Origin of the sequence: Streptococcus infantis, assembly GCF_047463635.1 — a bacterium.
GTDB lineage: Bacteria > Bacillota > Bacilli > Lactobacillales > Streptococcaceae > Streptococcus > Streptococcus infantis_W.
The window spans coordinates 1-110888 of sequence record NZ_JASHDL010000007.1 but is presented as its reverse complement, the minus strand read 5'-3'; the positions used below and the strand labels follow the sequence as shown (position 1 = coordinate 110888).

Sequence of the window (110888 nt, the reverse complement as noted above, 5' to 3'; positions counted from 1 at the left end):
TATAATCAGGTTTTTCTTTGTGAAACATAGGGATTACCTCACAACTCTTCTTACCTCTATTATACGACTTTACAAAAAGAAAAGCCCTTAGAAACTTGAGTTCTAAGGACTTTGTCTTCAATCTGAACCTGAGGCAGTCGCCTCAGGTTTCCATTTGTTATTAGAAAGGAATTTTATGTCCATCATCCAAAAACTCTGGTGGTTTTTTAAATTAGAAAAACGCCGTTACCTAGTTGGAATTGTAGCTTTGGTTTTGGTTTCTGTACTAAACCTTATCCCACCTATGGTCATGGGGCGCGTGATTGATGCCATTACTTCGGGACGATTAACACAAGATGAGCTCCTGCTCCATCTCTTTTATCTCCTGCTGGCAGCTTTCGGGATGTATTATCTGCGTTATGTTTGGCGCATGTATATCCTAGGGACTTCCTACCGACTTGGACAAATCATGCGTTCAAGACTATTTGAACATTTTACAAGGATGTCTCCCGCTTTTTATCAGAGTTATCGGACTGGGGATTTGATGGCTCACGCAACCAATGATATCAATGCTCTGACTCGTTTAGCAGGTGGTGGTGTCATGATGGCAGTGGATGCCTCTATCACAGCCTTGGTAACTCTCTTGACTATGCTCTTTAGCATTTCTTGGCAGATGACCTTGGTTGCCATTCTGCCCTTGCCATTTATGGCCTATGCGACTAGTCGTCTGGGGAGAAAGACCCATAAGGCTTTCGGAGAATCACAGGCAGCCTTTTCTGAACTCAACAATAAGGTTCAAGAATCTGTATCAGGTATCAAGGTAACCAAGTCCTTTGGCTATCAGTCTGATGAATTGGCATCTTTCCAGGAAGTCAATGATTTGACCTTCCAAAAGAATCTGCAAACCATGAAATATGATAGTCTCTTTGACCCCATGGTTCTACTCTTTGTTGGTTCTTCCTATGCCTTAACTCTCTTAGTGGGTGCCTTTATGGTGCAAGCAGGACAAGTAACCGTTGGTAATCTTGTCACCTTTATCTCTTACTTGGATATGTTGGTCTGGCCCTTGATGGCTATTGGTTTCCTCTTTAATATTACTCAGAGAGGAAAAGTTTCTTACCAACGAATTGAGAGTCTTTTGTCTCAAGAGTCACCTGTCAAAGACCCAGCATCTCCACTTAACGGGATTGAAAATGGGCGCTTAGACTATGCCATTGATCGTTTTGCCTTTGAAGACGAAGAGACGCTGAAAGATATCCATTTTAGCCTCGAAAAAGGGCAAACCTTAGGCTTGGTTGGACAAACTGGTTCAGGGAAAACAGCTTTGATTAAATTGCTCCTACGTGAGTATGACGTTGACAAAGGAGCTATTTATCTAAATGGTCATGACATTCGTGACTATCGACTAGCTGACTTACGTAGTTTGATGGGATACGTTCCACAGGACCAATTTCTCTTTGCTAGTTCTATCATAGAGAATATTTGTTTTGGAAATCCTGACCTACCTTTCTCTGCAGTAGAGAAAGCAACTCAGTTGGCTCAAGTCTATCAAGACATTCAAGCCATGCCTGAGGGGTTTGATACAGTTATCGGGGAAAAAGGTGTTAGTCTATCTGGTGGGCAAAAGCAACGTCTGGCTATGAGTCGGGCTATGATTTTAAATCCTGATATCTTGATTTTAGATGATTCCTTGTCAGCTGTGGATGCTAAGACAGAGTTCGCGATCATCGATAATCTCAAGGAAACTCGCAAAGATAAAACGACTATCATCACTGCCCATCGTCTCAGTGCAGTTGTTCATGCAGATTTGATTTTGGTCATGCAGGATGGTCGCATCATTGAACGAGGTAGGCATGAAGACTTACTAGCCTTGGATGGTTGGTATGCCCAGACCTACCAGTCTCAACAGTTAGAAATGAAAGGAGAAGAAGATGCGGAATAAACAAGAACAATGGGTTGTATTGAAGCGTTTGTTGTCTTATCTTAAGCCCTATGGGGTCCTCACCTTTTTAGCCCTTGCTTTTCTCCTTGCGACGACTGTTGTTAAGAGTATTATCCCCCTAGTAGCTTCGCACTTTATCGACCAGTATCTAAACAATCTCAATCAACTTGCTGTTACAGTTTTGCTAGTTTACTATGGTCTCTACATTCTTCAAACTATTGTCCAATATGTGGGGAATCTCCTTTTTGCGCGCGTGTCCTACAGCATCGTTAGAGATATTCGACGTGATGCCTTTGCCAATATGGAAAAGCTAGGCATGTCTTATTTTGATAAAACGCCTGCAGGCTCTATTGTCTCTCGTTTGACAAATGACACCGAGACTATCAGTGATATGTTTTCGGGAATCTTATCTAGCTTTATCTCGGCAGTCTTTATATTCGTGACGACCCTTTATACCATGTTAGTTCTGGACTATCGTCTGACTGCTTTAGTCTTGCTCTTTCTGCCTTTGATTTTCCTTTTGGTCAATCTCTACCGTAAAAAATCGGTCAAGGTCATTGAAAAAACCAGAAGTCTACTGTCAGATATTAACAGTAAGCTGGCAGAAAATATCGAAGGAATTCGCATTATTCAAGCCTTCAACCAAGAAAAACGCCTGCAAGAAGAGTTTGATGAGATAAACCAGGAACACCTAGTCTACGCTAACCGTTCAGTAGCCTTGGATTCTCTCTTTTTACGCCCAGCTATGAGTTTGTTGAAGCTGTTGGGCTATGCAGTTTTGATGGCTTATTTTGGCTATCGTGGTCTTTATCTAGGAATAACGGCAGGAACTATGTATGCCTTTATCCAGTACATCAACCGTCTCTTTGATCCGCTCATCGAGGTAACGCAAAACTTTTCTACTCTGCAGACATCCATGGTGTCAGCAGGTCGTGTCTTTGCACTCATCGATGAATCCAACTATGAACCGATCCAAGAAAATGGACAAGCCGAGATTCAAGAAGGAAATATCCGCTTTGAGCATGTGTCCTTCTCTTATGATGGGCAACACCAAATTCTGGATGATATTTCCTTTACCGTCAATAAAGGTGAAACCATTGCCTTTGTCGGGCATACAGGATCTGGAAAATCATCTATCATTAATGTTCTCATGCGTTTTTATGAATTTCAGTCTGGTCGGGTTCTCCTAGATGGTGTGGATATTCGAGAGTATAGCCAAGAGGAATTGAGAAAAAATATCGGTTTGGTCCTACAGGAACCTTTCCTCTATCATGGGACCATTAAGTCCAATATCGCCATGTACCAAGATATCAGCGATGACCAAGTCAAGGCTGCAGCAGAATTTGTCGATGCAGACTCCTTCATTCAAGATCTTCCTTTAGGTTATGATGCTCCTGTATCTGAGCGTGGTTCGAGTTTTTCAACTGGTCAACGTCAGCTTCTTGCCTTTGCTAGAACTGTTGCCAGTCAACCTAAAATTCTGATTTTGGATGAAGCGACAGCCAATATCGACTCTGAAACAGAAGCTCTGGTCCAAAATTCCCTAGCTAAGATGAGACAAGGTCGGACAACCATCGCCATCGCCCATCGCCTTTCTACCATTCAAGATGCTAATTGTATCTATGTCCTTGATAAGGGACGTATCATCGAAAGTGGAACCCACGAGGAACTCCTAGCATTGGGTGGAACCTATCACAAGATGTATAGTTTGCAAGCAGGTGCTCTTTCCTAGGGAAGAATTCCTTTAAAACACAGATTTCTTGCACTGCCTCTTTCATTTTGTGGTATAATGTAGAATGTTAATAAAGATTATATATAAAAATAGAGGAGAATGTGCATGCTGAAATGGGATGAACTACCTCAAGAAATGCAATTGAGCGAGGTAAAACCATACTACCAGCTTGTGTCTAGAAGAAAAGGCTCACTGATTTTCAAGCGTTGTCTAGATTTGTTTCTAGCCTTAGTCTTGTTAATCTTGACCTCCCCCTTATTTCTGATTCTAAGCATCTGGATCAAGCTAGATAGCAAGGGTCCAGTTATTTACAAGCAAGTGCGGGTAACCCAGTACAACCGACATTTCAAGATTTGGAAATTCCGGACTATGGTAACGGACGCGGACAAGAAAGGAAGTCTGGTAACTTCTGCAAATGACAGTCGTATCACAAAAGTTGGAAATTTCATTCGACGTGTTCGTTTGGATGAATTGCCACAATTGGTCAATGTCCTCAAAGGAGAGATGTCCTTTGTGGGAACTCGTCCAGAAGTACCACGCTACACAGAGCAGTATAGCCCCGAGATGATGGCGACCTTGCTCTTACCTGCAGGGATTACGTCCCTTGCAAGCATAAACTATAAAGATGAGGATGCCATCATCAGTCAAATGACTGCAAAAGGTATGACAGTTGACCAGGCTTATGTGGAAAGAGTCCTTCCAGAGAAAATGCACTTTAACCTAGCCTATCTACGTGATTTTAGTTTCTTTGGAGATATCAAAATCATGTTTCAGACTGTAGTTGAAGTTTTAAAATAAAGTAGTCACAAGAGTGAATACAGTAAAAGGAGTAAATCAATGACAAAGTATAATATTCCATTTTCACCACCCGATATTACCGAAGCTGAAATTGCTGAAGTAGCAGATACCCTCCGTTCAGGATGGATTACAACAGGTCCAAAGACAAAAGAACTAGAACGTCGTTTATCTCTCTATACTCAAACGCCTAAGACAGTCTGCCTCAACTCTGCAACAGCAGCTCTTGAATTGATTTTGCGCGTGCTTGAAGTAGGGCCTGGCGATGAGGTCATCGTTCCAGCTATGACCTATACAGCTTCATGTAGTGTCATTACTCACGTAGGTGCGACACCAGTGATGGTTGATATCCAAGCTGATACCTTTGAAATGGACTATGACAAGCTTGAGCAAGCTATTACTGAGAATACAAAAGTTATTATTCCAGTTGAACTTGCAGGGATTATCTGTGACTATGACCGTTTGTTCCAAGTTGTCGAGAAAAAACGTGACCTCTTTACAGCTACTAGCAAGTGGCAAAAGGTCTTTAATCGTATTGTTGTAGTATCTGATAGTGCCCATGCTTTGGGTTCAACCTACAAAGGACAACCAGCTGGTTCTATTGCAGACTTTACGTCCTTCTCTTTCCACGCAGTTAAGAACTTCACAACTGCTGAAGGAGGAAGTGCAACTTGGAAAGCTAATCCAGCTATTGATGATGAAGAAATGTACAAGGAATTCCAAATCCTATCTCTTCATGGTCAAACAAAAGATGCGCTAGCTAAGATGCAACTGGGTTCATGGGAATACGATATCGTAACTCCTGCCTACAAGTGCAACATGACGGATATCATGGCTTCACTTGGTCTGGTTCAGTTGGACCGTTATCCTAGCTTGCTACAACGTCGTAAAGAAATCGTAACTCGCTATGACCGTGGATTTGCAGGAACTCGGATCCACCCATTGGCTCATGAGACAGATACTGTTGAATCTTGTCGTCACCTTTACATCACCCATGTGGAAGGAGCTAGTCTCGAGCAACGTAATCAAATTATCCAAGAATTGGCCAAAGCAGGAATCGCAAGTAACGTTCACTACAAACCGCTTCCACTTTTGACAGCTTATAAGAATCTTGGCTTTGACATGGCAGATTATCCAAAGGCTTATGCCTTCTTTGAAAATGAAATTACATTACCGCTTCACACGAAATTAACGGATGAAGAAGTAGACTATATCATTGAGACTTTTGTCAGAGTTTCTGAAGAAATTCTAGGTGCTTCACAAAAATAATTAAAAAAATTAGTAAAAAATGAATGAAAACGGTTGACAAAGGAAAAACAATAACATATAATTAACTCAACAAATCAGAAAAGTAATTATTTTTAATCTTCAGGGAGCCTGTGGTTACTGCGAACAGGTGGTTGGAACTAGTGAAATTGGGCTGATTTTAAAAGTGAATTTGAAACAATGAAAATTCGGTAGGCACACCTTACAGTGCAACTTGTTGTTAGACAAGGCAGAGATGTAAAGGGGATATTCTCTTTACAAATGAGGTGGTACCGCGTTACAAACGCCCTCACATGGAAATAGATTCCGTGTGTGGGCTTTTTTCTATCCGTCGTTTTGTTTATCTTTTATTAGGGCGTTAACTTAGAGTAATATTCAAGTTTCACTTGTTCTTTGAGTAAAGGCTGAAATGGTCCCCCAGACCATTTCACTACCAAAAGCAAATAAAAAGCCGGATTCATACAGAAGGAGGAAAAATTTATGACAACTAAAGGATATTTCGGACAATTTGGTGGTAGTTTTGTACCAGAACCAATTCAGGTTTTGCTAGATGAATTGGAAGTTACTTTTGAAAAATACAAGGAAGATCCAGAGTTTTTAGCTGAGTTTCGTCATTACTTGAAGGATTATTCAGGTCGTGAGACACCGCTATATTATGCAGAGAGCTTGACAGAGCACTTAGGTGGAGCTAAGATTTATCTCAAACGTGAAGACCTTAACCACCTTGGATCTCACAAGCTCAACAACGTTTTAGGACAAATCCTTCTAGCAAAACGCATGGGTAAAAAGCGTGTCATTGCTGAGACAGGAGCTGGCCAGCACGGTGTTGCGACAGCTGCAGCTGCGGCCAAATTTGGTATGGCATGTGATGTCTATATGGGGGCAGAAGATGTGGAGCGTCAACGTCTCAATGTCTTCCGCATGGAGATGATGGGAGCAACTGTTCACGCAGTTGAAACTGGTACTCGTACCCTCAAAGATGCGGTTGATGCAGCCTTTGGAGCATGGATGAATGACCTTGAAGCATTCTACGTTTTAGGATCTGCTGTAGGCCCTCATCCTTATCCAACGATTGTCCATGAATTCCAAAAGGTTATTAGTGAAGAATCACGTCGTCAAATCTTGGGAAAAGAAGGACGTCTGCCAGACTACGTTATTGCCTGTGTGGGTGGTGGTTCTAATGCCATCGGAGCTTTTTCACAGTATGTAGCTGATGAAGAAGTAAAATTGGTTGGGGTAGAAGCTGCTGGTCATGGACTTGATACAGACAAGCACGCAGCAACTATGACCAAGGGTAGTGTCGGAATTGTCGATGGAATGAAGACTTATGCAGTTTTTAAGGAAGATGGAGAGCTGGCGCCAGTTTACTCTATCTCAGCAGGTTTGGACTATCCAGGGGTTGGTCCAGAACATGCCTTCTTTAAAGACTCTGGTCGAGTAGAATATGTAGCAGCGACAGACGAAGAAGCTGTCCAAGCCTTGCTTTTATTAAGCAAAACAGAAGGAATCATCCCTGCAATTGAAAGCTCACATGCTATCGCTGAAGCAGTTAAACGTGCGCCGAAACTAAGTAAAGATGAGATTATCATCATCAATGTCTCTGGTCGTGGAGACAAGGACGTAGCTGCTATTGCAGATTATCTTGAAGCTAAAAAATAAAAGATGGAAAAGATACAGAGATTTCTCTCACAGAGAGCTTGTGGTTGCTGAAAACAAGCAGAGAAAGCTGTAAGGTTGGGTCCATCTGAAATGAGAGAAGAAAACATGATTCTCGAGGGAGTGCCCTTTATCGCACAACCTGTTACAGGAGCTATCTGAGACAGGAATGAGAGATAGGAGAAATCCTATAATTGAGGTGGCACCACGAATTTCGTCCTCACGCAAGTTATTTTGCGTGGGGATTTTTTGTAGAATCAACACGAAATTTAAGAAGAACTGAAAGGGAAATTACAATGGAACGAATCATTCATGGAGATGTTTTATCACCAATCTTGGCTTATATGCGCTTAAACGGAAAACACAAGGTCATACTTGAAAGTATCCCAAGAGAAAAAGAAAATGCTCGATTTTCTATCTTAGCCTATAACCCAGTTTTTGAGATTAAGTTTGAGAATGGAGTTCTTTATCAAAATGGTCAGGTGATTGATCGTGATCCCTTGGATTTCCTCTATGAGGTGACTCATAAGAGTCAGCACCATTCAGACCTCCCTTTTGGTGGGGGAGCCATTGGCTTTGTGGGTTACGATATGATTTCGCTCTATGAGGAAATCGGCCAAATCCCTCAGGATACCATTGGGACGCCAGATATGCATTTCTTCGTATATGAGAGTTATATAGTTTTTGACCATAAGAAAGAAAAAATTAATGTCATCGAGGATGCTCTCTACAGTAATCGTAGTAATGAAGAACTAGAAGTGGCTTTAGATCAGGTTTTAGAAGAGTTGAAAATCCCTGCTCCAAATGAATTTGAAGATTTGGACGTTTCTCCACTTCAGTTTAGACCACATATTGCACCTCAGAAATTTGAAGAGATGGTAGAAACAGCTCGCGACTTGATTCGCAAGGGAGATATGTTCCAATGTGTGCTCAGTCAGCGCTTCTCCGCAGAAGTAACTGGAAATCCTTTTGACTTCTACAGAAATCTCCGAGTGACCAATCCATCAAATTACCTCTACTTTTATGACTTTGGAAATTATCAAATTATCGGTGCCAGTCCTGAGAGCTTGGTTTCCGTCAAAAATGGCATTGTGACAACCAATCCAATTGCAGGTACACGTCCTAGAGGTGCCAATGATGAGGAAGATGCGGCACTTGCAAGTGATCTACTTTCTGATGAAAAGGAAATGGCAGAACACCGAATGTTGGTGGACTTGGGACGAAATGATATCGGTAGAATTGCTGAAACAGCAAGTGTCCAAGTAACCAAGTATATGGAAGTCGAACTTTTCCGCTATGTCATGCATTTGACCAGCGTGGTTAAAGGACATTTATTACCAGAACTGACTGCCATGGATGCCTTAAAGGCGACACTTCCGGTAGGAACAGTATCGGGAGCACCAAAGATTCGGGCCATGAAACGCATCTATGAACTAGAAAAAGAGAAGCGAGGTGTCTATGCAGGAGCTATCGGTTACTTATCAGCAACTGGAGACATGGATTTTGCTATTGCAATTCGAACCATGATTCTTAAAAATAAAACAGCCTACGTACAGGCTGGTGCAGGAATTGTTTATGATTCCATCGCTCAGAACGAATACCAAGAAACGATTAACAAAGCTAAATCTATGACTAGAATGGGAGAACTAAGACCATGATTTTATTGATTGACAATTATGATTCATTTACTTATAACCTGGCTCAATATATCGGGAATTTCGCAGAAGTTCAGGTTTTGAGAAATGATGATCCAAACCTTTATGAAGAAGCTACAAAGGCAGATGGACTGGTCTTTTCTCCTGGCCCAGGTTGGCCAGCTGATGCTGGGAAAATGGAAGAAATGATTCGTGATTTTGCAGGTAAGAAACCTATTCTAGGGATTTGTTTGGGGCACCAAGCCATCGCAGAAGTCTTTGGTGGCAAGTTAGGCTTGGCTCCTAAAGTTATGCACGGTAAACAAAGTCAAATCCGATTTGAGACTCCATCAGTTCTCTATCAAGGGATTGAGGACAATCGTCCAGTCATGCGTTACCACAGTATTTTAATCGAAGAGATGCCAGAAGAGTTTGAAGTGACCGCTCGTTCGACAGATGACCAAGCTATTATGGGGATTCAACACAAAACCTTGCAGATTTATGGCTTGCAGTATCATCCAGAAAGTATCGGAACGCCTGATGGTCTATCTTCTATTCAGAATTTTATCGAGAAAGTTGTAAAGTGAGGAACACAAAATGAAAGAAATTATTGAAAAATTAGCCAACTTTGAAGATTTATCAAGTGTTGAAATGACAGATGTGATCGAACGCATCGTGACAGGGCGAGTGACAGAAGCACAAATTGCGTCCCTACTTTTAGCTCTTAAAATGAAGGGAGAAACACCTGAAGAAAGAACAGCCCTCGCTCAAGTCATGAGAGGACATGCTCAACACATTCCAACAAATATTCAAGATGCTATGGATAACTGTGGTACAGGTGGAGATAAGTCATTTAGCTTCAACATTTCTACAACTGCAGCCTTTGTCTTGGCAGGTGGAGGAATCCACATGGCCAAACATGGAAATCGCTCTATTTCTTCTAAATCTGGGTCAGCAGATGTCTTGCAAGCTTTGGGAATCAATATTGACCTCAAACCAGCACAATTGGGTAAGGTATTTGACCAAACAGGAATCGTCTTTCTCTTTGCCAAAAACATGCACCCAGCTATGAAATACATTATGCCAGCTCGCTTGGAGTTGGGAATTCCAACTATCATGAATTTGACAGGACCACTCATCCATCCAATGATTTTGGAAACACAGCTTCTAGGAATCAGTCGTCCTGAACTTCTGGAAAGTACTGCTCAGGTTTTGAAAAACATGGGTCGCAAACGTGCCATTGTAGTAGCTGGTCCAGAAGGGTTGGATGAAGCTGGTTTGAATGGAACTACCAGCATTGCCCTTCTTGAAAATGGCGAAATTACTTTATCAACCTTTTCTCCAGAAGATTTGGGAATGGAACGGATTGCTATTGAAGACATTCGTGGGGGAAATGCTCATGAGAATGCAGCCATCCTTGTCAGTGTTCTTAATAACGAACCAAGTCCATTCTTGGAAACAACAGTCTTAAATGCAGGTCTCGGATTCTACGCAAATGGGAAAGCAGATAGTATCAAGGACGGAGTTGAATTGGCACGTCAAGTGATTGCCAGTGGTAAGGCCCTTGAAAAACTCAGACTATTACAGGAGTATCAAAGATGAGTCAGGAATTTTTATCACGTATCCTAGAGCAAAAGGCGCGTGAAGTTGAAACGATGGAACGAGAGGAGCTTCAGCCCCTACGTCAAACTTATCGATTGAGTGAATATTTAAAAAATCACCAAGACCGTTTGCAAATCATTGCTGAGGTCAAAAAGGCAAGCCCAAGTCTAGGTGACATCAATCTGGATGTGGATATTGTGCAACAGGCTCAGACTTATGAAGCGAATGGCGCGGTTATGATTTCTGTTCTGACAGACGAAGTTTTCTTCAAGGGTCATTTGGATTATCTTCGTGAGATTTCCAGTCAGGTACAGATTCCGACGCTGAACAAGGACTTTATCATCGATGAAAAGCAAATCATCCGCGCTCGCAATGCAGGTGCGACAGTCATCTTGCTCATTGTCGCTGCCTTGTCAGAAGAACGCCTCAAGGAACTTTACGACTACGCGACAGAGCTTGGTCTAGAAGTGTTGGTGGAAACTCATAATTTAGCTGAACTAGAAGTAGCCCACCGTCTAGGAGCTCAAATTATCGGTGTGAACAATCGCAATTTGACTACCTTTGAAGTTGACTTGCAGACCAGCGTAGACTTGGCCAAACACTTCAAGGACGATTGCCTGTATATTTCTGAATCTGCCATTTTTACAGGAGAGGATGCGAAACGAGTTGCACCATACTTTAACGGAATTTTGGTGGGAACAGCCCTCATGCAAGCAGAAGATGTCGCCCAGAGAATCAAGGAGTTGCAGATTGACAAAGGTTAAGATTTGTGGACTATCGACCAAAGGAGCAGTAGAGGCAGCTATGTCGGCTGGATCAGACTACATTGGTTTTGTCTTTGCTCCTAGTAAAAGACAAGTGACCTTGGAACAAGCAGCAGAGCTAGCTAAGATCATTCCTACAAATGTAAAAAAGGTTGGCGTGTTTGTTTCACCAAGTCGGGAAGAATTACTAGATGCGATTGAAAAGGTTGACTTGGATTTGGTACAGATTCATGGTCAGGTGGCAGATGATCTATTTGAGAGTCTACCTTGTGCCAGCATTCAGGCTGTACAGGTGGATGGAGATGGTCACGTGCCAAGTTCTCAGGCAAATTATCTCCTCTTTGATGCACCTGTGGCAGGAAGTGGTCAGACCTTTGACTGGGGGCAACTGGATACGACAGAATTATCTCAGCCTTTCTTCATCGCAGGTGGGCTCAATGAGGATAATGTAGAAGAAGCTATTCAACACTTTACCCCCTTTGCAGTAGATGTATCAAGTGGGGTAGAGACAGACGGACAAAAAGATCATGAAAAGATAAGAAGATTTATAGAGAGGGTAAAACATGGCATATCAAGAACCAAATAAAGATGGATTTTACGGGAAATTCGGTGGACGTTTTGTTCCAGAAACATTGATGACAGCAGTATTGGAGTTGGAAGAAGCTTATCGTGAAAGTCAGGCAGATCCAAGTTTCCAAGAAGAGTTAAACCAACTCTTGCGCCAGTATGTGGGGCGTGAAACTCCCCTTTACTACGCAAAAAACTTGACCCAGCATATCGGCGGAGCCAAGATTTACCTTAAACGTGAAGACCTCAACCATACAGGCGCCCACAAGATTAACAATGCCTTGGGACAAGTTCTCCTCGCTAAACGCATGGGCAAGAAGAAAATTATCGCTGAAACAGGTGCCGGTCAACATGGTGTGGCAACTGCAACAGCTGCAGCCCTCTTCAACATGGAATGTACTATCTACATGGGTGAGGAAGATGTCAAGCGTCAAGCCCTCAATGTTTTCCGCATGGAACTTTTAGGAGCTAAGGTAGAGGCAGTGACAGATGGTTCGCGCGTGCTCAAGGATGCAGTCAATGCAGCCCTTCGTTCTTGGGTGGCAAATATCGATGATACCCACTATATCCTTGGTTCTGCCTTGGGACCTCATCCTTTCCCAGAAATTGTTCGTGACTTCCAAAGTGTTATCGGACGAGAAGCCAAGCAACAGTACCGTGATTTGACAGGTGAAAATCTGCCAGATGCCCTAGTAGCCTGTGTTGGTGGTGGTTCGAATGCCATCGGGCTCTTCCATCCATTTGTGGAAGATGAGACAGTAGCTATGTATGGTGCTGAAGCAGCAGGACTCGGTGTGGATACAGAGCACCACGCAGCTACCTTGACCAAGGGTCGTCCAGGTGTTCTTCACGGTTCGCTTATGGATGTGCTCCAAGATGCTCATGGTCAAATCTTAGAAGCTTTCTCAATCTCAGCAGGTTTGGACTATCCTGGTATCGGTCCAGAGCATTCCCATTACCACGATATCAAACGCGCGACCTATGTACCAGTGACAGACGAGGAAGCCTTGGAAGGATTCCAACTCTTGTCTCGTGTAGAAGGAATTATCCCAGCTTTGGAATCTAGCCATGCCATCGCCTTTGCGGTGAAATTGGCTAAAGAACTTGGACCAGATAAGTCTATGATTGTCTGTCTATCAGGTCGTGGAGACAAGGATGTGGTTCAAGTTAAAGACCGCTTGGAAGCAGAAGCAGCAAAGAAGGGAGAAGCTCATGCCTAAGACCTTAACCGAAAAATTGACAACTCTTAAAGCAGCAAAAAAGGGAATTTTTGTTCCCTATATCATGGCTGGAGACCATGAAAAAGGTTTGGATGGACTTGCTGAAACAATCCACTTTTTAGAAGACTTGGGTGTGTCTGCTATTGAGATAGGAGTTCCCTTTTCAGACCCAGTTGCAGATGGTCCAGTTATCGAAGAAGCAGGCTTGCGCAGTCTAGCTCGCGGAACCTCTACCCAGGCTTTGGTTGAAACCTTGAAAACCATTGAAACAGAAATCCCGCTTGTCATCATGACCTACTTTAACCCCCTCTTTCAGTACGGTGTGGAGAAATTGGTTAAAGATCTTTCTGATACAGCGGTCAAGGGATTGATTATTCCAGACCTGCCTCATGAGCATGCTAACTTTGTAGAGCCCTTTTTGGTGAATACAGACATTGCTTTGATTCCACTTGTCAGCTTGACGACAGGAATTGAGCGTCAAAAAGAACTCATTGAAGGGGCTGAAGGTTTTGTCTATGCTGTTGCTATTAACGGGGTGACAGGGAAAGCAGGAAATTACCGAGATGACTTGGACAAGCACTTGGCTCAACTGCATCAAGTGGCTGACATTCCAGTCTTGACCGGTTTTGGTGTATCCACACAAGCTGATGTAGAACGCTTTAATGCAGTATCAGATGGCGTTATCGTCGGTTCCAAGATTGTTAAGGCTCTACATGGAGGACAAGTAGCAGAAATCGCTGACTTTATCAGACAAGCAGTAGCTTACCAAAAATAATCACACAAGCAGCCAGTAAGAGGAAAGGCACAAAAGGCAGTCTTTCCTTTTTCTTTAGCAGGAGAAAAGCTAGTATGCCGGTTGTGGAAGCAAATTGAATTAAAATCAGCATTTCAGTTAGACTAAAAACAAGTGCACAAGAGGCCAGAAATAGAAAATCACCTGCTCCAATGCGAATATCAATAACATGGGCAATGATTCCAAGAACTAGGAAGAAAGCCATGATTAGATTCCAACTAGAGCAAATCATGAGGATTAAGTGAAAAGCTAGCCAGACGATCAAAGGATATTCTTGATGTCGGACGTCGTAGATGCCCAAAGTCAAGCCAGCAGTGATTAAAATGACTTGTCCCAAAGTTAAAAATCCCACAGCCCCAGCCAGAAAGAGCAGTCCCAAGCAAAACTCAAAGAAAGCATACCAGAAAGGATAGTGGACCTTACAATAGCGACAGCGAAAGCGATTGAATATCTGGGACACAATCGGAATCAAATCCAAGAGACGTAAGCGAGTCTTACAAGAATCACAGTGACTAGCAGGGAAAACAATGGATTGCTCAGGGAAACGATCAATGACCAATCCAAGAAAGGAAGCAAAAATAGCTCCAACAAGAAAAAAGTAAAGATGGATCATACTTATTTATTCGGAAAAAATAAGAGAAAGAGTATAATAGTTGGATATAGGAGAAGTTTTAGGAACAAATATGAAAATTCACTTTGAAAAAGGGCTTCAGATAGAAAATGCCCAACTCATTTGTCAGTGGTCTAATGCTTTGGGAGAAAGTTTTCAGAAGCAATGGATGGGACCCAAAATTTCTTATCCCTTGATTGTCCAATTCTTACAAAAGCTGGAAGGAATTTTTTCCATTTTTGCTGAAGAAGAGTTTGTAGGCGTCATCCAGAAAATCAAACTAGAAGATAACAATCTTCATATTGGAAGATTTCTCATTGCTCCACATAAGCAGGGGAAAGGATTAGGTCGAAAAGCTTTTCAATACTTTCTTCAAGAAATGTTTGAAAATGAAGAAATAGAAAGTATTTCCCTAACGGTTTTTGAGTCAAATCAAATAGCTAGAGACCTCTACCAAAAAGAGGGATTTGAAATTGTTCAAACCATTGAAGTTCCAGAGCGAAAATACATAATGAGAAAATCTAGGTAAGGACTAGATGATACCGAGAACTGTACCCGTACAAATTTTGGTTTTCAAACTTGTTGCAGAGAAATTTTCTTGATAAAATAGATACATGACTAGATATAAAGCTGTAATTTCTTATGATGGCTACGCTTTTGCCGGTTTTCAGCGGCAACCTCTTGCGCGTAGTGTTCAGGAGGAAATTGAAAAAACTTTAACTAAATTAAATAAGGGACAAGCTATTACCATTCATGGCGCTGGGCGAACGGACAGTGGCGTTCATGCTTTAGGACAGGTCATCCACTTTGATCTTCCCTATCAGATGGATGAGGAAAAACTTCGCTTTGCTCTTGATACCCAAAGTCCTGAAGATATCGATGTGATTTCGATTGAGATTGTGGCAGATGATTTTCATTGCCGCTATGCCAAGCATAGCAAGACCTACGAGTTTATCGTAGATAGAGGACGTCCTAAAAATCCTATGCGTCGCCATTATGCGACTCATTATCCCTATCCACTCGATGTGGAGCGGATGCAACTTGCTGTAAAAAAATTAGAGGGGACACATGACTTTACTGGTTTTACGGCATCAGGGACTAGTGTGGAAGACAAGGTTCGAACGATCACAGAAGCTAGTCTTAGGGTTGATGAAACAGGGCAGTTTTTGACCTTTACATTCTCTGGCAATGGCTTCCTCTATAAGCAGATTCGAAATATGGTCGGAACCTTGCTTAAGATTGGCAACAATCGGATGCCAATCGAGCAGATTGACCTCATCTTGGAGAAAAAAGATAGACAGTTGGCAGGTCCAACTGCAGCACCTAATGGTTTGTATTTGAAGGAGATTCGTTATGAAGAATAATCGTATTTTAGCACTTTCAGGAAATGATATTTTTAGTGGTGGTGGTTTAGCAGCTGACCTTGCCACCTATACTTTGAATGGTTTGCATGGATTTGTAGCCATGACCTGCTTGACTGCTTTGACAGAAAATGGTTTTGAAGTCTTCCCGACGGATGAGACTATTTTCCAACAACAGTTGGATAGTCTGAAAAGTGTAGACTTTGGAGGGATTAAGATAGGCCTATTACCAACGGTCGGTGTTGCTGAAAAAGCATTGAATTTCATTAAGGAAAGATCAGGAGTTCCAGTAGTCTTAGACCCTGTATTGGTTTGTAAGGAAACACACGACGTTGCAGTTAGTGAGCTCTGTCAAGAGTTGATTCGCTTTTTCCCTTATGTATCTGTGATTACTCCGAATCTTCCTGAGGCAGAGCTGCTTGCAGACCAAAAGATTGAAAGCCTGGAAGACATGAAGGCTGCAGCGCAGAAATTACATGACTTGGGTGCACCAGCAGTGATTATCAAGGGTGGGAATCGCCTCAGTCAGGATAAGGCTGTGGATGTCTTTTATGATGGGGAGAATTTTACTATTCTTGAGAATCCAGTCATCCAAGGACAAAATGCTGGTGCAGGATGTACCTTTGCATCAAGTATTGCTAGTCAGTTAGTCAAGGGAGAGGAACTATTACCAGCAATTGAAACTTCCAAAGCCTTTGTTTACCGTGCCATCGCACAAGCAGATCAATATGGAGTCAGACAATATGAAGCAAACCAAAACAAGTAAAATCGCCCTATTATCTATACTAACTGCTCTATCAGTAGTTTTAGGTTATATTGTAAAAATCCCAACTCAAGCAGGAATCTTAACTCTTTTAGATGCAGGAATCTTCTTTACCGCTTTTTATTATGGGCGCCGTGAAGGAGCCATCGTTGGGGGTCTAGGAGGTTTCCTCATTGACCTGATTTCAGGTTACCCTCACTGGATGTTCTTCAGCTTGCTTTTCCATGGTCTGCAGGGATATTTTGCAGGTTTTAAAGGAAAATGGCAGGGGCTTGGATTAGTTTTGGCGACTATCATCATGGTAGCTGGATATGCATGTGCGACTGCTTGGATGAAAGGTTGGGGGCAAGCCTGGTTAGATGTCCCTCACAATCTGTTACAGAATTTTGTTGGGATGGTTGTTGGGTATCTTCTATATCGGAGTATCAAGAACATTAGTAAGCAGTAAAAATAGTCTTCCATGGCAACTATTGAAAAAACTCTGATAATTTGCTAAAATGAAAGCTATGAAAACACTCTACGATGTGCAACAATTTCTCAAACAGTTTGGTATCATTGTCTATATGGGAAAACGTCTCTATGACATTGAACTGATGAAGATCGAGTTATCGCGAATCTATGATGCAGGCTTGATGGACAAGCTGGACTATCTTGAAGCGGAGGCTGTTCTTCGCAGAGAGCACAAACTAGAATTAGACTATTTAGAAAAAAATGGAGATTAGGTAATATGGTAACTTGGGTATTATGGGGACTTATTGTAGCGATGTTGGCATGGATGGGATACAACTATCTTCGCATTCGTCGTGCAGCGAAAATTGTAGACAATGCAGAGTTTGAGTCTTTGATTCGTACAGGTCAGTTGATCGACTTGCGTGATCCAGCTGACTTCCACAGAAAACATATCCTCGGAGCTCGTAATATCCCTTCAAATCAATTGAAGACAAGTCTTGCAGCTCTTCGCAAGGATAAACCTGTCCTTCTCTATGAAAACCAACGTGCGCAACGTGTCACAAATGCAGCACTTTTCTTGAAAAAACAAGGTTTCTCAGAAATCTATATCCTCTCTTACGGATTGGATTCTTGGACAGGGAAAGTAAAAGTTGAAAAATAAGAAATGGCGGTGGGACAGAAATCGATAGACAAAGTCTCGATTTCGTAGTCCCAGTCCCGCGAGGATGATTAGGAGCTTTTTGGAGTCTAAAAGACGAACAAAAAGTTCAATCAGCAACCGCGTCAAAGTTTGATTGCTAATAAAAAGTGAGGTCGGGATCTTTTGTCCCAACCTCATTTTTTAACCACTTTTTCTAAGAAAGTCACGAATGATTGCCAATTCTTGTGAGTTTAGATGTCGATAGTCGCCTTCTTGGAGATTGTCATCAAGACTCCAAGGGCCAAAATGGGTGCGTTTAAGAGCAGTAACCTTGACTCCAACAGAAAGGAACATTTTTTTGACCTGATGAAACTTTCCTTCAGAGATGGTGATAGTGGCTTGGCTGAGACTAAGGCTTGAGGATAAAATCTCAAGTTGAGCAGGTTTACAGATAGTTCCATCAAGAAAGACAATCCCATCTTTAAACTCTTGAATATGGTCGGGAGTTAGTGGCCCATTGACCTCTACTTGGTAAGTTTTATCGACATGGTATTGAGGATGGAGGAGTTGAAAACCTAGAGGTCCATTATCCGTTAAGAGAAGGAGACCCGTCGTATCCCGATCCAGACGGCCGATGGCGTAGAGTTGGTCAGACTGGAGATGCTGAGGAAGAAGGTCCATGACCGTTGGGAGTTTTTTATCCTTGCTTGCAGTTACGACTCCGTTTGGCTTGTGGAGCATGAGGTAGGTGTGTTCATATACTTGGATTTTTCTATCTTTGAAAATCAGCTCTTGCAACCCGGTATCAACATTCTGTGCAAGGGAACTAGCAGGGAGTTTATCAACTAAAATTTCTTTTTTCAAAAGAGCTTGTTTCATGGCCTTACGGCTGATTTTTTCCTGGGCTAATAATTTATCTAAACGCATACCAGCCTATCTTATCACAAGTCGGGATTTTTGAAAAGAGAAAGAAATTTTTTTGCAATGTCAAGCCAAGCGTGACAAATTAGTCCATATGGTTATCGAGAATCTTTTAAGTTATTTGGACTAGCTCGATAGTTTTTGGCAGATTTATAGCTAGGAATCTTTTGGATTTCTTTTTTTGAGTGGGTCAATGTAACGAATTCTTTCAAAAAGCTTCAATCCTTTCTGATGCATACTGATGCATAAATTTGAAATCAGAATTTGTATGAATAATTTTGATCAGAATAAAAAATAAACATATCCATCGTTTATTATAGAGTTTTGTAATTCTAGTATATTAGATGAACCTATCTTTTCTGTTAGGCTTCATTTTACAATAGGGGAATACAAAAATTCCTAAATATTGTAACAAAAAGGCGTTTTATACAAAAAATGGATTTACAAAGCATACAGATTTCTGATACAATGATAGTATGGGAGCGAGCACATGAAAATTTTGAAGTTTAGTTTATCACTAATTATAATAATTGTGGTGTTATTTTTAGGTTTAAAAGTCTTAGATGGCTTTGAACAGATGGCTGTGGAACAACATTCTCAAAACGCAGTTGAGAAGAAGTTTCATCAGAATCCAGATGTCTTTGCTTGGCTAACAGTTGAAGGGACTCGAATAGATTACCCGGTTGCTCAGCATCCAAGGGATGATGCTTATTACCTTTCTCATGATATAGATGGTGAAGAGACCTATTATGGCGCTATATTTACAGAGCTGGTTAACAAAAAAACATTTGAAGATCCTGTCACGATTATCTACGGACATGCTATGTTAGATGATTCGATGTTTGGGTCTTTAGATTATTTTGCGAAGCCAGCTTTTTTTAAGGAGCATGAACGTATTACGATTGACACCTTGACTCAACATTTTGAATATGAGGTGATGGCAGCTCACTCTTATACAGATGATCATCTTTTTCATACATTCAAATTAGGAAGTCGAGAAGGCCTCAGATATTATTTAGAAACATTACAGATAAGAACATCAGACTATGGGGGATTCTATCGTCAGATTGCTACTGATCCTCAAAAAGATCGATTTTTAATCTTATCAACCTGTGATGCTACTGGAAATGATCAACGATTTGTGGTTACTGCTCGTTTAAAAAGTGTTAAAGAAAGGACAAGTGAATAATGAAAATATTAAGACTCTCAAGGTTTTGGAGACTAGCTACTGGCTTACTGTTTTTAGGAGTGGGGCAACGCCTTCTATTTACAGGTGCGATTTCCCCTGTGATAGTCGAGGAAGGTTTATCACTCATTCTAACCTTATTCAGCCTACTATTTTTAATAATAGGAACAGTTCTTATTTTTCCAATAACAATCTGGTTTTATAGGCAGTACCGATCAGATAAACGTTTAAATCACACTATTCTGATTTACTTGTTTAGTGCAATTTTATGTGGCATCCTCATCGGAGGTTTGGGTCAAGTTTTATACGATCATACAAGTTTGGAATATGGCCATGTCAAGATTGCTATCTGGGCATTTACTACAATTGTACAAACTTTTCTTAAAGTAATCTTATCCTATAGTCTGGTTAGTATTTACAAAGCTTTACCAATTAAAAGTAGGGTAGATCAATTGCGACTACCTGTTCTGGTATCCATGCTTATTGTCGCCTTTTGTTTAGCTATTGCTGTTTGGTTCCCAATACTAGGTTCTTTCGTTTTATCCATCGGCGATGCTCTTATTTTAATTTTTACACTTTATTATTTTATTTATCTTACAAAGGAGAATGATGATGAAAAGACTGCGTAAGTCCATACAGTGGTTATTATTGCTGAGTTTGTTTGTTTCTAACATGCCGTTGATCTATGCGGAAGAAATAAACCAAGCAATTAAACAAGGCCAGGCTGAGGAAGCTTATAAAAAAGCTGTTACAGAGGCGAGTAGCCAGACTGTTAGTTCTGAAAATGCAAATACGGAAGGTTCGACAAGTGTTGACTCCTCATCAAAACCAGCAAAAGATGGTGGAGATGCCCTTCAACAGCCCAAAGTGATCAATGGAGAGAGTAAGGCAGAGGCAGAGCTGAAAAAACAATACGGGGCACCAGTAGCGGTTAGTGGGCAAGAACAACTGTTTCGGGTTGATGATACTCACTTTGTGACGCATATTGGTAGTGATATTAAAACCTATATTGATAAAGAAGGGGTAGAAGTTCCTGTAGATTTATCTCTCTATTCTTATCATGCTAATGGGAAGCATTATTATCTACCAAAAGAATCTCCAGTAGGAGTAGTTCTTCCGAGCGAAGTCAAAAAAGAGACTCCCATTGATATTACTCATAAGGATGATAAAATTTCTTTGTATCCGCTTGATAAGACATACGAACAAGCAACTGTAGAAAAGAATGCGATCTTATATAACAATGTTGATGGCAAAACAGATGTGCAATATACGGTACAGTCTAATGGAGTCAAAGAAGAAATCATTCTAGCCGAGTGGGGTGGGAAGAACTCCTTTACTTATGGTTTGGATGCATCTAAGTATGATGTTTCTTTGAAAGACAATCAAATCCTTGTCCGTGAAAAGGGGAAAACGAAGATCCTATTTGTACTAACTGCCCCAATGATGGTGGATAGTGCAGGCGCTACAAGTAATGCCTTAACTCTTGGATTGAAAAAAGGGGATGGACGTCATGAAGTGACAGTCACAGCTAGTAAAGAGTGGTTGTCTGATTCTGAACGTAAGTATCCTGTTCGGATAGACCCGACTGTAACAGTTCCACGAGAAAAAATTCTTGACATTGTTACCTCATCTGTACATGGACAATATCAAGGTTACTCTTATGGGTATGTTGGATATCTAACAGCCGAAATGATCGGAATGGCGGGTGTTCCAGGTGTTCGTGACATCGGGCGTGCAAGGATGTACTTTAAGATTAATTACGATTTTCAAAAGAGTATTCCTAAGGAAGCGCGTATTGATAGTGCGAGTTTAAATATCTATGAATACACTGCTCCAGATTCTCAATCAACCCAGTTTGCAGCTTATCGCTTGAAACAAGACTTTGATATTAATAACCTCACATGGGATACTTCTGTGGGCCTTGATATGGAAATCGCAGGAAAGAATGCGACCAGTGGTAAAAAGATTGGGATGCATAACTTTGATATCCGCGAGACTGTAAATGCATGGGTTCAAGGTTTGGAACCAAACTATGGTTTAGTTGTAGCTGCAACCGACGAAGGCTCAGACGGTGGTGCTTTCTATACAACCGAAGCGACGGCAGAAAATGCAGGACAGATTGGGTTTACTCCAGACAAGGCTCCTAGTTTGACGATTAATTGGTCTGTTCCAGACCCAGTTGATGTCAATTATCCAATTGGGAACACTACCATCAATCTTCGGACCATGGTGAAAACAGATAAGAAAGGAAAACTGCAATTCCAGGGTGTCTTTGCGGATGGTCTGACAACGCCGGGAGCTCAGGTTGATTATAACCTAAGTGACACTGCGAAAGACTACAAGGGTCAAAGTTCTGCAAGTTTTTCTTACAAATACCCAGATAGTAGTTCCTTTGATGCAGCCTTTGAAAAAGGAACGACCAAATATAAAGACAAGCTTTCAAACTGGCAGACTCAGGTGCCTTTTACAGAACCTGAACTAAACAAGGTTTATACGATTGACGCAGAGAGTAAAAAGGATGGTCAAACTAGTGGTAAAAAATCAAGTGATACATTCTTGATTTACAAAGTTACCCAGTTTGATACCCTTCCAAAGATTGCGGCATACTATGGAGTACCACTCAATCAACTTGCTTACGATAATCGTATCCAAGATATGATGCTTGTGCAAAATAACACCCTTTTTATTCGTAATCCAAGAAAGAATGCCGACAAACCTTATAATCCACCAGCTTTGACATCCAACACCAAGGCGGAAATAGACAGGCTTTTAATGGGGCGTGGCCTTCACTGTGAATTTGGATTTGAGCCAATCAATCTAAACACGGGGAATTTCTACCTAGATCGAACAGATGTTTCTATCACTGATGTTGACGGCAAATTTGAAATTACTCGCGCCTATAATTCTAAAGCAGCAGGCATCAATAGTCTCTTTGGACGTGGTTGGTCATTTGCCTTTAATGAACAGTTATCAAGCGATGAAGATCAAAATATCTACTATACTCGTACAGACGGTTCCATCCTGAAGTTTGCGAAGGATGGAGATGGATATCGTGCTCCAAGTGGCTATGACCTCACTCTCGAAGTAAAAACAGTTGAAACGAAGAAGGGTGACTTTGGCGGAGACGAAAAAGAAGACTATGATGTAAAGGAATACCGAATTGTTGATCACAATCATCAAGAGAAAACCTTTAACTATCACGGACTCTTAACGAGCCAGACGGATGAAAAAGGTAATAAAACAAGCTTTGATTATAATGAAAATTACCAGCTGACCAAGATCACATCTCCTACAGGCTTGGTTTATAGTATCACCTATAATACAGATGGCTATATTGGTGCGATTCAAATCCCTAATGGCTCAACTTTGACCTATGAATATGACACGAATGGTCATTTGATTACCTATACGGATGCGACGGGTGTTCCTACTCGTTATGAATATGACGATAAGGGACGTATGACAGCCTGGTATGATGGAAATGGTACCAAGGTTATCCAAAACGAGTACGATGAGGAAAATCGTGTCATCAAGCAAACAGATGGTGCAGGTGCTGTTTCAACTCTTTCTTATAGTGAAGGTCAGACAATCACTACCGATGGAAATGGCAATCAAACCGTATATACTTACGATGAGCAATATCGTACAACTGGCATTCGCTATGCAGATGGAACTAGTGTCTCAAAAACGTATGATGAAAACAACCGTCTGTCAAGCGTGACGAATGAAGCGGGGCAAACAACTCGCTACACCTATGACAGCAATGGAAACACCTTAACAGAAACGCGTTTCGACGGTGCGGTAAAAACTTCTAGCTATGATGAGAAGAACCATCTTCTGTCTCTCACTGACTTTAGTGGTGCATCAACAGCTCATACCTATGATGCAAATGGCAATCTAATCCAGACAACATTGCCAGATGGGTCTAAGATTACCTATACTGTCGATCAGCAAGGACGCATCTTGTCTACAACAGATGCGGCTGGTCATACAACTTCCTTTGCCTATCAAGGTGCGAATCTGGTAAGTCTTACCAATCCTTTAGGAGGCGTATCAACCTTTACCTACAATGCACACAATCAAGTCACTAGCATTACGAATCCTCTCGGTGGGACCAAGACCTTTACCTATGATGCAGAAGGGCGCAAGCTGAGCGAAAAAGATGCCGATGGTGTTGGGACGAGCCATACTTTTGATAAGGCAGGTCAAGTGACAGCTGTGACAGAAGGCAATGGTAACACGACTACCTTCACCTATGATGGTTTCGGCCGTAAAGTCGGTGCTTCGAATGGAGAAGGTGGAACCTATAGTTACACCTATGATGGTGTTGGAAACCAGCTTTCCGTGACTGATGCAGAAGGACACGCTACTAGCTATACATATGATAGCAAGGGTCGTTTCCTAACAGAAACCAATGCTTCAGGTCAAATGACTACCGTTACTCGTGATGCACTGGGTCGAATTATCACTCGAACCAATGAAGCAGGTAATAGTAGCAGCTTGACTTATGATGATAGAAACAATGCCGTTAAAACTATCACAGATGCTTTAGGTCAAGTTACTCAAAATACTTATGACGCGGCAGGAAATGTAACCTCAGTTTCTTATCCAATCGGTACAAAGGCAGAGACTACTTATGATATCATGGGTCGTGTGCTATCTTACACCGATGAAGCAGGTCAGACAGTGACATACACCTATGACAGTGTTGGAAATAAACTTAGCGAAACCAAACAGAAAAAGACTACCAGCTATACCTATGATGCATCGGGAAATGTGACAGGTGTGACTTACCCAGATGGTAGCAGTGTTTCATATGTGTTGGATGCGATGGGGAATATCCTGTCCATGACAGACGCCCTTGGAAAAGAAACGACTTATGAATATAGTAAGGCAGGGCGCCTGATCGCAACAACCAATGCCTTGGGTCACCGCACCAGCATGACCTATGATGCTAATGGCAATCAAAATAGCCTAACAGATGCGGCAGGCTATACTGCTAGCACGACTTATACAGGCCAAAATCAAGTTTCCAGTATTACAGATGGTTTAGGCAATGTCACTAAGATGGCCTACAACCAGATGGAACAGTTGACAGAGTTGACAGATGCCTTGGGTGGCAAGACTCAGTACACCTATAATGAACTAGGCTATCCGACCCAAGTCACCGATGCCAATGGCAATGTCACTAAGATGACCTATACTTCAACGGCTCAACTGGAAGAAGTGACTCTTCCAGACGGAACTACCGTAAGACAAGAATACGATGCCCTTGATCGTCTCATCAAGCAGACGCATTCTAGTGGTTTGGTAACAGAGTATAGCTACGATGCCGCCAATCGAGTAGTGAACAAAAAAGATAATCAGGATCTCAATGAGACCTATACTTACGATAAGGCAGGAAATCGTCTCGCTTTAACCAACAGCTTGGGTGAAGTTACCCAATATAGCTACAATAGCGACAACCAACTGACTAAGGTGGTCTACGCAGATAAGACCAGCGAAACCTTCACCTATGATGTCATGGGCAATGTCGCAAGCTCAACTGACCAAGAAGGTAAGACAAAGACCTATCACTATGATCAAAATGGTAATCTGCTTAAGACCGTCGATCATCTGAAACGTGAAACTAAGTATAGCTACGATGCCCTCAACCGAGTGGTGACAGAGTCGGATGCCGATGGCAATACCTCTACTTACGAATATGATGTCCTAGGCAACCTCTCTAAAATGACCGATGCCAATGGCCATTCAAGTAGCTATGGTTATGATGCCAATAAAAAATTGGTACTCTATACAGATCCAAATGGTCAAGCGACAGCCTTTAAGTATGACCCATTAGGACGAATCATCGAAACAGTAGCTCCGACAGGAAGCAAGCAAAGCTTCAGCTATGATGCTTTGGGAAATCGTTTGAGCGAAACAAGTGGCGAAGGTCATACAACGACCTACAGCTATGACAGTATGAACCGTGTCAGCAGCAAGAAACGTCCAACAGGTGGAGAGGATCAGTATGCTTATGACGCTACAGGTAGCTTGGCAAAAGAAACAGATGCTAACGGTCATAGCACCAACTATGTCAATGACCTTTATGGTCGTGTGACCAAACGCACCTTACCAAATGAGGCAGCTTACACTTATGCCTATGATGCCTTGGGACGTCTCACCAAGCAAACAGGTCCACAGGGGCTATCAAAAACCTATAGCTATGATGTGTCTGGAAACTTGGTGCAAGAGACAGACCAATCCGATCGAAGCAATCATTATAGCTATGACAAGGTTGGCCGTCTCTTAACGGCTAAGAACGCCCTTGACCTTGAAACCAAGTATAGCTATGATGAAGCGGGGAATCTAGCCAAACTGACCAAGCCGTCAGGTGCTACAACCACTTTTGACTATACGACCCTTGATCAACTAAAAACGATCAAAACGCCAACTGGTCGAACAGTAGAATCAAGCTATGACCCAGTCGGTCAGGTGACAAAACGAACCATCAATGGCAAGCGCGAAACGACCTATACCTATGATCCGAACGGTAATCTCCTTGAGGAGACGAATCCTCTCGGTCAAGTAACCAAGCGGACCTATGATAGCCTCAATCGCCTCACCTCAGAGAGCGATACGGCAGGCCAGTGGACTAAGTATGGCTATGACCACGATAATCATCTCACGAAGATTACAGATGAGGCTGGTGGCGTCGCAAGCATGACCTATGATGCCAATGGCAACCTCACCAGTGTCACATCCGGAAGCAAGCGTGTCAAGACCTACACCTACGACCTAAAGGATCAGTTGCTTACAGCGACACAAGGAAGTGGAGAGAAGGCTTCCACCTCTAGCTATACCTACGACAGTGTGGGCAATGTCACTTCGGTCACGAATGGAAATGGCAAGGTCACAAGCTACAGCTATGACCAGCTTTCCAATCTAGTGGAACGCATGACCAGTCTTGGAGATAAGGAGACCTATACCTATAATGTCAATAACCAGCTCGAAAAAGTAACCAAGTCCGATGGGAAAACTATCAGCTATGATTACAACAAGCTGGATCAACTGCTCAAGGTGGAGTACTCTGAAAAGCAAGATGGTCAAGTCCTCTATACTTATGATGCGGATGGCCGTCGGGTGTCTATGAGTGATCTGACAGGAACTAGTCAGTACGCGACCAACGAAGAAGGCGAGATCACGGGTGTTCGTCAGGGAGATGGTAGCCTGATCCAGTATGAGTATGATGCCTATGGCAATATCTCGAAGATGATTTACCCAGATGGCAGTACAGTCTCTTACACTTATGATGAACTGGATCGTCTCACTTCTGTGACAGATGTTAAGGGACAAAAGACCAGCTATAGCTACAACCCAGCAGGGGATCTGACGGAAGTTAATCGAGGAGATGGGACTAAGAGCTTCTTGACCTATGACAAGGCTCACCGTCTCACTGAACTCCGCCACATGGACAAGCAGGACAAACTCATCTCCAGCTACGGCTATGAGTATGACGATGGTGGCTACATTGCCAAAGAAACCATCAAGCAGGATGGCGAAACCCTAGTCCATACCTATACCTACGATACTCTCGGTCAAGTGGAAAACATGACCGTATCGGATGGAGCTGGTAAGGAACTTTCTAAACTCTCTTACACCTATGACCTTGCCGGCAATAAACTGACCAGCAGCGAGACAGTTGATGGCAAGGAGAGCCAGACACACTTTACCTATGATGACCATAACCGCTTGACCAAACTGGAAGGGCCAGATGGCACTATCACCTATACCTACGACAAGAATGGCAATCGCATCGCTTCTGAGAAGAACTCAGAGAAGCTAGATTATATCTATGACACAGAGAACCGCCTGCTTGCGATCAAGGACAAGAAGGGGCTTCTCATGGCTGCGCTCTACGACGGAGATGATAACCGTGTCTTCACTGCTAGTCGTAAGGAAGGCAAGAACACTTATCAACTCTTCCAACGCAAGCCAAAGGATACCAAGTCAGGCCGTAAGTCGCCATATACAGCCCCAAGTGGGGAAGAAAACTCCCTCTTCTGGTATGGCTTTAGTCAGAATGTCCTCCAAGCCCTATCCACCCTACCACAGACAGTAGGAAGCATCTGGCACAGCATCTTTGACGATGTGTCGAGAGCCTATCACCAGAAAGTGGCTAAGGATCGAGCAACCAAGGAAGGAATCGTCGTCAACCCACCAGAGCTCGGGAACTTACCGGGTCAGGGAGAAGTGACCTATGCCAGTCAGGTTCAGGATGTCCTGATCCCTTATACCACACGAGAGGATACCTACAACTATTATGAGGAACGCAACTATGTCAACGATGTCAATCGTGAACATACAGAAGTCCTTGAAACCTATGACCATGATGGCAAGGCACGAGAGACCTATAGTTATGGCAAAGGTCGAGCTAGCTACCTCAACAACCAAACTGGTGACAGCTACAACTACTTGACTAACCAGTCAGGCTCTGTGACAGGCTTGACCAAGGATGGACAAGCCGTCGCATCAAGCAGCTATAACCTCTATGGGGCAAGAAAGACAAGCACAGACACGACAGGGAATCCATTTGCCTACAACGGCGAAGCTCGTGACGATACTGAACTTGACTATTTACGAGCAAGGTATTATGATAGTCAAGGAGGTACTTTCTTAACCGAGGATAGCTACCCAGGTGAGGACACAGATCCTCTCAGCCAGAACAGCTACAGCTATGTGCAGAACAACCCTGTTAACTATACAGACCCGAGTGGACACTTCTGGAACAGTATCAAAAAAGGCTGGAACTATGTTAAGTCAGGAGTTAATTGGGCTGGCAGACAAATTAGTAGAGGCGTTAATTGGGCTGGTAGACAAATTAGTAGAGGAGTCAGCTGGGCAAACACCCAATTTAACCGAGCGTCGAATTGGGTTGGTAGACAGATTGATAGAGGTGTTAACTGGGTCAGCACCCAGGTTAACCGTGCATCGAATTGGATTGGCAGACAGTGGAATAAGGTTCAAACGACCTACAATAGTGCCCGCGACTATGTACAAACGAAATACCAGCAAGCGGCAGCACAGATAGAAGCTAAGCGCCAACAAGTGGTTCGGTCTGCCTATGCCCTAGCAACAGGCTTGAGCTCTTCCCCAACCATCCGAGAAGGAAAGAATCTCCTCCGAAACTGGGGAACAGCCTTGCAGAATACCTTAAAACATGTTTGTACAACAGCCGAACGGATCAAGAATCAAGTCGTTGATTTCGTGAGAAATGTCGACTGGAAGAAGGTTGCCGTAACTGCGGGAGCTATCGGTGTCGGTATTGCTCTTACCGTAGCGACTGGAGGTCTTGGAGCCCCCGTAGCGATGGCTATCGGTGGTGCAGCCTCTGGAGCAATCATCTCAGGATATGATGCCTATAGTTCTGGCCAACGTGGTTGGGAATTGGTTGGTTCGATTGCCAAAGGAGCAGGAACGGGTGCTATCTCAGGTCTTATTGGCGGTCAATTGATGGGAGCAGGAGCTGGTCTAGCAACTAATGTGACCCAAAATATTGGCAATCAAGCAGTTCGACAAGTTGCCAAGATTGGAGTGGAATCTGCGGTTGAGACTGCGATTGATACAGGTATTGATTTGGCCACAGGCAATAAGATTACTGGTCAAACAGTCGCTATGAACTTTGCCTTTAACACCTTTACCAACGGAGCAGGTAGTGTGTCTCCTAAGAAGGCTCCTAAGGCTGATGTGGTGACGACGAAGCCGAAATCAGGGGATGTACCGATCACGAGACCACGCAAAGATGTAACCCCTGTTCAGCAACTAGCATTGCCTGGGCCGACTAGTAAACCACTTGCCTTGCCAGCACCATCAGATAAAATATCACAAATTAATCCCTACAACATTAGGTTTAGTCAAAGTTCTGTTAATGGAGCCGATTCTATACAATCTAGTATGATATCTAATGGTTGGAAAGGAGATGCAATTGATGTTGTGAATATGCCTGATGGTAAGTTAACAACTATTGATAATACAAGGGTTATAGCTGCTAGAGGAGCTGGGATTGCTGCTACGGCTAGAGTACATCAATATACGGATCCTCTTCCAGAACAATTTATAGATAGACTTACAACTCCTGCTGGTACACCTTCAACTTGGGGAGAAGCAGTTCAGTTACGTGTTGGTAAGCAAAAATCATCTTTTCGAACCTTGAATCCATACGGTTCGTACGACTTAGAACGGAGGAATTAATTCATGCCATTTACATTTAATCATTCTTTTTTTTCCTATCCACAACAATTAAAAGATTTAGTTTCTAAAGGTATCGTTGATTTTGGTGTTTGGTACTTGATGAACGATGAAGAAACGGTTAGGAGATTTAGAGGTCTTCAAACAAGATATCCTGAGCGAACATTATATCCATTTGCAAGGAGAGGTGATAATGATGATATCGCCTGTTTTGAAGATGTTGATAGTACTCTAGTGCATATAATTCATGACTTTGCTGATTCAGGATGGGAACAAAGGGAAGTTCTACCTAATATTGATGCATGGTTAGAATACATTGAGGAGTGTAATCTTCAAGACGGATAATAATTTAAGAATTATTTGAGCTATAAGAATATTATTCCAATTTAGACCTGTTTTGGATATACAAGAATAGCGTACATATAGGATTTTATGATTTAAAGTCAGAAATAGAAGTCACTATTACTGAAATTCTGCAATAAGTTACCGTCAAAGAACATTTAGACCTCATTACCCAGATTACAGGCGGAGTGGGATTTGAGAACTAAGAAAAAATAATTACAAAGTGAAGTTGAGATGATGCGGTCTCAACTTCATTTTCAAATAGTAAGCAAAATAGTGAGGTTTAACTTAAGATAATGTGTAGGTGGAGTGACTCAGTATGCCTATGACGCTACAGGTAGCTTGGCAAAAGAAACAGATGCCAACGGTCATAGCACCAACTATGTCAATGACCTTTATGGTCGTGTGACCAAACGCACCTTACCAAATGAGGCAGCTTATACCTACGCCTATGATGCCTTGGGCCGTCTCACTAAGCAAACAGGTCCACAGGGGCTATCAAAAACCTATAGCTATGATGTGTCTGGAAACTTGGTGAAAGAGACAGACCAATCCGACCGAAGCAATCACTATAGCTATGACAAGGTTGGTCGTCTCTTAACGGCTAAGAACGCCCTTGACCTTGAAACCAAGTATAGCTACGATGAAGCGGGGAATCTAGCCAAACTGACCAAGCCGTCCGGTGCTACAACCACCTTTGACTATACGACCCTCGATCAACTAAAAACGATCAAAACGCCAACTGGTCGAACAGTGGAGTCAAGCTATGACCCAGTCGGTCAGGTGACCAAACGAACTATCAATGGTAAGCGCGAAACGACCTATACCTATGATCCGAATGGCAATCTCCTTGAGGAGACGAATCCTCTCGGTCAAGTAACCAAGCGGACCTATGATAGCCTCAATCGCCTCACCTCAGAGAGCGATACGGCAGGCCAGTGGACTAAGTATGGCTATGACCACGATAATCATCTCACGAAGATTACAGATGAGGCTGGTGGCGTCGCAAGCATGACCTATGATGCCAATGGCAACCTCACCAGTGTCACATCCGGAAGCAAGCGTGTCAAGACCTACACCTACGACCTAAAGGATCAGTTGCTTACAGCGACACAAGGAAGTGGAGAGAAGGCTTCCACCTCTAGCTATACCTACGACAGTGTGGGCAATGTCACTTCGGTCACGAATGGAAATGGCAAGGTCACAAGCTACAGCTATGACCAGCTTTCCAATCTAGTGGAACGCATGACCAGTCTTGGAGATAAGGAGACCTATACCTATAATGTCAATAACCAGCTCGAAAAAGTAACCAAGTCCGATGGGAAAACTATCAGCTATGATTACAACAAGCTGGATCAACTGCTCAAGGTGGAGTACTCTGAAAAGCAAGATGGTCAAGTCCTCTATACTTATGATGCGGATGGCCGTCGGGTGTCTATGAGTGATCTGACAGGAACTAGTCAGTACGCGACCAACGAAGAAGGCGAGATCACGGGTGTTCGTCAGGGAGATGGTAGCCTGATCCAGTATGAGTATGATGCCTATGGCAATATCTCGAAGATGATTTACCCAGATGGCAGTACAGTCTCTTACACTTATGATGAACTGGATCGTCTCACTTCTGTGACAGATGTTAAGGGACAAAAGACCAGCTATAGCTACAACCCAGCAGGGGATCTGACGGATGTTGTTCGGGGAGATGGAACCAAGAGTTTCTTGACCTATGACAAGGCTCACCGTCTCACCGAACTCCGTCATATGGACAAGCAGGACAAACTCATCTCTAGCTACGGCTATGAGTATGATGATGGTGGCTACATTGCCAAAGAAACCATCAAGCAGGATGGCGAAACCCTAGTCCATACCTACACCTACGATACTCTGGGTCAAGTGGAAAACATGACGGTATCGGATGGAGCTGGTAAGGAACTTTCCAAGCTCTCCTACACCTATGACCTTGCCGGCAATAAACTGACCAGCACCGAGACAGTTGATGGCAAGGAGAACCAGACACACTTTACCTACGATGACCATAACCGCTTGACCAAACTAGAAGGTCCAGATGGCACTATCACCTATACCTACGACAAGAATGGCAATCGCATCGCTTCTGAGAAGAATTCAGAGAAGCTAGACTATATCTACGACACAGAGAATCGCTTGCTTGCGATCAAGGACAAGAAGGGCCTTCTCATGGCTGCACTTTACGACGGGGATGATAATCGTGTCTTCACTGCCAGTCGCAAGGAAGGCAAAAATACCTATCAACTCTTCCAACGCAAACCTAAGGAAGATCAATCTGGTGATCGGGCATCGCATGCAGGTAGAGGCAAGTCAGGTCGTAAGTCGCCATATACAGCCCCAAGTGGGGAAGAAAACTCCCTCTTCTGGTATGGCTTTAGCCAGAATGTCCTCCAAGCCCTATCCACCCTACCACAGACAGTAGGAAGCATCTGGCACAGCATCTTTGACGATGTGTCGAGAGCCTATCACCAGAAAGTGGCTAAGGATCGAGCAACTAAGGAAGGGATCGTGGTCAATCCACCAGAACTCGGTAACTTACCTGGACAGGGAGAAGTAACCTATGCCAGTCAGGTTCAGGATGTCCTGATTCCTTATACCACACGAGAGGACACCTACAACTACTACGAGGAACGCAACTATGTCAACGATGTCAATCGTGAACATACAGAAGTCCTTGAAACCTATGATCATGATGGCAAGGCTCGTGAGACCTATAGTTATGGTAAGGGTCGAGCTAGCTACCTCAACAACCAAACAGATGACAGCTACAACTACTTGACTAACCAGTCAGGTTCTGTGACAGGATTGACCAAGGATGGGCAAACCGTCGCATCAACTAGCTATAACCTCTATGGCGCAAGAAAGACAAGCACAGACACAACGGGTCAGCCATTTGCCTATAATGGCGAAGCTCGTGACGATACTGGACTTGACTATTTACGAGCAAGGTATTATGATAGTCAGGGAGGTACTTTCTTAACCGAGGATAGTTATCCAGGTGAGGTGACGGATCCTCTCAGCCAGAACCGTTACAGCTATGTGCAGAACAACCCCGTCAACTATACAGACCCGAGTGGGCACTTCTGGAACAGTATCAAAAAAGGCTGGAACTATGTTAAAAAGACAGCCTCTAATGCATGGAATGGTGTAAAACGAGTCGCTTCTAATACCTGGAATACGGTGAAACGAGTGGCCTCAAACACCTGGAATGGTGTGAAGAGTGTCGCCTCCAAAGCTTGGAATACGACCAAGAGTGCTTTCAACTATGCGACTAACTGGATTAGCACCCAATACAATCGTGCGGTTAATTGGGGTAGTCGACAGTGGAATAAAGTTCAAACGGCTTACAATAGTGCCAGTGACTATGTACAACATCAATATCAACTAGTGGCAGCACAGATAGAAGCTAAGCGCCAACAAGTGGTTCGATCTGCCTATGCGATAGCTACAGGCATCAAGTCTTCGCCAACAATCCGAGAAGGTCTAAATCTATATCGGAATTGGAATACGGCATTAGAAAACACATTGAAACATGTCTGTGATCCAAAAACGACCGGTGCCTCCGATAAGGGAGAAAATAAAGTTCCATCTGTCGCAGACTTTAGAAAGTATGAAGATGCGGCAAGACATGGACTTAGACCGGATCAGAAAGAGCGAATTGATAAAATGACATTGGAGGAGTATCTAAAGGCTCCCCCAATGACTCCTGAGGAAAATGCCTATGCATCTAATGTAAAATTTGCGAAGTTTAACCAAGAAAATAAAGCTACACTTCCAACTATAGCAGCTGAATTAATAGGCTGGAATAATGGAGAACGTTTAGTTACAGGGAAAGATCCACTAACGGGCGAAGATGCAAATCGTTGGGCGGCAGGTGCAGAGTTAGCTGTTGATATTGCAAGTAATTTCTTTCCTATAGCTAAGGCTGGCAAATTAAGGAAACTTGAGAAAGCACTTGATGCAGTAGACGCAGTCAATGATGTTTCGAAAGCTACGAAGACAGCTGATAAAGCATCAGATGTTGCTCGTGTGGCAGATAAAGTAGATGATGTTAAAGATGGGACAAGGGCTCTAACTAGTGAAGAAATTGCTGATAAATTTGTTTCGGGAATGGAAGATATTTCAGGAAAAAGTGGAACGAAAAACTTTAAATCACATGGAGGCTATAATAAAGCAATTGAAGATTTCAATTCATTACCCTTAGAAAATGTAACGGAAATTAATACTTCATTTGGTAAAGGGTATAGGGGTACTTTAGATGATGGAACAAAGGTTGTTGTTAGACCTGGAAGTACAAGTGATTTAGGAACAACACTGGAATTCCAAATAAAGCAATCAAAAGGAGGGGTTTCATATGAAATTAGATATGGAGACTAAAAATGAAGAATGGGTAGAAGTCTTTAAAGGTTTGATTTCTGTAGATAACTATAGGTTAAAAGTCTTGTTGACAAATTTGTCAGATGGTCAAGAAATTAGGCTGATTGGAGAGCAAAACCGTTTTAAATTATCATGTATTTATTATGATGAAGCACGAGTCTTTAGCAGGGAATTGTATTTATCTGCAATTCTAGATAAAGAGATGTTTACAAAATTTGAAAAAAATAATTTTCAAAATGTCATTTACGAAGTCAAGAATAGTCAATTAGTGAGAAAACTGGAATACACATCATATTATGATCTAGGAACTTTGCATTCACGACATTATATAATCATAACTCAAGATAGTGTAGTGGAGATTCTTGTTTCTGCAAATTTGAAATTAGATATCAGCCAATACTAGAAAATTTGCTAATCAAACATGTACATGACTTTAGTACAATTATCGGAAAATAGAACTTGGAGAAATGATATGGAAAAATGGACGAAAATTAAACCGGACTTTATTCCTTTTGGCGACTATGGTATTGAGATAAATATAGATGGGGACACTCTAATTGTCTACTTGGAAGATTCAGAAAAATTTAAATTTACCTTTACAAAGATCTGGGCTTTCCGAACAGTCCAGGAAAGTTTAGAATTAAGAGATAAATACTGGGAACAAGGATTGGCAGAGAACAGACCACTTTATCTGACCAACTATATCTATGAGGTCGAGAATACAGAGTTTGGTGATTTGGTCGCTTCTGCAAATATAGCTAATAAAAAGCTTCATCACTATTTCATAATGTCGACAGAATATTTAGTGGATATTCTATCTGAAAATGATGTAAAAGTGGAGAAAATATAAATTACTTTCACAAAGACAATTTGTGACTTGGTTCAATTTCTAACTAGGGGAAAATTTCCCCTAGTTTATTTTATATTAGTCTCACAGTAGACAAGCAGGACAAACTCATCTCCAGCTACGGCTATGAGTATGATGATGGTGGCTACATTGCCAAAGAAACCATCAAGCAGGATGGCGAAACCCTAGTCCATACCTACACTTACGATACTCTGGGTCAAGTGGAAAACATGACTGTATCGGATGGAGCTGGTAAGGAACTCTCTAAACTCTCTTACACCTATGACTTAGCCGGCAATAAACTAACCAGCACCGAGACAGTCGATGGCAAGGAGAGCCAGATACACTTTACCTACGATGACCATAACCGCTTGACCAAACTAGAAGGTCCAGATGGCACTATCACCTATACCTACGACAAGAATGGCAATCGCATCGCTTCTGAGAAAAACTCAGAGAAGTTAGACTACATCTACGACACAGAGAACCGCTTACTTGCGATCAAGGACAAGAAGGGTCTTCTCATGGCTGCACTTTACGACGGAGATGATAACCGTGTCTTCACTGCTAGTCGCAAGGAAGGCAAGAACACTTATCAACTCTTCCAACGCAAACCTAAGGAAGATCAATCTGGTGATCAGGCATCGCATGCAGGTAGAGGCAAGTCAGGTCGTAAGTCGCCATATACAGCCCCAAGTGGGGAGAAAAACTCCCTCTTCTGGTATGGCTTCAGTCAGAATGTCCTCCAAGCCCTATCCACCCTACCACAGACAGTAGGAAGCATCTGGCACAGCATCTTTGACGATGTGTCTAGAGCCTATCACCAGAAAGTGGCTAAGGATCGAGCAACCAAGGAAGGAATCGTGGTCAACCCACCAGAACTTGGCAACTTACCTGGTCAGGGAGAAGTAACCTATGCCAGTCAGGTTCAGGATGTCCTGATTCCTTATACCACACGAGAGGATACCTATAACTACTACGAGGAACGCAACTATGTCAACGATGTCAATCGTGAACATACAGAAGTCCTCGAAACCTATGACCATGATGGCAAGGCTCGTGAGACCTATAGCTATGGTCAGGGTCGAACCAGCTACCTCAACAACCAAACAGGTGACAGCTACAACTACTTGACTAACCAATCAGCCTCTGTGACAGGTTTGACCAAGGATGGACAAGCCGTCGCATCCAGTCGCTATAACCTCTATGGAGCAAGAAAGACAAGCACAGACACAACAGGTCAGCCCTTTGCCTATAACGGCGAAGCCCGTGACGATACTGGACTTGACTATTTACGCGCAAGGTATTATGATAGTCAGGGAGGTACTTTCTTAACCGAGGATAGCTACCCAGGTGAGGAAACAGACCCTCTCAGCCAGAACCGTTACAGCTATGTGCAGAACAACCCCGTCAACTATACCGACCCGAGTGGGCACTTCTGGAACAGTATCAAAAAAGGCTGGAACTATGTTAAGTCAGGTCTTAATTGGGCTGGCAGACAAATTAGTAGAGGCGTTAATTGGGTTGGCAGACAGATTAGTAGAGGCGTTAATTGGGTTGGCAGACAGATTGATAGAGGCGTTAACTGGGTTGGCAGACAGATTGATAGAGGCATTAACTGGGTTGGTAGACAGATTGATAGAGGTGTTAACTGGGTTGGCAGACAGTGGAATAAGGTTCAAACGACCTACAATAGTACAGTCGATTATGTTCAAACGAAATACCAGCAAGCACAAGCTCGTATTCAAGAACTACACTATCAAGCAATTCGTACTGCCTATGCTGTGGCAATATGATTTAAGGCCTCCCCTACAATCCGAGAAGGCATGAATCTCCTCCGAAACTGGGGAACAGCCTTGCAGAATACCTTAAAACATGTCTGTGATCCAAAAACAACTGGTGCCTCCGATAAGGGAGAAAATAAAGTTCCATCTGTCGCAGACTTTAGAAAGTATGAAGATGCGGCAAGACATGGACTTAGACCGGATCAGAAAGAGCGAATTGATAGGATGACATTAGAGGAGTATCTAAAGGCTCCCCCAATGACTCCTGAGGAAAATGCCTATGCCTCTAATGTAAAATTTGCGAAGTTTAACCAAGAAAATAAAGCTAAACTTCCAACTTTAGCAGCTGAATTCATAGGCTGGAATAATGGAGAACGTTTAGTTACAGGGAAAGATCCACTAACGGGCGAAGACGCAAATCGTTGGGCGGCAGGTGCAGAGTTAGCTGTTGATATTGCAAGTAATTTCTTTCCTATAGCTAAGGCTGGCAAATTAAGGAAACTTGAAAAAGCACTCGATGCAGTAGACGCAGTCAATGATGCTTCAAAAGCTACAAAGGCAGCTGATAAAGCTAAAGATGCTTCGAAAGCTGCAAAGGCAGCGGACAAGGCATCAGACGCTGCTCGTGTGGCGGATAAAGTAGATGATGTCAAAGATGTTAATAAAATTCCTCAATATGTTGAAGATACTATTTCACAGATTAAAAACAATAAGGGTAATCCACCAGATGGATTTAAAGGAGGAAAAGTTTATAAAAATGAGCCTTTAGATGGTGAAGAACTCCTTCCCGATGGAATTACTTATAAAGAGTACGATGTTCATCCATATCAAAAAGGAGTGCCAAGAGGAATGGAAAGAATTGTTATAGGTGAAGATGGATCCATATGGTATACTCAAGATCACTATCAAACTTTTATAAGAATAAAATAAGGGGAATATAATGTCAAAGAAATTTAATAATAGAACATTTAGAAAGATAGAAGAAATTTATAGCGTTTATTTACCTGACGAATTTAAAAAAGTTTATGGAAATATGGAGGAACTTCCTGAAAACTGGTATGATTGGAGTGATTTTTCACCTCAGAATGTTAAGGTGTTGAGTAATTATATACAAGTAATAAAAGAAAATATAGCAGAAGAAATAGAATATGTTGATTGGAGCGATAATTGGGGAGAAGCTCCAAGTAATTTAGAACTTACAAAAGGAGAAATACTAAGTCGTTTAATGAATTCCCCAACATTATTGCCCATTTTTGGTCATAGGTATATTGCATCATGTAATACTCCAATTTCGCCTGTATTTTCAATTGTTGGTTCAGATATCATTTATTATTCAAAAAGCCTAACTGATTATTTTCATGGAATCACAGTAAGCAGAGAGACAAATCTATCTAATTTACCCCAAATTCCTTTTTGGTCCGATATTGCACAGTGATAAAGGTTAGATGAGAATACTAGGTTAAGAGAAAAATTACAACAAGTATATTTCAAAACTTTTCACCATTATCAAGTAATTGGTATTAATTTTGGGATAGATGTAATTTCTGAGAAATTTCCTCTTATTTTCAAGTTGGAAAAGTGATTGTTATTTAGTATCTGAGACTATAGGAATTTAATTATTTATTTAAGTTAATAAATTGAAAAGTTCTCAGAAATAATTTGCTTAGAATGTTTTTGAAAAACTTAAAAAGAGAAATTAAATTACATGATTATCTTAACTAGAATCGTACTAATTGTTTAAATTAACCTCTTCTGTTGTGATAGAAACATGCAAAGACTCTCGAGGAAGGATTTCTTCGAGAGTTTTATGTTACATCTATGACTTAAAGGATCAGTTGCTTACAGTGACTAAGGAGGGAATCGTTGTCAACCCACCAGAACTCGGTAACCTACCGGATCAGGGAGAAGTGACCTATGCCAGTTGGGCTCTGTGACAGGTTTGACCAAGGATGGACAAGCCGTCGCATCAAGCAGCTATCATCTCTATGGGGCAAGAAAGACAAGCACAGACACAACAGGCAATCCATTTGCCTATAATGGCGAAGCTCGTGACGATACTGGACTTGACTATTTACGCGCAAGATATTATGATAGTCAGGGAGGTACTTTCTTAACCGAGGATAGCTACCCAGGTGAGGACACAGATCCTCTCAGCCAGAACCGATACAGCTATGTGCAGAACAACCCTGTTAACTACACCGACCCGAGTGGGCATTTCTGGAACAGTATCAAAAAAGGCTGGAACTATGTTAAAAAGACAGCCTCTAATGCATGGAATGGTGTGAAAAAGGTTGCATCTAATACTTGGAATACTGTGAAAAGAGTGGCCTCAAACACCTGGAATGGTGTGAAGAGTGTCGCATCCAAGGCTTGGAATGCGACCAAGAGTGCCTTTAATTATGCGACTAACTGGGTTAGCACCCAATACAATCGTGCGGTTAATTGGGGTAGTCGACAGTGGAATAAGGTTCAAACGGCCTACAATAGTGCCAGTGACTATGTACAACATCAATATCAACTAGTGGCAGCACAGATAGAAGCTAAGCGCCAACAAGTGATCCAGTCTGCCTATGCGATAGCTACAGGCATTAAGTCTTCGCCAACAATCCGAGAAGGTCTAAATCTATATCGGAATTGGAATACGGCATTAGAAAACACCTTGAAACATGTCTGTGATCCAAAAACAATCGGTGCGTCCGATAAGGGAGAAAATAAGGCCAACTCGGTTGATGATTATAGTGTTTCAGCATACGAGTTTAAGCAAAATCTTAAAAAACAATATGGTTTTGATGAAGAAACTTCAGAATTATTGTGGAAATTATATAAAAATATTGAGAAAAAAGAAGGTAGAAATGCCGATTATGTCTATAATCGTTTAGTAGGTGGAATCATTTATAACGATGAGAATGCACAATGGAACGATTCTGTATTAGAATACTTGAAGGATATTGTTAAATGGAATGGAACTGCTGGACCAGGTTCAACAGGTGGAGCTAAACCCCATCACACCATAGAAGAACAAATGAACCGTTTCGGATTGTCTGGAGAGGAATATAAGATAATACAAGCTAGGATAAATGAACAGTATGAGAGAGCCAATACTGGGGGTGAGACTGTTACAGATTTCGCCCATCAAAGTATTACTACTGCAACTAATTTATACGATAACAAAAATCGTCTTGCGAATTTTGAAGGGCTTAGAAAAGGATATTGGGGTAATAGTCACCAACATACTAATGACCTATCTGGTTGGTTAGGAGATGTGACAATCGGTAATACTCCAAGTATGAATATACCTGATTATAAGGCAGACCTTGATGCAGTTAATATTATATCTATCATGAAAAATCAGAGAATATCCTATGTTGCAGCCACTAATCAATACTATGATCAACTTTCTACTAATAGCTATTCAAGGGAATCTGAATTTTTAAAGAATATAGGTGGAATGGAGTATGTTAAAAAGCAAATTTATAAAGAGACAGGAATCAATCATCAGGATGATACCCAAGCAATGGAGATGTTAAAAGAGAAGAACAATGTTGCTTATCAGTTTATCCAAGATTTAAGTAAGGAAAAAGGTAGATGAAAAAATTTTTAAAAATCGTACTCATAATTTTATTAGTTTTTCTAACTTTGTTTGGTCTATATCGTGTCTATCAAAAGAATTATTATAAGGGAGTGTATGAATCTTTAAGTAATGTTTTTTTGGAAATGAACTATGCAGAAACCCATAGTGGTGTTTTACCTGGACTTGCTGATTTTAGTAAAGCCGTTGACGGGAGTCAATCGTTTAGAGATCCAGACTGGATAATTCCTATAGGACTTGATGCAGGATTGTCTGAAAATGAAAGTTTAGAAGTGATTGTAGGTTTTGAAGAAACTTTTATTATTGAATACCAGCAACTATTATCTGATGGGAGATATCTATTTATTAGATACAATTATAAGAATAAAAATCTTAACCAAACTATCGAAATTTCGGATTCTAAAAGTTCACTGGCATACTACTTAGCTGGGTATAATATAAGAAATAAGGATAGCGGGGAGATAAATTTGGAGTCGTATTTTAAGAGAGCGGGCACTGTGGAAAAACCAAATTTTTACTTAACTAATCCCAACGAAGCACTAGAGTATTTAAAGCCTTATGGGATTGATGAAGCTTGGATTAAAGAAAAATCCCGCTTCATGCTCTATGATGTCGTTCTAGAACGCTGGTTTAAAAATGGCAGTCAACGTTATTCAGTTGACAATCTTGGGGATGTAGAGATTGTGCCACTAAGTTTTTCTGAATAGATTAACCGATTTTTAGGCTCTCAGTATTTAGTTGCTCTATATTAAACGGCTATCTTCTGTTGTAATACAAACATGCAAAAACTCTCGGGGAAGGATTTCTTCGAGAGTTTTATGTCACACCTATAACCTAAAGGATCAGTTGCTTACAGCAACACAAGGAAGTGGAGAGAAGGCTTCTACCTCTAGCTATACCTACGACAGTGTGGGCAATGCCACTTCGGTTACGAATGGAAATGGTAAGGTCACAAGCTACAGCTATGACCAGCTTTCCAATCTAGTGGAGCGCATGACCAGTCTTGGAGATAAGGAGACCTATACCTACAATGTCAATAACCAGCTCGAAAAAGTAACCAAGTCCGATGGGAAAACCATCAGCTGTACTATTTTCCGTAACTTTAGTACATTAGTTGAATATGCCTTTTCTACTGAATTTCAATTTATAGCAGAATAACGATCTTTTGAAAACATTTACACTTACTTGAATTAAGTCATTTGCTTAAAATTGTGGTATAATCGTTCAGTTAGAAAATAAATTTTTGAATACAATAGAGGAAATCATGACAAAATTAAGAGAAGATATCCGTAATATCGCGATTATCGCCCACGTCGACCACGGTAAAACTACCCTCGTTGACGAATTGTTGAAACAATCTGAAACTCTTGACGCGCGTACAGAATTAGCTGAGCGTGCAATGGACTCAAACGATATCGAAAAAGAGCGTGGAATCACTATCCTTGCGAAAAATACAGCAGTTGCCTACAACGGAACTCGTATCAACATCATGGACACACCAGGACACGCGGACTTCGGTGGAGAAGTTGAGCGTATCATGAAAATGGTTGACGGTGTTGTTTTGGTCGTAGATGCTTACGAAGGAACTATGCCACAGACTCGTTTCGTATTGAAAAAAGCCTTGGAACAAGACCTTGTGCCTATCGTTGTGGTTAACAAAATTGACAAGCCATCAGCTCGTCCAGCAGAAGTAGTAGATGAAGTCTTGGAACTTTTCATCGAGCTTGGTGCGGATGATGACCAGCTTGACTTCCCAGTTGTTTATGCGTCAGCGATCAACGGAACATCTTCATTGTCAGATGATCCAGCAGACCAAGAAAAGACTATGGCGCCAATCTTTGATACCATTATCGACCACATTCCAGCTCCAATCGATAACTCAGATGAGCCCCTTCAATTCCAAGTGTCACTTCTTGACTACAATGACTTCGTAGGTCGTATCGGTATCGGACGTGTCTTCCGTGGTAGTGTAAAGGTTGGGGACCAAGTTACCCTTTCTAAATTGGATGGTACAACTAAGAACTTCCGTGTCACAAAACTCTTCGGTTTCTTTGGTTTGGAACGTCGTGAAATTCAAGAAGCCAAAGCTGGTGACTTGATTGCCGTATCTGGTATGGAAGATATCTTCGTTGGTGAAACCATCACTCCAACAGATGCAGTTGAAGCACTTCCAATCCTACACATCGATGAGCCAACTCTTCAAATGACATTCTTGGTTAATAATTCACCATTTGCTGGTAAAGAAGGTAAATGGGTCACTTCTCGTAAGGTAGAAGAGCGCCTTCAAGCAGAATTGCAAACAGACGTTTCTCTTCGTGTTGACCCAACTGATTCACCAGATAAATGGACGGTTTCAGGACGTGGGGAATTGCACTTGTCAATCCTTATCGAAACAATGCGTCGTGAGGGTTATGAGCTTCAAGTATCTCGTCCAGAAGTTATCGTAAAAGAAATTGATGGTGTTAAATGTGAACCATTTGAACGTGTTCAAATCGACACACCAGAAGAGTACCAAGGATCTGTTATCCAAAGTCTTTCAGAGCGTAAAGGTGAAATGTTGGATATGATTTCAACTGGTAATGGTCAAACTCGTTTGGTCTTCCTTGTTCCAGCCCGTGGTTTGATTGGATACTCAACTGAGTTCTTGTCAATGACTCGTGGTTACGGTATCATGAACCATACCTTCGACCAATACTTGCCATTGATTCCAGGTGAAATCGGTGGACGTCACCGTGGTGCACTTGTTTCTATCGATACTGGTAAGGCAACAACATACTCTATCATGTCTATCGAAGAACGTGGAACAATCTTTGTTAACCCAGGTACTGAGGTTTACGAAGGCATGATCATCGGTGAAAACTCTCGTGAAAATGACTTGACTGTTAATATTACGAAAGCGAAACAAATGACCAACGTTCGTTCAGCAACTAAGGACCAAACAGCGGTTATCAAGACTCCTCGTATCTTGACTCTTGAAGAATCACTTGAGTTCTTGAACGACGATGAATACATGGAAGTAACGCCTGAATCTATTCGTTTGCGTAAACAAATCCTTAACAAGGCAGAGCGTGAGAAAGCAAACAAAAAGAAAAAATCAGCTGAATAAGAGCTAGAAAGAGCAGAAAATGGTCTATTTAATCATAGGGATTTTATTACTCTTACTCTACATATTTGCGACACCTCAAAGTATCAAGGGGACGGTTAATATTGTAATTCTTGTTTTTGGTCTCGTTTCCCTCGTGATTTTGCTCATGTTGTCCATCCTACAAATCTTTCAGCTACCAACAGAATTCTTTATCACAGTAGCAATGCTGGTCCTTACTTACTTTAGTTTGCGAGATATATCCTTAATGTCGGTGAAAAAGAGATAGGTAAGTGGCTTTGGGGTTCTACTAGGATTCGGTAAATATTTTGATAAAACATAACTACCACAAGTGAAGTCAGTAAAACTGAGCTTACTTGTGGTTTTTGCTTTGTATAATCTAGAAATTTAGGCTCTTTAAGCTTCATCGGCCTCCTACTTTCATTCACTAGATTTTTATTAAGTAGCAGATAATAGAAGAACTTCTGGGAGGAAATTACGTTCTTACTGTGAATGTTTACAAAGGATAAGGATGGATTTCTTTAAAATTTGGATAAAGAAGCTAGATAAGGCAATTTTATTATTTAAATCTTTTGTAGGCGTTTACTATTTTTGATATACTGGAAGAAGGAATAGATACGAAATTGGAGTTTATCATGAAACAACATCATTTTAAAGCAAAACAACGCTTTTCTTTGAGAAAGTATGCAGTAGGAACTTGTTCCGTCTTATTGGGAACGAGTTTGTTTTTTGTAGGTACAAGCGGAAATGCTGTGCTTGCAGAGGAGAGGATTCCCCAGCTAGTGTCACACTATGTGGAAGATAAAGATCTACCTGAATCTTTGAAGGCTGAATTGCGTTGGTTTGAAGAAAATGCTATCAAAGTGGAGGAAGGTAAGGATTATTACTTCGTCTACCGTAAATCTACTGCGAAGTTACCTGATACTGGCTTGTTTTCAAATGCCATTCTGCCTGTGCTAGGTACAGGAATCTTGCTGGTTTCACTCACTCTCATTAAAAAGAGAAAGGGAGCCTCTCTCTTTCTAGTGACAGTTTTTGCTGTAGGTGGAACTGCTCTATCAGTTTCTGCCTTGGAGAACTTAGTAGAGCTTCGTCCAGCTCTTGTCAAAACAGTTGCAGGAGAATTTTTGCCTAGTCCAGAAAAGATTGAGGGATATGAATTTACAGGCTATTATTTTGTAAGGGGGAATGGAGAAGTTTCTAGAAATGAAAATACAAAACCACATTCTCCACAAGCAGATAAGGTAGAATCCACCTCAATCCCAAGTGAGGGAGCACCAAGCTTGGTCGAGGTGAAACCAGAGCTAGAGGTCACGACAGAAGCCGTTGCTTATGACACTATTTATCAGGACGATCCAGACTTACTTAAGGGTCGAACACGAGTTATCCGAGTAGGCGTCGCAGGTAAGCGAACGATCTTAACGGAAGTGACGACTGTAGATGGCAAGGAAGCCCGTCAAGTCAAATCCAACACTGTAACCTTAGAACCAGTTACCGAAATCATCGCAGTAGGCACTAAGGTAGAATCCACCTCAATCCCAAGTGAGGGAACACCAAGCTTGGTCGAGGTGAAACCAGAGCTAGAGGTCACGACAGAAGCCGTTGCTTATGATACTATTCATCAGGACGATCCAGACTTGCTTATGGGCCGAACTCGTGTTGTCCGAGCAGGGGTTGCAGGCGAGCGCACTATCTTAACAGAAGTGACGACTGTAGATGGCAAGGAAGACCGCCAAGTCAAATCCAATACTGTGACTTTGGATCCAATTTCCGAAATCATAGCAGTAGGCACTAAGGTAGAATCTACCTCAATCCCAAGTGAAGGTGCACCAAGTCTTGTTGAAGATAAACCAGAATTGGAAGTTACGACAGAAGCCGTTGCCTATGAAACTATTCATCAGGACGATCCAGACTTGCTTAAGGGTGAAACCCGTGTCATCAGAGCAGGAGTAGCCGGTGAGCGTGCCATCTTAACTGAGGTGACAACTGTCGATGGCAAGGAAACTCGCAAACTGGTTTCTAATGAAATAACAACCGCGCCCGTTACCGAAATTATCGCAGTAGGCACTAAGGTAGAGTCCACTTCAATTCCAAGTGAAGGTACTCCAAGTCTTGTCGAAGATAAACCAGAATTGGAAGTTACGACAGAAGCAGTTGCCTATGACACTCTTCATCAGGAAGATCCAGACTTGCTTCAGGGTCAAACTCGCCTTATCCAAGCAGGCGTTGCAGGTGAGCGTACTATTTTAACGGAAGTGACGACAGTCGATGGCAAGGAAGACCGCCAGGTCAAATCCAATACTGTAACTGTGGAGCCAGTTACCGAAATTATCGCAGTAGGCACTAAGGTAGAATCCACCTCAATTCCAAGTGAAGGTACTTCAAGCTTGGTCGAGGTTAAGCCAGAGTTAGAGGTGACGACAGAATCCGTTGCTTATGACACAATTCATCAGGACGATCCAGACTTACTTAAGGGTCAAACTGGTGTTGTTCGAGCAGGCGTCGCAGGTGAGCGCACGATCTTAACGGAAGTGACGACTGTAGATGGCAAGGAAGTCCGCCAGGTCAAATCCAATACTGTAACCTTAGAACCAGTTACCGAAATCATAGCAGTAGGCACTAAGGTAGAATCCACCTCAATTCCAAGTGAAGGTGCTCCGAGCTTGGTCGAGGAGAAGCCGGAGCTTGAAGTTACGACAGAAGCCATTGCCTATGACACTATTCATCAGGACGATCCAGACTTGCTTAAGGGTGAAACTCGCCTTATCCGATCAGGCCTAGCAGGTGAGCGTACTATCTTAACCGAGGTGACGACTGTAGATGGCAAGGAAGTCCACCAAGTCAAATTCAATAGTGTTACCCAAGAACCGATTTCCGAAATCATCGCAGTAGGCACTAAGATAGAATCGACTTCAATTCCAAGTGAAGGTGCACCAAGCTTGGTCGAGGAGAAGCCAGAACTTGAAGTGACGACAGAAGCAGTTTCCTATGACACTCTTCATCAGGACGATCCAGACTTGCTTAAGGGTCAAACTCGTATTATCCAAGCAGGATTAGCAGGTAAGCGCACTATTTTAACCGAAGTCACCAAGGTTGATGGTAAGGAAAACCGTAAAGTAGTTTCCAATGAAGTCACCACCGCACCCGTTACCGAAATCATCGCAGTAGGCACTAAGGTAGAATCCACCTCAATCCCAAGTGAGGGAGCACCAAGTTTGGTCGAGGTGAAACCAGAGCTAGAGGTCACGACAGAAGCCGTTGCCTATGACACAATTCATCAGGAAAATCCAGACTTGCTTAAGGGTCAAACTCGTGTCATCAGAGCAGGGGTTGTAGGCGAGCGTACTATTTTAACGGAAGTCACGACTGTAGATGGTAAGGAAGACCGCCAAGTCAAATCCAACACTGTAACTTTGGAGCCAGTTTCAGAAATTATCGCAGTAGGCACTAAGGTAGAATCCACCTCAACTCCAAGTGAAGGCACTCCAAGCTTGGTCGAGGTGAAGCCAGAGCTTGAAGTTACGACAGAAGCCATTGCCTATGACACTATTCATCAGGACGATCCAGACTTGCTTAAGGGTGAAACTCGCCTTATCCGATCAGGCCTAGCAGGTGAGCGTACTATCTTAACCGAGGTGACGACTGTAGATGGCAAGGAAGTCCACCAAGTCAAATTCAATAGTGTTACCCAAGAACCGATTTCCGAAATCATCGCAGTAGGCACTAAGATAGAATCGACTTCAATTCCAAGTGAAGGTGCACCAAGCTTGGTCGAGGAGAAGCCAGAACTTGAAGTGACGACAGAAGCAGTTTCCTATGACACTCTTCATCAGGACGATCCAGACTTGCTTAAGGGTCAAACTCGTATTATCCAAGCAGGATTAGCAGGTAAGCGCACTATTTTAACCGAAGTCACCAAGGTTGATGGTAAGGAAAACCGTAAAGTAGTTTCCAATGAAGTCACCACCGCACCCGTTACCGAAATCATCGCAGTAGGCACTAAGGTAGAATCCACCTCAATCCCAAGTGAGGGAGCACCAAGTTTGGTCGAGGTGAAACCAGAGCTAGAGGTCACGACAGAAGCCGTTGCCTATGACACAATTCATCAGGAAAATCCAGACTTGCTTAAGGGTCAAACTCGTGTCATCAGAGCAGGGGTTGTAGGCGAGCGTACTATTTTAACGGAAGTCACGACTGTAGATGGTAAGGAAGACCGCCAAGTCAAATCCAACACTGTAACTTTGGAGCCAGTTTCAGAAATTATCGCAGTAGGCACTAAGGTAGAATCCACCTCAACTCCAAGTGAAGGCACTCCAAGCTTGGTCGAGGTGAAGCCAGAACTTGAGGTTACGACAGAAGTCGTTGCCTATGATACTGTTTATCAGGACGATCCAGACCTACTTAAGGGTCAAACTCGCCTTATCCGAGCAGGTGTAGCAGGTGAGCGCACTATCTTAACAGAGGTGACAACTGTAGATGGCAAGGAAGACCGCCAGGTCAAATCCAATACTGTAACTGTGGAGCCAGTTACCGAAATTATCGCAGTAGGCACTAAGGTAGAATCCACCTCAATTCCAAGTGAAGGTACTTCAAGCTTGGTCGAGGTTAAGCCAGAGTTAGAGGTGACGACAGAAGCCGTTGCCTATGACACTATTCATCAGGACGATCCAGACTTGCTTAAGGGTCAAACTTGTGTTGTTCGAGCAGGCGTCGCAGGTGAGCGTACTATTTTAACGGAAGTGACGACTGTAGATGGCAAGGAAGAACGCCAAGTCAAATCCAATACTGTAACCTTGGAGCCAATTTCCGAAATTATCGCAGTAGGCACTAAGGTAGAATCCACTCCAATTCCAAGTGAAGGTACTCCAAGCTTGGTCGAGGAGAAGTCAGAGATAGAGGTCACGACAGAAGCAGTTGCTTACGATACTATTCATCAGGACGATCCAGACTTGCTTAAGGGTCAAACTCGTATTATCCAAGCAGGCGTAGCAGGTGAGCGTACTATCTTAACGGAAGTCACGACTGTAGATGGCAAGGAAGACCGCCAAGTCAAATCCAATACTGTAACCTTGGCGCCAGTTACTGAAATCATAGCAGTAGGCACTAAGGTAGAATTCGCTTCAATTCCAAGCGAAGGTACTCCAAGCTTGGTCGAGGTGAAACCAGAGCTTGAAATTACGACAGAAGCGGTTGCTTATGATACTCTTCATCAGGACGATCCAGACTTGCTTAAGGGTCAAACTCGTATTATCCAAGCAGGCCTATCAGGTGAGCGTACTATTTTAACCGAGGTGATGATCGTAGATGGCAAGGAAAATCGCAAGCAGGTCTCTAATGAAGTTACGACCGCGCCCGTTTCCGAAATTATCGCAGTAGGTACTAAGGTAGACTCCACCTCAATCCCAAGTGAAGGTACTTCAAGCTTGGTCGAGGTTAAGCCAGAGTTAGAGGTGACGACAGAAACCGTTGCCTATGACACTCTTCATCAGGACGATCCAGACTTACTTAAGGGTCAAATCCGCCTTATCCAATCAGGCGTAACAGGCGAACGCACTATCTTAACCGAGGTCACCAAGGTTGATGGTAAGGAAACTCGTAAAGTAGTTTCCAATGAAGTCACCACCTCCCCTGTATCAGAAATTATCGCAGTAGGCACTAAGGTAGACTCTACCTCAATCCCAAGTGAAGGTGTACCAAGTCTTGTTGAAGAAAAACCAGAATTGGAAGTAACAAGAGAGTCAGTTCCTTATGAGACTATTCGAAAGGAAGACTCAACTTTATCTGACGACCAAGTTAGACTTGTTCAAGCTGGAGTCGATGGTGAACGTACCATCTTAACCGAGGTGACGACACCTAACGGCAAGGAAAGTCGCAAACTGATTTCTAATGAAATAACAAGAGCCCCGGTTTCAGAAATCATCCTTGTAGGGACTAAAAAAGAGCCTTTGCCTGTACCACAACCAAAAGTTGAAACCCAAACAATCCCATATAAAACAATCTATCAAGCAGATGATAGCCAAGAGATCGGTTCTAGAAAAACGAAAATTCATGGGGTCAATGGAAAAGTAGAAACCACTACACGATATACAAGAGATCAAACCAGTGGTCAGATTACAGAGGCTAGTACATCAAAAACTCTGGTGGAAAAGGTAGATGAGGTTGTTCTAGTTGGGACCAAACCAAGTGTAGAAACAAGGGTCATCGCAAATAATACGATATATGAAGCGGACCCGACACTTCCTTATCAAACAGAAAAAGTTGCTGTTCCAGGTAAGGAAGGAAGCGAAAAAACGACTACTACCTACCAAGTAGATGCTCAGACAGGTCAGGTTACAGAAAGAGATCACCAAAAAGAAGTAACAGCTCCGATTGATAAGGTAGTGAAGGTCGGAAATGTCCAAACCATCGTGACACCAATTCCAATCAAGGAGGAACGCCGTCAGGATCCAAGACTTGATAAGGATCTTGAAAAAGTAGAAAGTCAGGGAGAGCCTGGCGAGACCACCACTACCAGAGTTTATGAAGTAAATTCTCAAACAGGTGAAATGCTATCATACACGGAAACAAGTACTGTGACAAAAGCAATGAAGCCAAAGATCATCTTGGTGGGAACCAAAGAAAACAAACCTCATCTTCTTCCAGTGAATACGGAGTTAGAAAATGCCATTGATGTAAGACCAGCTAGCCAAGGAATGAAGTCTGTGGACCTGCTTTCCAATGCTTATGTGACAAATGCCCTCAGACCAAATATTTTGGGGCGAGATGTGATTAGTAAGAAAATTGAACTCAAAAAGACAAATCCTACTATTTCAGATGAAGAGGTTCAAGAAGTCCTTCGCAAAGAATATCTAGAGAGATTATCTATTAAAGACACACTTGAAGAAACGAAAAAGACCCTAGATACAGACCTTAAAAAAGTTGTAGCCCATAGCTTGAGTGTGCTTGGAAACACAGCGGAAAGCAGAGCTAAGGTTCAGGCAGATCTAGAAGCTAATAAGGAAAAAATTCTCCTAGGTTTGACCTATATCAATCGTTTCTACAATATTGACTTTGGCAAGACCAACATCCGTGATATTCTTGCCTACAATCCAAGTTCCTTTGGTAAGAAGGTGACATCACTAGAGTGGCTAACATCTCTGGGTTCAATGAGCTATGATGAGATGAAGCTGGTCAATAGTCCTCGAACATTTGAAACTTACTTTGGAAAAGTAACCGATAAGTCAACCCTATTAGACTTCCTTGACTATAACCGAACAACCTTTACAAACGTGGATGGTGATACTTGGTTGAAGGATGCTACAAAAGCTATCGTTGTAGAGAAGAAATCTAAAGAAAAAACAGACGAAAATGTAAGTCTCTACACGAAATTAACCTCTGACCCTGCCAAGTATGGGGCAGAACCTCAACAGATTGATAATCGCAAACAATATAACCTGGCAACCCTTCTAGGCCTAGTGAATATCAAGGAACCAAGTATTTATGCTATTACAAATATGGCGACCGTTTCTTACGGGAATATCGGAACTTATATAGATACCTCACTGGCTCAGAGCAATCCTACCCAATATAAAGCTGAATTGGAAAAAGTGAAGGCACTGGTTGATTTGACGGCTGAGCGTCAGGCTGCTTATGTTGATACGCTTTATAGAATCACTAAAAAAGACAATCAATCAAAACTAGTAACCAACCGTTTGATTGTGGATACTATGAAAAAGTATACTAGCAAGCAAAATGCAGGCATCAAGGAAACCTGGTCTAAGGAGTTTGGTTCAGAGGCGGATAAGGGAGTCAAGGACTTCATGTCTCCGCTAGGCATGTATTCTCCGTCTCAATCAGTAGGTGCTGAGGCTAATGGGGTTGGTGTTCGCTACTTTATTGATAGGGTTTTGGACGATCGAGGGTCAGCAACCTATTCTCATGAAATGACTCACTTGTTGGATCGCACAGTCCTCTTTAATAATTATGGTCGACGAGATGGTACTGGGGCAGAATTCTATGCACGTGGAATCTTTGAAAATTCCTACACTCCTGAAACAGATACCTACTTTAACTTGAACTTTGTCTATGACGAGAGTGACAAAGACAGTTTCTACAACAAGACACCTGAGCGCTTTAAATCAGCCGCAGATTTGAAAGAATATATGCACGGTAGTTTCGATGTTCTCTATACTTTAGATTATCTAGAAGCTGAGGCAAGTCGAGGATTGTCAGCTGCGGATAAGGCAGTCTACTTCAAGCAACTCTTGCCGAGTGCGACAAGTGGTTCAAGAACTCCTGTTTCTTATCCAAATCCATCTGTCAAACCAAGCCACCAGAGCGAGGAAATCAAGGCTTTAACAGAGGCAGATGCTAGCAAGCTAGGAGATGTTCATAGTTTGATTGACAATCATATCGTGGTAAATCGCTATATCATTAAAGGATTTACGGCTACAGGGAAAGTAGATGCCAATGGTTATTATACCGTTGATATGTTTGATACGATTTATGGTGTCAACGAAAATGATAAGGGAATGAGTGGTGATATCAGCTTTAGAAAACAAGCCTTTGAACTCATGGCAGGACTTGGCTATTACGAAGGTTTCGTTCCTTATGTCTCTAATCAGTACAAGCAAGATGCTGAAAAAGAGAATCGTCCCTTGTCAGACCAATATATCTTTGAAAAGATCTTAGCTGGTAAAACCTATGCTCAATTCAAGAAGGAACAAATGGATGAACGGATTGCGAATATCAGTAAGTTAAAACCGATTACCATTGACTACAAAGGTAAGCAGGAAGTGATTTCTAGTCCTGAACGAATGAAGCAATTGATGGAAGAAGCGGTTAAAGAAGAACTTGCTCAAATCAAAGCAGGAAATATCAGCCAAAAACAATACCGATTCATTGAAACTCCTGTTCAGACGTTGAAAAAAGCTATATACAAGGCATATCTCAAGGAATCAAATGAGTTTAGAAATTCCATCTATACTTCTTAAGGGAAAGATAAGTCTATCATTAGGAGTTCATAGAAATTTTGCAACTCAGTAAGATTCACTAGTGAGCTAGGTTCGAAACAGAAAAACACCTTTCGAATGGCAAGTTTTTGCAGATCGAAAGGTGTTTTGTGTGTTAAGATAAATTACTTTTGTCTTCAGTATACCGCTGATAGAAGTCAACTTTCAGTTGGATAAAGTTTTCCAATTCGCGTAGGAGTTGGAGCAAGGTTGCGCGTGTTTCAAATTCTTCTCTTGTTTTTGGGAGGGTGCGATGACGAAAAACTTCAAGATAGCCTTCGATGGCAGCTAGCAAATCATCGGCAGGATTGGTCTGGCTGAGTTGATCCGCAATTTTCGCAAAAAGTTGAGCAAGGATCAGGCTTTCACTTGCGGCTAGATTACAGGTGTTGATTTGCTGGGCCATATTGCGAAGAATGCGACTCTGTCTCTGTCTCATTTCAAAATAGTGGATGTGGTAATCGGTTTGGTGAAAAAGATGATCCGAATGGTCTAGGTAGACGAGTTTTAGAGCTTCTTCAAGGAGCTGGTCCAGTTCTTCAACAAGTTGGGCACGGTTACGACCATCACCTTTTCCAAGGTAATATTCAAAACGGAGGAGGATATGCTTGAGTTTTTCTTCTACCTTGAGATGGTAGAGATGGATCTCTTTTTGCCGAGAAGGCATATAGAGATTGACTGTCAAGGCAAAGCTAGTACCGATGAGAAATAGGAGAAGTTCATTCACTAGCAGTTCTGGTGAGGTAGACTCTTGAACTAAGAGATGACTGACCAAGACACTACTAGGGGTAATGCCAATCTCCCAGCCCAGTTTATAGGTCAGAGGGACATAGAGGGCGAGATAGAGACCAAAACTCCAAATATGGTAGCCAGTCAGTTGAAAGGCTAAGACGCCGATAGACAGAGCCAGCAGGGTTGAGAATAAGCGGTTTTTAGCCAGTTTGATCGTACTTCTACGGGTATCTGATAAGCTCAAAAGGGCGATGATACCAGCAGAAACAGCCGAAGATAAATCAAGAAAGTAGGCTAGAACACAGGCTAGACAAGTGGCTAAAACAAGTTTAAAAGTACGTTGAGTGATAGACATGAGACATTTCCTAAAATGAATGATAGAAACCAGACAAAGGCGGTGGGACAGAAATCGATAGACAAAGTCTCGATTTCGTCGTCCCAGCCCCGCGAGGATGATTAGGAGCTTTTTGGAGTCTAAAAGACGAACAAAAAGTTCAATCAGCTACCGCGTCAAAGTTTGATTGTTAATGAAAAGTGAGGTCGGGATTTTTTGTCCCAACCTCCTTGATTATTTATTGCGAGCAGAGGAAAATTCAGCTACTGCTGTAAAGAGGACATCTGTTGAGGAGTTGAGGGCTGTTTCGCAAGAGTCTTGGATAACACCGATGACAAATCCGACACCCACAACCTGCATAGCGATATCATTGGTAATTCCAAAGAGACTGCAAGCAACCGGGATAAGTAGGAGTGAACCTCCGGCGATTCCTGAAGCACCGCAGGCAGAGATGGCTGCAACGATACTGAGTACAAAGGCTGTTGCAAAATCAACTGAGATTCCAAGGGTATTGACAGCAGCTAGGGTTAAGATGTTGATGGTAACAGCAGCTCCAGCCATATTGATAGTTGATCCAAGTGGGATAGAAACAGAATAGGTATCTGGATTAAGACCTAGATCCTCACAGAGTTTCATATTAACAGGGATATTTGCAGCTGAGCTTCGGGTGAAAAAGGCTGTGACTCCGCTGATACGCAAACATTTCCAAACAAGTGGATAAGGATTTTTCTTGATAAATAGAAAAGCAATCAGAGGATTGATCACTAGGGCAACGAAAACCATAGTGGCAATCAAAAGTCCGAGTAAGATTCCGTAATTTGCTAAACTCGCAATACCTTGGCCAGAGATGGTTTCGAAGACTAATCCGAGGATACCAAATGGCGCAAGGTTAATGATCCATTCGACGATTTTTGAAGTCACACTGGCCATTGTTTTGAGTAGTTCCTTGCTATTTTTGCTAGCTTCACGCATGGCAACTCCAAAGACGATAGCCCAAGATAAAATTCCAATATAGTTAGCTTCGATGATGGCATTGACAGGATTATCTACTATTTTTAGTAGGAGATTACTGAGGACTTGTCCGATGCCGTCTGGAGGAGTAACTTCTGTACTAGCACTACTCAAGACCATCTGAACAGGGAAGAGAAAGCTAGCCAAAACTGCTACAAGAGCCGCAGCAAAGGTCCCCAGCAAATAGAGGAAAATGACTTTTTTCATATTGCTATCTTGACCTTTCTGGTGTTGGGAAAGGGCGTTAGCGACTAAAGCAAAAACTAGGATAGGGGCGATGGCCTTTAGTCCTCCTACAAATAAATCTCCCAATAAACCGATGCCAGTTAGATTAGGAACGAGTAGACCCAGAATTGCTCCTAAGGTCATTCCGATTCCGATCCGTTTGATAAGATTTGTTTTGTTCCAAGCACGAATAATTCTTTTCATAAAGGTCTCCTTTTTGTGTATTGTTTATGATTATAGTATAAATATACTTGAAAAGCAAGTGTCTTATAGATTTTATTAGAATAAATGAATATTTATGAAAAGGATGGCGAGGAAGGATTTATGGTATAATGAATAGAAAAGGAGTTTTATATGCAAGAATTTTTTCAACGTTATCTGGATAAATTAGATGTAACAACTGTTTTAGAAAATCTCTTGACCAAGGTGATTTCTCTTCTACTTCTTATCCTTCTATTCTATATAGCTAAAAAGTTCCTCCATGTTGCTGTACGAAAGATTGTTAAACCTTCACTTAAATTTTCAAATCGAGATGCAGGTAGACAAAAGACCATTTCTCGTTTGCTTGAGAATATTTTTAACTACACACTTTATTTCTTCTTGATTTACTGTATCTTGTCTATCTTAGGGTTGCCTGTATCTAGCTTGCTTGCTGGGGCTGGGATTGCTGGAGTGGCTATCGGTATGGGGGCACAAGGCTTTCTATCAGATGTCATCAACGGCTTCTTTATTCTCTTTGAACGCCAGTTGGATGTCGGAGATGAAGTTGTTTTGACCAATGGCCCTATTACTGTATCGGGGAAAGTCGTTAGTGTTGGAATTCGGACAACTCAATTGCGAAGTGATGACCAAGCTCTTCATTTTGTTCCTAATAGGAATATCACCGTCGTTAGCAATTTTTCAAGAAAAGAAGAGAACTGAAATTTTACTTGATTTATGGTACAATAGAAAGAGTTTAGTAAAGGAGAAACGATGTTTTTAGATGAGCAATTAGGAAATGATTGTGTTTGGATCAATCTAGATGTAGAAAAAATTAAAAATCTTGAAGATTTATCTGAAATCTACGGATTGGATAAGGAAACCATCGAATATGCGCTGGATAAAAATGAACGTGCCCATATGGATTATAACCGTGAGAATGGGACTGTGACCTTTATCTACAATGTTCTGGATTTAGAAAAGGACAAGGATTACTATGAAGCGATTCCCATGACCTTTATCGTTGAAAACAAACGAATGATTACCATCAGCAACCATAAGAATGCTTATGTCATTGATCAGATGTTAGCTTATCTGGATAGCCATGAGTCGCTTTCTATTTACAAGTTTCTCTTTGCTGGTTTAGAGATTATCAGTAACGCTTATTATCCTGTCATTGAAGAGATGGATAAAAGTAAGGACGAAATTAGTGCCTTGCTACGTCAAACTACAACAAAGAAAAATCTCTTCGCCCTCTCTGACTTGGAGACAGGTATGGTTTACTTGACAGCAGCGGCAAAACAAAATAGACTCCTCTTGGAACATATCCAGGGCCATGCTCTTTATCGGAGATTTAATGATGTCGAACGAGAGCAGTTTGATGATGCCATGATTGAAGCCCATCAGTTGGTGTCTATGACAGACTTGATTTCTCAAGTCTTGCAACAACTCTCAGCTTCTTACAACAACATCCTAAACAATAACTTGAATGATAGTTTGTCAATTTTGACTATTATCTCCGTCTTACTAGCAGTACTTGCGGTTATTACAGGTTTCTTCGGAATGAATGTTCCTCTACCATTTACAGAAGAGCCAAATGCTTGGATTTATATCTTAATGGCTAGCTTGATTTTATGGGCAGCCTTATCTCAATGGCTGAAGAAAATTACTAGAAAATAAAAGAAAAGGAGCCAAAATGGTGATTGAAAACTACATGCCAGACTTTGCTGTAGAAGCAGTTTATGATTTGACAGTCCAAAGCCTGAAAAACCAAGGGATCAAAGCTGTTTTGGTGGATTTGGACAACACTCTGATTGCTTGGAATAACCCTGATGGGACTCCAGAAATGAAGCAGTGGTTACATGACCTTCGTGATGCTGGTATTCGCATCATCGTGGTGTCTAACAACTCTAAAAAAAGAGTTCAACGTGCAGTTGAAAAATTTGGAATTGACTATGTTTATTGGGCTTTGAAGCCCTTTACTTTCGGGATTGATCGTGCCATGAAGGAATTCCACTATGAGAAAAACGAAGTGGTCATGGTTGGAGATCAGCTCATGACGGATATTCGAGCGGCCCATCGAGCTGGTATTCGCTCGATTTTGGTCAAACCCTTGGTCCAGCACGACTCTATTAAGACTCAGATTAACCGAGCGCGTGAGCGTCGTGTGATGAGAAAAATCGCTGAAAAATACGGACCGATTACATATAAAAAAGGAATCTAATTATGGAAGAAATTCTCTGTATTGGTTGTGGAGCAACTATTCAGACTACAGATAAGACTGGGCTTGGTTTCACCCCCCAGTCGGCACTCGAAAAAGGTTTGGAGGCAGGTGAAGTCTATTGTCAACGCTGTTTTCGTCTTCGTCACTACAATGAAATCACTGATGTTCAGTTAACGGATGATGATTTCCTCAAACTTCTGCACGAGGTGGGGGACAGTGATGCCTTGGTAGTTAATGTCATTGATATCTTTGACTTTAATGGTTCTGTCATCCCAGGTTTGCCACGTTTTGTATCGGGCAATGATGTGCTCTTAGTCGGAAATAAAAAAGATATCCTACCTAAGTCAGTTAAACCAGGTAAGATTAGCCAGTGGCTGATGGAGCGTGCTCACGAGGAAGGCTTGCGTCCTGTTGATGTCGTCTTGACTTCAGCACAAAACAAGCATGCCATTAAGGAAGTCATTGACAAGATCGAGCACTACCGTAAGGGACGTGATGTCTATGTTGTTGGGGTGACCAATGTCGGGAAATCAACCCTTATCAACGCCATTATCCAAGAAATTACAGGTGACCAGAACGTCATCACAACTTCACGCTTCCCAGGAACAACCTTGGATAAGATTGAAATTCCACTCGATGATGGTTCTTATATCTACGATACGCCGGGGATTATCCACCGTCACCAGATGGCCCACTACTTGACTGCTAAAAACCTCAAGTATGTCAGCCCTAAAAAGGAAATCAAACCAAAAACCTATCAGCTAAACCCTGAACAAACCCTATTTTTAGGTGGATTGGGACGCTTTGACTTTATTGCAGGAGAAAAGCAAGGTTTTACAGCCTTCTTTGACAATGAACTCAAACTTCATCGTACCAAGCTAGAGGGAGCTAGTGCCTTTTACGACAAGCACCTAGGAACTCTTCTTGCACCACCAAATAGCAAGGAAAAAGAAGATTTTCCAAAACTAGTCCAACATGTATTTAACATCAAGGATAAGACTGACCTAGTTATCTCAGGACTAGGTTGGATACGTGTGACAGGCACGGCCAAAGTAGCCGTCTGGGCCCCAGAAGGCGTCGCCGTCGTCACAAGAAAAGCAATTATTTAAAATAAAATCACCGAGCGAACAAAGTGAGCTCATAAAAAGATAGTTATTGCCGTGGTGTGATTGCCAATCTTTAGATTGGCAAGGGGCACAATTGAGACCTAGGCTCAATTGTGAGGTCAGGAAATCCATTTTTCAAAGATGAAATCATTGAAAAATTAGTTCCGACCGTCCCTCACCACCTAAAATAACTATCAAAAAAGGAAGAAAGATTATGTCATTAACATCGAAACAACGTGCCTTCCTCAACAGCCAGGCACACACCCTCAAACCCATCATCCAAATCGGGAAAAATGGACTCAACGACCAAATCAAAACCAGCGTTCGTCAGGCACTTGATGCCCGTGAATTGATCAAGGTTACACTCTTGCAAAATACAGATGAAAATATCCACGAAGTAGCTGAAATCTTGGAAGAAGAAATCGGTGTGGATACAGTCCAAAAAATCGGCCGTATCTTGATTTTGTATAAGCAATCAAGCAAGAAAGAAAATCGTAAGATTTCTAAAAAAGTTAAAGAAATCTAAAAATATACTCCAAAAACTGTTTTTACAGAAGACTAAAGGAGATTAGCCTATGGCAATCGAATTATTAACTCCCTTTACAAAAGTGGAGTTAGAGCCAGAAATCAAGGATAAAAAACGCAAACAAGTCGGTATTTTGGGTGGAAATTTTAATCCCGTTCATAATGCTCATCTGATTGTTGCAGATCAAGTTCGTCAACAGTTGGGATTGGATCAAGTTTTACTCATGCCTGAATACCAGCCACCTCACGTAGACAAAAAGGAAACCATTCCTGAACACCATCGCCTCAAGATGTTAGAATTGGCGATTGATGGAATCGAGGGTCTAGCTATTGAGACTATTGAGCTAGAACGTAAGGGTATTTCTTACACCTACGACACCATGAAGATTCTGACAGAGAAGAATCCAGATACAGATTATTACTTTATCATCGGTGCTGACATGGTAGACTATTTACCCAATTGGTATAGAATTGATGAACTGGTCGACCTCGTTCAGTTTGTAGGAGTTCAGCGACCACGATACAAGGCAGGAACTTCCTATCCAGTTATCTGGGTGGATGTGCCTCTCATGGATATCTCATCCAGCATGGTGCGTGACTTCCTTGCTCAAGGTCGGAAACCCAACTTTCTCCTACCTCAGCCTGTGCTAGACTACATCGAGAAGGAGGGGCTCTACTGATGGCCTATCAAGACTATATCAACTGCTCCCGTGAGGCTTTGTTGGAAAAAATGGCAGAGCTTCTACCTGAAAAACGCTTAACCCATTGCTTGGGTGTGGAGCGTGCAGCCATAGAACTGGCTCAGCGCTTTGGAGTCGATGTTGAGAAAGCAGGTCTAGCAGGCCTTCTTCATGACTATGCTAAAAAGCTGTCAGATCAGGAATTTCTGGATTTGATTGATCGTTATCAGCTAGACCCTGACCTCAAAAACTGGGGCAATAATGTCTGGCATGGCATGGTTGGCATCTACAAGATTCAGGAAGATTTGGATTTGCATGATTCAGAAATCCTGCGAGCCATTGAAATCCATACAGTCGGGGCTGGTCAGATGACCGACCTAGACAAAGTCATCTACGTTGCAGACTATATCGAGCACAATCGTGCCTTTCCTGGAGTGGATGTGGCGCGTGAGATTGCAAGTTTGTCACTTAATAAGGCAGTGGCCTACGAAACAGCTCGTACTGTGGAGCATCTAGCTCATCAGGGATTCCCCATCTATCCCCAAACCCTTGAAACCTATAACGCCTATGTGCACTATTTGAAAGAGGACTAAATGAAGACGGCTTTTATAATCATTGATGTTCAGAATATTTTAGTGGAAACTGGGTTTCAGACAAAAAGTCTATTGGAAAAAATTTCTTATTTACAAAACCAGGCTAGAAGCAAGAATATCGAAATTATCTATGTTCAACATATTGAGAACTCTGAAGCTCAAACATCAGAAGATTGGCAGTTATCTGAGCTTTTAAGTCGAAAACCTAATGAAAAGGTCTTTCAGAAGAAGTATAACAGTATTTTCAAAGAAACTGGTTTAAAAGAATACTTGGATAAACAGGGGATTGAAAAATTAGTTTTATGTGGTATGCAGACAGAATATTGTGTGGATACCTCTGTCAAGGTTGCCTTTGAATATGGCTATCAGCTTATTATTCCAGAAGGAACTTGCACAACGTTTGATGGCGATGACATTCCAGCAGAAACGATAAATGAATTTTATGAGGGCATTTGGGAGGGGCGCTTTGCAGATGTCCTAGATTACAAACATATTTTCTAGAAAGAGGACTAAATGAACGAAAAAGAATTACTAGAACTAGTCGTGAAAGCGGCTGATGAGAAACGTGCCGAGGATATCCTCGCACTTGACGTACAAGAATTGACCAGTGTGACAGACTACTTTGTTATCACTAGCTCAATGAATAGCCGTCAGTTGGATGCTATCGCTGACAATATTCGTGAAAAAGTAGCGGAAGCAGGCTTTAAAGGCAGCCATGTCGAAGGTGATGCAGCTGGAGGTTGGGTCTTGCTAGACCTCGGTGCTGTTGTCGTGCATATCTTCTCAGAAGAAATGCGTGCCCACTATAACCTAGAGAAGCTATGGCACGAGGCGAATTCAGTAGATATTTCAGAAACCTTAGCATAGGAGATGAACTCAGTTGCAGTCAACTGGGTTTTATTTGCTTATTTTAGAAAAATTGATTGAAAGGTAAAGGGCGAGTGGTGTTTGCCATGGACGCTCTTGGTATCATGATTATGGCAACTTATGAAACTTTTGCGGCGGTCTATGATGCGGTCATGGATGATAGTTTATATGACAAATGGACGGACTTTTCGCTACGCCATTTGCCTAAAACCAAGGACAGAAAGAAGCTTTTGGAATTGGCTTGTGGGACAGGGATCCAGTCCGTTCGCTTTTCGCAAGCTGGTTTTGATGTGACTGGACTTGATTTGAGTGCGGATATGTTGAAGATTGCCGAAAAGAGAGCGGCTTCAGCCAAGCAAAAGATTGATTTCATTGAAGGTAATATGCTGGATTTGTCCAAGGCAGGTAAATACGACTTTGTGACCTGCTATTCCGATTCTATCTGCTATATGCAGGATGAAGTGGAAGTAGGGGATGTCTTTAAAGAAGTCTATAATGCCCTCAATGAAGATGGTGTCTTTATCTTTGATGTGCATTCGACCTACCAGACTGATGAGGTCTTTCCAGGTTATTCTTATCATGAAAATGCGGAAGATTTTGCCATGCTTTGGGATACTTACGAGGATGAAGCTCCTCACTCCATCGTGCATGAGTTGACTTTTTTTATCAAGGAAGCGGATGGTTCCTTTAGTCGTCATGATGAAGTCCATGAAGAGCGTACTTATGAAGTCTTAACCTATGATATTCTGCTGGAACAGGCTGGTTTCAAGTCCTTCAAACTCTTTGCGGACTTTGAGGATAAGGATCCAACTGAAACCAGTACCCGTTGGTTTTTCGTCGCGCAGAAGTAGGAGATTACCATGACCATTACAGGTATTATCGCGGAATTTAATCCCTTTCATAATGGCCATAAATACCTGTTGGAACAGGCGGAGGGATTGAAAATTGTAGCCATGTCTGGAAATTTCATGCAGCGTGGGGAGCCTGCTATTGTGGACAAGTGGACACGGGCTCAGATGGCGCTGGAACATGGTGCGGATTTGGTCGTAGAATTGCCCTTTTTAGTCAGTGTCCAAGCGGCGGATTTTTTCGGCCAAGGTGCAGTGGCTATCTTGGCTCGTTTGGGAATTGATACCTTAGCCTTTGGGACAGAGGAAGTTCTGGATTATCAGAAAATTACTGCCCTATACTCAGAACGTGGTCAAGAGATGGAACTTTTCATGGAAAACTTACCTGATTCTCTTTCTTATCCCCAGAAAAACCAAGCTATGTGGAAGGAGTTTGCAGGTCTTGATTTTTCTGGTGATACGCCCAATCATGTTCTTGCTCTCGCCTATGCCAAGGCAGTCGCGGGGCGCAACATCAAACTTCATCCAATTCAACGTCAGGGAGCAGGTTATCATTCTGTGGACAAGGATGTTGACTTTGCATCTGCAACAGCTCTCCGTCAGCACCAAAATGACCAAGATTTCTTAGAACGCTTTATGCCTTCTGTTGAAATCTTTAAAAATGCTGGTAAGGTGAGCTGGGATAACTATTTTCCCTTGCTTCGCTATCAAATTTTGTCAAACCTAGACCTAACCACTATCTATCAGGTCAATCAAGAAATGGCAGTTCGTATCAAGGATGCTATAAAGACAGCTCAGTCTGTGGAAGAATTGGTAGAGTCAGTTGCTACCAAACGCTACACAAAGGCGCGTGTGCGACGCCTATTGACCTATATTCTGGTGCAGGCTAGAGAAAGCGACTTACCAGAAGGCATACATGTCCTTGGCTTTACAGAAAAAGGCAGACAACACCTTAAAACTCTTAAGGAGCAGGTTAATCTAGTTAGCCGAATCGGCAAAGAACCCTGGGATGCTATGACCCAAAAGGCGGACCAAATTTATCAGCTGGGACACCCAAGTATCGCAGAACAAAATTTTGGTCGAGTGCCAATCAGAATCGAATCAAACTAAGTCTACTGAAAGGTAGGCTTTTTTAGTTTTTTTCGAATAAATAGATAGAAAAAGAAAAATCTTGTACAAGTTCCTGACAATTTTATTCTTTTCGTGTATAATAATGGAAAAGAGGTAAAACGAGGTATGGTTATGGAAGCAGTTCTTTACTCAACATTCCGAAATCATTTAAAGGATTATATGAAGAAGGTAAACGATGAGTTTGAACCTTTGACAGTGGTCAACAAAAATCCTGACGAGGATATTGTCGTTCTTTCAAAGAGTGAGTGGGATAGTATTCAAGAAACCTTGAGAATTACTCAGAATAAGGAGCTTTCTGACAAGGTCTTGCGAGGAATGTCCCAAGTTCGTGCAGGACATACTCAGGTGCATGTGATTGAGGAGTGATGGATGCTACTCAAGTTTACAGAAGATGCCTGGGCGGATTATTGCTACTGGCAAAACCAAGATAAGAAAACATTGAAAAGAATCAATAAACTAATCAAGAATATTCAACGCGACCCTTTTACAGGAATTGGTAAACCAGAACCGCTCAAGTATGAGTACCAAGGAGCTTGGTCGCGTCGTATTGACGCAGAAAATCGCTTGATATATATGATGGATGGTGAAAGCATCGCTTTTTTATCCTTTAAAGATCATTATTAAGTCTACTGAAAGGTAGGCTTTTTTATTGTGGAAATTTTAGCTAGTAAGAAGATAAATCTTTTTGAGAAATGATAGAATTCCTAGATTAGAAAGACAGTGAAAAAATTTAGTATAATAACCAGGTTGTTTATCCTTGAATCCGCTTTATAACTCTTATTTTGTGGTATAATGAAGAGAATTGGTTATATTAAAAATCATAAATTGAATATAAAAGACAAATAAATTTTTATATTTATAAACCATGATAAACTTTTGTTTAAGATTATGTAATAAAAAAGAAGATTTATAAGCATAATTTGTATTTATGTAATACAAGCTAATGATAGGATGGTTAAAATATGGAAGAAAATTATAATTTATCTATAACTCAAATAAAGAATTCTATTAAAGAAAATTCCTTAGTTTTGTTTGTTGGTGCAGGAATATCAGCTAATTCTAATCTACCAACTTGGGGAGAATTGATTCAATCATTAAAAAAAGAATTGAACATACCAGAAGAAAAAACAGATAGTCCACTGAGAATTGCTCAGTATTATTATGATACCTTTGGGAAAAATCAGTACACAAAAAAGATAGAAGAAATTTTCTTTAAGAAGGGATTGAGTAAACCAAATGAGTTACATAAATTAATAGAAAAAATTGCACCAAAACATATTATTATGACAAACTATGATTCACTTCTGGAGAGTCAATTTGATAGTGGCTTGTTAAAGTACAATGTAGTCGCTGAGGATAAAGACATCCCTTATACGAGTTCGGAAAGATACTTGATTAAAATGCATGGTGACTTGAGTAAGAAAAATATTGTTTTGAAAGAAGATGATTATTTAGACTATCATTTGAACTTCCCAATGATTTCTACTTTAATCCAGTCATTGATAATGAATCATACTCTATTGTTTGTGGGGTATTCTCTAAGTGATTCGACTTTTAATTCAATTTTTAGAATGATTCAAAATACATTTAAATTGGATGCTAAAAATGCTTATTTTTATACTCCCGAGGAACCGTCTATGATCATCCGAGACTATTATAAGAAGCAAGGAATTATCATTATCTCTAATGAAGAGAATCCAGGTCAGGAGACATCCGAAAAACAGAACAAATTGTATTGCAGGACAAAAGATTTTTTAGAGGTTCTATCAGAAAACCGAAGTCAAGTTGTAAATAATGCTGATGATTTATGGAATCAACTGGCTTTTTTAGATAGACTTAGTTTTATTGATGCGAAAGATTTTTCTAGATATTCTGATTTAAAGAAAAGGGCTTTAAACTGGGATGATGAGTATTGCTGGTTTGGAAATAATCAATTAAGATTTGAAATTGATGGTCATGAAGAATTACGAAATATGGTATCTAAAAAATCTTTATTAAACCGCTTTCTAGATATGGAGATTGGTGAACCTAGAGATTTAAAGGGGAATCGATTCTTAAGTAAGGCTTTTAAGTTGTATGAAGAAAAACAATATTCTTTAGCAAAAGCAAAATTTAGAGAACTAGCTAATATAGCATTTCGTCAGAAAGACTATTTTAATTTCTTAGTTTGTGAATTTAATTTTCAGCAAATTCAAATAATTGATAGATACGAAAAAACACCTAGTTATGCAGAGCCAATTTATGATGGAGAATTAAGCGAATTAACAGAACAAATTATTAACTCGGTTACAGGAGATGAGAAAAAGATTATAGAATTTTTTAGAGATTCAATCCTTAATTTCAATTTTTTATATAGAAAATTAGAAACTATTAATGAATTATTTGATGAAATTCGTGAAGAGCATGAAAGCTATAGAAGAGGAGGATGGTCTGCTAATAATTATCTATTTAATGCGGAGTTTACAGTAAAAAATCTTTGTAACTTTTTAAAATTAAATTGTTTATGTGTTGAACATTATAAGATTTATAAATCAATCATTAATAGATATTTAGAAATATTATTACTTAGTTATGATAATTCATATGTAAACCCTGATTCAAGTATTTTCGATAGAACATCTTCTTGGCTTAAAAATCTTGATTTGGATGATGTTCAATTAATTCTTCCGAATATAGATTTTAAGGTTGTAAATTTATATTTTAGAAACTATTCATTTGGTAAAATAAAAGTTACTGAGGAAGCGAAAGACTATTTGTTGAATCGAATTACCCATCTTCAAGAAAGACTTGAAATTACTGAAGATGAAAATCTTCGAGAGCTTAAAAACATGCTAACTTTTCTTCCTCTTGTTGATGATATTGACATAGAAAAAGTAATAGAAATTTTAAATAATCAAATACTGTATTATAATTGGAGCGAGGAATTTAGGAGAATTATTAAAATTGTCCTCGATAATATGGATGCTATTGATAAAGATTCATTGAAATCTAAGATAATTGGGATTGTAAATAAACATTTAAATGAAATTTTGGAGAAAAATTTTTCTTTATATAATTCAGTGTATCCACTCTATTCACAGTTACTAGAATACTGCTCAACTGATCAGGAAACTGCAATAATAGTACTCGAAAAATTTAATACAGATATTTTAAGAATAAAATATAAAAATGATGATATAAAAAATATCATAGAATATTCTGACTTGATATGTCACTTATTTAAGTATTTTGAAGAGGATATTAAAGATGACATTCTAGATACTCTAAAAGTTTATGAAGAATCAGAAAACATTATTTACCATAAAGTAATTGATTTAATGAGTTATAATGTCTATGATTTTCCTCAGATACAAAATAAAATCTACCATTATTTGATTAAAAGAATTAATGATAAAAGAGTTGAGGGGGTTAAAACTTTCCCAGACCCAAGAGAAAAGTCTGTATCAGATTTATACAACTTAAGTAGAAAAGGATATTTTTCTGATTTTGAGATTTTAAAAGATATTGAAGAAGATATTCGAGGACTTTATCCTGAAGTAGATTGGACCTGGTTCCATGATAGAAGTGATGATGTTATCCATCGTCTACTAGAACATAGAACTCCCAATAATATTAAAACTTATTTTTCAAAAAATGAAGAAGATAATAAATTGATTAATGAGTATATTTTAAAAGCTCTCGATGAGGATAAACTAATACTTAAGAAATAAATTGATACAACTAAATAAAAAAGTTAATTTATGACAAATTTGATCTTGAAGATAAGCTGTAATTTCCTAAAGTGAATTTTCAAAGACTTGAAAGCAAAATGTTTGAATCTAGTGGAACACTATTTGGCACAACAATAGAAAATCCATAGCTATAGAGATTCGGTGGAACTTTTTGATAGCGATACTGAATTATCTCCTTAAAAACCAAGGAATTGTAATCCTAAAATACGCGCTAAATTCCCCAAAACATATTCTATTTAAGGTTTGTTAAAAATAATTTTTTATGGTAGAATGTATAAGAATGCATATCATTCGGATAAACAAATAAATTGAGGTAAAAACATGGAAATTATGGCGATTGTTATCGTTGTTTTTGCCGTCATCATTGGTTTAGTCATTGGATATGTCAGCATCTCAGTCAAGATGAAATCATCACAAGAGGCTGCAGAGCTGATGCTTTTAAATGCTGAACAAGAAGCAACTAATTTACGAGGACAAGCTGAGCGCGAAGCGGATTTATTACTCAATGAAGCTAAGAGCGAAAGCAAGTCTCTTAAAAAAGAAGCACTATTGGAGGCCAAAGAAGAAGCCAGAAAATACCGTGAAGAAGTGGACGCTGAATTTAAATCAGAACGTCAAGAACTCAAGCAAATCGAAAGTCGTTTGACCGAACGTGCTAGCAGTCTTGATCGTAAAGATGACAATTTGACGAACAAAGAAAAAACACTTGAACAAAAAGAACAAAGTATTTCTGATAGAGCAAAAAACCTTGATGTACGTGAAGAGCAACTAGAAGAAATTGAGAAACAAAAGCAAGCTGAACTAGAGCGTATTGGAACTCTGACTCAGTCGGAAGCAAAAGACATTATCTTGGCCCAGACAGAGGAAAACTTGACTAAGGAAATTGCTAGTCGCATTCGTGAGGCTGAGCAAGAAGTTAAGGAACGTTCAGACAAATTGGCTAAGGATATCTTGTCCCAAGCTATGCAGAGAATTGCTGGTGAGTATGTGGCTGAGTCTACCAACTCTACGGTTCATCTGCCTGATGATACCATGAAAGGTCGTATCATTGGACGTGAAGGGCGTAATATCCGTACTTTTGAAAGTTTGACAGGGGTTGATGTTATCATTGATGATACGCCAGAAGTAGTAACCTTGTCAGGTTTTGATCCTATTCGTCGCGAGATTGCCCGTATGACGATGGAAACCTTGCTTAAGGATGGACGTATCCACCCAGCTCGTATCGAAGAGTTGGTTGAGAAAAATCGTCAAGAGATTGATAACAAGATTCGTGAATATGGTGAAGCTGCAGCCTATGAAATTGGTGCACCGAACCTTCACCCAGACTTGATGAAGATCATGGGTCGCTTGCAGTTCCGTACTTCATACGGACAAAATGTCTTGCGTCATTCGATTGAAGTTGCTAAGTTGGCTGGTATCATGGCTAGCGAACTTGGTGAAAATGCTACCCTTGCTCGTCGCGCGGGATTCCTTCACGATATTGGTAAAGCCATTGACCGTGAGGTAGAGGGTAGCCACGTTGAGATTGGTACTGAATTGGCGCGCAAGTACAAGGAGCACCCAGTTGTGGTGAATACTATTGCCAGTCACCACGGTGATGTAGAGCCTGAAAGTGTGATCGCAGTTCTCGTTGCTGCAGCGGACGCCTTAAGTGCAGCCCGCCCAGGAGCTCGTAGCGAATCGCTTGAAAGCTACATCAAACGTCTCCATGATCTTGAAGAAATTGCTAATAGCTTTGAAGGTGTTCAAAATAGCTTTGCCCTTCAAGCTGGTCGCGAAATCCGCATTATGGTAAATCCAGGTCAAATCAAAGATGACAAGGTCACAATCTTGGCTCATAAAGTTCGTGAGAAAATCGAAAACAATCTCGATTACCCAGGAAATATCAAGGTAACCGTGATTCGTGAACTTCGTGCAGTTGATTATGCAAAATAAATAAGAAAGAGCAGTTGAAAAATTACTGCTTTTTTGTTACACTAGATAGAAAGATTGTAGCGAGCAGAAATGGCTTTAGATATATAATCTTACAGAAATTTTTAAGTCATTTCACAAACTATCCAAAGGAGACATAATGGCAGACCGAGGCTTACTAATCGTTTTTTCAGGTCCTTCTGGAGTTGGAAAAGGAACGGTTAGACGAGAAATTTTTGAGAGTTCTGAAAATCAATTTCAATATTCTGTATCTATGACAACGCGGGCACAACGTCCAGGTGAAGTAGATGGTGTTGATTATTTCTTCCGTACACGGGAAGAATTTGAAGAATTGATCCGTCAAGGGCAAATGTTAGAGTATGCAGAGTATGTAGGCAACTACTACGGAACTCCTCTGACCTATGTCAACGAAACGCTTGATAAGGGAATCGATGTCTTCCTTGAAATTGAAGTGCAGGGAGCTCTTCAGGTCAAGAAAAAAGTTCCAGATGCTGTCTTTATCTTTTTGACACCACCAGATTTGGAAGAATTGCAAGACCGTCTCGTAGGCCGAGGTACAGATAGCGCAGAAGTAATTGCTCAGCGTATCGAAAAAGCCAAGGAAGAAATTGCTTTGATGCGTGAGTATGACTACGCTATTGTAAATGACCATGTTCCTCTTGCCGCAGAACGTGTCAAACGTGTGATTGAAGCTGAACATTTCCGTGTGGACCGTGTGATTGGTCACTATCAGGATATGCTACCAAAGTCTCCGACTATTCGATAAAATTTAGAAAACAGGTACAAACAAATGATGCTTAAACCCTCTATCGATACCTTGCTTGATAAGGTACCATCAAAATATTCACTCGTAATCTTGGAAGCAAAACGTGCTCACGAATTAGAAGCTGGAGCACCTCCAACTCAAGAATTTAAATCTGTAAAATCTACACTTCGTGCCTTGGAAGAAATTGAATCAGGGAATGTAACCATCCACCCAGATCCAGAAGGAAAACGCGAAGCTGTTCGCCGTCGTATCGAAGAAGAAAGACGATTGAAAGAAGAAGAAGAAAAAAAAATCAAAGAGCAAATCGCGAAAGAAAAAGAAGAAGGTGAAAAAATTTAAGGTTGGGGGGACTCAATCTTATTTTTTCTATTGCAAGAATACTCAATCAATTGAAACGATTTAAGAAGAGAAGGAGGTGAGGATATGGCTATTGCAAAAATCATTGTGGATGTTCCCTTGATGCAGACAGACCAGCCCTATAGCTACAAGATTCCAGAAGAATTTGAGGAAATGTTGGAAGTCGGCATGCGGGTTCATGTACCCTTTGGGAAGGCCAATCGCTTGATTCAGGGTATTGTTCTTGGATTGGAGTTTCAATCTGATGCAGATGTGGCAGACGAGGACTTAAAAGAAATTGCCGAGGTGCTGGACTTTTCTCCTGTTTTAACGGAGGAACAACTCTGGCTAGCAGAGGAACTACGTAAATCAGTCTTCTCCTACAAAATTTCCATTCTAAAAGCTATGCTCCCTGGATTTTTGAACTCTAGCTATGATAAGATCCTCTATCCACTGGAAGGCTTAAGTCAAGAGGAAAGAGACCGTTTGTTTGGTTCGCAGGAGTCTCTAGCATTTTCATCTCTAGACATAGAAAAGCAGGCTGAGATGATGCGATTGACTCGAAAAGGGCTTTTAAAACTAGAGTACCAGGCTGTGGATCAGAAGAAGGTTAAGACGCAGTCTTGGGTTGAAGTGAATCTTGACAAATTAGAAAATCTAGAAATCTCAAATCGTGCCAAGAAGAAATTGGAACTGCGAGAATACTTATTAGTACATCCTGAAACAGTTCCTTTGGCTGATTTGTTAGAACATTACTCACGTGAACAAGTTAATTTCTTTGTGGAACATGGTGCTATCACCATAGTGCAAAAAGAAGTGCAACGTTCAGCGGCTTATTTTGAAGGTATTGAATCTAGCCAATCTTTAGAGTTAAATCCAGAACAAAAAGAAGCCTGTGAGGCGGTTGTTGGAGCGATTGGGAAGAAACACCCTCCCTTTCTTTTACAAGGAATCACTGGAAGTGGGAAAACGGAGGTTTACTTGCAGATTATCCAAGGGGCCTTGGATTTGGGAAAAACAGCGATTGTTCTAGTTCCGGAAATCTCTCTGACACCTCAAATGACCGAGCGTTTTATTGCTCGTTTTGGTGAGAAAGTAGCCATTCTCCACTCTGGCTTGTCCAATGGTGAAAAGTATGATGAATGGCGCAAGGTGGAGCGTGGAGATGCTCAGGTAGTTGTTGGAGCTCGGTCTGCCATTTTTGCCCCTTTGAAAAATCTAGGCGTTATCATTATCGATGAAGAACACGAGGCCAGCTACAAGCAAGACAGCAATCCTCGTTATCATGCTAGAGATGTGGCTCTTTTACGAGCTCAGTACAATCAAGCAGCATTAGTCCTTGGTTCTGCAACACCGAGTCTAGAAAGTCGTGCGCGGGCTGGAAAAGGCGTTTATCAACACTTACGTCTGACCCAACGTGCCAATCCTTTAGCAAGTATTCCTCAAGTTCAACTGATTGACTTCCGTGATTATATCGGGCAGAATGAAACATCAAATTTTACACCACCACTGATTGAGGCAATTCAAGATCGATTAGATAAAAAAGAGCAGGTTGTTCTCATGCTCAATCGCCGTGGTTACTCTAGTTTTGTCATGTGTCGGGAATGTGGGACCGTGGATACCTGTCCGAACTGCGATATTTCTCTGACGCTGCACATGGATACCAAGACGATGAACTGTCATTATTGTGGTTTTTCCAAAGAAATTCCTCATGTCTGTCCAAACTGTCAGAGTCGCAGTATTCGTTACTATGGAACAGGAACTCAAAAGGCCTACGATGAGCTGGCTGAACTCTTTCCAGAGGCTCGCATTCTGCGAATGGATGTGGATACAACTCGCAAAAAAGGTAGTCACCAAGCACTTCTTGAGCAGTTTGGCAAGGGTGAAGCGGATATTCTTCTGGGAACCCAGATGATTGCCAAGGGCTTGGATTTTCCAAATGTGACCTTGGTTGGTGTTCTCAATGCGGATACAGCCTTGAATCTGCCTGATTTCCGTTCTTCTGAGAGAACCTTTCAACTCTTGACCCAGGTGGCAGGACGAGCAGGAAGGGCTGAAAAAGCTGGGCAGGTCTTGATCCAGTCTTACAATCCTCAGCATTATGCCATTCGCTTCGCCAAGGATCAGGACTATGAAGGCTTCTATGTCTATGAAATGGGTATCAGACGTCAACTTGGCTATCCACCTTATTATTTCACTATTGGGATTACCTTGTCTCATAAGAAAGAAGAAGAGGTTCTTAGAAGAGCTTATGAGGTCATGGAAATTTTACGGTCAGGTTTGTCGGATGCTAGTATCATCCTTGGTCCAACGCCAAAACCTATCGCTCGTACTCATAACCTCTATCATTATCAAATTTTGATTAAATACCGTTTAGAAGATGAGCTTGGTCCAACCCTTAACCAGGTCTTGGCCTTGACACAAGAACGGGAAAATAGCGACCTTCGTCTCAGTATTGACCACGAACCGCAACAATTTTTATAAGAAGGAGAAGATATGACAAAACTAATCTTTATGGGGACTCCCGATTTTTCAGCAACCGTTTTGAAGGGACTTTTGTCAGACGATCGCTACGAGATTGTAGCTGTTGTAACACAACCAGATCGCGCAGTTGGGCGTAAAAAAGTCATACAAGAAACCCCAGTAAAACAAGCAGCTAAAGAAGCAGGGCTTCCTATCTACCAACCAGAAAAATTATCGGGTAGTCCAGAAATGGAAGCTATCATGAACTTGGGTGCTGATGGAATTGTGACTGCAGCTTTTGGACAATTTCTCCCAAGTAAACTCCTTGATAGCATGAATTTTGCGGTCAACGTTCATGCTTCCCTCCTTCCTAAACACCGTGGTGGTGCTCCTATCCATTATGCCTTGATTCAAGGGGATGAGGAAGCTGGTGTGACCATTATGGAAATGGTCAAGGAAATGGATGCAGGAGATATGATTTCCCGTCGCAGCATCCCTATCACAGATGAGGACAATGTTGGAACCTTATTTGAAAAATTGGCAATTGTTGGTCGTGATCTGCTTTTGGATACGTTGCCTGCATACATTGCTGGCGAGATTCAACCAGAACCACAGGACCCAAGTCAGGTTACATTTTCGCCAAATATCAAACCTGAGGAAGAAAAATTGGACTGGAACAAGACCAATCGTCAACTCTTTAACCAAATCCGTGGGATGAATCCATGGCCAGTTGCTCATACCTTCCTCAAGGGAGAGCGTTTTAAGATTTATGAAGCACTACCAGTAGATGGTCAAGGGACTCCGGGTGAGATACTCTCCATCGGCAAGAAAGAATTGATCGTCGCAACAGCAGAAGGAGCTTTGTCTCTTAAACAGGTTCAGCCAGCAGGAAAACCTAAGATGGCTATTGCTTCCTTCCTCAACGGTGTGGGACGGACTTTAGCAGTAGGAGAACGATTTGGTGATTAAAGTTGAAACGGCTAGAAGTTTAGCCCTAGAGGTATTGGAGGATGTCTTTGTCAATCAAGCATATTCCAATATCGCCCTAAATAAACACCTCAAGGGAAGTCAACTATCAGTTGCAGATAAGGGTTTGGTGACAGAGCTGGTCTATGGAACTGTAGCTCGAAAACTTACATTGGAGTGGTACCTGTCTCATTTTATCCAAGATAGAGATAAGCTAGATAGCTGGCTCTATGTTCTGCTTCTCATGAGCGTCTATCAACTCCAATACTTGAATAAGCTTCCTGACCATGCAGTGGTCAATGAGGCAGTGGAAATTGCAAAATCTCGTAAGAAGGGTAGTGAAAAACTGGTCAATGCTGTTCTTCGTCGTATTTTGCGTGAGGGCTTACCAGATATTGCAAGTATCAAACGTAAAAATAAGCGTGATTCCATTGCCTACTCTTTACCAGTTTGGTTGATTTCGAAACTCAAGGAAGAGTATGGAGAAGAGCGAGCTCAAGCTATTTTTGAAAGTCTATTGAAGCGTAATAAAGCCAGTATTCGCGTAACAGATTTGATCCGAAAAGAGCAGATTAAAGCTCTGCTTGGCGCAAGTGATTCTCTTTTATCTCCTGCTGGTCTGGTTAAGGAACAGGGGCATTTTGCTGGTCATGACTTGTTTTCAGAAGGACTTATTACTATCCAAGATGAGTCAAGTCAACTGGTTGCTCCAACTCTTGATTTACAAGGAGAGGAGCAGGTTTTGGATGCCTGTGCAGCCCCAGGTGGGAAAACAGCCCATATGGCATCTTATTTGACTACAGGTCAAGTAACGGCTCTAGATCTTTACGACCATAAACTCACTTTGATCCAAGAAAATGCTCAGCGTTTAGGTGTAGCAGATCGTGTTCAAACGCAAAAACTGGATGCACGAAAAGTGCATGAGTTTTTTGGCAAGGATCAATTTGACAAAATTTTGGTTGATGCTCCTTGTTCAGGGATTGGTCTATTGCGTCGAAAACCAGATATCAAATATAATAAAGAGACAGCAGATTTCGCGTCATTACAGGAAATTCAGTTGGAAATATTAGGTAGTGTTTGTCAAACACTACGAAAAGGTGGTATAATAACCTATAGTACCTGCACTATTGTCTCGGAAGAGAACTTTCAAGTGGTTCAAGCATTTTTAGAAAGTCATCCCGAGTTTGAGCAGGTTAAACTAGATCACGAATGCAAGGATATTCTAAAAGATGGCTGTATCCTTATTACTCCAGAATTATACGGAAGTGATGGATTCTTCATCAGCCAATTTCGTAAGATATCCAATTAGGAAGGAACTGACACAATGGAGATTTCATTATTAACAGATGTGGGTCAGAAGCGTACAAATAATCAAGACTATGTCAATCTTTTTGTCAATCGTGCTGGTCGCACGATGATCATCTTGGCTGATGGGATGGGAGGTCATCGCGCAGGAAATATTGCCAGTGAGATGGCAGTTACGGACCTAGGTGTTGCCTGGGTTGATACGCAGATCGACACCGTTAATGAAGTTCGCGAATGGTTTGCCCACCATCTAGAAGTTGAAAATCAAAAGATTTATCAACTAGGACGAGATGAAGCCTACAAGGGAATGGGGACAACCCTCGAAGCTCTTGCAGTTATCGGAAATCAGGCAATTTATGCCCATATCGGAGATTCTAGAATCGGTCTCATTCGAGGGGAAGAGTACCGTCAACTGACAAGTGATCATTCTTTGGTCAATGAATTGCTCAAGGCAGGTCAATTGACACCTGAAGAAGCTGAAGCACATCCACAAAAGAATATCATCACCCAATCTATCGGACAAAAAGACGAAATTCAACCTGATTTTGGAATTGTCAGCTTGGAACCAGGTGACTATCTGGTCATGAATAGTGACGGTCTAACCAATATGATTTCAGGCAGTGAGATCTATGATATTGTGACAAGCGATATTTCGCTTGATGATAAGGCAGCCACTTTAGTACGCTTTGCCAACAATGCCGGAGGGCTTGATAATATTACAGTTGCCCTTGTTTCGATTAAGGAGGAGGCGGCACTATGATCCAAATCGGCAAGATTTTTGCCGGGCGGTATCGGATTATCAAACAAATTGGCCGTGGAGGTATGGCAGATGTCTACCTGGCCAAGGATTTGATTTTAGACGGGGAAGAGGTAGCTGTAAAGGTCCTGAGGACTAACTACCAGACTGACCCGATTGCTGTTGCTCGTTTTCAGCGTGAAGCGCGTGCAATGGCTGACTTAGATCATCCCCATATCGTTCGGATAACGGATATCGGCGAAGAGGACGGTCAACAGTACCTAGCTATGGAATATGTAGCTGGTCTTGATCTCAAGCGCTATATCAAAGAACACTATCCCCTCTCAAATGAAGAAGCTGTCCGTATCATGGGTCAGATTCTCTTAGCGATGCGCTTGGCGCACACTAAAGGTATTGTCCATCGTGACTTAAAGCCTCAAAATATTCTTTTAACTCCTGATGGAACAGCCAAGGTGACGGATTTTGGGATTGCCGTAGCCTTTGCAGAGACAAGTCTAACTCAGACCAACTCTATGCTGGGTTCTGTCCACTACTTGTCACCTGAGCAGGCTCGTGGCTCTAAGGCAACTGTGCAGAGTGACATCTATGCCATGGGGATTATTTTCTACGAGATGCTGACAGGGCATATCCCTTATGATGGCGATAGTGCAGTAACCATTGCCCTCCAGCATTTTCAAAAACCACTTCCTTCGGTTATAGCTGAAAATCCATCTGTTCCCCAAGCTTTGGAGAATGTGGTCATCAAAGCAACTGCTAAAAAGCTTACGGATCGATACAAGTCGGTTTCAGAGATGTATGTTGATTTATCTAGCAGTCTATCTTATAACCGCAGAAATGAACCTAAACGTGTTTTTGATGATGCTACTAAGGCGGACACAAAGACATTGCCAAAGGTTCCTCAAACAACCTTGACCTCTATTCCTAAGGTGCAACCACAGACAGATAACCATCAGGTAACTAAAGCTAGCCCAGAAGCAAGTGCTAAAAAATCTGTGGAAAAACCAGTGAAAAAACGTCGTTTTAAAGCACGTTATCTAGTTCTACTAGCAAGTTTCGTACTGGTTGCCGCTTCTTTGGTGTGGATTTTATCCAGAACACCAGCTACTGTTGAGATTCCAAAAGTTGCAGGTCAAACTGTTGCTGAAGCTAAGGAAACCTTGAAAAAAGCGAATTTTGAAATTGGTGAGGAGAAGACCGAAGCGAGTGATACCGTAGAAGAAGGTCGGGTCATCCGAACAGATCCAGATGCTGGCTCAGCTCGCAAAGAAGGGTCTAAAGTTAATCTAATCATATCTTCAGGTAAACAATCATTTAAGATTGGAAACTATATTGGACGCAAATCTACTGATGTTATTGCAGAATTGAAAGGGAAAAAAGTTCCTGAAAATCTGATTAAGATTGAAGAAGAAGAGTCCAGTGAATCAGAACCAGGTGTGGTTTTAAAACAGAGCTTAGCAGAAGGTACGACTTATGATCTTACCAAGGCAACTTCTATCGTTTTGACTGTTGCTAAAAAGGTGACAACCGTGACCATGCCAAGTTATATTGGCTCAAGTCTTGAATTTACAAAGAATAACTTAATTCAAATTGTTGGTGTCAAGGAAGCTAATATCGAAGTAGTAGAGGTATCGACAGCTCCTGAGGGCACTGCTGAAGGAACTGTTGTGGATCAAAGTCCAAAACTAGGTGAGAAAGTTGATCTAAGTACGACGCGTATAAAGATTTCTATTTATAAACCAAAAACTCCGCCATCATCTTCTTCTGTTCCATCTTCGAGCCAACGTAACTCTAACAGGGCAGATAATACGGTGCCGTCTCAAAGTCCATCGACACCATCTTCATCTACACCAACTCATGTGGACGAACATAACACGGATAACTAAATAATCTTTGTCACAGTTTTTGTGGCAAAGATTTTTTTTCCTTCGAAATTATGATAAAATAAAATGGAGTTTGAAAAAGGAGGGAAACATGGAAGAATCAAAAAAACTGAATGCAGTTATTGATGTCATCATGCTGGCAGGAACGATTTTACTCCGTAATGGTTCTGAGATTTATCGTGTTGAAGATACTATGATTCGGATTGCTCATTCACAGGGCATTATGGATTGTAATGTTTTAGCCATGCCTGCCGCCATTTTTTTCTCCATTGAAAATACAAATATCTCTCGTATGAAGCGAGTGACCTCCTCTGCTTATAATATTGAGAAGGTGTGTGATGTCAACCAGATTTCACGGCAGCTTGTATCAGGACAGCTTGATTTGGAGACAGCCTTTATCCAACTAAAGGAATTGAATGCCAAGGCATCTCCCTATACCAATGTTCAACTAACTGCTGCAGCGACCCTCAGTGCTCCTTTCTTTTCAATCATGTTTGGTGGGAATGTCTATGATGCCATCGGAGCAGGAGTGGCGACCTTGTTTGCTTTTACTTGCTCTCTCTATGTAGAGAAGTTTATTCGTATCCCTTTTATGACTGCTTTCGCAGGAGCACTTGTCTTTGGTTTGATTGCACAATTTTGGGCGCGCTATTCTGGCTTGCCGTCGACAGCTGATTTGGTGATTGCGGGTGCGGTTATGCCTTTTGTACCTGGAATTGCCCTGACTAATGCTGTTCGAGATATTATGACCAATCACATTAACTCTGGTATGAGCAAGATGTTTGAATCCTTGCTGATCACCCTTGCCTTAGGGGCTGGAACATCAGTCGCCCTCTTACTCATGAACTAATATGACACTAACAACATTTTTATTGCAAGCTCTGGCAAGTTTGCTTGCCATTATTACCTTTTTAATCGTTTTAAATGTCCAGCGTTCCATGCTTATCCCTGGTGGAGTTTTAGGAATGTCTATCTGGCTACTCTATCTGATACTCAAGGAACCAACCAATGTTATTTTGGCAACCTTTATTGCTGCGGTGATTGGTTCTTGTGTTAGCCAGATTATGAGTATTCTCTACAAAACGCCAGCAGTGGTTTTTGCCCTAGCCATTCTGGCACCATTAGTACCAGGTTATCTATCTTACCGAACCACATCCTTCTTCGTTACAGGTGACTACGGTCATGCCATTTCTAGTGCCATGTTAGTCATGATGTTGGCCCTCGTTATCTCCATTGGAATGGCCAGTGGGACAGTTTTGTTAAAATTGTATCATTATCTCAAAAAGAATCGAGCTAGCTAAGACTCGATTTTTTGTAGCCCTAAAGTTCTGTTTGAAAAATGAGATAATGAACTTGATTTGGTGAATCAAGTCTTTTTTAGCTCATTTGACCTCAATTGTGATAAAATAGAGGTGAACGATTTTTTACAATGAATGATAAAAATAGAGGTAAATATGACAATCGGTATTGATAAGATTGGTTTTGCAACCAGTCAATACGTTTTGAAATTACAAGATTTAGCAGAAACCCGAGGAATTGATCCTGAAAAATTGAGTAAAGGACTCCTTTTAAAAGAATTGAGTATTGCTCCTTTGACAGAGGATATTGTTACCTTGGCTGCCAGTGCAGGTAATTCTATCCTGACTGAAGAAGAGAAGCAAGAGATTGACATGGTTATCGTAGCGACAGAGTCTGGGATTGACCAGAGTAAAGCTGCAGCTGTCTTTGTACACGGTTTGCTAGGAATTCAACCATTTGCTCGTAGTTTTGAAATCAAGGAAGCTTGCTATGGTGCAACTGCGGCACTTCACTATGCTAAGTTACATGTAGAGAATTCTCCTAAATCAAAAGTTTTGGTGCTGGCTAGTGATATTGCAAGATATGGTGTCGAAACTCCTGGAGAACCAACTCAAGGTGCAGGATGTGTTGCTATGTTGATTAGCCAAAATCCACGTGTTATGGTCTTCAATAATGATAATGTTGCACAAACTCGTGATATTATGGACTTCTGGCGTCCAAATTACTCGACAACACCATTTGTAAATGGGGTTTACTCAACACAGCAATATCTTGATAGCTTAAAAACGACTTGGGAAGAGTACCAAAAGCGTTATGACTGTAACTTGGACGATTTTGAGGCTGTATGTTTCCACTTGCCATATCCGAAGCTAGCTCTCAAAGGATTGAAAAAAATCCTAGACAAATCCTTGCCTCAAGAGAAAAAGGACTTGCTTCAAAAGCACTTTGATGAATCTATTATTTATAGCCAAAAAGTTGGAAATATCTATACAGGTTCACTCTTCTTAGGTCTCTTGTCTCTTCTTGAAAATTCTGATAGTCTCAAAGCAGGTGATAAGATTGCCCTCTACAGCTATGGTAGTGGTGCTGTATCTGAGTTCTTTAGTGTGGAATTGGTTGAAGGCTATGAAAAACAATTGCAGAATAATCGCTTAGACTTGCTAGATCAACGTCAAGCTTTGAGTGTTGCTGACTATGAACGAATCTTCTTTGAAGAAGCAAACTTAGATGAGTCTGGTTCTGCAATTATGTCAGGCTATGAAGGACAAGACTATGCTCTGGTTGAGATTGTAGACCACCAACGTCGCTACAGCAAGGTTGAAAAATAATGAAAAAGAATTGGAATGGATTTGCTAAAAAATCAATTCAAGAGCGCCTAGAGCTAGTTAAGTCTCAGACGCTTACTACTATTGAAGCCCAAGAAAGTCTTGACCGGAATGAAAATCTCAGTCTAGCAGTTGCGGACCAATTGAGTGAAAATGTGGTAGGAACCTTCTCGCTTCCTTACTCAGTAGTTCCAGAAGTTCTGGTAAATGGTCAGGAGTATACCGTTCCCTATGTGACCGAAGAACCATCTGTAGTTGCTGCAGCCAGTTTTGCTAGCAAAATTATCAAAAGAGCAGGCGGTTTTACTGCTCAGGTTCACCAACGCCAAATGATCGGTCAAGTGGCTCTCTATCAAGTCCCAGATAGGGACTTAGCTTGCCAGGCTATTCTAAGTCAAAAAACGGATTTACTCGAACAAGCAAACCAAGCCTATCCTTCTATTGTCAAACGTGGTGGTGGAGCGAGAGAGCTAACAGTTGAAAAAATTTCTGGTGAGGTTGACTTTTTAGTGGTTTATCTCCATGTGGATACTCAGGAAGCCATGGGAGCTAATATGCTCAATACCATGCTTGAAGCTTTAAAATCAAGTCTAGAAGACCTAAGTCAAGGACAAAGCTTAATGGGGATCCTATCCAACTACGCAACAGATTCTCTAGTAACTGCAACTTGTCGGATTGCCTTTCGTTATTTGAGTCGCCAGAAGGATGAAGCGCGTGAACTAGCAGAAAAAATGGTTTTAGCCAGCCAGTTTGCCCAAGCAGATCCTTATCGAGCAGCTACTCACAATAAGGGAATCTTTAATGGAATCGATGCTCTCTTGATTGCGACAGGAAATGATTGGCGTGCCATCGAAGCAGGAGCGCATGCCTATGCCAGTCACGATGGTGCCTATCAAGGTCTTAGTCGTTGGACTATGGATTTGGAAACAGAAGAGCTAATTGGAGAGATGACCATGCCGATGCCGGTTGCTACCAAGGGTGGATCAATTGGTCTTAATCCTCGAGTCGTACTCAGTCATGAGTTGCTTGGTCATCCATCTGCCAAAGAATTGGCTCAAATTATCGTTTCGATTGGTCTCGCTCAAAACTTTGCAGCACTTAAAGCTCTGGTCAGCACAGGGATCCAGCATGGACACATGAAACTTCAAGCAAAATCTCTAGCACTTTTAGCAGGAGCTACAGAGGTTGAAGTGCCTAAGTTGGTAGAAAACTTGATTGCTGAAAAAACTTTTAATTTAGAAAAAGCCCAAATGTTATTGAAACATTTAAGATCATAAGAAAAACTCAGACTGGTTTGATTTTTTGCGCTTTTTACTGTTTCTTAATTCAACGATAGTGTTTGACAGTTTTGCTGTTTTTGTTCAAAAAACAAAGATGTATGCATTGATAACGCTTTGGTTTTTATTATAATATAAATGTAAGTTATTAAGATTCCTAATCAAAAAAATATAGAGAGAAGGATTTTTGATTAGGAATAAAAAATTAAAATGGTGAGTGTTGCATTACTTACTACAGTAATATTGAATATAGCACTTACAGAAGGTGTTTCAGTTGTTCATGCTAATGAGGTGGCTTCAGCTACAAAATTCGGATATGCTGTAGTTGACATGGGGTCTACTATTTTGGGAATTAAGGAAATTGGTGATAACTGTTTTGAATAAGAAATACAATGTAGTTTTATTTTTATTATTTATAGTCTATTTGTTTGGATACTTCTCGATTTCAAAAAATTTAATTCCTATAATGTGTGTGATCCAAATATTTTTGTTAGAAAATATATTTAAATCTCAAAGTAAACTTATCCAAATAGGTAAAATCATAGTTATTATTGCTTCTATAATATTATTTATTGATAGTATACTAAATTAAGAGTCTGAGAACTATTTTGTCTCAGACTCTTTTTGTTTAAATACTTTTACCTGGTAAGAGGCTGACTGGTAAGAAATAACCAGTCGTGGCAACTTCTTTTCCTTCGATTTTTTGAAGGAGTAAATCAACTGTCAGGCGAGCAATTTCTTCTAAAGGTTGTTTAATGGTAGTAAGATGAGGATAGAAATTCTCGATAAAATAAGTTCCATCGTAACCAATAACCTTGAGTTGTTCTGGAACAGAGATGCCAAGTTCCTGGGCGATCTTCATTACCAAGATGGCAGTCAAATCATCCGATGCGAAAATAGCATCTGGTTTTTGTTTTTTCAGAATACTTTTGATTTCCATTTCCTTGCGGAGGGGTGAAAAGTCACTGGAAATATTGATGATGGGAGCTTTTGGGAAGATAGAAGCAAAGCCTGCATGGCGAAGTCCAGTTGGTGAATTGGAGTTGTCATTACCTGTAATCATAATGACAGACTTGGATCCAGTTTTAGCCAAGGTTTGAGCTGCTAGGACTCCACCAGCATAGTTATCAGAGGAAACGACAGGAATGTCTGGTGATAGGTTTCGGTCAAAAGAAATGATTGGAGCCGTTACGCGATTGTAGTCCTCAATCCCTAAGTTATGGCTACCAGAGATAATGCCATCCACTTGATTAGCTTCTAGCATTTCAAGATATTCACGTTCTTTTTCCGAATCGTGCTCACTATTACAGATGATGGTCTTATAGCCGTTTTTGAAGAGTTCGTGCTCCAGTTTGTCAATCAATTCAGCATAGAAAACATGGCTGATTTTTGGGAAAATCAACCCAATTAACTTGGCTGATTTCCCTTGGAGGCTACGAGCTAGGTTGTTGGGTTTATAACCCAACTCCCGCATAGCTTCATTGACCTTTTGAATAGTTTTTTCAGACAGATAACCTTTTTTATTGATAACACGTGAAACAGTAGTAGGGCTGACGCCAGCTAATTTTGCGACATCAGTTAGTTTTGCGACCATATTCTAATTCGTAGTAAGTTCCAGTTGGGGTTCCAGATTTAATGAGGATTCCATTTTGATCTTTGTGAGGGAAGACACGACCAGAAAATACTTTTTCTCCTTTATTGATGAAAATTTCAAAGACTGAATTATCGATGAAGATATTTACAGTAGTAGCTTGGTTGTCGATTGAACATGAGCGAGTAGTTCCAAATTCTTGAGCATATTGCTCACCTGCTTGACTGCGGTCAACAGTAACTTGACCATTGACAAGGTCAAAATTGATAGAGAGTCCTTTGCCATCTTTGTCAGCAAGAAGAACGATTTCACTTTGACTATTGGCTGCTAAGTTAAGCTCGAGCTCGTAGGTGTTTTTGGTTTCAGAACGATTTGAAAATTCCTCTTGTGAAGCACGGAGTTCTTTGATAGCAGCTACAGGATACTGATAGAGTTTGCCATCTTTAATGGTAAGTTCCTTGACCAATGAGAAAGTCCCTTGGTGATCAAAACGATCAGATGGATAAGACACATCTGGCAAACCAAGCCAACTAACTGCCAGAGCACGTCCATCAGGAGCATTGAAGGCCTGAGTGGCATATGCTTCGAAACCATAGTCTAGATTGTGTAGTTCAGACACATCTACCATACGAGCATTTTCAGGATCGAAGGAAACACCGATTTTATACATATTTGGATAGATATTATCGTAGTCAAGAACCTTTTTATCCAAACCTTGTGGGCAGTAGAGAAGGACAGGTTGTTCTCCAACAAAGACAAGATTTGGGCACTCCATCATATAGGCAGTACGGTCATTGTTGAAGTCAAGATCACCAACTTCTTGCCAGTTTGTATAATCATTTTCGACAGCTTTGTAAAGACGGATAAACCCTTTTTTCTCCAAGTCTTGACCACCAACGATAGCGTAGTATTGTCCTTTAAAGTTAAAAATCTGTGGATCGCGGAAGTGGTCAGTAGCATCAGCAGGCTGATCAATCAAGATCTTATCAATCTTTTTAATATTTCCATCCTTATCCATCAAGGCACCAATCTGATAAGGGTGGCGAACCCAATTTTCATCACGGACATTTCCTGTATAGAATAGGAACAATTGATCACCAAACTGCATAGCAGATCCTGAGTAAGCGCCGTGGCTATCCAGTGGAGTATCAGGTAAGATTTTTACACCTGTTTCAGTAAAGTGCACCAAATCGTCACTCTCAAGTTGAACCCAAGATTTCAAGCCGTGGGCTGCTCCAAAGGGGAAGTTTTGGTAAAAGACAATCCACTTACCATCAAAATAAGAAAAACCGTTTGGATCGTTGAGAAGTCCTTCCTTTGGTTCAATGTGATAGCTGACATGCCATGGGGATTGCACCATCTTTTCTTGGATTTCTTTTCTTTCTTCTTGTGTCCAATCTTCATAACGTCTGTAACGACGTTCAGTAGTCCATTCCATTTCTATTTCCTCCATAAATTCTACTATCTTAATAGTAAACGTTTCCTTATAAAAAAGCAAGTCTTTTACACTAAATTAAAGAAAAAAATGTCAAACGATTGACAGAGTTTGGAAACGTAATTTTATGGAAAATGATGAAAATATGAAAGTTTTTGAAAAACTTTAAAGTAAAAACCTTGATTTTAGAGGGTGTTATGGCTGTGTTGATGAAAAAAATAGCAAAAACAATCAAAAAATAAAAAATAGCAAAATTTTTTCTGCAAAACGCTTGACATATTTTTTAAACGTGATAGAATAATATTCGTGGGGCGAGTAAAATCGCTTTCAAACAAGAACAAATTTTTTTATAAGGAGATTTTTGCAAATGACCAATACAGAAATTGCAAAAAAAGTCATCGAAGCCTTGGGCGGACGTGAGAATGTTAACAGTGTAGCTCACTGTGCTACTCGCCTTCGTGTTATGGTGAAAGATGAAGCGAAGATTAACAAAGATGCTATTGAGAACTTGGAAAAAGTTCAAGGTGCTTTCTTTAACTCAGGTCAATACCAAATCATCTTTGGTACAGGTACAGTTAACAAGATGTACGATGAAGTCGGAGCTCTTGGTTTGCCAACGACATCTAAGGATGAGATGAAGGCAGAAGCTGCTAAACAAGGAAATTGGTTCCAACGTGCCATCCGTACTTTTGGTGACGTCTTTGTTCCAATCATTCCAGTTATCGTAGCAACTGGTCTCTTCATGGGTGTTCGTGGTCTCTTGAATGCTCTTGGAATGACACTTCCAGAAGATGTGACAACTTACACTCAAATCTTGACTGACACAGCCTTCATCATCTTGCCAGGTTTGGTTGTTTGGTCAACCTTCCGTGTATTCGGTGGTAACCCAGCCGTTGGTATCGTTCTTGGTATGATGCTCGTTTCAGGTTCACTTCCAAATGCCTGGGCTGTTGCTTCTGGTGGAGAAGTAACTGCTATGAACTTCTTCGGATTTATCCCAGTTGTTGGTTTGCAAGGTTCAGTTCTTCCAGCCTTCATCATCGGGGTTGTCGGAGCTAAATTTGAAAAAGCTGTTCGTAAGGTTGTTCCAGATGTTCTTGACCTCTTGGTAACACCATTCGTAACACTCCTCGTAATGTCAATTCTTGGTTTGTTTGTTATCGGACCAGTCTTCCACGTTGTTGAAAACTATATCCTTCTTGGAACAAAAGCTATCCTTAACTTGCCATTTGGTCTTGGTGGTTTCTTGATTGGTGGAGTTCACCAAGTTATCGTCGTATCAGGTGTTCACCACATCTTCAACTTGCTTGAAGTTCAATTGCTTGCTGCTGACCATGTTAACCCATTCAACGCTATCATCACAGCTGCCATGACTGCTCAAGGTGCTGCAACAGTAGCCGTTGGTGTTAAAACTAAAAATCCAAAACTTAAAACACTTGCTTTCCCAGCTGCTCTTTCTGCCTTCCTAGGTATTACTGAGCCTGCTATCTTTGGGGTTAACTTGCGTTTCCGTAAACCATTCTTCCTTTCATTGATCGCTGGTGCAATCGGTGGTGGATTGGCATCTATCCTTGGTCTTGCTGGTACTGGTAATGGTATCACAATCATCCCAGGTACAATGCTCTACATTGGTAACGGACAACTTCCACAATACCTTCTTATGGTAGCTGTATCATTCGCTCTTGGTTTTGCTCTTACTTACATGTTTGGTTATGAAGATGAAGCAGAAGTGGCTTCAGAAGCTACAACTGAACGTTTGGCTGACGAAGCAGTAACTGGTACTGTTGTTGCACCTAGCGAAGGTGTCATCCAAACACCAATCGTTGGTGACGTAGTTGCTCTTTCAGATGTTAATGACCCAGTCTTCTCAAGTGGAGCTATGGGACAAGGTATCGCTGTAAAACCTAGTCAAGATGTTGTTTACGCCCCAGCTGATGCTGAAGTGACAATCGTCTTCCCAACAGGGCATGCTTATGGTTTGAAAACAGCAAACGGAGCTGAAATCTTGATTCACGTTGGTATCGACACTGTTTCAATGAACGGTGAAGGATTCAACCATAAAGTTGCCCAAGGTGACAAGGTTAAAGCTGGAGATGTTCTTGGAACATTTGACTCAGCTAAGATTGCTGCTGCAGGTCTTGACAACACAACTATGGTTATCGTGACAAACACTGCAGACTTTGCTTCAGTAAATCCAGTTGCTTCTGGATCAGTTGCTAAGGGTGATGCAGTCATTGAAGTTAAAGCTTAATACTCTTCGAAAATCAAATTCAAACTGCGTCATACTCGCTTTGCCGTATGTATGTGTTACTGACTTCGTCAGTTCTATCTACAACCTCAAAGCCGTGCTTTGAGCAATCCGCAGCTCGATTCCTAGTTTGTTCTTTGATTTTCATTGAGTACACTACTTTCGATTTAATAGATCAAAAAACGAACAAATGTCATGTTTGTTCGTTTTTGATTGAATCGTAAAATTTACAGAGGAAAAACTAAAATATAGAGCAACTTTCCTTCTTGAAATATGCTATAATAGAGAAAATAAAAACTAGAGGTTTATCATGACAAAATTATATGGAAGCTTGGAAGCGGGCGGTACAAAATTTGTCTGTGCTGTCGGTGATGAAAACTTTAACATTGTAGAAAAAACACAATTTCCAACAACAACTCCTATCGAGACAATCGATAAAACCATCGAGTTCTTTTCAAAATTTGATAATCTTGCAGGTCTTGCAATTGGTTCATTTGGTCCCATTGATATTGACAAAAACTCAAAAACTTATGGCTTTATCACAACAACTCCAAAACCTCACTGGGCAAATGTGGACTTACTTGCTGCCCTTCGTCGCGCCCTAAACGTGCCAATGTACTTCACTACAGACGTAAACAGCTCTGCCTACGGTGAAGTGGTTGCCCGTAACAATGCTGGTGGCCGTATCGAGAACTTGGTTTACTACACAATCGGGACAGGTATCGGTGCAGGTGTCATCCAACGTGGTGAGTTTATCGGTGGCGTGGGTCACCCTGAGATGGGACACTACTATGTGGCTAAACACCCAATGGATATTGAAAAAGAATTCAACGGTGTTTGTCCTTTCCATAAGGGATGTTTAGAAGGTTTTGCGGCTGGTCCAAGCTTAGAAGCTCGTACAGGAATTCGTGGTGAAAACATCGAACTCAACAGTTCTGTTTGGGATGTTCAAGCCTACTATATCGCTCAAGCAGCTGTAAATGCAACTGTAACCTTCCGTCCAGATGTCATCGTCTTTGGTGGTGGTGTTATGGCCCAACAACACATGCTTGACCGTGTACGTGAGAAATTCACATCCTTGCTCAATGGTTACCTACCAGTTCCGGATGTGCGTGACTATATCGTAACACCAGCTGTTTCAGGTAATGGTTCAGCTACACTTGGAAACTTCGTTCTTGCTAAGAGCGTAGCAAAATAAGTATAAAAAATGAGGTCGAGATTTATCCCGGCCTCTTTCTTTAGTCTTTTTCAATTTTCGTTTCCTGATGGAATATATTTTGCCAAGTTTCATGTCTGCGCCAGATACTTGTATGAATAGTATCACCTATCTGATAGCGGATGAGTTTTGTCTTCTGACTAATGGACGTTAAGTGAAGCTCTTTGATAGCAGTGGTTAATTCTTTTTCCTCCTTATAGGCTTCCTTGTCTAGTTCTAGTCCGTCTTGGCGAATATAAATGAAATCTTCAGCCAGTAATTCTTCCAATTGATTTCCTTGGTCAATTAGTTGCTCTCTCATGAGCAATTTTTTATAGACATTATCAAGAATTTCATCCTCAGGAATCGGTGCTGGTTCGATATGAATATCGGTATCAAAGACGCCAAAGCGTTCTGATAACATGGATTCAACCTGATCGGCAATTTCGTGGCTTTCAAAAACGGAGAGGTCTGGATTCATCTCGAGAGTAATGTCCAGATAGATATTGCTTCCATAAGTACGACCGCGTTGTGATTTGACCTTGCTAATCTTAGGGATTTCCATGATAGCCTTTTGGTAATCTTCGAGCAAGTGTTCATCAAAACCATCTGAAAGGCTGAAGGATGACTCGATAAAGATATCATAGGCAGTCTTGAGGATAAAGAAGGTAATAACGATGGCAACCAATTTATCCACGAGAGAGAAGTTAAAACTGCTGGCTAGGATGGCGATGGTGGTTCCGAGTGAAGTGACCGCATCTGATAGATTGTCCTTGGCAGCTGCTTTCAGTGCCTTAGACTTGGATTGCTTGCTGAGGTGAGTGTTGTAGAGATAGACTCCAAACATAATCACTGCAGAAACCACTCCCAAAATCGCTCCAAGTGGGTCAATCACAGTTTCTTCGCGACTGATAATCTTTTGAATCGTATCGCGAAGAACATCAAAACCAACATAGAACATGATGATTGAAGTGATGAGACTTGCCAAGTCCTCGATTTTCCAGTGACCGAAACGATGGTCTCTATCTGCTGGCTGTCGGGCCAATCGAATCCCTATGAGGAGGGCAACATTTCCGATGATATCAGAAACGTTGTTGAAACCATCCGCCACCAAACTGGACGAGTGAAGGAGGTGGCCCGCTGCTAACTTAGCTGCTGACAAGAAAAGGTAGGTCAAGATACTAATAATAGCACCTCGCTCAGCTAATTTCAAGTTTGAAACTGATTGATTCATCTGACTCTCTTCCTAGAATTTTTGTATTCTATCATTATACTGGTTTTGTAAGGAAAATTCAAATGGAGGTGACTCATTCCACTCCAACACTTGAAAACTTTTGAATTTCTGATATAATAGAACTACTCAAGGGAGTAGCTGGCGGTTAACCGCGATAGTGTCGTCATTACGAATTATTTCCGGCACTATATTAAACAGCGAGACTTGTTTTTTTAAAAAACAGGTCTCTTTTTTTGTAAAAAGAGGCCAAAAAGGAGGAGACTGTTTTGTCAAAAGAACAAAATAAAGATTTGTTTTACACACAATCTTCTGAGGAAGTCCTAAAGAATCTGGACTCATCTGTTGAAGGTTTGTCAACTGCTCAAGCTCAAGAACGCTTAGCGACTTATGGTCGAAATGAGTTAGAAGAGGGCGAAAAACGTAGCCTACTAGCTAAATTCCTTGATCAATTTAAGGATCTGATGATCATCATCTTACTAGCGGCGGCGGCACTTTCTGTCATTACAGAAGGAATGGACGGTTTAACAGATGCCATTATCATCTTGGCCGTTGTTGTCTTGAATGCAGCCTTTGGGGTTTACCAAGAAGGGCAAGCAGAAGCAGCCATTGAAGCTCTGAAAAATATGTCTAGCCCGATGGCTCGTGTTCGTCGTGATGGTCATGTGATTGAGATTGACTCAAAAGAATTGGTACCTGGTGACATCGTCCTGCTTGAAGCGGGAGATGTCGTGCCTGCAGATATGCGTTTGTTTGAAGCAGCTTCCCTTAAAATTGAAGAAGCAGCTCTTACAGGGGAGTCTGTGCCAGTTGAAAAAGATGTGACTGGACTTGTTGAAGCAGATGCTGGTATCGGGGATCGTGTTAACATGGGTTACCAAAACTCAAACGTAACTTACGGTCGTGGTATTGGGGTCGTGACCAACACTGGTATGTATACAGAAGTTGGTAAGATTGCGGATATGTTAGCCAACGCAGACGAAACTGAAACACCATTGAAGCAAAGCTTGGAACAATTATCTAAGGCCTTGACTTACTTGATTATTGTGATTGCCGTTATTACTTTCTTGGTTGGTGTATTCGTTCGTGGTGAACATCCATTAGAAGGCTTGATGGTTGCGGTTGCTCTTGCGGTTGCGGCTATTCCAGAAGGACTTCCTGCCATTGTAACCATCGTTCTATCTTTGGGAACTACAACCCTTGCCAAACGTAATTCGATTGTTCGTAAATTGCCAGCGGTTGAAACGCTTGGTTCAACAGAAATCATAGCATCTGATAAAACAGGTACTTTGACTATGAACCAAATGACGGTTGAGAAGGTTTACACCAACGGTCAATTGCAAAGCTCTGCAGCTGAGATTGCTCCTAGCAACAATACCCTTCGTATCATGAACTTTGCCAATGATACAAAGGTGGATCCATCTGGTAAATTGATTGGAGATCCAACGGAGACTGCCTTGGTACAGTTTGGTTTGGACCACAACTTTGACGTTCGTGAAGTTTTGAAGGATGAGCCACGTGTGGCAGAATTACCATTTAACTCAGAACGTAAACTTATGTCTACGATCCATAAGGAAGCAGACGGTACTTACTTTATCGCTGTTAAGGGTGCTCCTGACCAATTGCTCAAACGTGTGACTCGTATTGAAGTTAATGGGGAAGTTCGTCCTATCACAGAAGAAGATAAAAATGCTATCCTTGCTACCAACAAAGACTTGGCTAAACAAGCTCTTCGTGTTTTGATGATGGCTTATAAGACCAGCAACGAAATCCCAACCTTGGAATCTGAAATCGTTGAGTCTGACCTTATCTTCTCTGGTTTGGTCGGTATGATTGACCCTGAACGTCCTGAAGCAGCAGAAGCTGTTCGTGTCGCTAAGGAAGCGGGTATTCGTCCAATCATGATCACGGGTGACCACCAAGATACAGCAGAAGCTATTGCTAAACGTCTTGGTATCATCGATCCAAATGATACAGAAGACCATGTCTTCACAGGGGCTGAGTTGAATGAACTTTCTGATGAAGAATTCCAAAAAGTCTTCAAACAATACTCTGTATACGCTCGTGTATCACCTGAGCATAAGGTTCGTATCGTGAAAGCATGGCAAAAAGAAGGTAAGGTTGTTGCCATGACTGGTGATGGAGTTAATGACGCGCCATCACTGAAGACAGCTGATATCGGTATCGGTATGGGAATTACTGGTACAGAGGTTTCTAAGGGTGCTTCTGATATGGTCCTTGCCGATGACAACTTTGCAACCATTATCGTAGCGGTTGAAGAAGGACGTAAGGTCTTCTCAAATATCCAAAAATCTATCCAATACCTCTTGTCTGCCAATATGGCTGAAGTCTTCACCATCTTCTTCGCAACCCTATTTGGTTGGGATGTGTTGCAACCAGTGCATCTTCTCTGGATTAACTTGGTAACAGATACGCTTCCAGCCATCGCTCTTGGTGTTGAACCAGCTGAGCCAGGCGTGATGACCCACAAACCTCGTGGACGTAAATCTAACTTCTTTGACGGTGGTGTATTCGGAGCAATCATTTATCAAGGGATCTTCCAAACGATGCTCGTTTTAGGTGTTTATGGTTGGGCTCTTCTCTTCCCAGAGCACCAAAGTCATGCAGAAATCCATGCGGATGCCCTTACCATGGCTTTTGCAACTCTCGGTTTGATTCAATTGCTCCATGCCTTTAACGTTAAGTCGGTTTACCAATCAATCTTTAAAGTGGGACTCTTTACGAACAAGACCTTTAACTGGTCTATCCCAGTTGCCTTTGTCCTCTTTGTGGTGACAATTTTGGTTCCTGGATTTAATAATCTCTTCCACGTGTCACACTTGAGCTTGACTCAATGGATGGTTGTTGCCGTAGGAGCACTTATGATTGTGGTCCTTGTTGAGATTGTTAAAGCAGTTCAACGAGCACTTGGAAAAGATAAAAACGCGATTTAATCACTTATGAAAGGTCATCTTCGGATGGCTTTTTATTTATATAAAGATAAACTGCCAAAGATTTTGTGCTATAATCAAAGATAATGATATGGTATGGAGGAAAGAATCTTGGAAAAGAAAATTGTCAAAGATATGATGTTTTTATCGCAGGTATCTCAGCCTGCTAGTCAGGAGGATTTACCCCTAGCAAAGGATTTACAAGATACCCTACAGGCCAATCGTGAGACCTGTGTTGGACTAGCAGCCAATATGATTGGGGTACGAAAACGTGTCATTATTTTTAATATCGGCATGATTCCTATGGTTATGTTTAATCCCGTTCTCAAGTCTTTTGAAGGGCCTTACGAGACCGAGGAAGGTTGTTTGTCTTTGACAGGCGTGAGACCAACAACTCGATATGAAAAAATTACAGTAAGTTACAGAGATATTCATTGGCAAGAGCAGACCATTACCCTGACAGGCTTTCCAGCGCAGATTTGTCAGCATGAATTGGATCATTTGGAAGGTCGTATTATTTAGGCTCAAATCCTTGGTGCTCCTAGAAAAATATGCTACACTAAGACTATGAAAATTCTAATCCCAACCGCAAAAGAAATGAATACAAATGTTCCTAGTTTAGAGGCAAAACCTTTGTCTCCTGAGAGTCAGGCTGTTCTGGATGAATTAGCTAGATATTCTGCCCAAGAACTAGAGAGTTTTTATAAAATCTCTGCCGAAAAGGCGCAAGAGGAGTATGACCATATCCAAGCCTTGAAAAATGGAACGGCTAGAAACTATCCAGCCTTGCACCTCTTTGATGGACTTATGTATCGCAACATTAAACGAGAAAATCTAACCAAGAAAGAGCAAGCCTATCTGGAGAAACACCTCATGATAACATCAGCTCTCTATGGTGTGATTCCAGCCTTTGCACCGATTGCACCTCACAGACTGGACTTTTTGATGAAGCTTAAAATCGCTGGGAAAACCCTGAAAAGTCACTGGCAGTCAGCTTATGAAGAGTCGGTGAAGGGTGAAGAACTAATCTTTTCACTCTTGTCTTCGGAATTTGAAACTGTCTTCCCTAAAGAGGTTCGCGAGCAAATGGTGACCTTTAAGTTTATGGAAGACAGAGATGGAAAACTTAAAGTCCACTCAACCATTTCAAAGAAAGCTAGAGGTGCTTTCTTAACAGCCTTTATGGAAAATCAGGTGACTTCGGTAGAAGAAATCAAAAAGCTCAGCTTTGCAGGTTTCCGTTATCAAGAAGACCTGTCTACTGGCAAGGAATTGGCTTTTGTGAAATAGATTGAAAATAGAGTCTGTCCTAGGTTGTATCAGGGCAGGCTTTTTTATGATTTGACGCTTCTATTTTTAGTTCAGAATGGTAGGAATTTTCTCACAATTTTGGTATAATAGGACTATTAGAAAATTTCAAGGAGACAAACATGTCAGTTAAGATTGCTTTACTTGGATTTGGTACAGTAGCCAGTGGTGTACCATTCTTACTAAAGGAAAATGGAGAAAAAATCGTTCAAGCAGCACATTCAGAAATTGAAGTAGCCAAGGTTTTGGTCAAAGACGATGAAGAAAAAGCACGCTTGCTTGAGGCAGGAAATGATTTTAATTTTGTAACAAATATCGACGAAATCTTGTCAGACAAAGACATCACAATCGTTGTTGAGTTGATGGGACGTATCGAACCTGCTAAAACATTTATCACTCGTGCTTTAGAAGCAGGGAAGCACGTTGTGACAGCCAACAAGGATCTTTTGGCTGTTCATGGTGCAGAATTGCTTGAGATTGCCAAAGCTCATAATGTTGCTCTTTACTATGAAGCAGCTGTTGCGGGAGGAATTCCAATCCTTCGTACCTTGGTTAACTCACTAGCATCAGACAAAATCACACGTGTTCTTGGTGTTGTCAACGGAACATCTAACTTCATGATGACTAAAATGGTAACCGAAGGTTGGTCTTACGAGGATGCTTTAGCAGAAGCCCAACGACTTGGCTTTGCTGAGAGCGACCCAACCAATGACGTTGACGGGATTGATGCAGCCTACAAGATGGTCATCCTCAGCCAGTTTGCTTTTGGAATGAATGTCAAATTTGAAGATGTGGCCCATCAAGGAATCCGCAACATCACTCCAGAGGATGTGGCAGTTGCCCAAGATCTTGGGTATGTGGTTAAATTAGTAGGTTCTATCGAAGAAACACCATCTGGAATCGCTGCCGAGGTTACACCAACCTTCCTTCCTAAGGCTCACCCACTTGCAAGTGTCAATGGTGTCATGAATGCAGTCTTTGTGGAGTCTATTGGTATCGGTGAATCTATGTACTACGGACCAGGTGCCGGACAAAAACCAACTGCGACGAGTGTCGTAGCTGATATCGTTCGTATCGTTCGTCGTTTGAATGACAGTACAATTGGAAAAGCCTTCAACGAATATCATCGTGACCTTGTTTTGGCTCAGCCAGAAGATGTCAAAGCCAACTACTATTTCTCAATCTTGGCTCCAGATTCAAAAGGTCAAGTCTTGAAATTGGCTGAGCTCTTTAATGCAGAAGATATTTCCTTCAAGCAAATCTTGCAAGATGGTAAGCAAGAAGGCAAGGCTCGTGTTGTCATCATCACTCATAAAATCAACAAGGCACAACTTGAAAATATTACAGCAGCTTTGAAGGGTGTAGCTGAATTTGAACTTCTCAACACCTTCAAGGTTTTAGGAGACTAAGATGAAGATTATTGTACCTGCTACAAGTGCCAATGTGGGTCCAGGTTTTGACTCGGTTGGTGTAGCTGTAACCAAGTATCTAGAAATTCAGGTTTGTGAAGAACGTGAAGAATGGATGATCGAGCACCAATTAGGTAAATGGATTCCACGTGATGAACGTAATCTTTTGCTGAAGATTGCTCTACAAATTGTTCCAGACTTACAACCAAGACGTCTGAAGATGGTCAGCGATATTCCTCTTGCACGTGGGCTAGGTTCATCGAGCTCGGTCATCGTTGCAGGGATTGAACTAGCAAACCAACTTGGAAATTTGAAGCTAAGCCAGCATGAAAAATTGCAATTGGCGACTAAGATCGAAGGGCATCCTGACAATGTTGCGCCGGCTATCTATGGTAATCTGGTCATTGCGAGCTCAGTCGAAGATCAGGTTTCAGCAGTGGTAGCACCCTTCCCAGAGTGTGCTTTCCTAGCTTATATTCCAAACTATGAATTGCGAACTCGCGATAGTCGTGGTGTCTTGCCTAAGAAATTATCATACAAGGAAGCTGTTGCAGCAAGTTCTATCGCCAATGTGGCTATCGCAGCTCTACTGACAGGAGATATGGTCAAAGCTGGCCAAGCTATCGAGAGTGACCTTTTCCACGAGCGTTATCGTCAAGATTTGGTGCGAGAATTTGCGACAATTAAAAAAGTTGCTAAGAGAAACGGTGCTTATGCGACCTACTTGTCTGGTGCTGGGCCTACGGTCATGGTTCTAGCTGAGCCTGATAAGATGCCGAAGATTAAGGCAGAGCTTGAAAAACAACCGTTCAAAGGCAAGCTTCATGATTTGCAAGTAGACACACAAGGCGTGCGCGTTGAAGAAAAATAAATATAGCGATAGGATGGGGAAACTCTCTATTAGAGGGCTTCCTATCCTTTTTTTGAAAATGAAAGATGGGATATGAAATGTTTCCCACTTTTGCTGACCGATAGATGGTCAAGGGGGTATGAGATGGCAGAAATATATCTAGCAGGTGGTTGCTTTTGGGGCTTAGAGGAATACTTTTCCCGTATTTCTGGAGTGTTGCAAACCAGTGTTGGTTATGCTAATGGTCAGGTAGAAACTACCAATTATCAATTAATTAAAGAAACAGATCACGCAGAGACTGTGCAAGTTATCTATGATGAAAAGACAGTGTCGCTCCGTGAGATTTTGCTTTATTATTTCCGAGTCATTGATCCTTTATCTTTCAACCAACAAGGGAATGACCGTGGTCGTCAGTACCGCACAGGGATTTATTACCTAGATGAAAAGGATTTACCGACTATCTATGCTCTTGTCCAAGAGCAGGAGCGCATGCTCGGTCGCAAGATAGCGGTAGAAGTGGAGAAACTCCGTCACTATATCCTGGCTGAAGACTATCACCAAGACTACCTCAAGAAAAATCCTGGTGGTTATTGCCACATTGATGTGAGAGATGCTGAAAAACCACTGATAGATGCCGCCAACTATGAAAAGCCTAGTCAGGCAACGTTACGAGAAAATTTGTCAGAAGAGTCCTACCGTGTCACCCAAGAAGCTGCTACGGAAGCTCCCTTTAGCAATGCTTATGACCAAACTTTTGAGGAAGGAATTTATGTCGATATCACGACTGGTGAGCCCCTCTTCTTTGCCAAGGATAAGTTTGCCTCAGGCTGTGGTTGGCCAAGTTTTAGCCGTCCTATTTCCAAGGAACTCATCCATTACTACCAGGACTTGAGTCACGGTATGGAGCGTATCGAAGTCCGGTCACGTTCAGGAAATGCTCACTTGGGACATGTCTTTACAGACGGACCTCAGGAACTAGGTGGTTTACGCTATTGTATCAATTCTGCATCCTTACGATTCATTGCTAAGGATGAAATGGAAGAGGCTGGTTATGGCTACCTGCTTCCATATTTGAATAAGTAAAAAGATGGTGGTTTTTCCACCTTCTTCATTTTGAAAATATAGAAGGGACACATGAAACAATTACTTTCTTACTTAAAACCTTACCTCAAGGAGTCTTTTCTAGCACCCTTGTTTAAGCTGCTAGAAGCCGTTTTTGAACTCTTGGTTCCCATGGTGATAGCTGGGATTGTCGACCAATCTATCCCCAAAAAAGATCAGGGGCATCTGTGGCTGCAAATGGGTCTCCTCTTTGTTTTTGCAGTTATCGGCGTCCTAGTTGCCCTAGTTGCCCAGTTTTACTCAGCCAAGGCAGCTGTCGGCTTTACCAAGGAGTTGACCAATGACCTCTATCGTCATATTCTTTCCTTGCCCAAGGATAGTAGAGACCGTTTAACGACCTCGAGTTTGGTGACGCGTTTGACTTCAGATACCTACCAGATTCAGACAGGAATCAATCAATTTTTACGCTTATTTTTAAGGGCGCCTATTATTGTTTTCGGTGCCATTTTCATGGCCTATCGCCTCTCGCCTGAATTGACCTTCTGGTTCTTGGTCATGGTTGCCATTTTGACCCTTGTCATTGTCGTGTTATCTCGTTTGGTCAATCCTCTTTACAGTAGTTTGAGAAAGAAAACTGACCAGTTGGTTCAGGAAACACGCCAACAACTACAAGGTATGCGTGTGATTCGAGCATTTGGCCAAGAAAAACGAGAAATTGAACATTTCCAAGTACTCAACCAAATCTATACGGCTATCCAAATGAAAACAGGATACTGGTCTAGTCTCTTGACCCCATTGACCTATTTGATCGTCAACGGAACTTTGCTGGTGATTATCTGGAATGGTTATATTTCTATTCAGGGAGGCTGGCTCAGTCAGGGTGCTTTGATTGCCCTGATCAACTATCTCTTACAAATTTTGGTAGAGTTGATTAAACTAGCCATGCTCATTAATTCACTCAACCAGTCTTATATATCAGCTAAGCGTATTGAGGAAGTCTTCGCTGAAGAACCTGAAGATATTCATTCTGAGATTCAGGTGGGGAAAGTGTCTCGGAATCAAGTTTTACATGTTCATCACTTGAGCTTTACCTACCCAGATGCTGCCCAACCATCCTTGAGAAATCTTTCTTTTGATATGCAACAAGGGGAGATTCTTGGGATTATCGGAGGAACTGGTTCTGGTAAATCGACTTTAGTTCAGCTTCTTCTCGGTTTGTACCAACCGGATAGTGGTTGGATTGCCCTTTACCAGGCTGGGAATAGTCCTCAAAATCTTGCCCAATGGCGGTCTTGGATAGCCTATGTCCCTCAAAAGGTTGAACTCTTTAAGGGAACGATTCGTTCCAATTTGACCTTGGGTATGGAAGAACATGTCTCTGACCAAGAACTCTGGAAGGCTTTGGAAATTGCTCAAGCCAAGGACTTTGTCAGTGAAAAGGAAGGCCAGCTGGACGCAGAAGTCCAAGCAGGCGGTCGTAATTTCTCAGGTGGACAAAAGCAACGTTTGTCGATTGCCCGAGCAGTCTTGCATCAAGCACCATTTCTCATCTTGGATGATGCGACGTCAGCTCTTGATACTATCACCGAGTCCAATCTTCTGAAAGCTATTCAGGAAAACTTGCCAAACACCAGCTTGATCTTGATTTCCCAACGGACCTCAACCTTGAAGATTGCAGACCAAATTCTCCTTTTAGAAAAAGGTCAGCAATTAGCACTTGGAAATCATGAGGAATTGATGAAATCTAGTCAAGTCTATCGTGAAATCAATGCATCCCAACATGGAAAGGAGGACTAGAATGAAAGGTAAACATGCAAGTCAAACCCTCAAACGTTTGGCAAAAGATTTAGCAAGTCATCCCGTCCTTCTTTTCCTGGCTTTCTTGGGAACCATTGCCCAAGTAGCCCTATCAATCTATCTGCCAATCTTGATTGGACAGGTAATTGACCAAGTCCTAGTGACGAGCTCATCTCAGATGTTTTGGCAGATTTTTCTCCAGATGATATTGGTGGTGATAGGAAATACACTAGTACAATGGGCCAACCCTCTCCTCTATAATCGACTGATTTTCTCCTACACCAAAGATTTGCGAGAGAAAATCATTGAAAAACTCCATCGTTTACCGATTGCCCTTGTAGACAGACAGGGGAGTGGAGAAATGGTCAGCCGTGTAACGACAGATATCGAGCAGTTGGCAGCTGGACTGAACATGATTTTCAATCAATTTTTCATCGGAATTCTGATGATTTTGGTAAGCATCCTTGCCATGCTTCAAATTCATCTCTTGATGACTCTCTTGGTTCTGCTCTTAACACCTCTATCTATGGTCATTTCACGCTTTATTGCCAAGAGATCCTACCATCTCTTTCAAAAGCAAACGGAGACTAGGGGTATTCAAACCCAGCTGATAGAAGAATCCCTCACCCAGCAGAACATTATCCAGTCGTTTAATGCCCAGGAAGAATTTATAGAGAGACTTTATGAGGCAAATGATAGCTATGCAGGTTATTCTCAGTCAGCCATCTTTTATTCATCAACAGTCAATCCTTCGACTCGTTTCGTCAATGCCCTCATTTATGCCCTACTAGCTGGTGTTGGAGCCTTCCGTATCATGATGGGCTCCACTTTGACAGTTGGGCGTTTAGTAACTTTTTTGAACTATGTGCAACAGTACACTAAGCCTTTTAATGATATTTCATCGGTCTTAGCCGAGTTGCAGAGTGCATTGGCTTGTGCAGAACGTGTTTATACTGTTTTAGAAAGCCCTGAGATTACAGAAACTGGCCTTAAAGAATTGAACAGCGACCAAGTCAAGGGAGCTATTTCCTTTAAGCATGTTTCTTTTGGCTATACTCCAGAAAAAATCTTGATTAAGGACTTGTCTATTGATATTCCAGCTGGTAGTAAGGTTGCTATCGTAGGACCAACGGGTGCTGGGAAATCCACCCTCATCAATCTCCTCATGCGTTTTTATCCGATTAACTCTGGAGATATTTTGCTAGATGGTCATTCGATTTATGACTATACCCGATTATCATTGAGACAGCAGTTTGGGATGGTTCTTCAAGAAACTTGGCTCAAGCAAGGAACCATTCATGACAATATTGCCTTTGGCAATCCTCATGCTAGCCGAGAGCAGGTCATTGCAGCAGCTAAGGCGGCTAATGCAGATTTCTTTATCCAACAATTGCCACAGGGATATGATACCAAGCTTGAAAATGCTGGTGAATCCTTGTCTGTTGGTCAGGCTCAGCTTTTAACCATTGCCCGTGTCTTTCTAGCCATTCCAAAGATTCTTATCTTAGACGAGGCGACTTCATCCATCGATACCCGTACCGAGGTGCTGGTTCAGGACGCCTTTGCCAAACTCATGAAGGGGCGGACAAGCTTTATCATCGCCCACCGTTTGTCAACCATTCAGGATGCTGATTTGATTCTTGTCTTGGTGGATGGTGATATTGTCGAACATGGCAATCATCAGGAACTCATGGCGAGAAAAGGTAAATATTATCAAATGCAAGAAGCAGCTGCTTTTAGTCCAGAATAGACTTTTAATCGTTTATAAAGCAAATAAGCAAATACAGAATAAAAGTTGCCTTCGGGTGACTTTTTTGTTACAATAGCTAGAAAATTATCTAGTATGAAAGCTAATACTCAATGAAAATCAAAGAGCAAACTAGGAAACTAGCCGCAGGTTGCTCAAAGCACGGCTTTGAGGTTGCAGATAAAGCTGACGTGGTTTGAAGAGATTTTCGAAGAGTATAATTTAGAAAAGGAGCCTATTGATGAAAGTCTTTCAGCGTGTAAATATCGTGACTTGTGACCAAGATTTCCATGTCTACCTGGATGGTATCTTAGCTCTTGAAAATTCTCAAATCGTCTATGTCGGTCAGGAAAATCAAGAAATTCTCAAGCAAGCAGATCAAATCATAGACTATCAGGGTGCTTGGATCATACCTGGTTTGGTTAACTGCCATACCCACTCTGCCATGACAGGCTTGAGAGGCATTCGTGATGATAGCAATCTCCATGAATGGCTGGAGAACTATATCTGGCCGGCAGAAGCAGAATTCACACCAGAGATGACTACAAAGGCCGTTAAAGAGGCGCTGACAGAGATGCTCCAGTCAGGAACGACAACTTTCAATGATATGTACAATCCCAATGGAGTGGAGATAGAGAAGATTTATGAAGTGGTCAAGGCTTCCAAGATGCGTTGCTATTTTTCTCCAACCCTCTTTTCTTCAGACATGGAGACGACTGATGAGACCATAGCAAGAACACGAGATGTTATTGAGACAATCAAAGGCTATCAGAATCCCAATTTCAAGGTAATGGTGGCCCCTCATTCGCCCTATAGTTGTAGTCGAGAATTGCTGGAAGCTAGTTTGAATCTAGCAAAAGAAGAAGATATTCCACTTCATATCCATGTGGCAGAAACAAAGGAAGAGTCAGGCATTATCCTGAAACGTTATGGTAAACGTCCAATAGCCTTTCTAGATGAACTTGGGTATTTAGATCATCAGGCTGTATTTGCCCACGGTGTGGAGTTGAATGAAGCAGAAATTACCCGCTTGGCAGATTCGCAAGTTGCCATTGCCCACAATCCTATCAGCAATCTCAAACTAGCTTCGGGAATTGCACCAGTCGTCCAACTTCAAAAGGCAGGAGTGCCAGTCGGTATTGCGACTGACTCAGTTGCTTCTAACAATAACCTTGATATGTTTGAGGAAGGACGGACCGCAGCTCTTTTACAGAAAATGAAAAGTGGCGATGCTAGCCAATTTCCAATCGAAACTGCCCTCAAGGCTCTGACTATCGAGGGAGCTAAGGTGTTGAGAATGGAAGATGAGATTGGTAGCCTGGAAGTCGGCAAGCAAGCAGATTTTCTAGTCATTCAACCTCAAGGAAAAATCCATCTCCAACCTCAAGAAAACATGCTGTCTCACCTCGTTTATGCTGTCAAATCCAGTGATGTTGATGACGTCTATATTGCAGGTGAGCAAGTCGTGAGAGCTGGGAAGGTACTAACAGTAGATTTATAAAGTGATTTTTTAAGCTAGGTCAGTATCGACTTGACTTCGTTTGCTCTAACAAGCTTATTGAGTGGGTATTTATTGTGTAGTCCGTAAAGAAAAAAAGAAGACTCTGTAAGGTCTTCTTTTTGTTACATAATATTTAATTTGAACATTTTTGAAAGGGATACAGACCTTTATCCTCTTTTAATCCTTGCACGAACTAGGTCAAGTGCATAATGAAGTGTTTTATCTTTGATAAAAAAGAGTGTGATAGCGTAATAAGTATTCTATACTAGATAGTAATCGATAACCCAACGCCATTCTTTTGATAAAATCTGTGAAATCTTGTATAATAGATAGAACTGAAAGTATGAGGTTACGAACTATGAAAATGAAACAAATCAGTGATACGACTTTAAAAATCACCATGTCTTTAGAAGATTTGATGGATCGTGGAATGGAAATCGCAGACTTTCTCGTTCCGCAAGAGAAAACAGAAGAATTTTTCTATGCAATCTTGGATGAGCTGGAGATGCCAGATAGCTTCTTGGATACGGGCATGCTCAGCTTCCGAGTAACACCTAAGCCAGACAAGGTTGATGTTTTTGTGACAAAATCTAAGATCGACCAGAATTTAGATTTTGACGATTTGGCAGACCTTCCAGATATGGATGAATTGGCCAAAATGTCTCCAGATGAGTTTTTGAAAACCTTGGAGAAAACCATGGCAGAAAAAACCAAAGATGATATTGAAGCTATTCAATCTTTAGAGCAGGTTGAAAAGGAAGAAGAAGCAGCACTTGATGAAGCCCTCGAAGTAGAAGAAGGAAAAAGAGAGCCTTATATCTACTACATCTTACATTTTGACGATTTATCTAGTTTGGTTTCTTTTGCCAAAACGGTTGACTACCAAATGGAGACTTCAGAACTTTACAAAATGAACGACCAATACTATCTAACAGTTTTGGTTGATGTAGAAGATCATCCAAGTCTTTATCCAGCTTGGTTATTGGCTCGCATGCGTGAATTTGCTGATGATAGTGATATCAGCCGTTCAGTTCTCCAAGAATACGGTCAAATCATCATCAACCACGATGCTGTCCAAGGACTCCAAAAAGTTTAATCTAGAAAAAGAGGTTGGGACAAAAGATCCCGACCTCACTTTTTATTAGCAATCAAACTTTGACGCGGTAGATGATTGAACTTTTTGTTCGTCTTTTATACTCTTTGAAAATCAAATTCAAACCACGTCAGCGTCACCTTGCCGTACTCAGGTACAGCCTGCGGCTAGCTTCCTAGTTTGCTATTTGATTTTCATTGAGTATTAGACTCCAAAAAGCTCCTAATCATCCTCGCGGGGCTGGGACTACGAAATCGAGACTTTGTCTATCGATTTCTGTCCCACCCCCCGCCTTTTGTTATCTTCTCTGTAAAATCTATTTTTTAAAAATTGGATACAGTTTGTATTCAAAAAATTGCTATATTATAATTTGATAGCAGAATTAAAATTTTAGCATAATTTCATGAAAATTTTCTGAATGGACAAAGGTTAGTACGAAGTAGAAAAAAAGTCCAAAAAATAAGGTAAATTAGTAGCTTAAAAGTAAGAAATGGGGTAGAATGGAGGAAGTTACTTTCGGTAGTTTAGAATCGAATTGACTGACAAATCTTTTAGGTGTAAATGTTGCTACAGCAACGATTTTACTAAACTATTATATTTTTTTTGTTTTCAAAGTATAATTTTAGTTTATATTTGAAAATAGATAAAATTTGAATCAGTTTTTGAAAAGAGCCCTCATATAGTTTTTGAATCCTAGCAATTGGTATTCCTATGTCTTCCAATCTTGCTAAAATTGATGAAAAACGATATGATAGAATGAAAAAAGCGAGGTGAAATATGGACCAAAGACGGATTCAAATAGAAACACAGCAGATTCTTGAAGATGTACTAGACAAGGCTTCTTTACAGGAGGGAGCACTATTTGTCTTGGGTTTGTCTTCGAGTGAAGTGCTGGGAGGACACATCGGAAAAGATTCGAGTCAGGAAATCGGTGAACTTATTGTCAAGACTATGTTGGAACTGTTGACGGCTAAGGGAATTCACCTGGCTGTTCAAGGTTGTGAACATGTCAATCGGGCTTTAGTTGTTGAACGAGAAGTAGCTATAAAACATCAGTTGGAGATTGTGAGTGTACTCCCGACCTTACATGCAGGAGGTTCTGGTCAATTGGCCGCCTTTCGCTATATGAAGGATCCCGTGGAGGTCGAATTTATCAGGGCAGATGCTGGTCTAGACATTGGTGATACAGCTATCGGTATGCATATCAAACATGTTCAGGTACCCATTCGACCAGTCTTAAGAGAGATTGGTCTGGCTCATGTGACAGCACTTGCTAGTCGACCAAAACTCATTGGAGGGGCGCGTGCTCAATATCCAATAGATCACATTAGAAAGATTTAAAATGAAAAACAGAAAAATGCAGTTTGATAGAGTCATTAAATACTCTATTCGGAAGTTCTCAGTTGGTGTAGGTTCTGCGGTTATCGGGACATTTCTTTTGGGGGCAAATAACTTTTTAGTTGAAACTGTTGCAGCTAACGAAGTAGCGACACCTAGCCAAGTTCATTACCGTTATTTGGCTGAGCAAGAATTGACAGAAGCAGAAAAAGCTTTAATCCATCGCGAACTTCCTTCTGATTTAAAGCAAGATGATGTTGTCTATCTTGTTTACAGAAAGAAGGAAGTGAATTCTCAACAATTGCCGAACACTGGAAGCGAGGAGTTAGCACTGGCAACTCTTGGATTTGCAACAGCGTCTTTGGTTGTTGTGGTGATGTCTAAAAAACACCGCAATAAAATGTTGGGTCTTCTCTTTATTGGAGCGCTAGGTGGTAGTTACTTTATCCCTCAGTCAGCTCAAGCATTTGAGAATAAAATCCTAGTGTCCTACAATCAAACGATTGCAGCAAGTAGTCAAGAGGACTTGGCAAAAGGTGTCATTCAAATCGAAGGATACGAATACGTCGGTTACTTTAAAGCATCAGATTTCCAAGACCAACCAGAGAAAATTGCTACTGCTAAAGGAACTCAAGAAGTAGGCCATGAAGGTGAATCTCTGGTTCAACCAGAATTGCCAGCTTACACAGGTGAGATTAGTACTAAAGGAACTCAAGAATCAGGCCATGAAGGTGAATCTCTGGTTCAACCAGAGTTGCCAGCCTACACTGGCGAGCTTACAGCCAAAGGAACGCAAGAAGCAGGCCACGAAGGCGAATCTTTGGTTCAGCCAGCATTGCCAGCCTACACCGGCGAGCTTACAGCCAAAGGAACCCAAGAAGAGGGTCACGAAGGCGAATCCCTAGTTCAGCCAGCATTGCCAGTCTATACCAGCGAACTTAGCGCTAAAGGCACTCAAGAATCAGGCCACGAAGGCGAATCTTTGGTTCGACCAGAGTTGCCAGCCTACACCGGTGAGATTAGCGCTAAAGGAACTCAAGAAGAAGGCCACGAAGGTGAATCACTGGTTCAACCAGAAGCCCCAGCCTACACCGGCGAGATTACATCCAAAGGTACTCAAGAATCAGGCCACGAAGGCGAATCTTTGGTTCAACCAGAATTGCCAGCCTACACCGGTGAGATTAGCGCTAAAGGAACTCAAGAAGAAGGCCACGAAGGTGAATCACTGGTTCAACCAGAAGCCCCAGCCTACACCGGCGAGATTACATCCAAAGGTACTCAAGAATCAGGCCACGAAGGCGAATCTTTGGTTCAACCAGAATTGCCAGCTTACACAGGTGAGATTAGTACTAAAGGAACTCAAGAATCAGGTCACGAAGGTGAGTCTTTAGTTCAGCCAGAATTACCAGCCTATACAGGCGAACTTAGCGCTAAAGGAACTCAAGAATCAGGTCATGAAGGTGAATCCCTAGTTCAACCAGAAGCTCCAGCTTATACCGGCGAGATTACAGCCAAAGGCACGCAAGAAGAAGGCCACGAAGGCGAATCTCTAGTTCAGCCAGAAAACCCCGCCTACACCGGCGAAATCACAGCAAAAGGAACTCAAGAAGAAGGCCACGAAGGTGAATCCCTAGTTCAGCCAGAATTACCAGAGTATACAGTAGCTGAAGCAACTATCACAGAAACTGAAACTGTAGAAGTTCCATATACAAGAGAGTATGTAAATGACGATACTCGCTACACTGATGAAGAAACAGTAATTCAAAATGGTCAAGCAGGAAGTCAGCTGATTCATCGTGTCTATAAGACAGTCAATGGCCAAAAAGTTGGGGACCCAATCAGCACGAGTACAGAAACTGTTAAGGCTCCAGTAAACGAAAAAATTAGTCGTGGTACCAAGGCTATTGAAGGTAAAGTTGAAGAAGTTTCATTTGAAGAAATTCCTTTCGAGACAAGAACAGAAGTAGACAGCACTCTTCCGAAGGGAACAGAAGTTGTTGCTCAAGCTGGTCAAAACGGTAAGAAAAAGATTACCAAAGTCTATAAGACTCTTAAGGGCGTGAAAACTGCGGATGCTCCAACTATTTCAGAGGAAGTTGTCGAAGCTGCGCAAGATCGTCTCATTAAGAAAGGTGATCAAGTCCTCGCTGCGCCAACGTTGACAATTACTCAAATTGATAAAGAAGAATTAGAGCGTAGTGCCAAGGTTCGTTACCAATTGGTCAAACCAACAGGTGTAACCATTAAATCTCTTGAAGTTGTCTTGAAAGACGGAGACACTAGCCTTCAAACAGTCAACATGTCTGAGGGAGATTTGACTGCTAATCTTACAGACTTGAAATACTACAAGGACTACAAGATTGCAACCAAGATGGTTTACGATCGTGGAAATGGGAACGAAGAAGTTGTTCTCACGGAAGAACCACTGCGACTTGATCTCAAAAAAGTCGAAGTCAAAAATATCAAGGAAACCAGCCTTATCAGTGTTGATGACCAAGGTGTAGAAACTGATAATAGTCTATTGTCAGCTAAACCATCAGATGTTAAACCTTATTACTTGAAAGTGACAACTCATGATAACAAGGTTACAAGACTAGCTGTTGACAAGATTGAAGAAGTTACTGTAGATGGTAAAACATTGTACAAAGTAACTGCCCAAGCCCCTGATTTAATTCAGCGTAATTCAGACAACAAGTTCAGTCAAGAATATGTCCATTACTTTGCTAAGCCAAAAGCTCATGAAGGTGATGTTTATTACGATTTCAATGATCTTGTAAAGGCCATGCAGGACAATAAAAATGGAACATTTAAACTAGGTGCTGATCTTAATGCAGCTAATGTTCCAACACCAAATAAACAATATGTACCTGGTAAGTTTAGTGGAACTTTAACAAGTGTTGAAGGAAAGCAGTACACAATCCACAATATGGCTCGTCAATTGTTCGATAATATCGAGGGTGGCTCGGTTACAAATGTTAACCTAGGTAACGTTGATATCAATATGCCTTGGGCTGAAAATATTTCACCACTTGCAAGAACGATTAAAAATGCTACAGTTGAGAATGTCAAGGTGACTGGTAGTGTTCTTGGTAAAGATGGTATTGCTGGTATTGTCAATAAAGCAGATGTTGGTGGCCTACTTAAAAATGTCGCATTCATTGGTAAACTTACTGGTGTTGGTGACAAAGGCTGGGATATTGGTGGTATTGCCGGTGAAATTTGGAGAGGGAATATCAAACACGCTTATGTAGATGCTGATATTACAGCAAATAAAGCTCGTGTTGGTGGTCTTCTTGCTAGATCTGATAATGGTTCGGATCCTAATGGAATCGACAAGTATGCTTCTGTTCGTAATGCTGTTACTAAAGGAACCATTAATGTTAAGACACCTGTTGAGGTTGGTGGATTCATTAGTAAAAACTGGACATGGGGTAGAGTTGCTGATACTGTTTCAATGATGAAAGTTGAAAATGGTGAAGAGTTCTACGGTTCAAAAGACTTAGACGAAGAAGACGGTTACTATACAAACGATTGGATTGAGCGAAACTATGTTGTTAAAGATGTCAGCTCTGGTAAACGTTCATTCAAACGTTCTCGTACTAACAGAATTCAAGAAATCAGTCTTGAAGAAGCAAATAAAAAGATCGCTGAATTCGGTATCACTGCTGATACGTTTGAAATTAAACCTCTTGTTGAGGATACTCTCAATAATAAGAAAGTAAAAGCTGATACTTATAAAGATACTCAAGATTACGATGCCTCTCGTGAACTTGCCTACCGTAATATCGAAAAATTACAACCTTTCTATAATAAAGAATGGATCGTAAACCAAGGAAACAAATTGGCTGCAGGCAGTCCTCTCTTGACTAAAGAAATCTTGTCTGTAACTGCCATGAAAGGCAATGCCTTTGTGACAGAATTGGCTGATGCTGACCACATTTTGGTGCATTATGCTGACAAGACCAAAGACATCTTTACTGTTTCTCTGAAAGAATCTAAGGTTAAACAAGTGAAAGAGTACAGCATTGCTGAACTTGGAGAAGTTGTTTACACACCTAATATGGTTGACAAAGACCGTAGCGATCTTATCAATGCTATCGTTGAAAAATTAAGTCCAGTTGAGCTACAATCAGATCCAATTTACCAAAAACTTGGTAGAACAGGACCAAATAAAGTTAACGCTATCAAAGATCTTTACCTAGAAGAAAGCTTCAAAGAAGTCAAGGATAATCTGGCTAAATTTGTGAAACAGTTGCTTGAAAATGAAGATCATCAATTAAACACAGATGAGGCTGCTAAACGTGCTTTGATCAAGAAAATTGATGATAACAAGGCAGCGGTTCTCCTTGGTCTATCTTACCTTAACCGTTATTACGGAGTAAAGTTTGATAACTTCAATATCAAGCAACTCATGTTGTTCAAACCAGACTTCTATGGTAAAAATGTAAGTGTGTTAGACTTCTTGATTCAGATTGGTTCTAAGGAAAGTAACATTAAAGGTGATAGAACTCTAGAAGCTTATCGTGAAGCTATCGGTGGAGTTATCGGTGGAGTTATCGGTATCGGCGAGTTAAACAGTTTCTTAGACTATAATATGCGTCTATTCACAGAAGACAAAGACCTAAATGATTGGTTCATCAAAGCAACCAAAGACAATGTCTATATCGTTGAACCAAAAACAACAACTCCTGAGTTTGCCGATAAGAAACACAGAGCCTACGAAGGTTTAAACAACGATGTGCATGGTAAGATGATCTTGCCACTCTTGAACTTGAAAGATGCCCATATGTTCTTGATTTCAACTTACAATACAATGGCTTATAGTTCATTTGAAAAATATGGTAAGTATACTGAAGCAGAACGTAATGCCTTTAAAGCTGAAATCGATAAGGTTGCAAAAGGTCAACAGAATTATTTAGACTTCTGGTCACGTCTATCAATCGATAAAGTTCGTAATCAACTTTTGAAGAGCAACAACATGGTTCCAACACCTGTTTTGGATAACCAAAACTATAAAGATATTAGTACTGATAAATACGGTCACACTAATAGTGGTAAAGATGTGGCGCCTATCCGTGAATTATACGGACCTACAGGACGTTATCATGCGACTGACTGGCGTATGGGAGCTGTGGCTCGCGTTTATCAGAATCCATATAAAGATGATTCTGTCTTCTTCATGGTTACGGATATGATTAGTGACTTTGGGGTTTCTGCCTTTACCCACGAAACAACTCACGTAAATGACCGTATGGTATACTTGGGTGGCTCAAGACACCGTGAAGGTACTGATTTGGAAGCATTTGCACAAGGAATGTTGCAAACTCCATCAGTATCAAATCCAAATGGTGAATACAAAGCCCTAGGTCTCAACATGGCTTATGAACGTCCAAACGATGGCAATCAATGGTATAACACCAATCCAAATGATCTGAAGTCACGTGACGAAATTGATCGTTACATGAAGGGCTACAACGACACTCTTATGCTTCTGGATTATCTTGAAGGAGAGGCTGTCCTCGATAAAGCAAATCAAGATTTAAACAATGCTTGGTTCAAGAAGGTTGATAAGCAATACCGAGGAAATAACACCAAGAACCAATTCGACAAGGTTCGACCTTTAAGTGATGAGGAAAAAGCTATTCCTTTACGCACAGTAGATGACTTAATTACGAACAACTTCATGACTAACCGCGGTCCAGGTAACAGAGTTTATAATCCTACTGACTTTGATTCTGCTTATGTGAATGTTCCAATGATGACTGGTATCTATGGTGGTAATACAAGTGAAGGTGCTCCAGGAGCGATGTCATTTAAACACAATACTTTCAGAATCTGGGGTTACTATGGCTATGAAAAAGGCTTCCTAAACTATGCTTCTAACATGCTAAAAGCTGAATCTAAAAAAGCTGGTAAAGATACTCTAGGTGATGACTTCATCATTAGCAAGATTTCTGAAGGAAAATTCAACAATCTTGAAGAATGGAAGAAAGCTTACTTCAAAGAAGTGGTGACAAGTGCCAAAAATGGAATTCAATCTATTGAAATTGATGGTAAAACATACAATAGCTATGAAGACTTGAAACGTGCATTTGCTGAAGCAGTTGATAAAGATAAGGCTACTCTAAGTAAGGGCTCTGTCAAATTTGATAATACTGTTGCTTTGAAAGAAAAAGTCTTCAAGAAACTTCTTCAACAAACAGATAGCTTTAAAACTTCTATCTTTAAATAATCCAAAACTCTCATCTGCTTATTAGGGCTCTTTGTCAACTGTAGTGGGTTGATAAAAAGTTATAACGGCTCTTTGTCAACTGTAGTGGGTTGATAAAAAGTTATAACCTGGAGAGGACCAACATGGTTCTCTCCTTTTTGATGTTCAAAGCAATGAGGATTCTAGTTTTAAAGTTTTCAAAGTTCCGGAAGCCAAAAGCATTGCGCTTGATGACCTTAATGA

General features: G+C 41.3%; 83 protein-coding genes and 1 other annotated feature. Of the genes, 75 read left to right on the top strand and 8 right to left on the bottom strand.

What is annotated here, in order from left to right:
• Positions 1–175: 175 nt before the first annotated feature.
• The 12 genes from QM867_RS05855 to trpA all read left to right on the top strand — a co-directional run bounded on the left by QM867_RS05855 (position 176) and on the right by trpA (position 13932).
• A complete protein-coding gene (locus QM867_RS05855) occupies positions 176–1921 on the top strand; it encodes an ABC transporter ATP-binding protein (RefSeq protein WP_414315338.1) in 1746 nt (581 codons plus the stop codon).
• Complete coding sequence (locus QM867_RS05850) at positions 1911–3653, top strand: ABC transporter ATP-binding protein (protein WP_414315337.1); 1743 nt, start codon at positions 1911–1913, stop codon at positions 3651–3653. The genes QM867_RS05855 and QM867_RS05850 overlap by 11 nt, the downstream gene beginning before the upstream one ends.
• Positions 3654–3758: 105 nt before the next feature.
• Positions 3759–4451, top strand: a complete 693-nt coding sequence (locus tag QM867_RS05845) for a sugar transferase (protein ID WP_320693131.1) — start codon at positions 3759–3761, stop codon at positions 4449–4451.
• A gap of 39 nt (positions 4452–4490) precedes the next feature.
• The gene (locus QM867_RS05840) at positions 4491–5717 is read left to right on the top strand and encodes a DegT/DnrJ/EryC1/StrS family aminotransferase (protein WP_414315336.1); all 1227 of its coding nucleotides are present in this window, start codon (positions 4491–4493) and stop codon (positions 5715–5717) included.
• 60 nt (positions 5718–5777) lie between these two features.
• Positions 5778–6008 (top strand) — a binding site (T-box leader).
• Between the two features lie 186 nt (positions 6009–6194).
• Positions 6195–7373 carry a tryptophan synthase subunit beta gene (gene trpB, locus QM867_RS05835; protein ID WP_414315335.1) on the top strand — a complete coding sequence of 393 codons (1179 nt, stop codon included), beginning with the start codon at positions 6195–6197 and terminating at the stop codon, positions 7371–7373.
• A 293-nt stretch (positions 7374–7666) separates the two neighbouring features.
• A complete protein-coding gene (gene trpE / locus QM867_RS05830) occupies positions 7667–9028 on the top strand; it encodes an anthranilate synthase component I (RefSeq protein WP_414276444.1) in 1362 nt (453 codons plus the stop codon).
• The gene (locus QM867_RS05825; protein WP_414315334.1) at positions 9025–9591 is read left to right on the top strand and encodes an aminodeoxychorismate/anthranilate synthase component II; all 567 of its coding nucleotides are present in this window, start codon (positions 9025–9027) and stop codon (positions 9589–9591) included. The genes trpE and QM867_RS05825 overlap by 4 nt, the downstream gene beginning before the upstream one ends.
• 10 nt (positions 9592–9601) lie before the next feature.
• Positions 9602–10606, top strand: a complete 1005-nt coding sequence (gene trpD, locus QM867_RS05820) for an anthranilate phosphoribosyltransferase (RefSeq protein ID WP_248035973.1) — start codon at positions 9602–9604, stop codon at positions 10604–10606.
• Positions 10603–11370 carry an indole-3-glycerol phosphate synthase TrpC gene (gene trpC / locus QM867_RS05815; protein WP_414315333.1) on the top strand — a complete coding sequence of 256 codons (768 nt, stop codon included), beginning with the start codon at positions 10603–10605 and terminating at the stop codon, positions 11368–11370. Before trpD ends, trpC begins: the two co-directional genes overlap by 4 nt.
• Positions 11357–11956 (top strand): phosphoribosylanthranilate isomerase, encoded by a 600-nt coding sequence (locus tag QM867_RS05810; protein ID WP_311522538.1) that lies wholly within the window; start codon positions 11357–11359, stop codon positions 11954–11956. Before trpC ends, QM867_RS05810 begins: the two co-directional genes overlap by 14 nt.
• Positions 11934–13157, top strand: coding sequence for a tryptophan synthase subunit beta (trpB, locus tag QM867_RS05805; RefSeq protein ID WP_075231473.1), 1224 nt, complete (start codon positions 11934–11936; stop codon positions 13155–13157). The genes QM867_RS05810 and trpB (QM867_RS05805) overlap by 23 nt, the downstream gene beginning before the upstream one ends.
• The gene (gene trpA / locus QM867_RS05800; protein WP_414315332.1) at positions 13150–13932 is read left to right on the top strand and encodes a tryptophan synthase subunit alpha; all 783 of its coding nucleotides are present in this window, start codon (positions 13150–13152) and stop codon (positions 13930–13932) included. Before trpB (QM867_RS05805) ends, trpA begins: the two co-directional genes overlap by 8 nt.
• Here trpA and QM867_RS05795 read toward each other — a convergent pair.
• On the bottom strand, positions 13904–14563 hold the full coding sequence (locus QM867_RS05795; RefSeq protein WP_414315331.1) for a prepilin peptidase: 660 nt from the start codon (positions 14561–14563) through the stop codon (positions 13904–13906). The two genes, trpA and QM867_RS05795, sit on opposite strands and share 29 nt — an antisense overlap.
• Before the next feature lie 70 nt (positions 14564–14633).
• On the opposite strand from QM867_RS05795, the gene QM867_RS05790 reads away from it, so the two are divergent.
• From QM867_RS05790 to QM867_RS05765, 6 genes are all read left to right on the top strand, one after another.
• A complete protein-coding gene (locus QM867_RS05790) occupies positions 14634–15089 on the top strand; it encodes a GNAT family N-acetyltransferase (RefSeq protein WP_414315340.1) in 456 nt (151 codons plus the stop codon).
• Positions 15090–15174: 85 nt separating this feature from the next.
• Positions 15175–15924, top strand: coding sequence for a tRNA pseudouridine(38-40) synthase TruA (truA, locus tag QM867_RS05785; RefSeq protein WP_414315330.1), 750 nt, complete (start codon positions 15175–15177; stop codon positions 15922–15924).
• On the top strand, positions 15914–16687 hold the full coding sequence (locus QM867_RS05780) for a bifunctional hydroxymethylpyrimidine kinase/phosphomethylpyrimidine kinase (RefSeq protein WP_414315329.1): 774 nt from the start codon (positions 15914–15916) through the stop codon (positions 16685–16687). Before truA ends, QM867_RS05780 begins: the two co-directional genes overlap by 11 nt.
• Positions 16665–17132, top strand: a complete 468-nt coding sequence (locus tag QM867_RS05775) for an ECF transporter S component (protein ID WP_153225495.1) — start codon at positions 16665–16667, stop codon at positions 17130–17132. The genes QM867_RS05780 and QM867_RS05775 overlap by 23 nt, the downstream gene beginning before the upstream one ends.
• A 49-nt stretch (positions 17133–17181) precedes the next feature.
• Positions 17182–17406 carry a YqgQ family protein gene (locus QM867_RS05770; protein ID WP_000646475.1) on the top strand — a complete coding sequence of 75 codons (225 nt, stop codon included), beginning with the start codon at positions 17182–17184 and terminating at the stop codon, positions 17404–17406.
• Between the two features lie 5 nt (positions 17407–17411).
• Entirely contained in the window at positions 17412–17795 is a 384-nt protein-coding gene (locus QM867_RS05765) for a rhodanese-like domain-containing protein (protein ID WP_049548145.1), read from the top strand.
• A 180-nt stretch (positions 17796–17975) separates the two neighbouring features.
• Here QM867_RS05765 and QM867_RS05760 read toward each other — a convergent pair whose 3' ends face one another.
• Entirely contained in the window at positions 17976–18701 is a 726-nt protein-coding gene (locus QM867_RS05760; RefSeq protein ID WP_414294824.1) for a 16S rRNA pseudouridine(516) synthase, read from the bottom strand.
• 484 nt (positions 18702–19185) lie between these two features.
• Here QM867_RS05760 and QM867_RS05755 point away from each other — a divergent pair, with 484 nt between their 5' ends.
• The 16 genes from QM867_RS05755 (at position 19186) to QM867_RS05680 (ending at position 53149) form a co-directional block, all read left to right on the top strand.
• Positions 19186–19884, top strand: coding sequence for a class B sortase (locus QM867_RS05755; protein ID WP_248035283.1), 699 nt, complete (start codon positions 19186–19188; stop codon positions 19882–19884).
• Positions 19884–20510, top strand: a complete 627-nt coding sequence (locus QM867_RS05750) for a hypothetical protein (RefSeq protein WP_248035281.1) — start codon at positions 19884–19886, stop codon at positions 20508–20510. Before QM867_RS05755 ends, QM867_RS05750 begins: the two co-directional genes overlap by 1 nt.
• Positions 20494–30114 carry a DUF6531 domain-containing protein gene (locus QM867_RS05745; RefSeq protein WP_414315328.1) on the top strand — a complete coding sequence of 3207 codons (9621 nt, stop codon included), beginning with the start codon at positions 20494–20496 and terminating at the stop codon, positions 30112–30114. Before QM867_RS05750 ends, QM867_RS05745 begins: the two co-directional genes overlap by 17 nt.
• A 3-nt stretch (positions 30115–30117) precedes the next feature.
• Positions 30118–30456 carry a hypothetical protein gene (locus QM867_RS05740; protein ID WP_153225051.1) on the top strand — a complete coding sequence of 113 codons (339 nt, stop codon included), beginning with the start codon at positions 30118–30120 and terminating at the stop codon, positions 30454–30456.
• 306 nt (positions 30457–30762) lie between these two features.
• Positions 30763–34854 carry an RHS repeat-associated core domain-containing protein gene (locus QM867_RS05735; RefSeq protein WP_414315327.1) on the top strand — a complete coding sequence of 1364 codons (4092 nt, stop codon included), beginning with the start codon at positions 30763–30765 and terminating at the stop codon, positions 34852–34854.
• Complete coding sequence (locus tag QM867_RS05730) at positions 34832–35257, top strand: hypothetical protein (protein ID WP_153225808.1); 426 nt, start codon at positions 34832–34834, stop codon at positions 35255–35257. The genes QM867_RS05735 and QM867_RS05730 overlap by 23 nt, the downstream gene beginning before the upstream one ends.
• A 69-nt stretch (positions 35258–35326) precedes the next feature.
• Positions 35327–35704, top strand: a complete 378-nt coding sequence (locus QM867_RS05725; protein WP_153225807.1) for a hypothetical protein — start codon at positions 35327–35329, stop codon at positions 35702–35704.
• 227 nt (positions 35705–35931) lie between these two features.
• Positions 35932–37497: an RHS repeat-associated core domain-containing protein gene (locus QM867_RS05720; RefSeq protein ID WP_414315326.1), complete on the top strand. Its 1566-nt coding sequence runs from the start codon at positions 35932–35934 to the stop codon at positions 37495–37497.
• Between the two features lie 30 nt (positions 37498–37527).
• Positions 37528–38415 carry a ribonuclease domain-containing protein gene (locus tag QM867_RS05715; protein ID WP_414315325.1) on the top strand — a complete coding sequence of 296 codons (888 nt, stop codon included), beginning with the start codon at positions 37528–37530 and terminating at the stop codon, positions 38413–38415.
• Positions 38416–38425: 10 nt separating this feature from the next.
• Positions 38426–38920 carry a hypothetical protein gene (locus QM867_RS05710; RefSeq protein WP_000037407.1) on the top strand — a complete coding sequence of 165 codons (495 nt, stop codon included), beginning with the start codon at positions 38426–38428 and terminating at the stop codon, positions 38918–38920.
• Positions 38921–39415: 495 nt separating this feature from the next.
• Complete coding sequence (locus QM867_RS05705; protein ID WP_414315324.1) at positions 39416–41074, top strand: RHS repeat-associated core domain-containing protein; 1659 nt, start codon at positions 39416–39418, stop codon at positions 41072–41074.
• Positions 41071–41781: a TipC family immunity protein gene (locus QM867_RS05700; protein WP_248035276.1), complete on the top strand. Its 711-nt coding sequence runs from the start codon at positions 41071–41073 to the stop codon at positions 41779–41781. The genes QM867_RS05705 and QM867_RS05700 overlap by 4 nt, the downstream gene beginning before the upstream one ends.
• A 139-nt stretch (positions 41782–41920) precedes the next feature.
• Positions 41921–42232, top strand: coding sequence for an RHS repeat protein (locus QM867_RS05695; protein WP_248035274.1), 312 nt, complete (start codon positions 41921–41923; stop codon positions 42230–42232).
• Between the two features lie 106 nt (positions 42233–42338).
• A complete protein-coding gene (gene typA, locus QM867_RS05690; protein ID WP_414315323.1) occupies positions 42339–44180 on the top strand; it encodes a translational GTPase TypA in 1842 nt (613 codons plus the stop codon).
• Positions 44181–44199: 19 nt separating this feature from the next.
• Positions 44200–44445, top strand: coding sequence for a DUF3165 family protein (locus QM867_RS05685; RefSeq protein ID WP_045763157.1), 246 nt, complete (start codon positions 44200–44202; stop codon positions 44443–44445).
• Positions 44446–44812: 367 nt separating this feature from the next.
• Positions 44813–53149 (top strand): G5 domain-containing protein, encoded by an 8337-nt coding sequence (locus tag QM867_RS05680; protein ID WP_414315322.1) that lies wholly within the window; start codon positions 44813–44815, stop codon positions 53147–53149.
• A gap of 133 nt (positions 53150–53282) precedes the next feature.
• Here QM867_RS05680 and QM867_RS05675 read toward each other — a convergent pair whose 3' ends face one another.
• Positions 53283–54254, bottom strand: a complete 972-nt coding sequence (locus QM867_RS05675) for an aromatic acid exporter family protein (protein WP_153225045.1) — start codon at positions 54252–54254, stop codon at positions 53283–53285.
• Positions 54255–54467: 213 nt separating this feature from the next.
• Complete coding sequence (gene sstT / locus QM867_RS05670; RefSeq protein WP_000821317.1) at positions 54468–55673, bottom strand: serine/threonine transporter SstT; 1206 nt, start codon at positions 55671–55673, stop codon at positions 54468–54470.
• Between the two features lie 150 nt (positions 55674–55823).
• Between sstT and QM867_RS05665 the strand changes: the two genes are divergently transcribed.
• From QM867_RS05665 to QM867_RS05535, 27 genes are all read left to right on the top strand, one after another.
• Positions 55824–56390 carry a mechanosensitive ion channel family protein gene (locus tag QM867_RS05665; protein WP_248035264.1) on the top strand — a complete coding sequence of 189 codons (567 nt, stop codon included), beginning with the start codon at positions 55824–55826 and terminating at the stop codon, positions 56388–56390.
• Between the two features lie 51 nt (positions 56391–56441).
• A complete protein-coding gene (locus QM867_RS05660) occupies positions 56442–57347 on the top strand; it encodes a magnesium transporter CorA family protein (RefSeq protein WP_045590426.1) in 906 nt (301 codons plus the stop codon).
• A 16-nt stretch (positions 57348–57363) separates the two neighbouring features.
• Positions 57364–57891 (top strand): YqeG family HAD IIIA-type phosphatase, encoded by a 528-nt coding sequence (locus QM867_RS05655; protein WP_414315321.1) that lies wholly within the window; start codon positions 57364–57366, stop codon positions 57889–57891.
• A gap of 2 nt (positions 57892–57893) precedes the next feature.
• On the top strand, positions 57894–59000 hold the full coding sequence (yqeH, locus tag QM867_RS05650; RefSeq protein ID WP_311522526.1) for a ribosome biogenesis GTPase YqeH: 1107 nt from the start codon (positions 57894–57896) through the stop codon (positions 58998–59000).
• A gap of 211 nt (positions 59001–59211) precedes the next feature.
• Positions 59212–59523 carry a ribosome assembly RNA-binding protein YhbY gene (gene yhbY, locus QM867_RS05645; protein ID WP_000060171.1) on the top strand — a complete coding sequence of 104 codons (312 nt, stop codon included), beginning with the start codon at positions 59212–59214 and terminating at the stop codon, positions 59521–59523.
• Positions 59524–59572: 49 nt separating this feature from the next.
• Complete coding sequence (locus QM867_RS05640) at positions 59573–60202, top strand: nicotinate-nucleotide adenylyltransferase (RefSeq protein ID WP_311522524.1); 630 nt, start codon at positions 59573–59575, stop codon at positions 60200–60202.
• On the top strand, positions 60202–60795 hold the full coding sequence (gene yqeK, locus QM867_RS05635) for a bis(5'-nucleosyl)-tetraphosphatase (symmetrical) YqeK (RefSeq protein WP_414315320.1): 594 nt from the start codon (positions 60202–60204) through the stop codon (positions 60793–60795). The genes QM867_RS05640 and yqeK overlap by 1 nt, the downstream gene beginning before the upstream one ends.
• Positions 60796–61296: a cysteine hydrolase family protein gene (locus QM867_RS05630; protein ID WP_016465503.1), complete on the top strand. Its 501-nt coding sequence runs from the start codon at positions 60796–60798 to the stop codon at positions 61294–61296.
• A gap of 12 nt (positions 61297–61308) precedes the next feature.
• Positions 61309–61662 (top strand): ribosome silencing factor, encoded by a 354-nt coding sequence (rsfS, locus tag QM867_RS05625; RefSeq protein ID WP_414315319.1) that lies wholly within the window; start codon positions 61309–61311, stop codon positions 61660–61662.
• 110 nt (positions 61663–61772) lie between these two features.
• Complete coding sequence (locus tag QM867_RS05620; protein WP_414315339.1) at positions 61773–62513, top strand: class I SAM-dependent DNA methyltransferase; 741 nt, start codon at positions 61773–61775, stop codon at positions 62511–62513.
• 9 nt (positions 62514–62522) lie between these two features.
• Entirely contained in the window at positions 62523–63620 is a 1098-nt protein-coding gene (locus QM867_RS05615; protein WP_414315318.1) for a nucleotidyltransferase, read from the top strand.
• 132 nt (positions 63621–63752) lie between these two features.
• A complete protein-coding gene (locus QM867_RS05610; RefSeq protein ID WP_315639787.1) occupies positions 63753–64007 on the top strand; it encodes a type II toxin-antitoxin system Phd/YefM family antitoxin in 255 nt (84 codons plus the stop codon).
• Positions 64008–64010: 3 nt separating this feature from the next.
• A complete protein-coding gene (locus tag QM867_RS05605; protein ID WP_315639786.1) occupies positions 64011–64265 on the top strand; it encodes a Txe/YoeB family addiction module toxin in 255 nt (84 codons plus the stop codon).
• Positions 64266–64603: 338 nt separating this feature from the next.
• On the top strand, positions 64604–67351 hold the full coding sequence (locus QM867_RS05600; RefSeq protein WP_315639784.1) for an SIR2 family protein: 2748 nt from the start codon (positions 64604–64606) through the stop codon (positions 67349–67351).
• A gap of 342 nt (positions 67352–67693) precedes the next feature.
• Positions 67694–69307: a ribonuclease Y gene (locus tag QM867_RS05595; RefSeq protein WP_414315317.1), complete on the top strand. Its 1614-nt coding sequence runs from the start codon at positions 67694–67696 to the stop codon at positions 69305–69307.
• A 136-nt stretch (positions 69308–69443) separates the two neighbouring features.
• Positions 69444–70070 (top strand): guanylate kinase, encoded by a 627-nt coding sequence (gmk, locus tag QM867_RS05590; protein WP_000775049.1) that lies wholly within the window; start codon positions 69444–69446, stop codon positions 70068–70070.
• Between the two features lie 24 nt (positions 70071–70094).
• Positions 70095–70409 (top strand): DNA-directed RNA polymerase subunit omega, encoded by a 315-nt coding sequence (rpoZ, locus tag QM867_RS05585; protein ID WP_007554975.1) that lies wholly within the window; start codon positions 70095–70097, stop codon positions 70407–70409.
• A gap of 84 nt (positions 70410–70493) precedes the next feature.
• Positions 70494–72890 (top strand): primosomal protein N', encoded by a 2397-nt coding sequence (locus QM867_RS05580; RefSeq protein WP_414315316.1) that lies wholly within the window; start codon positions 70494–70496, stop codon positions 72888–72890.
• Positions 72891–72902: 12 nt separating this feature from the next.
• The gene (fmt, locus tag QM867_RS05575) at positions 72903–73838 is read left to right on the top strand and encodes a methionyl-tRNA formyltransferase (RefSeq protein ID WP_414315315.1); all 936 of its coding nucleotides are present in this window, start codon (positions 72903–72905) and stop codon (positions 73836–73838) included.
• Positions 73831–75144 (top strand): 16S rRNA (cytosine(967)-C(5))-methyltransferase RsmB, encoded by a 1314-nt coding sequence (gene rsmB / locus QM867_RS05570; RefSeq protein ID WP_414315314.1) that lies wholly within the window; start codon positions 73831–73833, stop codon positions 75142–75144. The genes fmt and rsmB overlap by 8 nt, the downstream gene beginning before the upstream one ends.
• 15 nt (positions 75145–75159) lie before the next feature.
• Positions 75160–75900 (top strand): Stp1/IreP family PP2C-type Ser/Thr phosphatase, encoded by a 741-nt coding sequence (locus QM867_RS05565; RefSeq protein ID WP_371607608.1) that lies wholly within the window; start codon positions 75160–75162, stop codon positions 75898–75900.
• Positions 75897–77780 (top strand): Stk1 family PASTA domain-containing Ser/Thr kinase, encoded by a 1884-nt coding sequence (pknB, locus tag QM867_RS05560; protein ID WP_414315313.1) that lies wholly within the window; start codon positions 75897–75899, stop codon positions 77778–77780. The genes QM867_RS05565 and pknB overlap by 4 nt, the downstream gene beginning before the upstream one ends.
• A gap of 88 nt (positions 77781–77868) precedes the next feature.
• Positions 77869–78627, top strand: a complete 759-nt coding sequence (locus QM867_RS05555) for a threonine/serine exporter family protein (protein WP_281335347.1) — start codon at positions 77869–77871, stop codon at positions 78625–78627.
• 1 nt (position 78628) lies between these two features.
• Complete coding sequence (locus tag QM867_RS05550) at positions 78629–79078, top strand: threonine/serine exporter family protein (RefSeq protein ID WP_049503410.1); 450 nt, start codon at positions 78629–78631, stop codon at positions 79076–79078.
• A gap of 153 nt (positions 79079–79231) precedes the next feature.
• A complete protein-coding gene (locus QM867_RS05545; RefSeq protein ID WP_414315312.1) occupies positions 79232–80404 on the top strand; it encodes a hydroxymethylglutaryl-CoA synthase in 1173 nt (390 codons plus the stop codon).
• Positions 80404–81678 (top strand): hydroxymethylglutaryl-CoA reductase, degradative, encoded by a 1275-nt coding sequence (locus QM867_RS05540; protein WP_414315311.1) that lies wholly within the window; start codon positions 80404–80406, stop codon positions 81676–81678. The genes QM867_RS05545 and QM867_RS05540 overlap by 1 nt, the downstream gene beginning before the upstream one ends.
• Before the next feature lie 210 nt (positions 81679–81888).
• Positions 81889–82062: a hypothetical protein gene (locus QM867_RS05535; RefSeq protein WP_414315310.1), complete on the top strand. Its 174-nt coding sequence runs from the start codon at positions 81889–81891 to the stop codon at positions 82060–82062.
• A 244-nt stretch (positions 82063–82306) separates the two neighbouring features.
• Here the strand turns inward: QM867_RS05535 and QM867_RS05530 are convergent, their stop codons facing one another.
• Positions 82307–83272, bottom strand: a complete 966-nt coding sequence (locus QM867_RS05530; RefSeq protein WP_414315309.1) for a LacI family DNA-binding transcriptional regulator — start codon at positions 83270–83272, stop codon at positions 82307–82309.
• The gene (locus tag QM867_RS05525; RefSeq protein WP_049528003.1) at positions 83253–84707 is read right to left on the bottom strand and encodes a sucrose-6-phosphate hydrolase; all 1455 of its coding nucleotides are present in this window, start codon (positions 84705–84707) and stop codon (positions 83253–83255) included. The genes QM867_RS05530 and QM867_RS05525 overlap by 20 nt, the downstream gene beginning before the upstream one ends.
• A gap of 364 nt (positions 84708–85071) precedes the next feature.
• On the opposite strand from QM867_RS05525, the gene QM867_RS05520 reads away from it, so the two are divergent.
• Together QM867_RS05520 and scrK are read left to right on the top strand one after the other, a co-directional pair.
• Positions 85072–86955, top strand: a complete 1884-nt coding sequence (locus tag QM867_RS05520) for a sucrose-specific PTS transporter subunit IIBC (RefSeq protein ID WP_414315308.1) — start codon at positions 85072–85074, stop codon at positions 86953–86955.
• A gap of 307 nt (positions 86956–87262) precedes the next feature.
• Positions 87263–88150 carry a fructokinase ScrK gene (gene scrK, locus QM867_RS05515; protein ID WP_414315307.1) on the top strand — a complete coding sequence of 296 codons (888 nt, stop codon included), beginning with the start codon at positions 87263–87265 and terminating at the stop codon, positions 88148–88150.
• Positions 88151–88190: 40 nt separating this feature from the next.
• Here the strand turns inward: scrK and QM867_RS05510 are convergent, their stop codons facing one another.
• Complete coding sequence (locus tag QM867_RS05510; RefSeq protein WP_281335354.1) at positions 88191–89381, bottom strand: cation diffusion facilitator family transporter; 1191 nt, start codon at positions 89379–89381, stop codon at positions 88191–88193.
• A gap of 266 nt (positions 89382–89647) precedes the next feature.
• Between QM867_RS05510 and QM867_RS05505 the strand changes: the two genes are divergently transcribed.
• From QM867_RS05505 to QM867_RS05450, 12 genes are all read left to right on the top strand, one after another.
• Complete coding sequence (locus tag QM867_RS05505; RefSeq protein WP_414315306.1) at positions 89648–92332, top strand: cation-translocating P-type ATPase; 2685 nt, start codon at positions 89648–89650, stop codon at positions 92330–92332.
• Positions 92333–92440: 108 nt separating this feature from the next.
• Complete coding sequence (locus QM867_RS05500; protein ID WP_248035228.1) at positions 92441–92851, top strand: peptide deformylase; 411 nt, start codon at positions 92441–92443, stop codon at positions 92849–92851.
• Between the two features lie 45 nt (positions 92852–92896).
• Positions 92897–93619, top strand: a complete 723-nt coding sequence (gene yaaA / locus QM867_RS05495) for a peroxide stress protein YaaA (RefSeq protein ID WP_414315305.1) — start codon at positions 92897–92899, stop codon at positions 93617–93619.
• A gap of 140 nt (positions 93620–93759) precedes the next feature.
• Positions 93760–95046, top strand: coding sequence for a homoserine dehydrogenase (locus tag QM867_RS05490; RefSeq protein ID WP_414315304.1), 1287 nt, complete (start codon positions 93760–93762; stop codon positions 95044–95046).
• Position 95047: 1 nt separating this feature from the next.
• Positions 95048–95917, top strand: coding sequence for a homoserine kinase (thrB, locus tag QM867_RS05485; protein ID WP_414284381.1), 870 nt, complete (start codon positions 95048–95050; stop codon positions 95915–95917).
• A 123-nt stretch (positions 95918–96040) separates the two neighbouring features.
• On the top strand, positions 96041–96979 hold the full coding sequence (gene msrB / locus QM867_RS05480; protein WP_414284383.1) for a peptide-methionine (R)-S-oxide reductase MsrB: 939 nt from the start codon (positions 96041–96043) through the stop codon (positions 96977–96979).
• A 51-nt stretch (positions 96980–97030) separates the two neighbouring features.
• A complete protein-coding gene (locus tag QM867_RS05475) occupies positions 97031–98755 on the top strand; it encodes an ABC transporter ATP-binding protein (protein ID WP_414315303.1) in 1725 nt (574 codons plus the stop codon).
• Position 98756: 1 nt separating this feature from the next.
• Positions 98757–100505, top strand: a complete 1749-nt coding sequence (locus QM867_RS05470; protein WP_414315302.1) for an ABC transporter ATP-binding protein — start codon at positions 98757–98759, stop codon at positions 100503–100505.
• 238 nt (positions 100506–100743) lie between these two features.
• Positions 100744–102003, top strand: a complete 1260-nt coding sequence (locus QM867_RS05465; RefSeq protein WP_414315301.1) for a TRZ/ATZ family protein — start codon at positions 100744–100746, stop codon at positions 102001–102003.
• A 358-nt stretch (positions 102004–102361) separates the two neighbouring features.
• Positions 102362–103099 (top strand): adaptor protein MecA, encoded by a 738-nt coding sequence (gene mecA / locus QM867_RS05460; RefSeq protein WP_281335364.1) that lies wholly within the window; start codon positions 102362–102364, stop codon positions 103097–103099.
• Between the two features lie 774 nt (positions 103100–103873).
• Positions 103874–104437, top strand: a complete 564-nt coding sequence (locus QM867_RS05455) for a TIGR01440 family protein (protein ID WP_153225322.1) — start codon at positions 103874–103876, stop codon at positions 104435–104437.
• A 1-nt stretch (position 104438) separates the two neighbouring features.
• Complete coding sequence (locus tag QM867_RS05450) at positions 104439–110666, top strand: ZmpA/ZmpB/ZmpC family metallo-endopeptidase (protein ID WP_414315300.1); 6228 nt, start codon at positions 104439–104441, stop codon at positions 110664–110666.
• 100 nt (positions 110667–110766) lie between these two features.
• Here the strand turns inward: QM867_RS05450 and QM867_RS05445 are convergent.
• Positions 110767–110888: transposase (locus QM867_RS05445; RefSeq protein WP_414276697.1), on the bottom strand; the 122-nt coding region annotated here is incomplete at its 5' end.

Coding starts and splice junctions, on each gene's coding strand:
- QM867_RS05780 (WP_414315329.1), top strand. CDS start 15,914: ATGAAGAATAATCGTATTTTAGCACTTTCAGGAAATGATATTTTTAGT.
- rpoZ (WP_007554975.1), top strand. CDS start 70,095: ATGATGCTTAAACCCTCTATCGATACCTTGCTTGATAAGGTACCATCA.
- typA (WP_414315323.1), top strand. CDS start 42,339: ATGACAAAATTAAGAGAAGATATCCGTAATATCGCGATTATCGCCCAC.
- QM867_RS05720 (WP_414315326.1), top strand. CDS start 35,932: ATGACTGTATCGGATGGAGCTGGTAAGGAACTCTCTAAACTCTCTTAC.
- yaaA (WP_414315305.1), top strand. CDS start 92,897: ATGAAAATTCTAATCCCAACCGCAAAAGAAATGAATACAAATGTTCCT.
- QM867_RS05770 (WP_000646475.1), top strand. CDS start 17,182: ATGAAAGCTATGAAAACACTCTACGATGTGCAACAATTTCTCAAACAG.
- QM867_RS05825 (WP_414315334.1), top strand. CDS start 9,025: ATGATTTTATTGATTGACAATTATGATTCATTTACTTATAACCTGGCT.
- QM867_RS05470 (WP_414315302.1), top strand. CDS start 98,757: ATGAAAGGTAAACATGCAAGTCAAACCCTCAAACGTTTGGCAAAAGAT.
- QM867_RS05700 (WP_248035276.1), top strand. CDS start 41,071: ATGAAAAAATTTTTAAAAATCGTACTCATAATTTTATTAGTTTTTCTA.
- scrK (WP_414315307.1), top strand. CDS start 87,263: ATGACAAAATTATATGGAAGCTTGGAAGCGGGCGGTACAAAATTTGTC.
- QM867_RS05605 (WP_315639786.1), top strand. CDS start 64,011: ATGCTACTCAAGTTTACAGAAGATGCCTGGGCGGATTATTGCTACTGG.
- QM867_RS05740 (WP_153225051.1), top strand. CDS start 30,118: ATGCCATTTACATTTAATCATTCTTTTTTTTCCTATCCACAACAATTA.
- QM867_RS05615 (WP_414315318.1), top strand. CDS start 62,523: ATGACCATTACAGGTATTATCGCGGAATTTAATCCCTTTCATAATGGC.
- QM867_RS05540 (WP_414315311.1), top strand. CDS start 80,404: ATGAAAAAGAATTGGAATGGATTTGCTAAAAAATCAATTCAAGAGCGC.
- mecA (WP_281335364.1), top strand. CDS start 102,362: ATGAAAATGAAACAAATCAGTGATACGACTTTAAAAATCACCATGTCT.
- yqeH (WP_311522526.1), top strand. CDS start 57,894: ATGGAAGAAATTCTCTGTATTGGTTGTGGAGCAACTATTCAGACTACA.
- QM867_RS05710 (WP_000037407.1), top strand. CDS start 38,426: ATGTCAAAGAAATTTAATAATAGAACATTTAGAAAGATAGAAGAAATT.
- QM867_RS05745 (WP_414315328.1), top strand. CDS start 20,494: ATGAAAAGACTGCGTAAGTCCATACAGTGGTTATTATTGCTGAGTTTG.
- pknB (WP_414315313.1), top strand. CDS start 75,897: ATGATCCAAATCGGCAAGATTTTTGCCGGGCGGTATCGGATTATCAAA.
- QM867_RS05565 (WP_371607608.1), top strand. CDS start 75,160: ATGGAGATTTCATTATTAACAGATGTGGGTCAGAAGCGTACAAATAAT.
- trpA (WP_414315332.1), top strand. CDS start 13,150: ATGCCTAAGACCTTAACCGAAAAATTGACAACTCTTAAAGCAGCAAAA.
- trpB (WP_075231473.1), top strand. CDS start 11,934: ATGGCATATCAAGAACCAAATAAAGATGGATTTTACGGGAAATTCGGT.
- QM867_RS05855 (WP_414315338.1), top strand. CDS start 176: ATGTCCATCATCCAAAAACTCTGGTGGTTTTTTAAATTAGAAAAACGC.
- QM867_RS05760 (WP_414294824.1), bottom strand. CDS start 18,701: ATGCGTTTAGATAAATTATTAGCCCAGGAAAAAATCAGCCGTAAGGCC.
- trpB (WP_414315335.1), top strand. CDS start 6,195: ATGACAACTAAAGGATATTTCGGACAATTTGGTGGTAGTTTTGTACCA.
- QM867_RS05675 (WP_153225045.1), bottom strand. CDS start 54,254: ATGTCTATCACTCAACGTACTTTTAAACTTGTTTTAGCCACTTGTCTA.
- QM867_RS05795 (WP_414315331.1), bottom strand. CDS start 14,563: ATGATCCATCTTTACTTTTTTCTTGTTGGAGCTATTTTTGCTTCCTTT.
- QM867_RS05850 (WP_414315337.1), top strand. CDS start 1,911: ATGCGGAATAAACAAGAACAATGGGTTGTATTGAAGCGTTTGTTGTCT.
- QM867_RS05620 (WP_414315339.1), top strand. CDS start 61,773: ATGGCAACTTATGAAACTTTTGCGGCGGTCTATGATGCGGTCATGGAT.
- QM867_RS05680 (WP_414315322.1), top strand. CDS start 44,813: ATGAAACAACATCATTTTAAAGCAAAACAACGCTTTTCTTTGAGAAAG.
- QM867_RS05555 (WP_281335347.1), top strand. CDS start 77,869: ATGGAAGAATCAAAAAAACTGAATGCAGTTATTGATGTCATCATGCTG.
- QM867_RS05685 (WP_045763157.1), top strand. CDS start 44,200: ATGGTCTATTTAATCATAGGGATTTTATTACTCTTACTCTACATATTT.
- QM867_RS05610 (WP_315639787.1), top strand. CDS start 63,753: ATGGAAGCAGTTCTTTACTCAACATTCCGAAATCATTTAAAGGATTAT.
- QM867_RS05510 (WP_281335354.1), bottom strand. CDS start 89,381: ATGAATCAATCAGTTTCAAACTTGAAATTAGCTGAGCGAGGTGCTATT.
- rsfS (WP_414315319.1), top strand. CDS start 61,309: ATGAACGAAAAAGAATTACTAGAACTAGTCGTGAAAGCGGCTGATGAG.
- QM867_RS05465 (WP_414315301.1), top strand. CDS start 100,744: ATGAAAGTCTTTCAGCGTGTAAATATCGTGACTTGTGACCAAGATTTC.
- QM867_RS05535 (WP_414315310.1), top strand. CDS start 81,889: ATGGTGAGTGTTGCATTACTTACTACAGTAATATTGAATATAGCACTT.
- QM867_RS05660 (WP_045590426.1), top strand. CDS start 56,442: ATGTTTTTAGATGAGCAATTAGGAAATGATTGTGTTTGGATCAATCTA.
- QM867_RS05450 (WP_414315300.1), top strand. CDS start 104,439: ATGAAAAACAGAAAAATGCAGTTTGATAGAGTCATTAAATACTCTATT.
- QM867_RS05790 (WP_414315340.1), top strand. CDS start 14,634: ATGAAAATTCACTTTGAAAAAGGGCTTCAGATAGAAAATGCCCAACTC.
- yqeK (WP_414315320.1), top strand. CDS start 60,202: ATGGCCTATCAAGACTATATCAACTGCTCCCGTGAGGCTTTGTTGGAA.
- fmt (WP_414315315.1), top strand. CDS start 72,903: ATGACAAAACTAATCTTTATGGGGACTCCCGATTTTTCAGCAACCGTT.
- QM867_RS05595 (WP_414315317.1), top strand. CDS start 67,694: ATGGAAATTATGGCGATTGTTATCGTTGTTTTTGCCGTCATCATTGGT.
- QM867_RS05765 (WP_049548145.1), top strand. CDS start 17,412: ATGGTAACTTGGGTATTATGGGGACTTATTGTAGCGATGTTGGCATGG.
- QM867_RS05455 (WP_153225322.1), top strand. CDS start 103,874: ATGGACCAAAGACGGATTCAAATAGAAACACAGCAGATTCTTGAAGAT.
- trpD (WP_248035973.1), top strand. CDS start 9,602: ATGAAAGAAATTATTGAAAAATTAGCCAACTTTGAAGATTTATCAAGT.
- QM867_RS05550 (WP_049503410.1), top strand. CDS start 78,629: ATGACACTAACAACATTTTTATTGCAAGCTCTGGCAAGTTTGCTTGCC.
- QM867_RS05655 (WP_414315321.1), top strand. CDS start 57,364: ATGGTGATTGAAAACTACATGCCAGACTTTGCTGTAGAAGCAGTTTAT.
- QM867_RS05715 (WP_414315325.1), top strand. CDS start 37,528: ATGAATCTCCTCCGAAACTGGGGAACAGCCTTGCAGAATACCTTAAAA.
- QM867_RS05475 (WP_414315303.1), top strand. CDS start 97,031: ATGAAACAATTACTTTCTTACTTAAAACCTTACCTCAAGGAGTCTTTT.
- yhbY (WP_000060171.1), top strand. CDS start 59,212: ATGTCATTAACATCGAAACAACGTGCCTTCCTCAACAGCCAGGCACAC.
- QM867_RS05725 (WP_153225807.1), top strand. CDS start 35,327: ATGGAAAAATGGACGAAAATTAAACCGGACTTTATTCCTTTTGGCGAC.
- QM867_RS05755 (WP_248035283.1), top strand. CDS start 19,186: ATGAAAATTTTGAAGTTTAGTTTATCACTAATTATAATAATTGTGGTG.
- gmk (WP_000775049.1), top strand. CDS start 69,444: ATGGCAGACCGAGGCTTACTAATCGTTTTTTCAGGTCCTTCTGGAGTT.
- QM867_RS05840 (WP_414315336.1), top strand. CDS start 4,491: ATGACAAAGTATAATATTCCATTTTCACCACCCGATATTACCGAAGCT.
- QM867_RS05580 (WP_414315316.1), top strand. CDS start 70,494: ATGGCTATTGCAAAAATCATTGTGGATGTTCCCTTGATGCAGACAGAC.
- QM867_RS05640 (WP_311522524.1), top strand. CDS start 59,573: ATGGCAATCGAATTATTAACTCCCTTTACAAAAGTGGAGTTAGAGCCA.
- QM867_RS05665 (WP_248035264.1), top strand. CDS start 55,824: ATGCAAGAATTTTTTCAACGTTATCTGGATAAATTAGATGTAACAACT.
- QM867_RS05520 (WP_414315308.1), top strand. CDS start 85,072: ATGACCAATACAGAAATTGCAAAAAAAGTCATCGAAGCCTTGGGCGGA.
- trpE (WP_414276444.1), top strand. CDS start 7,667: ATGGAACGAATCATTCATGGAGATGTTTTATCACCAATCTTGGCTTAT.
- sstT (WP_000821317.1), bottom strand. CDS start 55,673: ATGAAAAGAATTATTCGTGCTTGGAACAAAACAAATCTTATCAAACGG.
- msrB (WP_414284383.1), top strand. CDS start 96,041: ATGGCAGAAATATATCTAGCAGGTGGTTGCTTTTGGGGCTTAGAGGAA.
- QM867_RS05845 (WP_320693131.1), top strand. CDS start 3,759: ATGCTGAAATGGGATGAACTACCTCAAGAAATGCAATTGAGCGAGGTA.
- QM867_RS05545 (WP_414315312.1), top strand. CDS start 79,232: ATGACAATCGGTATTGATAAGATTGGTTTTGCAACCAGTCAATACGTT.
- QM867_RS05775 (WP_153225495.1), top strand. CDS start 16,665: ATGAAGCAAACCAAAACAAGTAAAATCGCCCTATTATCTATACTAACT.
- QM867_RS05750 (WP_248035281.1), top strand. CDS start 19,884: ATGAAAATATTAAGACTCTCAAGGTTTTGGAGACTAGCTACTGGCTTA.
- truA (WP_414315330.1), top strand. CDS start 15,175: ATGACTAGATATAAAGCTGTAATTTCTTATGATGGCTACGCTTTTGCC.
- QM867_RS05490 (WP_414315304.1), top strand. CDS start 93,760: ATGTCAGTTAAGATTGCTTTACTTGGATTTGGTACAGTAGCCAGTGGT.
- QM867_RS05600 (WP_315639784.1), top strand. CDS start 64,604: ATGGAAGAAAATTATAATTTATCTATAACTCAAATAAAGAATTCTATT.
- QM867_RS05730 (WP_153225808.1), top strand. CDS start 34,832: ATGAAATTAGATATGGAGACTAAAAATGAAGAATGGGTAGAAGTCTTT.
- QM867_RS05525 (WP_049528003.1), bottom strand. CDS start 84,707: ATGGAATGGACTACTGAACGTCGTTACAGACGTTATGAAGATTGGACA.
- trpC (WP_414315333.1), top strand. CDS start 10,603: ATGAGTCAGGAATTTTTATCACGTATCCTAGAGCAAAAGGCGCGTGAA.
- QM867_RS05530 (WP_414315309.1), bottom strand. CDS start 83,272: ATGGTCGCAAAACTAACTGATGTCGCAAAATTAGCTGGCGTCAGCCCT.
- thrB (WP_414284381.1), top strand. CDS start 95,048: ATGAAGATTATTGTACCTGCTACAAGTGCCAATGTGGGTCCAGGTTTT.
- QM867_RS05630 (WP_016465503.1), top strand. CDS start 60,796: ATGAAGACGGCTTTTATAATCATTGATGTTCAGAATATTTTAGTGGAA.